The sequence below is a fragment of the Nonomuraea sp. NPDC049646 genome (assembly GCF_044465525.1).
Taxonomy (GTDB): domain Bacteria; phylum Actinomycetota; class Actinomycetes; order Streptosporangiales; family Streptosporangiaceae; genus Nonomuraea.
On the sequence record NZ_JBITLU010000002.1, the window covers coordinates 612,118 to 726,181 of the forward strand.

The following is a 114,064-nucleotide window of genomic DNA, read 5'->3' on the forward strand; positions in this document are numbered from 1 at the left end:
CGATTCGGGCTATACACCGCTTACCCGCATTGCTGCGGGTTGGCAGGTCACGACATGCGCCAGCATTCCAGGCGCGACCCTCACCCGAAGCCTATTCACATTACCGACAATCCGGACAGCATCCCCCAAAGGCTACTCCTGCCCTGGAATTTAGTTCGGATCACAGTGAAGTAACAAACCCTCCTAAATGTCGTCTAATTCGGTCAGTATGGCCGCTAAAAATGAGAGGGATACGCGTCTCGAACGGGGCGAGACCCATTCATGCCCTCATCTGGCAACGCCTTTTCACCGAAGGACTCGGATATGACATCAGCCTTGCGCTGCCGGGCGACGCGCGCTCTCGTCGTCATGGCGGGGGCGCTGGCGCTCGCGCTGCCGGTACCGCCGCACGCCCTACCCGCCCGCGCGGCGGCGGCCGCCGCCCCGGAGACGCTGCCCCTGGACATGGTGGTCGCGGTCGACGAGTCGGGCAGCCTGTCGGCCGGGGCCGTGTCCCGGGAGATCGAGGCCACCTCCACGATCGCCCAGAGCGTGCTGAACCCGCAGAGCAGGGTCACCGTGATCGGCTTCGGCAGCAACAACGGCCGGCCCGGTCAGAACGCCGTCGACCAGGTGTGCCGGCCCACCGTCGTGGGCGACGGCGTCAGCCTGCAGTACCTGGCGGAGTGCGTGAAGGGCCTGCACCGGCGGACCGACGAGGAGGGGAACGACACCGACCACGTGGCGGCGCTCACCCAGGCGCTGGCGACGCTGCGCGACGGGTCGCCCGCCAACGCGCTCAAGGTGGTCTTCCTGCTGACCGACGGCCACCTGGACGTGCCGCGCAGTCCCGCCTACGGCAGCGGCTCCGAGAGCGACCCGGTGGTGCGGCAGCGCCGCAACGAGGGCGCCGCGCAGCAGCTCGGCGACGTGATCGGGCAGACCCAGCGGGAGGGCGTGCAGATCTGGCCGCTGGGCTTCGGCGCGGGGGTCACGCAGGAGAACCTGGACAGGTTCGCCGCCGGCGGCTCGCGCGCCGGGTGCGACGCCCGCGCCGAGTCCCGGCCGCGGGCCCGCATCGTCCGCGACGACAGGGACGTCACCCGCTCGCTGTTCGAGGCGTACGCCGCGGCCAGCTGCTCGGGGCTGACCCCGACGGACTCCACCACCGTCGAGGACGGCCAGGTCCGCGAGCTGAAGGTCGAGATCCCGCTGATCGCGACCGACGGCACCATCACGGTCAGCAAGAGCGACCCCCGGGTGCTGGCCGAGTTCGTCGACCCCCGCGGCCGTACGGTGACGACCGGCACGGACGGCGACTCCACCTTCGCCCACAGCGGCGCGAACACCGCGACGGAGGCGCTGCGCATCGTCAACCCGCTCAACGGCACGTGGACGGTCCGGCTCAAGGCGCCCCAGCGGCTCAGCCGGCGGCTGGTGAGCGCGACCGCGCTGTGGCAGGGCGCGGTGCAGGCCACGATCGTGCCGGAACCGCCCTCGGCCCGCGCCGGGCAGGAGGTCAGGATCCGGCTCTCCCTGGTCACCCGCAAGGGCGCGATCACCGACGAGGAGGCGCTGCGCGGCCTGACGTTCTCGGTGACCGCCACCGGGGGCGGCCTCGCGCAGCCGCAGACCGTCCAGGTCAGGGACGACGGCAGCGCCCCGGACGACAGGGAGCACGACGGCCGGTACGCGGGCGTCTTCGCCGCGCCGCGGGGGCCGGGCGACGTCACCCTGACGGGGGTCGTCGCGGGCATCGGCATCAGGGCCGAACGGGTGCCGACCACCGTCACGGTGGGCTCCGCGGAGACCGTCGTCCAGGGCCAGATCGAGTTCGACGGCGACGGCACCGTGCGTCAGGGGGAGGTCGTGCGCGGCCGGGTGACCGTGCACAACGGCGCCTCCTCGCCCAGACGGGCCCGCCTGACGCTCCGGAGCGTCGCCGGGGTGCGCGCGACTCCCGCCCCCGACGGGCCGGTCACGCTGCCGCCCGGCGACTCCACCACCCCCTTCGCCATCGGCTTCGGCAAGGACGCGGCGCTCGGCGGCGCGTCCTTGGAGGTGCGGCTCGCCGACGACGGCGACCCGGCCGTGGCGTACGCCTCTGGGCTGCTCACCGTCACGGTCGAACGCCCGCCCACCTGGTGGGAGACCTACCGCAGGTACATCGCGGCGGCCGCGCTCGTCCTGCTGCTGGCGGCCGTGACGCTGCTGATGGTCCGCGCCGCCCGCCGGCGCAGGGTGAACGTGCGCGGCCTGTCCGTCGCGCTGACGCTCGACGGCGAGCGCACCGGCGCGGAGCTGAAGGCGCCCAGCAGCTGGTCCCCCCGCTTCCGGTTCGCGCTGCGCGGCGACACCTACGCCGCGCGTCTCGTGCCGCCCAGGCCCGGCGACGACGACCAGGCGTTCACGGTCTGCCGGGCCGGCGCGGGCGTCACCGTCGAGACGCCCGAAGGCGACCGCTACCCGCTGGGGATGGGGGTGGAGAGCGAGCCCCTGCCGAGCGGGCACCGGCTGGTCTTCCGGGACGCGGCGAAGCGGCGCGGCACGACCCGGCGCACCGGGCTCCGCCGCCCTCCGGACCCGGCCACGGCGACCCCCGAACCCGGCCCAGACCCCGGCCCAGACCCCGGCCCAGAACCCGGCGGCGAGCCGCGGGACCGGGAGGACTCCTGGCAGCGGACCGCCCCCGACTACGACAGCCCCTGGCTCTGAGGCCGCGAGGAGACACCCCATGAAGCTCTACCAGCCCCTGCTCTTCGTCGGCCTCGGCGGCACCGGCTGCGCGATCGGCGCCGGCCTGGAGCGCCGGCTGCGCGAGGAGATCTGCGGCCCCGACGGCAGCCTCTTCCAGCGCAAGCGCGAGGACGCCCAGCGCTACCAGCTCCCGGCCTGCCTGCAGTTCGTCTACGCCGATGTCAACCAGGCCGAGCTGGACCGGCTGCCGCTGAGCGTCGTGCCCGGCCCGCAGCACGTGCACACGGCGCAGCTCACCGCCCACTACGTGCGCGGCCTGGTGCCGCAGGTGGACTCCTACCCCCAGGTGGCGGTGAACCTGCGGCTGGCGGCCGGGGAGGCCGTGCGCGGCTGGCTGCCGCCCAGCCACGGGGAACCGCGGGTGCTGCCCCTGCAGAAGGGCGCCGGGCAGATGCCGACCGTCGGGCGGGCGGCCCTGTTCGAGACCTTCCGCGACGGGATCGGCCCGGCCATCCGCGACATCAACGCGGCCATCGGCAACCTGTCCGGCAACCAGGCGGCCACCGACCTGTTCCGGCTGGCCGACGGCGCGACGATCAACCCGAGGGCGGTGGACGTCTTCGTGGCGTTCTCCGTCGCCGGGGGCACCGGCGCGGGCATCTTCTACGACTACCTCCACCTGATCAGCAGGCAGTTCCAGGAGACGGACCTGAAGCCCAAGATCTACCCGCTGGTGCTGATGCCCTCGGCCTTCGAGTCGGGCGCGGGCGGCGGACGACCGGCCGAGCTCAACGCCGGCCGGGCCCTGCTCGACATGTTCCAGCTGGTGGACCACCAGAACACCGCCGACGCCGTACGCCACCTGCCCGGTCTGGAGGGTGACCAGGCCGACCCGGAGGAGATCGCGGTGCGCTACCCGCTGGAGGGACGCGTGGCGATGCGGCCGGGCGTCGCCCAGACCGCGTTCCTGTTCTCCCGCCCGACCGGCGCCAAGCCCGGCGACCTGCGGCGCTCGGTGGTGTCGCTGGTGATGTCGCTGATCGGCACCGAGCTGAGCCCGAAGGTCCGCAACGACGGGGAGCAGCACCAGTCCTTCGCCGACAGCTTCATCAACTCCGTCGCCCAGCGGCAGACCATGGCCGAGAACGGCGTGGGCAACCGCGGGGTGTCCACGGCGCTGGTGACGTCGCTGACCACGCCGGTGGAGGAGCTGGCCGACGTCGTGGCCGGACGGCTGCTGCGGGCCGCCGTCGAGGAGCTGCGCGAGCCGCCGCCGGGCGCGGAGAGCAACCGGGCGCTGATCGAGGAGTTCTTCACGCTCTCCCACATCCACCAGGTCTTCGCCCGGCGGCAGGTCGAGTACGCCGAGCCCGGACCGGCCACGGGCGCCCGCGAGGTGCTGGCGGCGCTGGCCGACCGCCTGGCCGCGATGCGGATCGGGCTGAACGAGCTGCGGGCCCAGCTCGACCAGGCCGTCCCCGCCATGGTGAGCCAGTTCGACCCGGGCAGCGCGGTGCTCGGGCTGCTCGGCGCGAACGACCCGTTCCGGGTGCGGCGCGTACTGTTCGGGCACGCCTCGCTCGCCGACCCGGTGGACCGGTTCGGGGCCAAGGGCCTGATGCAGCGCCGCAGCGTGCCCCCGCCGCCGCCGCCGGGCATCCGCGAGGTGCCGCCCGCCCTGCCCCAGCTGCGCGACCGCTCGCTCGGCATGGTCAAGGTCAAGTGGACCGACGACGCCCCGGCCGAGGCCCGGCAGCAGCAGGAGAGCTGGTACAGCTGGCGCAGCCGGGTGTTGTGGACCGAGCCGTGGGCGTCCCAGCACCAGCGGTGGGAGCGCGCGCTCGGCGTGGCCGAGGACCACCTGCGCGCGCTCAACCAGACGCTGCACGACCTGGCCCGGCAGGACCCCGACCGGTTCAGGGAACGTTCCGAACATCTGTACCGGCCCCGGGTCGGCGTGGTCTTCCACCTGCCCACCGGCAGCCTGGAGCAGTTCTACCGCAACGCCGTGGGCCGCATCCGGGAGCGGCTGATGATCGAGCCGACCGCGGACGACGCCGAGGTGCTGCGCCGCCTGATGGGCCAGGACGGCTGGCAGCGGATCTACCGCCAGTCGATCGAGACGACCCCCGAACGGGCGGTCCACGAGCTGCGCGAGCGGATCAAGACCGACGTCAAGACGTACCTGCAGGAGGAGACGCAGGGGCGCGCGACGCTGCTGCCCAAGCTGCGCGACCTGCTGGATCAGGCGGCGGGGCTGGGCTCGGACCGGCCCCGGTTCGGGGAGGCGGAGCTGGAGGAGTTCCGCAGCCGGCTCACCGGCCTGGTGCCGGCCAACTTCACGCCGCAGGGCACGGGGCCGCTGAAGGTGCTGGTGTCCTATCCGGGCGCCGAGAACCCGGCCGTCGCCGCCTACCTGCGCACGTCGTTGCAGCTTCCCGCGGGACCCGGCATCACCTTCGAGTTCAGCGGCACCACCGCCGAGTCCGTCTCGGTCGTGCTGTTCCGGTCCTCGATGGGCATCACCGACGTCAAGGAGGTCCGGCACGTCCTGCGCACCTGGGCGGACGCGGTGCACCGGCCGCGCCGGGACGACTTCCTGCCCTGGCGGCAGCGCACCGGCTACGACTTCGGCTACCTCGCCACCCGGGAGGAGCACCGGGTGCTCATCCTGCACCGGCTGCTGTGCGCGATGTGGAACGGCGACGTTCGGGTGCTGGGCGACCCGGCCTCGCCGTCGCAGGCCGAGGTCCGGCTCAACGAGGTGGCCATGTCGCTCGGCCTCAAGGCGCTGGAGGACGCCTCCTCCTGGGGCAGCCTGCTCCAGGCGTACGAGCTGTGGACGCTGGCCGACAACGACGACGCCGCCCGGGTGTTCTGCGCCCAGCTCATGCAGGCGGCGCCGTACAAGCTGGACGAGGGCACGCAGCCGCCGTCGAAGCTGTTCGAGCTGGTGGTGGGGCTGGCCGGGGAGCAGGTCGACTGCCTGGACCGGATGCTCGTCGAGATCGCCCCGGCGAACCGGGCCAGGGCCCGGATGCTGCGCCGGTTCTGGCACGAGACGCTGCCCGCGGCGATGGCCGTCAAGTTCGAGCTGCCCGGCGCGACGCGGGAGAACCTGCACGCCCTGTACGAGGCGTACAAGCGCCGGACGGGCGGCGCCGCGTGAGCGGGCGGGTGGTCCGGCTGAACCTGCGGGGTCTCGGCGAGGAGGGCGCGGCCGGCGAGGTGGCGGCGCTGCTGTCCGACGACGGCCAGGAGGACCTGACGTCGCTGCTGGTGGTGGACGACGTGGCGGCCCTGGCCGGGCACCGCCGCGCCTACGAGATGCTGCTGGCCTCCCGCTACACCGACGAGGTGCTGTGCGTGGCGGTGGGCCGGCCGCGGGACGAACCACACCGGATCGTGCTGCCGGGCAGCCTGACCCAGGCGGCCGGGGTGTTGTGGGTGCCCGATCCGTACGGGATCGACTGGCGGCCGGCCGCGGCGGCGCCCGCGGTCCGGCGGGACCGGGCGGAGGGCGCAGAGGCGGGCCTGCTGCGCCTGCTCGACGTGCTGTCGCTGAGCGAGGTGTTCCACGACGCGCTGCGCCGGGTCGAGCGTCTGCCCGGCCGCATCGCCAATCCGGGGATCCGGCTGGCCTGGACGGGCGCGGGCGGCGGCGACCTGCGCCAGGCGCTCGCCGCGGCGGGCGGGCGGCTGCTGGCCGCCGGCGGCGGCGAGCTGCCCGAGCCCGCCGGAGCGCCGGTGGGCCCGCCTGCGCAGCCCCTGCGGCCGGCCCTCGGCGGCGTCCTGGCGAGCCTGGTTGCCCAGGCCCGCACCGCCCTGGACGAGGCGGCCGCCCTGGGCGACGAGCTGGGCGACGACCTGTCCCTCATGCTCGGCCCGGTCCCCGCGGAGCCGGCGGCGACCGCCGCCGGGCAGGCACTCGGCCGGCTGCGGGAGCGGCTGGAGGAGCTGTTCGTCGCGGCACACAGCGGCGCCAGGCCCGACGCCGGCTCCCGGGCGGCCGTCACCGCGGCCGGGATCGTGCCCGCCGAGCCGGAGGAGTTCGACGCCGCCCGCGTCCGCGCCTCGATCCGCCGGTACCTGGACCATGGCCTGCGGGCCGGCACGCCGCTGCCCCGCCTGGTCGAGGGCCTGGACCGGTGGCAGACGCGGCTGATGCCGCGCGGCAGCCGGGCGCTCGTGCCGCGGCTGCGGGAGGTCTGCCCGGACGCGCTGGTGGCGGGGCTGCGCGATCCCGAGCCGATGGCGGGTCCGCAGCCGTGGCTGCCCGTCGTCGGCCTGGTGAGCGCGGCGCTGGCCGGGCTCACCCCGTTCGGGGTGGCCAGCGGGCTGGTGATGGCGCTGCTCTGGGCGCTGTCGGTCGCGCTGACCGTGCTGCGCGGGCCCGGCGGGCGGCCGGGCGGGCACCTCGGCGCGCTCGCCGCGAACGCCGCCGCCGCCGTGGTGGGCGGCGTCGCGGGCGGGCTGGCCGGCGCGGCGCTGGAGGCGGCGGGGATCCTGCCGCAACCGGCGTGGGCCCTGGTGCTGATCGTGGCGCTGGCCGTCGCGGTGCTGGCGATCCGCGGCTCCTGGCGGCGGCGTACGGCGGCCTGGGCGGCGGCGCGGCGCTTCGACGCGGCCGCGAAGGCGGTCGACGACCTGCTGTCCGTCGCCGGCGCCGCCGACCGTGAGTGGGCGCGGGCGGGGGCGGGGGTGGACGCCGCCGACGCGACGGCCCGGGTGAGCGCCGCGCTCGCCCACGTCGCCGCCGTCGTCGCCGAGCGCACCCGGCCGCCGGGCGGCGCGGCGAACGACGTCCCCGGGCGGCGGGACCGGCGGGTCGAGCGCTTCCTGGCGGACCTGGTGCTCGAGGCGGCGGCGCCGGCACTGCGCGGGCTGGCCGCAGGCTCGACCGCCGAGCACGGCGAACGGGCCGGCGGCAGGGCCGCCGAGCTGTTCTCGATCTGGGAGAAGCACGTCGCCGAGCACGGCCTGGACGATCCGCCGCCGTTCGCGACGGAATGGGCGGTCGAGGCCGACGGCGCCGCGCCGGAGGAGGACCTGCCGGAGCTGGCCTCGGCCGCGGGGCACGACGTGTCCGCCGTCATGTGGCAGCTCTGCCTGGCCCGCGACCTGTCGCTGCTGGACGTCGGCGCCGGGCCGCCCGCCGCCGTGCGCTTCGCCCCGCGCCCCTGCCGGGCCGCGCTGGAGGAGTCGCTGCCCGCCGGGACGGTCTGGGTGCCCTCGGCCCGCCACGCCGGGACGCTGCGCCTGGTCCCGGTACGGCCGGGCGTCGCCCGCCAGACCTGGGCGGACGAGCCGGAGCCCGTCCAGGAGGGCGAGCGCCGATGACCGCACCGACGACGGCGCCGACGCCCGAACCGGGGACGGTGCTGCGCTTCCGCGACCGCCACGGCGCCCCCGCCGAGGTCACGGTGACCGCCCGCCGCGAGGATCCCCATCCGCCCGCGCCGCCGCTGCGGTCCTGCCTGCTCGCGCTCTCCTGGCCCGGCGGGAGCCAGCGCGAGGTCCGCCACGTCGGCCCGTCGGCCGCGGGTCCCGGGTCCGGGTACGACGCCCTGGACAACGAGATCCTGGCGGGCCTGCGGCTGAGCAGGCTCTGCGGCTCGGCGCCGTACCCGCCGGAGGTGTCCCGGCTGATCGGCTACGAGGCGGACGGCGAGCTGCCGTTCGTGCTGCTGGAGCCCTGCCGCGGCAAGCCCGTCGGCGGCACGCTGGGCCGGATCCTGCCGAGTGAGAACCTGCCGTTCCAGCGGAGCCTGCTGACCGGGCTGCGGTGGACGAGCGCCGCCGGGATCGCGCACCGGGCGCTGTCGCCCGAGACCGTCCACTGGGACACCGTGTGCGCGCAGATCACCGGCTTCACCGAGGCCGCCCTGGCCGGGACGCCCCGGTCGGTGGCCGGCGCGCCGCCCTGGTGGGCGCCCGAGCAGCGGCCCGGCCAGACCGCCGGCGTGGTGACCGGCGAGGACGACGTCTGGGCGGCGGGACGGCTCATCTTCTGGGTGGCGACCGGCCGCGCCCCGGAGCGGGCCGACCTGGCCGACGCGCCGCCCGACCTGGCGCGCCTGCTGCGGGGCGTCTTCGGCCCGCCCGAGGGGCGTCCGTCGGTCCGCGAGCTGCTGCGGCGGCTCGACGTCCCCGACCCGGTGCCGCGCGGGATGTCGCCGGACGTGGCGCTGGAGCGCGGCAGGGCGGACTTCTTCGCGCTGCGGGCGCTCAAGCACCCGCAGACCGCGCCGGTCGCCGCGGCCGAGCCGGTCCCGGCCGCCCCGGCCGCCCCCGAAGAGCCGTCCCGGCGCGGGCGTCCCTGGAGGCGGCGCAGATGAGCGTCCTGCACCAGGTCACCTACGGATGGCAGCGCTCGGCGTCGGGCCCGGCCTTCGGGCCCACCGCCTCCACGCTCCGGCCGGACGAGCTCGCGCGGCTCCACCGCCGGGTCGAGCACTGGCTGCGCACCGATCCCGGCGGCTCGCCGGGGGTCAGCCACGTCTACGCGATCTTCGACCGGCAGGCCGTGCTGGTCCGGCGCGAGCAGCCGCACGGCGGGCGCAGCGCGCTGGCCCGGCTGCTCGTGGGCGCGCCCGAGCTGCTGACGCCCCGGCTCGCGCTGGAGCTGCGCGACTGGCGCTGGCTGCGCGGGCCGGGCGGCCGCCTGATGCCGCTCACCGGGCGCGGCGTCGAGCCGTACCGGGCCGGCCTGGACGCCGAGGCCCGCTCGCCGGAGTCGTTGGCGCAGCTCGTGCCGCTGCTGTCGCACGTGCTGGCCGGCGCGGAGGGCCCGATCGAACTGCCGCCGTCGCGGTGCGCGCACGCGCTGCTGTGGGGGCTGGACGCCGTCCTCGGCGCGGCCGCCGGCGAAGCGGGGCGCACCCTCCGGCCGCTGGCCTTCGAGACCTACGACGACCGGGCCAGGCCGCCCAGCCATCCGGGGCTGCTCGTCCGGTTCCGCCGGGGCGCGGTGACGCTGTCCCCGCATCCCGTCCATGACAGCGTCGCCGGCCGGCTGGTGGCCGGCTACGCGCGCAGAGCCAACGGAGCGCCCATGCCCCCTTCCGCACCGTCCGGCCCGGCCGCCCGCGAGGCGAGCGGCCCCCTCGTGCCGTGCCCGATCTGCGCCGCGACCCTGACCTGGGACGAGCGCGAGCTCTACCGCTACGACCGCGGCGAGGGCGCCTACGTCACGCTGACGATCCCGGACGGCGCGAGCCCGACGCAGCGGGCGGTGCTGCGGCGCACGGCCTTCGTCCGCTGCCCGGGGCCGGAGGAGGACGGGCCCGCGGCGGCCCACTACCTCCCGCTCGCCTACGGCGGGCACGGCACGCCGTCGGTCTACGGGTTCGTCGGCGCGACCAACTCCGGCAAGACGCACCTGCTGATCTCCATGATCGCGCAACTGGAGAAACACGGCCTCGGCCCCGGCCTGAGCCATCAGGCGATCAGCCTGGCGGCCCACCAGAGCCTGGTCGACGAGCAGGTCAGTCCGTTCCTCAACGACTCGCGGGTGGTCGAGCACACCCGGCCGGGGGCCGTCGGCCTGGTGGACGTCTTCATGGTGCGCGAGGCGGGCGGGGACGCCCGCCCGATCGCGCTGTTCGACGTGGCGGGCGGCGACCTGCTGGAGATCGAGTCGGCGCGCCGCTTCCTCGACGTGGCCGACGGGCTGATCTTCGTGGTGAACGCCGCCGAGCTGGGCCGGGACGCGCTCGGCGACCGCACCTTCGCCACCGTGCTGGAGCTCCTGCAGGGGTCGGGCCGCCTGGCCGAGCTGAGCACGGCGATCGTGCTGGGCAAGGCCGACCTGCTGCGCTTCGAGGACCCGATCGCGTGGTGGCTGCGGCAGCCGGACCGGGTGCTCGACCCGGAGTCGTCGCTGCGGGAGAGCGCCGACGTCTACGCCTACCTCCGGGCCAGGCAGGCCGACGCCTGGACGCGGCCCTACCGCGAATGCCGCAAGGCCACCTTCCACGTGGCCTCGGCGGCCGGCTCCGACACCGTGGCGGGCAAGACGTTCGTCCGCGGCGTGCGGCCCTGCCGGGTGCTCAATCCGCTGATCTCCCTGATGGCGATGACCGGCGTGCTCACCTCCCCAGAAGCCCGGAGGATCGGAATCTGATGAACGCGACGTCAGTCGACCAGGTCGAGTTCCGCTGGCGGCCGGACAAGGACTTCGGGCCCATCGCCTACTCCACCGACGATCCGCGCATCCACCACGCCTCCCGGCTGATCCTGCCCATGGCCACGCTGCCGCGGGGGGTGAGTCCCGGCCATCGCAGCCTGGTCTACCTCGTCCTGCCCGGCGACGAGCTGGCCACGATCATCGAGCGCTCGTACGACCCGGACGCGCTCGTCCTGCCCGTGCCGTCCGCGCAGGCCGGCGGCGGCCGGCATCCGCAGGTGGCGCGCGCGCTGATCGGGCCGTGCGCGGCGGTGAGCGTCGACCTGGCGCTGGCCTGCCTGTGGCAGGGGCTGGAGGCGCTGTGCCCGGCAGAGCCGCCCGGCCGGATCTTCCCGGGCCGGACGCTGGCCAAGCTGTCGGCCGACGCCCGCGAGGAGCTGACCGCCGCCTTCCTCACCCGGGCCGCCACCCGGCCGCAGCCCGTCCCTGGCCTGGCCGCCCTGGTGGCCGCCGTCCTGCGGCAGCCGGGACGGCCCCTCGCGGCGATGCTCCCGTCCGCCGACTTCCAGACGCCCGTCCAGGGCGCCTACCTGCGGGGGCTGCGGTTCACCGCCGCGGTGCTGCTCCAGGGGACGGCGCACGCCTGGCGCCCGTCGTTCTCCACCTTGGAGGCCGCGCAGGGCGACGACCGCGGCGGCCTGCAGCCGCACCTGGTCTTCCGCGTGGCCCAGGCGCACGGCGGCGCGCCGCCCACCCAGCCGCGGGAGGAGAACAGGGTCGCCCTGCGGGAGGAGCAGCGGGCGCCCGCCGACGAGTGCGACACGCTCGCCCGCTGCCTGGTCAGGGCCTACCAGGAGCTGGGCGGGACGGGCGTGGCCGGGCGGCTGGAGGCGGTCGTGTCGCAGTACCGCACGCTGGAGGCCCGGCTGGAGGCGGCGGCCGTCTGCCTGCGCCAGTACGCCGACCCGCCCGCGCCGGGCTACGTCTTCGCGGTGCAGCAGCCGGCCTCGCCCGCCGCCCCCGGGGCGCACCGCGCGCCCGGCGGCGCGGAACCGGTGAGCCCCCCGCCCGCCGCCCCCGGCGGCACGGACGAAACGGATGCCATGGACGGAAAGCTGCTGGCCGAGCTGTACCGGATGCTGCCCGCCCAGCACGGCGACGCCTTCTTCCAGCTCGTCGAGTGGATCTGCGCCGCCGCCGTCCGCCGGGTGACGGTGCCGGAGGCCGAGGCGGCGCAGATCGCCGAGCAGCTCAGTCACGTGGACTGGCACGCCGCCCGGCTGACCGAGCACTACCGCGACCTCGCCTCCTCGCGGCTGGCCGGCCTGCTGCAACCGCTGCTCGGCCCGCGGCTCGACAGGGGGCAGCCGATGCGCTGGCTGGCCGCGCGGCTGGCGCGGGAGGACGGCGCGGAGGTGTGGTCGCGGGCGGGCGCGCTCATCTACGCCCGGCTGGACGATCCGCGGCAGGCCGCCGTCCTGGCCGACCGGCTGCTGCCCGAGCTGCTGAACCGCATGGCCGAGCCCCGCCAGGAGACACCGCGCCTGCCGGCGGCGCGTCCGGCCCGGCCGCCGGGCCTGCTGCTGGACTTCTGGCTGCGGCCGGCGCGGGTGCCGCGCTGGCTGCCGGTCGGCCTGGTCCTGGCCGTGATCGTGCTGAGTCTCCTTCTGGTCCGGTGGTGAGCGCATGGGCCACGATTTCGAACGCAGGCTGGTGCTGGCGGTGCGGGCGCACGGCTACGACACGCGTACGGCCAGGATGCAGGGGCTGATCCGGGAGGGGCTGAGCGGCGCGCTGGACGTGGCGGCCCGGCGGGCCCGGCTCGACCGGCCGTCCTGGGGACGGGTCGGGGAGGTCGGGGGCGAGCTGGCCGTGCTGCCGCCGGGCGAGCCGGAGCCGGTGGTGTGCGACGCGTTCGTCCACCAGGTGCTGGGCGCGGTGCGCGAGCACAACCGGGTGACCGCGCCCGAGGGGCGGCTGCGCCTGCGGCTGGCGATCAACTTCGGCATGACGGCCGGGGAGGCGGCCGGCGGGTACACCGGGCCGGGCCCGGTGGTGGCCAGGGAGCTGGCCGGTTGCGCCGCCGCGCGGGCCGTGCTGGAGCGGGGCGCGGCCGAGCTGGTGGTGGTCATGTCGGCGGACGTCGTCGAGGACACCATCGCCGGGCAGCTCACCTCGCTGGAGACCAAGGACCTGCGCGAGGTCGACGCGGGCGGCCGGCGGGCGTGGCTGTGGCTGCCGGGCGGGCATCCCTGGCCCGAGGACCCGGCGGGCGCCGTCCCCGCTTCCGAAGCCGCCCCCGCCCCCGGCACCGCCACCGCTCCTGCCCCGCCCGCCCCCGGCACCGGCAACGGCGGCGGCGGGCCGTTCGCGGGGGCGCACATCATCGCCGGCACCGTCGCCGGCCGCGACGTCCACCAGCACTTCGGAGACAGGACATGAGCGACAAGGAACCGCCGAACCAGGAGGAGCCGAAGAGCCCCGACCCCCAGAGCCCGGAAGGCGAGCCCGAGCCCGGCGAGCGCAAGCCGCACGACCTGGGCCGGGAGATCTCCGCCAGAGCCGCCACCCCCGGCGTCGTGCAGGACCGGCTGGGCACCGAGGCGGACGCCTTCTCCAGCTTCGGCGGCGCGGACGTGCGCGCGGGCCAGGCGGCCGGCCGCGACCTGTACATCACCTACCACGCCGTGTCGGCGGCCACGGACGCCCCGCGCGTATGGCGGCTGGGACCGGCCGACCTCGAACACGCGGACAAGCGGTTCGTCGCCCCGGCCGACTTCGACGCCCTGGCCGAGGCGGCCGGGACGCGCCCGGTGCTGTTCCTGCGGGCCGACCCCGGCAGCGGCAGGTGCATGGCGGCCACCAGGCTCCTGCTCGGCTGCGCGGCGGTCTACCGGCTGCACGCCGACACCCGGTTGAGCGCGCTCACCCCCGACGTGCTGGCCAAGGGATGCGGCTACATCCTGGCCGACCTGCCGGGCTCGGCCTGCCGCGAGCTCACCGCCGACGACCTCGGCCAGCTCGCCGACGTGTTCGAACGCGCCCACGCGCGGCTCGTCGTGACGATGTCCGCCGGCGGCCGGATCACCGGCTCCGGAGCCGGCGCGCTGGTCGTGGAGCTGGGCGAGGTGACCGACCGCGTCGAGGTCTTCTACCGGCACCTGAGCCGCGACCTCGACGACGAGGCCACGGAACGGGTCTTCGGCGACCGGGAGATGATGGCGCTGCTCCGGAGCGAGCTGGACAAGAACTCCTCGCCCGCGCACGCCGCCCTGGTCGCGGCGTACGCCGCCGAGGCCTACAAGGCGGGCGAGCCGCTGGCCGAGACCGTCGGCGACCGGCTGGCGATGCTGGACGCGGCCGAGTTCGAGAGGTGGGCCGAGGGCCTGCCGGACCTGCCCACCCAGAGCATGGCGGTGGCGGTGTCGGTGCTGGGCGGCGAGCCGTACGAGACGGTCTCGGCCGCGGCCGAGCTGATGCGCGAGAGCCTGGAGCCCGAGCACCCGCTGGAGAGCGCGGAGCCGGCCAGGGACGCCCCGCTGGTCGCGCGCAAGCGGGCCCGGTTTCGCGCGCTGCGCGCCCACGTCGTCCGCTCGACGGTGCAGACCCGGCACGGCGGCGCGCCCACCGAGGTCGTGCGCTACCGCGACCCGAGCTTCCAGCAGAAGTACCTGCTCTACTTCTGGAACGAGTACGACCAGGCGCGTCCCACCCTGCTGGCCTGGTTGCGCGTGTGCGCGCGGCACGAGCTGGAGTCGGTCCGGGTGCGGGCGGCGGTCGCCACCGGCGTCCTCGGGGCCAGGTCCTTCGACCACGTCCGGGCGCTGGTGATCAGGCCCTGGGCGGAGGGCGACGACCCCGACCTGCGGGACGCCGCCGCGCGGGCCCTGCGGCACGCCGCGATGGCCGACCCGGACCTCGCGCCGCCCGTCCGGAACCTGGTGCACGCCTGGTCGGCGGACGAGTCGCCGGAGCTGCGGGCCACCGCGGCCCGGTGCTGGCGGATCGAGTACGACGCGGCCGGCCCCGCCGCGGCCATGAAGGCCCTGGAGGAGCTGGCCTCCTCCGCCGACCTGGACGTGATGACGGCGATCTGCAACAGCCTCACCGAGATGTGGGAGGTCGACGGCGAACGTCTGGAGGCGCCCGCGCTCCTGCTGCGCTGGCTCGGCAAGAGCTCGCGCAAGCCGATCGCCCGCCTGGCGTTCCTGCTGGCCGCGGCCGACCTGGTCCGCCAGGTGAGCGGCGCCACCTGGCCGGCCCTGCTCTACATCGCCACCCGGGACCCCGTACGGCACCGGGAGATCGCCGCCCTGTGGCGGGACGCCGTCACCGCACCCCACCTGAACCCGCACGCCAAGGAGATCCTCGCCGAGTGGGCGCACACCGTGGACGCCCATCCCCAGGCCCGCAGGTCGTTCGCGCGTCTCATGCAGGCGGTCGCCGAGACCCCGCGCAGCGCCACGATCCTGGCCCACGAGGCCGGCAAGTGGGCCAAGGGCTCGCGTCCCGCGCCCGCCGCCGCCGCGGAGGTCCTCCGCCTCGTCCGAGAAGAGAGTTGACCGCAGTGAACCAGCCCATGCCTCCCCAGCCCCTGCCTCCCCAGGCCCTGCCCGGGAACGGCGGCCCGCCGCGGCACCACGGCGGCGCCGGCCCGCAGCCGGCGCCGCCCGGCCCGGCCCTCCCGCAGAACTACCCGGCCGGGATGACCGGCCCGCTCCCCCAGGGCCCGCCGGTGCCGCCGCACTCGCGCAGCCCCCGCGAGCACCTGCCCCAGCACGCCGCCGAGGACATCTGGGGGCCGCCCGCCCCGCCGCCGGTCCCGCTCATCCTGGTCGAGCAGACGGTGCAGGAGGCGGGCCGCGCGCCCATCCAGCCGGGACGGGCGCTGCTCTACAGCGACGACTCCGGCCAGGTCTTCCATCTGGCCAAGCCGCCCGGCATCTTCGTCCGCCGCTACCGGTGGCGGTACGAGGTGGACATGTCCGACCACTACACCGCGCTGCACCTGGAGCTGGCCAGCAGTTCGCGGGCGGCCAGGTTCCGGCTGCGGATCGACGTGGGGTGGCGGGTCACCGACCCGGTCAAGATCGTGACGTCCCGGATCCAGGACGGCAACGCCCTGGTGCAGTCGCGGGTCCGCGAGGCGGTCTCGCCCGTCTGCCGCGGCTTCGACATCACCCGCGACGCCGACCTGGAACGGCAGCTCATGGCCGACTTCGGCAACGACCGGGTGCAGAGCTACCCCCAGGAGGGCATCTCGCTGTTCCGCTTCGCCGTGCAGGTCAGCCACGACCGCAAGGCGGCCGGCTGGATGGCCGCCCAGGCGGACGCCCGCATCGAGGGCCAGCTTGAGGCCGAGGGCATCACCGGCCTGCGGCACCAGATCACCTCCGAGGACGACCTGATGCTGCTGCTGCTCCACCGCGCACCCGAGCGGGTGGCCGACGTCATCGGCGACATCCGCAAGCGCAAGGAGCTGAGCATGCAGGCCCGCATCGACCTGTTCAACAAGCTCGTGGACAACGACATGATCCAGGAAGCGGAGATGGACACGATCCGCAAGCTGATCATCGAGCCCATCGAGGGGATCGCCAGCGCCGCGCCGATCGGGGCGTTCGGGATCGAGCAGATCGGCGCGCGGGAGCCGCGGCCCGCCCTGCAGCCCCCTCCCCCGCCGGCGGCCGGCCCCCGGGACGACGGCGAGGACGTGCTGCCGTCGCAGGTGGTGCCCGGATCGGTGGACCACGTCACCGGCTGGCAGCCGGCGCCCTGGCAGCGCGGCCGCCACCACAACGGCCACGCCGCCGGTCCCCGCACGGGCGAGACGTACGACGACGGCTTCGACAGCGGCTTCGACAGCGGCTTCGAGGACGGGTTCGGCGGGGGCCCGCACGTCGTCGGGGAGCCGTGATGCCCTGGCCCTTCCGCAAGGCGCCGCCTCCCGTCCCCGCCGAGCCCGCGGCGCCGGCGTCCTCGCCCGCGGCGCGGCTGCCCTGGCGGCTGCCGGACGAGCCGGCCCTGGCCGGGATCGCCGCGGACGCCGTCAGCGTCGGCGACCTGACGGTGCGGGCGGTGTCGCTCGTGGGCCCCGGCCACCGGTGCGCCGAGCCCGCCGTGCCCCGGCAGGACGCCTACCGCCTCGGCAGGGACACCGCCAAACGGCACCTGATCGTGGCGCTCGCGGACGGCATGTCCGACAGCAGGCAGTCGCACCTGGGCGCGAACGTCGCGGTCACCGCCCTGGTCGGCCGGGTCAGAGCGGACCTGGACCGCGGCGGCCCCCTGCGCGCCTGCGACGTCTTCCTCGACGCGGCCCGGCAGATGGCCGGCTCGGCGGTGCGGCACGGCGTCACCGAGCACGACGTGCGGGCGGCGGCGCTGGTCGCCGTCGTCCCGGTGAGCCCGGATCCCGGCGGGCGGCGCACGGCCAGGCTGATGGCGCTGGCCGACGTCGGCGGCTGGCTGCGGCTCCCGCGGGGCTGGCGGCGGCTGATCGGCGAGGAGAAGGCCGGGCTGGACGCGGGCCGGCTGACGGAGTTCCTGCCCTTCCATCCCGACCAGGTCACGAGCGTCACCGTCGAACTCGCGCCGGACGCGGTGCTGGCGCTGGCCACCGACGGCCTGGGGGACGCGCTGGCGCCCGGCGACCCCCTGGCGGGCTGGTTCGCCGGCCGGTGGAGCGCGCCGCCGCCCATCGCCGAGTTCCTGCGGGACGTCGGCTTCGAGTCCCCCGGCAGGCTCGACGACCGCACCGCCGTCGTCGTGTGGTGCGCCCCATGACCGGCAGGCGGGCGCAAGGGAGGTGCGGGTCGTGAGGGCATGGTCGGACAGCCCGTTCGAGGCCGTCACACCGATCGCGGAGGTCGCCGAGCGCGGCGCCGTGCTCGCGGCCGAGAACGGCGAGTCGGAGATCGTCTACGAGTGCGCCGCCCACCCCGGCTGGCTGGTGAAGCTCTACCGGCCTGGTCACACCCCCGGGGCGGCCGGCGTCCTGGAGCGGCTGATCGCCCTGCCGGCCGGGATGCCGGCGGCCGATCGGGCGCTGATCGACCGGAGCGTGTCCTGGCCGGTCACCCGGGTCGTGGACGGCGGCAGGACGGCCGGGGTCGTCATCGCCAGGGCGCCGGCGGAGTTCGGCGTCCCGATGCGGATGATCTCGGGATCGACGACGGTCCGGCTGCTGGAGGTCGACCATCTCGTCCAGGCCGATCCGGGGTTCTTCGCCCGGCGCGGCTGGGAGACGCCGGCCCCGGCCGAGCGGCTGGCCGTCGCGCGCAACCTCGCCGCCGTCGGGGCCCTGCTGGAGCGGCACGACGTCGTCTACGGCGACTGGTCCTACGCCAACGCCTTCTGGACGCGCCGCAGCGGCCGGGTGTTCGTCATCGACGTGGACTCCTGCGGGTTGACGGACCGGCCGTGGGTGGAGTCCAAGATGTGGGACGACCCCCGCGTGGCGCCCGGTGACCGGCTGACCGTCCGGACGGACCGGTACAAGCTGGCGGTGCTGGTCGTGCGCTGCCTGACCGGGGTGCGCGGACCGGACCCCGAGGCCGCCCACGCCGCGCTGCCGTCGGCCGTGCGCGACGGGCCGCTCGGCCAGGCGCTGCACCGGTCGCTGACCGCCGCCGACCCCGCGCGGCGTCCTGCCGTCGCCGAGCTGCTGGCCCTGCTGGAGACGGCGCGCCCGGAGCAGTTCGTCCGGATCCCCGTCCCGCGCCCGCCGCTCGGCCCGGTCGCGGACGTCCCGCCCGACCGCCCCGCCTCCCCCGCAGCCCGGCCCGCTGCCCCTCCGGACCGGGCCGCCTCCCCTGCGGGCCCGCCCGCTGCCTCTGTGGGACGGGCCGCCTCCCCTGCGGACCCGCCCCCTGCTTCTGTGGACCGGGCCGCCGGTGCGACCGGCGGGCGGGCAGGGCGGCCGGAGCGCCGGCCCGCGGACGCCGCCCCTTCCGAGGGCCGGCCGACGACGGCTCCTGGCGGGGTCCTCTCCCCGGGACGCCTGCTGCCCGTGGTGATCGTGGTCTGCCTCGCCGTCCTTGTGCTGCTCGCCGGCGCCGGGCTCGTGGCGTCCCTGTTCGCCTGAGCCGGCGTCCGGCCCCCAACGACGTCAGATCTGGAGCCCCCGTGAACGATCCAAGCCCCGGCCAGGCCGGGCAGCAGGTCCTGCCGACCTATCTGGTGCTCGACGTGTCCAAGTCCATGAAGCCGCACGAGAGCCTGCTCAACCGCACCCTTGAGGACATCGTCAACACGCTCTACTCCAGCCCGCGCATCTCGGAGTTCGTCCATCTGTCGATCCTGACCTTCAGCACCCGGCCGCACGTGGTGCTGGCGATGACGGAGATCGCCGCGCTGACCGGCCTGCCGACCGTGGAGTGCCGCGGGTCCACGTACTTCGCCCCGTTGTTCGAGGCGCTGCGCGACCGCATCGAGCTCGACCTGTCCGGGCTGACCGCGCGGGGGTCGCGTCCGCTGCGGCCCGTCGTGTTCCTGCTGACCGACGGCGCGCCCGCCGACACTCCGGCGCAGAGATGGGTGGAGGCGTTCGAGGCGCTGACCGACCCGCGGTGGCGTCCGCATCCGCACGTCCTCACCTACGGGTTCGGCGAGGCGGTCGAGGGGGTGTTGCAGCGGATGGCCACGGTCGCGGCCTTCATCGCCGAGCCCGGCGCGGCGACCGACACCGAGGCGATCACCTCGGCGCTGAACACCATGCTCAACTCCCTGGTGGCCACCGCCGCCGGCAACACGTTGCAGGTCCCGGAGCGGGTCGCCGGCTTCCGCGAAGTCCCCCTCGACCACGTCGAGTTCTGATGACGGGCCGCGCTGACGGGCCCTGTCCCCGGCCGGATCGGAGGCTTGCGTGGACGGTGTGTGCGTGACCGCCCGCATCGACGAGCGCGCCCCCGGGACGGCCGCCGCCCGGGCCCGGCTACAGACGGCGCTGACCACGGCGTTCGACTCCGCCTCACGGCCCAGCACCGACGCCGGGGGCGGGCGCGAGGCCGGGGGCCAGGCCGGGGGCCAGGGCGGCGGGGAGCAGCGCTGGTTGCCGGACCACGGTGTGCACCTGCTGCTGCCGGTCGGCGGTGACTCGCTGGACGTGCTCTCGCGCCTGCTGCGGGAGGTCGGCGCCGCGCTCGACGACGCCAACCGCGCCTGCGGCGCCCGGTCCGGGATCAGGCTGCGGCTGGCGCTGGCCCGCGGGCTGGTCCTGCCGCCGGGGATCGCGGGCCACGCCGTCGCCGAGTGCCTCCGGCTGCTGGACAGCGACGCGGTCCGGGCCACGACGGCGAACCTGACCGTGGTCGCCTCGGACTCCTTCTTCCAGAACGTGGTGGCCCGGGGGCTGCTGGACCACCGTCCCGAGGACTACCGTCCCGTCCGGGTCGGCCGTGGCGCGTCCCCGATCGCCTGGCTGCACGCCCCGGACGGGCCCGCCCCGGACAGGCCCGTCGCGGACGGGCCGTGCCGTTCGCGGGCCGGGGAGATGGCGGCGCGGGCCGGGCGGCTGCTGGGGCGGGGCGAGTACCGGCAGGCGATCCTCGACCTGGAGGAGACGCTGCGGCTGCTGCCCGGGGCGGACGGCCCGGACGCCGAGGAGTCGCTGCTGCGGCTCGGCGACTGCCACCGGCGGCTCGGCGACGTCGAGGCCGCGGCACAGACGTGGTCGTTCCTGCTGGCACGCAGGCCGCTGTGCGCGGCGGTGTGCCAGCGGCTGGGCCGCCTGGAGCTCGAACGCCACCGCACCCACCTCGCGCTGGTCTACCTCACCGAGGGCCTGCGCCTGATCCGAAGCCGCCCGCTCCCAGCGCTCCCAGCGGTCCCGGCGGGAACGGCGGGAACGGCGGGGGCGGCCGGGGCGGCACAGACGGCGGCACAGACGGCGGTGCCGACGGGAACGCCGGGAACGGCGGCGGACCGGCTGGCCTGCGCGCTGCTGCTCGACCTGTCATGCGTGCGCACCGCGCTGGGCGACCTCGCCGTCGCCGACGCCTTCCTCAACGAGGCGGCCGAGGCCGACCCCCGCAGCCCGCTACCGCTGGTGCCGCTCGCCTTCCGGGCGGCCCGGCGCCGGGACCTGCAGACGACCCGGCGGCTGCTCGGCACCGCCCTGATCCGGGTTTCCGGTGAGGACAGAAAGGACTTCCTCCGGGAAGTTTGCACAGGTGCCGCATCCCGGGAAGGCGGCGACGTCATAATCAGGGTTCTCCAGGAGCACGGCCTGTACCCGGCGGCGTCCCCCTGGACGACGAACGTCCCCCGCCCCCCACCCGCATGATCCGAGGTGACGCGCATGCCTCCCGACCTGTGGCCCAAGACCTCCTTCCTCGGCGCGCTGGACGAGCTGACCCGCAACGCGCTGCTGCGCCTGGGCCGTGTCAAGACGTACGGCTCGGGGGAGGCCGTGGTCCACCAGGGCGATCCGGGCGAGGCGGTCTTCCTGCTGCTCACCGGCCGGGTCAACGTGCACGCGACGGTGGAGAACGGCGCGGAGACGCTGCTGGCGATCCGCCATCCCGGCGACATCCTGGGCGAGATGGCGGTGTTCGGGGACATGCCGCGCACCGCCACGGTGACCGTCCGGGTGCCGGCCACCATGCTGGTGGTGGGCGGTGAGGCGTTCAAGCAGTTCGTCGGCTCGCAGCCGAGGGCCGCGGTGGCGCTGACCGCCATCACCGCCGACCGGCTGCGGCAGGCCAACATCTTCCGCGCCGACGCGGCCGGCTACGAGGTGGACCAGCGGCTCGCCCGCGCCGTGCTCTACCAGGTGCAGCGGTACGCCAACGTCGTGGACGGCCACTGGGCCGCCGACCTGCGCCAGGCGGAGCTGGCCATGCTGATCGGCGCGAAGGAGGGAACGGTGCAGAAGGCCATCGCCGCCATGAAGGAGCTGGTCGTCAGCCAGCGCGGCCGGGTGGTCATCCTGGACGTGGCCGGGCTGGCCGCGCTGGCCGACATGGACGTCCCGGACCACCTCCTCGGCGATCCCCCACGGTGAGCGCCGGCAGGGGCCGCCCGGGACCCCCTCCCGTCCCGCCGGCCCCTGCGCGGCGGGCCGGGCTCCCACCAGGATCGCCGCTGTCCGGGCCGGCTTCCCCGCACCAGTAGGGGTTGCCGGTCGCGGGCCCCCCGGACAATGACCTCGACCATCGACAGGAGAGGACGCGCATGTCATCGCCGCGAAGAGTGCTCTGCGGAGCCGTCGACATCAAGGGCTGGAGCGGACGGCCCGTGCCCGAGCAGATCCGCGCCCAGCAGAGCCTGGTCACGGTCGTGTACGCGGCCTGCCGGGCCGCCGGGCTGCCCGAGGAGATCGTGCAGAGCAGCGGCGACGGCGTGCTGATCATGCCCCCGAGCGACATCGACGAGACGGCGGTCGTCCCCGAGCTGGTGCACGGGCTGACCGTCGCGCTGCGGCAGGAGAACCGGCTGCTGAGCGAGGGCGCCCGGATCCGGCTGCGGCTGTCGCTGACCAACGGCGTGGTGTCGACCGGGCCCACCGGCTTCAGCGGCCCGGCGATCATCGAGTGCTTCCGGCTGCTCGACAGCCCGGCGGTCAAGTCGGTGCTGGTGGACCATCCGGCCGCCGAGCTGGCGGTGGTCGTCTCCGACCATCTCTACCAGGACGTGATCCGGCACGGCTTCCGCTCCTTGCGTCCCGACGAGTTCTGGAAGGTGGACGGGACGATCCCGGAGCGGGGCTTCTCGGCGACCGCGTGGGTGTGGGTGTCGGAACGGGCGCAGGGCGGCGTGCCCGGCGCCGCCCGTACGGCCGGCGCCGCCGACGGGGTCGCCTCGCTGGAGGAGCTGCTGCGGGCCGAGCCTGCCCCCTCGCCCTCCACGTTGCTGCGGCTGGGCCGCGCCCAGCTCGACGCGGGTGAGGCGGAGGCGGCGCGGCTGACCTACACGTACCTGATCGAGCGCGCGCCGCGGGAGGCCACGGCGTATCTGGAGCTCGGCCGGCTGGAGCGGCTGGCGGGCCGGCCCGCCGCCGCCCGGCACTACTTCGCGACGGGGGCCGGCCTCCTGGACGACGGCGGTTTGCTGGCGCGGCTGGTGCGGGAGCTGCTGGAACTGTCGGCGTGACCGGCGGCGGTCAGAGGTTCTGCACCACCGCGATGACGGCCGTGACGGTGAGCATCGCCAGGCCGGCCAGCAGCGCGCCGAGCGCCAGGCCGGCCCAGCGGTACTTCTTCCTGGCCACCCTGGCGTTGGCCCAGACCTGGTGGGCGAGGGCGGGCACGAGCTCCTCGGGCCGGGCGACCAGGCCGCTCAGCTCGCCCATGTACGTCTCGGGCCGGGCGCCGAAGCGCGTGGCGACGTGGTGGTAGTGCAGCGCGTTGGTGGGCTCGCTGCGCACCCTGGGGATCAGCGCCAGCGCGGCGGCGAAGGCCGCGGCCAGGACGCACACCGCGCAGGCCGCGGCCGCCAGCCCGAAGGCCGCCCCGGTGCGGGGGACGCTCCTGATGAGCGTGTAGACCAGGCCGCCGACGGCCCCCGCCGCGGCCAGGGTGAGGCCCGCCTTGGTCTCGGCGTGCTTGACCAGGTCCACGACGAGCGTGAGCGCCTTCCAGGCGTGCTCGGCCCCCGGCTCGGCCGGCGGCCCGGCGGGCGGCACGGCGGGCGGCACGGCGGGCGCGACGGCGGGAGGGGACTTCTTGACGGGAGCCCGCTTCATGAGGGCGTTCCCGGGTGCGGATGCGCGCGCCGGCCGGGCCGCCGGGGCTGTCCTGGACGGGTCACGGAGCTAGGTCGCTTTCCAGCCGGTGCGGGCCGCCCAGTCCTCGGCAGTCGCCACGACCAGGTCGACGACCGGGTTCTTCATCTCGGTGTAGGCCGCGCCGTCGGTCACCGTCTCGGCCAAGGACCGCTTGAAGGCCGCGTAGGCGGGCACCGCGGCCGGATGGGCCCGGAACCAGTCGCGGAACAGCAGGGCGAAGCGCTCCCCCGCGCCGCCCGCCGCGCGCAGGTGCAGGTTGACGTCGGGCCCGGTGTGGCCGCGGCGCATCCAGAGCCGCTTGCGCCACAGGTCGGGCGGGCCGGCCGAGCCCGCGGGGACGTGGTCGTGGAAGTAGGCGGTGCGGGCGAAGCCCAGCGCGCGCAGCGCCTCGGCCAGAGCCTCCTCGGCGTCGTCGAGGTCGGGCACGCTCACCTGGAGATCGAGGATCGGTTTGGCGTCCATGCCGGGGATGGAGGTGCTGCCGATGTGCTCCACCCGGAGCGCGGGGGGCGTCAGCGCGTCGAGCAGCTCGGCGGCGAGCGCCTTTCCGGCCGATTCCCAACCCGGATCGTTTCTCGCGATGTCCACGCTAGGCACAGACAAATGGTAACCCCGCCCGCGCGGCACACCTAGAGCTTTTCTCTTTTCACGTTCGACGCCATTTTCCTGCCGCTACGACCAGGGGTTTCACCAGAAGAAAACGCCCCCGGAAAAGAGGCCCGACAGCCCGCGGGAACGATTTCCCGGCGGGCTCCCGGCATTTCCCGATTTTGTTTACGGCGTCACGAGACCGAGCGATGGAGGGCCGCGGTCAGGTCGGTGACGCGTTTGACCGAGCCGCTCCACGCGCTGCCCGCCGGATGGGCCGTGAGCACCGCCATGACCAGACGGTCGCCCGCCCCGGCCAGCCCCGTCGTGTGCAGCACGGGCCGCCCGTAGTCGGGCACGCCGGAGCCGGTCGCGCGCTGCGCGATCCAGGAGACGGGCGCCGCCAGGGCCTTGGGGTCGCACCTGCCGGGCGGCGTCGTGCCGAACCCCGACCAGCCCTGCTTGACCGCCCACGGCCTCGGCACCGCGCGCGGGATGCCGAAGGTCTGGTCGAAGCCGTCGGTGCCGCACGGCGTGGAGGCGCGCAGGTGGCCGAGGACGAGGTCGCGCACCCGGGCGTCGGCGGTGTCGAGCAGGTAGCGGTAGGTCCGGACGACGTCGTACGCGCTGAGCGAGGTGTAGCCCCAGAAGCCGGGCTTGGACGCGGGCGGCGGGGTGGTGTCGGACAGGCCGAGCCGGCGGGCCATCCGGACGATGATCTGCCCCTTGCCGTCGCGGTCCCAGAACGCCGAGGCGGCGTCGTCGTCGCTGGAGCGCAGCATGATCTTCAGCAGCCGGGCGTCGGCCGGGGGCACGCTCTTGCGCCGTTCCAGGTAGTCGATCGCGATGAGGATCTTGACGACGGACGCCGAGCGGAACTTGCGGTGGGCGTTCCGGACGGCGACGATCTTGCCCGCCTTCCTGTCGAACACCACCCAGGCCGCCGTGGTGCCCGGCGGCACCTGGATCGGGCGGGCGACGGCGGCGTGGGCGGGCGTGGCCAGGGCGACGACGGGGACGACCGCCGCCGCGGCGGCCAGGGGCTTCATTCGCACCCGCCTATAACTACCAGATTGTGTCGTCCAGCCCTTGACCCTCCAACGAAAGCGGGTATAAACACAGGAGAAACCAAACAGAAACGGCGGTGAACCAACATCATGTACGCCGAGGAGCGGCAGCAGGAGATCCTCCGCAGAGCGCGGGACGCGGGCCGCGTCGACGTGGTGCGCCTGGCCGCCGAGCTCGACGTGACCACCGAGACGATCCGCCGCGACCTGACCGCGCTAGAGCGGGCGGGCGTGCTGCGCCGGGTGCACGGCGGCGCGATCCCCGTGGAGCGCCTGGGCTTCGAGCCCGCGCTGGCCGCCCGCGACGAGGTGATGACCGCCGAGAAGGAGCGCATCGCCAAGGCGGCCCTGGCCGAGCTGCCCGAGGACGGCTCGGTCATCATCGACGCCGGCACCACCACCGGCCGCCTGGTGCAGGCGCTGCCCGCCGACCGCGAGCTCACCGTGATCGTCAACTCGCCGCCGCTGGCCACCGTCCTGGCCTCGCGGGCCAACCTCCAGGTGATCGTGCTGGGCGGGCGGCTGCGCGGCAAGACGCTGGCCACGGTCGACGACTGGGCGCTGCGCCCGCTGGCACACCTCAACGTCGACGTCGCGTTCATGGGCGCCAACGGCTGCTCGCCCGCCCGGGGCCTGACCACGCCCGACCCGGCCGAGGCGGCGATCAAGCGGGCCATGGTCCGGGCCGCGCAGCGCAGCGTGCTGCTGGCCGACCACACCAAGTTCGGCAACACCTACCTGGCCACGTTCGCCGAGCTGGGCGAGATCGACGTGGTGATCACCGACGCCGGGATCGACCCGGCGCTGGCCGCCGACGTGGCCGCCGCCGGGCCGGAGGTGATCCGCGCGTGATCCTCACGTTGACGCTCAACCCGAGCCTCGACCGCACGATCGAGATCGCCGCCCTGGCCAGGGGCGCGGTGATCCGGGCCGCGCGGGCCCGGCTCGACCCGGGCGGCAAGGGCGTCAACGTCTCGCGGGCGCTGCTGGCCAACGGCGTCGCCGCCCGCGCCGTGCTGCCCTTCGCCGGGGACGAGGGCGCGCAGCTCGTCCGCCTGCTGGCCGCCGAGGGCCTGGACATGGTCACCGTCCCCGTGGCGGGCACGACCCGGTCCAACGTGGCGCTCGCCGAGCCCGACGGCACCGTCACCAAGATCAACGAGCCGGGGCCCGCGTTGTCGGCGGCCGAGCTGGACACGATCGCCGAGACCGTGCTGGCCGCGGCGCGGGAGGCGGACTGGGTGGTGGCCTCGGGCAGCCTGCCGCCCGGGGCGCCCGCCGACGTCTACGCCCGGCTGTGCCGCCGCTTCGCCGCCGCGGGCCTGCGCGTCGCCGTGGACACCAGCGGCCCGGCTCTCGCCCGTGCGCTGGAGGCCGGTCCGGCGCTGGTCAAGCCCAACCTCGACGAGCTGGCCGCGGTGACCGGCCGGCCGTTGTGCCGGGTCGGCGACGTGGTCGAGGCGGCGGCCGGGCTGCGCGCCGCGGGCGCCCGCACGGTGCTGGCCAGCCTCGGGGCCGACGGCGCCGTCCTCGTCCAGGACGACGGCGTCTGGTACGGCGAGGCCGCGGTCACCGGCCCGCGCAGCTCCGTCGGCGCCGGCGACGCCATGCTGGCCGGGTTCCTGGCCGCGGGCGGGCACGGCGTCGCCGCCCTGGCCGAGGCGCTGGCCTGGGGCGCGGCGGCGGTCCGGCTGCCCGGCAGCAGGATGCCCGGCCCCGCCGACATCGACCGCGCCGGGGTGCGCACGGGAGCCCCCGACCCGGCCCGCCCGCTCACCGTCCCGCACGCGCCGGCCGTCCCGGAGCCGGTCGCCCCCTCACCGCACGGCTGATCCACTGCTCATCCCCCCGAAGGAGCACGTCCATGGCCGACAGTTACACCCCTCCGGTCTACGGCACCGGAGTCAAGGCCACCATCCAGCGCCTAGGCGGCCATCTGGCCGGGATGATCATGCCGAACATCGGCGCGTTCATCGCCTGGGGCCTGATCACCGCGCTGTTCATCCCCACCGGCTGGCTGCCGGACAAGGAGCTGGCCGCGCTGGTCGACCCGGTCATCAAGGCCCTGCTGCCGATCCTCATCGCCTACACCGGCGGCCGCATGGTCCACGGGCAGCGTGGCGCGGTCGTCGGCGCGGTGGCGGCGATGGGCGTGGTCGTGGGCTCGGACATCCCGATGTTCCTGGGCGCGATGATCGTCGGCCCGCTCGCCGCCGTGATCCTTAAATATGTGGACAAGTTCACTGAGCAGCGGACCCGGGCCGGGTTCGAGATGCTGGTGGACAACTTCACCGCCGGCATCGTGGGCGCCGCGATGGCCGTGGCCGGGGTGCTGGGCATCGGGCCGGTCGTCCGGGTGGTCACCGACGCGGCGGGCCAGGCGGTCGAGTGGCTGATCACCAACAACCTGCTGCCGGTGGCCTCGGTGCTGATCGAGCCGGCCAAGGTGCTGTTCCTGAACAACGCGGTCAACCACGGCGTGCTGGGGCCGCTGGGGGTGGCCGAGGCGGTGCGGCAGGGCAGGTCGATCCTGTTCATGCTGGAGTCGAACCCCGGTCCGGGGCTCGGGCTGCTGGCGGCGTACCTGCTGTTCGGGCCGCGTCCGCTGCGGCCGAGCACGCCCGCCGCGATGATCATCCACTTCTTCGGCGGCATCCACGAGATCTACTTCCCGTACGTGCTGATGAAGCCCCGGCTCATCCTGGCCGTCATCGCGGGCGGCGCGGCCGGCGTGTTCACCTTCATGATCACCGGCGCGGGCCTGGTCGCCACGCCCTCCCCCGGCAGCATCTTCGCCTACCTCGCGGTGACGCCGCGCGGCGGCTGGCTCGGCTCGATCGCCGGGATCGCGGTGGCCACCGCCGTGTCGTTCGCCGTCGCCGCCGTGCTGCTGGGCTTCGGCCGGGGCGAGAAGGAGCCGGCGCCGGACGTCCCCGGCCCGCAGGACGCCGCCGCGGACCCGCCGGCGCCCGCACCCCAGAGCCCCGAACCCGCCGGCACCGAACCCGCGAGCACCGAGCCCGCCGGCACCGAGCCCGCGAGCACCCGACCCGTCCGGACCGAACCCGTCAGCAAGGAGGCGTGAGCCGTGGCCGGCATCGACAGCAAGGACATCCACAAGATCGTCGTGGCCTGCGACGCGGGCATGGGCAGCAGCGTCATGCTCGCCTCCCAGCTCCGCAAGCAGCTCAAGGAGAGCGGCGTCACCGTCGAGCACACCCCGGTGAACTCCATCCCCGCCGACGCCGACGTCGTCGTGTGCCACGCCGGGCTGGCCGCCCGCGCCAGGGCCGCCGCGCCGGGCAAGGCGCTGGTGTCCTTCCAGGTCTTCCTCGGCGACCCGGCGGTGACCGCGCTGGTGCACACCATCAGGAACGGCGGCACCGTCGATGCGTGAGGACCTGCTCGACGCGCGGGCGATCCTGCTGCACGAGAGCGCGGCCTCGCGGGAGGAGGCCGTCCGCCGGTGCGGGCGGGTGCTGGTGGAGGTGGGGGCGGTCGCGGAGCCGTACGTCGAGGCGATGCTCGAACGCGAGCGCACGATCTCCACCTACGTCGGCGAGGGGGTGGCCGTCCCGCACGGCACCGCCGCCTCCAAGCGGGACGTCACGCGCGACGCGATCTGCGTCGTGCGCTTCCCCGGCGGGATCGACTGGGACGGCGAGCGCGTCACGCTGTGCGTGGGCATCGCCGCCGCCGGCGACGGGCACGTGCCGCTGCTGGCGGCGCTGGCCGAGATCCTGCTCGACCCCGACCGGGCCAGGGCGTTGCGCGAGGCGACCGAGCCGGCCCAGGTGCTGAAGGAGCTGACGTGAAGGTAGCCAGGTTCCACGCCCCGGGCGACATCAGGATCGAGGACGCGCCGGAGCCGCAGGCCGGGCCGGGCGAGCTGAAGATCCGGGTGCGCAACTGCTCGACCTGCGGCACCGACGCCAAGATCTTCCGGTACGGCCACCACCACATCAGGCCGCCGCGCGTGATGGGCCACGAGATCGCCGGCGAGGTCGTCGGCACCGGGGCGCGGGTGCAGGTGATCGCCGCCATCCCGTGCGGGACGTGCGCGGAGTGCCGCCGGGGCCGCCTGACCGTCTGCCCGCGCCAGGAGTCGATGGGCTACCACTACGACGGCGGCTTCGCCGAGTACGTGGTCGTCCCGGCCAAGGTGCTGGCGGTGAACGGCGTCAACCACGTCCCGGACGGCGTCGGGTTCGCCGAGGCGTCGGTGGCCGAGCCGCTGGCCTGCGTGCTCAACGGCCAGTCGCTGGCCGGGGTGGGGCCGGGCGACGACGTCGTGGTGATGGGCGCGGGCCCGATCGGCTGCCTGCACGTACGGCTGGCGCGGGCGCGCGGCGCGTCCCGGGTCTTCCTGGTGGACGTCAACGCCGACCGGCTGGCGATGGCGGCCGAGCTGGTGCGTCCCGACGCGATGATCGACTCCGACGCCGTCGGGCAGGTGCTCAAGCTGACCGGCGGCCGCGGCGCCGACGTCGTGATCACCGCGGCGGCCTCGGGCGCGGCCCAGGAGCAGGCCGTCCGGATGGCCGCCCGGCAGGGGCGCGTGAGCTTCTTCGGCGGCCTGCCGAAGGACGACCCGGTCATCGCCCTCGACGCCAACCTGGTCCACTACCGGGAGCTGACCATCGTGGGCGCGAACGGCTCCAGCCCCGCGCACAACGCCGAGGCCCTGCGCCTGGTGGCCGAGGGCGCCGTCGTGGTGTCCGACCTGATCACCCACCGGCTGCCGCTGCCCCGGGTGCTCGACGGGATCGACCTCGTCAGCACGGGCAGAGCGATCAAGGTGACGATAGAACCCTGAAGGAGGTTGGCGATGGCGAGTCGAACGGTGGCCGTGGCCTCGGCCGGCGGCCTGCACGCGCGTCCGGCGAAGGTGTTCGTGCGGGAGGCGGCCCGGCTCGGGGTGCCGGTGCGGGTGCGGCTCGGCGAGAAGTCGGTGCCGGCCGGCAGCATGCTGGGGGTGTTGTCGCTGGGCGCGGTGCAGGGCACGGTGGTGACGCTGGAGGCCGAGGGCGCGGGGGCCGAGGAGGCGCTCGACGCGCTGGCCGCCCTGCTGTCCCGCGACCTCGACGCCGTCCCCGCGCCGGGCGCGGGCGCGGCGGCTGAAGCCGCGACCGGGGCCGGTGAGGCGCTCGATGCCTGAGGCGACGCTGAAGGGCGTGGGGGTCAGCCAGGGCCGCACCGCCGGGCCCGTGGTGCGGATGGCGGCCCCGCCGGTGCTGCCCGCCCCCCGCCGGGTCACCGACCCCGGCGCCGAGGCGGCCGCCGCCGCGAAGGCCCTCGACGCCCTCGCCGCCGACCTGGAGCGCCGCGCCGCCCACGCCGGCGCCGAAGGGGCCGAGATCCTGGAGGCGCTGGGCATGATGGCCGCCGACCCGGAGCTGCGCGAGCAGGCCGAGGCGCACGTGCGCGACGACGGCCTGGACGCCCCCCACGCCCTGGACGCCGCCTTCTCCGCGCACCAGGAGGCCCTGGCCGCGCTCGGCGGCTACCTCGCCGAGCGGGCCGCCGACCTCGACGACCTCAGGGCCCGCGCGGTGGCCGCCGCCCTGGGCCTGCCCATGCCGGGCGTGCCCGACCCCGGCCATCCGTTCGTGCTGGTGGCCGCGGACCTGTCGCCCGCCGACACCGTCGGCCTGGGCCCGCGGGTGCTGGCGCTGGTCACCGAGCGCGGCGGGCCCACCGGTCACACCGCGATCCTGGCCCGCGGCCGCGGCCTGCCCGCCGTGGTGGCCTGCGCCGGGGTCATGGACGTCCCCGACGGGACGGTGGTCGGCGTCGATGGCGTCACCGGCGAGGTCACGGTCGGCCTCACCGGCGCGGAGGCCGACCGCGTACGGGAGTCCGACCGGCGCGACCGCGAGCGGCTGGCCGCCAGCGCCGGTCCGGGCAGGACCGCCGACGGCCACCCGGTGAAGCTGCTGCACAACATCGGCTCGGCCGCGGACCTGCGGCCGGGCGCGGAGGGCGTGGGCCTGTTCCGCACCGAGTTCCTGTTCCTCGACCGCAGGCTGCCGCCCTCCCACGAGGAGCAGGTCGCCGCGTACGCGGAGGTGTTCGCGGAGGCGTTCGCCGCGGGCGTGCCGGTGACCGTGCGCACGCTCGACGCCGGCACCGACAAACCGCTGCCCTTCCTGGGCCTGCCGGACGAGCCGAACCCGGCGCTGGGCGTGCGCGGCCTGCGCGTCGACCGCGTGCTGCCCGGCGTCCTGGACGCCCAGCTCGACGCCATCGCCGAGGCCGCCCGCGCCACGGGCGCCGACGTGCGGGTGATGGCCCCGATGGTGACCACCGCCCGCGAGGCCGCCGACTTCGCCCGCCGCGTCCGCGCCCGCGGCATCCCCAGCGCGGGCGTGATGGTCGAGGTGCCCGCCGCCGCCCTCCAGGCCGACGAGCTGCTGGCCGAGGTGGACTTCCTCAGCGTCGGCACCAACGACCTGGCCCAGTACACCTTCGCCGCCGACCGGCAGCATCCCGGCCTGTCCGACCTGCTCGACCCGGCCCAGCCCGCCCTGCTGCGGCTGGTCGGCATGTGCGCCGAGGCGGGGCTGCGGGCGGGCAAGCCGGTCGGCGTGTGCGGCGAGGCCGCCGGCGACCCGGCGGTCGCGCCGCTGCTGGTGGGGCTCGGGGTGTCCAGCCTGTCGATGGCCCCGGTGTGCGTGCCCGTCGTCCGCGAGGCGCTGGCGGCCCTCACCCTGCAGGAGTGCCGCGAGCGCGCCCGCCTGCCGCGGCGCTGACCGGTCAGCCGACCGGCTCGGGGTTGTGGGCCCTGAGCCGGAGCCGGTCGTCCTCGACGTCCACGGTGACCTTGCCGCCCTCGGCCACCTCGCCGGTCAGCAGCATCGTGGACAGGCGGTTGTCCAGTTCCCGCTGCACGGTCCGGCGCAGCGGGCGGGCGCCGAACTCGGGCTGGTAGCCGCGCCGGGCCAGCCAGTCCTTGGCCTCGTCGCCGACCTCCAGGGTGACGTCCTGGCCGCGCAGCCGCTGGCGGGTGCGCTCCAGCAGCAGGTCCACGATCTGGCGCAGCTGCTCGCGTTCCAGCCGCTTGAAGATGATCACCTCGTCGATGCGGTTGAGCAGCTCGGGGCGCAGGGAGTGGCGCAGCAGGTCCATGAGCTCGTCCTGCAGGCGCGGGGTGTCGCCCTCGGCGTCCAGGATGAGCTGGGCGCCGATGTTGCTGGTCATGATGACGATGGTGTTGGTGAAGTCGACCGTGCGGCCCTGTCCGTCGGTCAGGCGGCCGTCGTCGAGCATCTGGAGCAGGATGTTCATGACGTCGGGGTGGGCCTTCTCGATCTCGTCGAGCAGGACGACGCCGTGCGGGCGGCGGCGGACGGCCTCGGTGAGCTGGCCGGCCTCCTCGTAGCCGACGTACCCGGGGGGCGCGCCGATCAGGCGGGAGACGGTGTGCCGCTCCTGGAACTCACTCATGTCGATGCGCACCATGTGGTCCTCGCCGCCGAACAGCGCGGCGGCCAGCGCCCTGGCCAGCTCGGTCTTGCCGACGCCGGTCGGGCCGAGGAACAGGAAGCTGCCGATGGGCCGGTTGGGGTCCGACAGGCCCGCCCGGGCGCGGCGGACGGCCTCGGCGATGGCGGTGACGGCCTCGTCCTGGCCGATGACCCGCTCGTGCAGGTGCTCCTCCAGCCGCATCAGCCGCTCGCGCTCCTGCTCGGTGAGCTGGGTGACGGGAATGCCGGTACGCCGGGAGACGACCTCGGCGATGTCCTCCACCATGACCTGCGGGACGCTGTCGTGCCCCTGCCGGGCGCGGTCCAGCTCGGGACGGAGCTTGTCGATCTGGACGGTGAGCTCCTTGGCCCGGTCGAAGTCGTCGGAGGTGACCGCCTGGTCCTTGTCGCGGCGCAGCGCGTCTAGGCGTTCCTCCAGCTCGCGCACGTCGCTGGCGGGGGTGCGCGAGCGCAGCCGGACCCGGGCCGAGGACTGGTCCATCAGGTCGATGGCCTTGTCGGGCAGGAACCGGTCGGGGATGTAGCGGGCCGAGAGGTTGGCGGCGGCGTCCAGGGCCTCGTCGGTGATGCGGACCTGGTGGTGGGCCTCGTACGCGTCGCGCAGCCCGGCCAGGATCTCGACCGTCTGCTCGACGGTGGGCTCGCTGACCAGGATGGGCTGGAAACGGCGTTCGAGCGCGGCGTCCTTCTCGATGTTCTTGCGGTACTCGTCGATGGTGGTGGCGGCGATGACGTGCAGCTCGCCGCGGGCCAGGGCGGGCTTGAGGATGTTGGCCGCGTCCATGCCGCCCTCGGCCGAACCGGCGCCGACCAGGGTGTGCACCTCGTCGATGAAGACGATGGTCTCGTCGGCGTGCGCGCGCACCTCGTCGATGACCTTCTTGATGCGCTCCTCGAACTCGCCCCGGTACTTCGACCCGGCGACCATGCCGGTCAGGTCGAGCGCGACGACGCGGCGGTCCTTGAGCGTGTCGGGCACGCTGCCGTTGACGATGCGCTGGGCGATGCCCTCGACGATGGCGGTCTTGCCGACGCCGGGCTCGCCGATCAGGCACGGGTTGTTCTTGGTGCGCCGCGAGAGCACCTCGATGGCCTGCTCGATCTCGTCCTCGCGGCCGACGACCGGGTCGATCCTGCCCTGCCTGGCCTCCTCGGTCAGGTCGCGGCCGTACTCGTCGAGCGCGGGCGTGTCGGTGGGCCGCCGTCCGTCGCCGTGCTGCTGGCGGGACGCGCCGGACACGATGGCCTGCTGCAGCTCGTTGGCCGAGACGCCCTGCTCCTGGAGCAGGCGGGCGGCCCCGGAGTCGGGGTTGGCGGCCAGGGCGAGCAGCAGGTGCTCGGGGCCGATGTAGGAGGACTGGAGGGCGCGGGAGATGCGCTGGGCGTCCAGGACGGCGCGCTTGGCCGCAGGGGTGAGCGTGGTGGGCGGCTCGGTTCCGGTGCCGGGTCCGGTCAGGGCGTCGATGCGGTCGCGCAGCCTGCCGAGGTCGACGCCCGCCGCCTGCATCAGCGGGCGGGTGGCGTCGGACTCGGTCAGCGCGTCGAGGACGTCCAGGACGTCCATGTCCTGCGCGCCGCGCTGCCCGGCGACCTCCAGGGCCCGGCTGAGCACCTCCCTGGCCGAGGCGCTGAGGAGCTTGCCCACGTCGACCCGCTGCACGCTGGGACGGGACGGCGGCCAGCCCTCCATCCCGCCGAACACCCGCCCGGTGAGCTCCTCGAACCCCCTGAACGGATCTCCCCCGAAGAACGACCTGAACGGCATGTCCGACATTTGATCTCCCCCTAGTGCATCAGGGGGACATCTAGCCGAAGAAGCCGCAAGTCATAGCCAGCAATCGGCAAAGGGGACGCATTACTCGGTGGCTATGAGGTCGATCACGGGGGTTTCGCCTGAGACGAGCTCCAGCGTGCGATGCGCGGTGCCCGGGTTCTCCAGCAGCGCCATGACGACGGCGGCCACGTCGTCGCGCGGCACCGAGCCGGGCGGCACCTCGGGGGCCAGCCGGACCAGGCCCGTGCCGGGCTCGTCGGTCAGGCGGCCGGGGCGCAGGATCGTCCAGGCCAGGCCGTCGCGGGCGCGCAGGTCGTCCTCGGCGGCGGTCTTGGCCTCGATGTAGGCGGCCCAGACCGCGTCGCTGCCCGGGGCGGGCGGGCGGCCCGCGCCCATGGAGGAGATCTGGATGAACCGCCGCACGCCCGCCCGCTCGGCGGCGTCGGCCATCAGGACGGACGCGGCCCGGTCGACGGTGTCCTTGCGGGCCGCGCCGCTGCCCGGGCCCGCGCCGGCCGCGAAGATCACGGCGTCGGCGTCGCGCAGGATCTCCGTCACCTCGTCGGGGGTGGCCCGCTCCAGGTCGCACAGCACGGCCTCGGCCCCGGTGGCCTCGACGTCGGCCACGTGCGCGGGGTTGCGCACCAGGCCGACCGCGCCGGACCTGAGCCGCTCGGCCAGCCGCAGCGCGATCTTGCCGTGCCCACCCGCGATGATGATCCGCATGCCCCCCATGGTGTCATGGACGTCATGAGCGACTTCCCGCAGGCCCCCACGCCCGCATTCCTGTTCGACCTGGACGGCACCCTCATCGACAGCGTCTACCAGCACGTCGTCGCCTGGCGGCAGGCGCTGTCCGGGATGGGGATCGACCTGTCGGTGTGGCGCATCCACCGGCGCATCGGCATGAGCGGCGGCCTGTTCGTCAGCGCGCTGCTGCGCGAGACCGGCCTGAAGCTGACCCAGGAGCAGATCGACCAGCTCCAGGTGCACCACGCCGAGGCGTACGAGCAGCAGGTGGACTCGGTCAAGCCGCTGCCCGGCGCGGCCGAGCTGCTCGGCGAGCTGACCGCGCGCGGCGTGCCGTGGGCCATCGCGACCAGCGGCTACGCCCGTACGGCCCGGCTCGCGCTGGGCATGCTGGGCCTGCCGGAGGACACCCCGATGGTCACCCGCGACCAGGTGCGGCGGGCCAAGCCGGACCCGGATCTGTTCCTGGCCGGTGCGGCGCTGGTCCAGGTGGACCCGCTGCATGCGATGGTGGTGGGCGACAGCGTCTGGGATCTGCTGGCCGCCCGCCGGGCGGGCGCGCTCGGCATCGGGCTGCTGTCCGGTGGATATGGCAGGGACGAGCTCGAACGCGCCGGCGCCTTCCGCGTGTACGCCGATCCGGCGGACATGCTCGACAGGCTGGACGAGCTCGGCGTGCGCTCCCCGTCCTGAGCGAGGGGGGGAATATCTCGCCGAACCTCCCAGCTTGATCGTGCGTATCCCCCATAGAGGAGCATTGAGATGGATTTGGCAGACATCGGCGTCACCGGCCTGGCCACCATGGGGCGCAACCTGGCCAGGAACCTGGCCAGGCACGGGTACGCCGTCGCCGTGCACAACCGCACGACGGCCCGCACCCAGCAGCTGGTCAGGGAGTTCGGCGGGGAGGGCACGTTCGTGCCGGCCGAGGAGCTGGCCGCCTTCGTGGCGTCGCTGAAGCGCCCGCGCCGGGCGATCATCATGGTGAAGGCCGGTCCCGGCACCGACGCGGTGATCGACCAGCTCGCCGAGCTGATGGAGCCGGGCGACATGATCGTCGACGGTGGCAACGCGCATTTCCTGGACACCCGGCGGCGTGAGGCGGCGCTGCGCGAGCGCGGCATCCATTTCGTCGGCACCGGCATCTCCGGCGGCGAGGAGGGCGCGCTGCTCGGCCCCAGCATCATGCCGGGCGGCTCGAAGGAGTCGTGGGAGGCGCTGGGCCCGATCCTGCAGGACATCTCCGCCAAGGTGGACGGGGTGCCCTGCGCGGTGCACGTCGGCCCCGACGGCGCCGGGCACTTCGTGAAGATGGTGCACAACGGCATCGAGTACTCGGACATGCAGCTCATCGCCGAGTCCTACGACCTGCTGCGCCAGGCCCTGGGGGCCACGCCGGCCGAGCTGGCCGAGGTGTTCAGGGAGTGGAACCGGGGCGACCTGGACTCGTACCTGATCGAGATCACCGCCGAGGTGCTGGAGCAGGTCGACGCGGCCACGGGCAAGCCGTTCGTGGACGTCGTGGTGGACCAGGCCGAGCAGAAGGGCACCGGCCGCTGGACCGTGCAGAGCGCGCTCGACCTGGGCGTGCCGGTGACCGGCATCGCCGAGGCGGTCTTCGCCCGCGCGCTGTCGGGCCACCCGGAGCAGCGCGCCGCCGCCGCGTCGCTGGAAGGCCCGCAGCTGTCCGGCGTCGGCGGCCGCGAGCTGATCGAGGACGTGCGCCAGGCCCTGTACGCGTCCAAGATCGTCGCCTACGCGCAGGGCTTCGACCAGATCGCCGCCGCCTCCAAGGAGTACGGCTGGGACGTCGACCCGGGCGCCATGGCCACCATCTGGCGCGGCGGCTGCATCATCAGGGCCAAGTTCCTCGACCGCATCCGCGCCGCCTACGACGCCGACCCGCAGCTTCCGACGCTGCTGGCCGACCCGACGTTCGCCGCCGCGCTGAACGCCGCGCAGGAGGCGTGGCGGCGCGTGGTGACCACGGCCGTGCGGATCGGCGTGCCGACGCCGGGGTTCTCCTCCGCGCTGGCCTACTACGACGGGCTGCGCCGCGACCGCCTGCCGGCCGCCCTGGTGCAGGGCCTGCGCGACTACTTCGGCGCGCACACCTACCACCGGGTGGACCGGGAGGGCGCCTTCCACACCGACTGGTCGGGCGACCGCGCCGAGCACCCCGCCTGACCGACCCCGGGTCTCGGCGGACGGTCAGCGGCTGGTCAGGGCGACCGGGTTGGCCACCGCCGTGACCACGCAGAACCCGATCGGGCCGGCCGTGTCGTGCAGGGTGACCTGGCCGGTCGCGACGCCGCCGGCGCTGAGGTGTCCGGTGGCCTCGACGCCGATCAGCTCGCCCTCGGGCAGCCGGGCGAGCGTCAGCGTGTAGTCGGCGTTGATGAAGCTGACGCCCGCCGAGCCGACGTTGGCCAGCGGGCTGGCGAAGTCGGCGGCCAGGGCGGCGCGGGTGAGCGGCGTCAGCGGCTCGTCGTCCACCAGCGGGTGGGTCTCCCGCAGCCACACGCGGTCGCGGCCGCCCTGCCCCCACTCGGTCAGCCGCCACAGGTCGAACGGCGGTTTCCAGCCCTGCCCCTCGGCCGGGTCGCCGGCGGGCGGCGGCTCGTCCCAGGCGGGCGTGTGCGGCAGCCGGCCGCCGGGCTGCTCGCCCTGCCGGAGCAGCACGGCCGAGGCCCGGCCGATCACGCCCTGTCCGGTGGAGAGCACGGCGTCGGCGACCCGGATCCGCCGTCCGTCCCTGACCAGGGTGGTCTCCACCGTGACCGGCAGCATGGGGCTGTTGCGGAACAGGTCGACGGTGAGCCTGGCGAAGTGCAGGCCGGGCTCGCCGTGCCGCTCCTCCAGGGCGCTCGCCGCCAGGCCGCCGAGCAGGCGGCCGTGGAGCATGTCGGGGGACCAGGGGCTGCGCGCGTGCGGGGCGGGCACGAGCTCGCCCTCCTTGCGCGTGAAGAACGCTGACGTCGCCATCACCGAATCATATTCTGGAAGCGAGCAGCCGCCGTCCCAGGGCGTGCAGATGGTCCGTCAGCTCGGCCGGTTCGAGCACCTCGAAGTCGAGGTCGAGGAAGGCCACGGCCACGGCCATCAGGTGCAGGTCGTCGCCGCGCATGGTGAGCACGCAGGTGGCCTCGTCCACCGGCTCGACCTCGCCGCCGATGCGGCCGGCCAGCCGTCCGGCCGGGGCGTGGATCAGGAAGCGGGCCTGGACCGGCCACATCTGGTGGCCGAGCCGGTGCCGCACCCAGGCGGCGACGTCGGCCTCCGGCGGCTCGCGCGGGGCGAAGCGCGGGCCGTTGGGCGTGCGCACCTCGATCCGGTCGGCCCGGTACGTGCGCCAGTCCTGGCGGTCGACGTCCCAGCCGACCAGGTACCAGCGGCTGCCCTTGGTGACCAGGCTGTGCGGCTCGGCCCGCCGCAGCGTGACGGCGCCCTCGTGGTCGGTGTAGTCGAAGCGGAGCTGCTCGCGGTCGCGGCAGGCGGCGGTGATGCGGGTCAGCAGCTCGGGGTCGACCGTCGGGCCCTGCCCGCCGACGCGCACGGTGTGCGTCTGCAGGGCGTTGACGCGCTGCCGCAGACGGGCGGGCAGCACCTGTTCGAGCTTGGCCAGGGCGCGCAGCGAGGTCTCCTCGATGCCGGTCACCGTGCCGCCGGCGGCCGTGCGCAGGCCGACCGCGACCGCCACGGCCTCCTCGTCGTCGAGCAGCAGCGGCGGCAGCTCCGCGCCGGGGCCGAGCCGGTAGCCGCCGGCCACCCCCGGCGTGGAGCCCACCGGGTAGCCGAGGCTGCGCAGCCGGTCGATGTCGCGGCGCAGGGTGCGCGGGGCCACGCCGAGCCGTTGCGACAGCTCCGCGCCGGGCCACTCGCGCCGGGTCTGCAGGAGCGAGAGCAGGCGCAGGAGCCGCGCCGAGGTGTCGAGCACGGGTCCATTGTGGCCCAGGGCGGTCCATTGGGGCCTGATCCTGGCCGCAATGCTGCCTAGCGTGGGCGGCATGAACCGATTCGTCATCGACATCCCGCAGTCCGCGCTCGACGACCTGCGGGCGCGGCTGGACCGTACGCGCTGGCCCGACGCCCTGGAGGGGGTCGGCTGGTCGTACGGCGTGCCGCCCGGGGCCGTGCGCGAGCTGGCCGCGTACTGGCTGGACGGCTACGACTGGCGGGCGCACGAGGCGCGGCTCAACGAGCTGCCGCAGCACACGACCGAGATCGACGGCCAGCGCGTGCACTTCGCCCACGTGCGCTCGCCGCGTCCCGGCGCGCTGCCGCTGCTGATGACGCACGGCTGGCCGAGCACGTTCGCCGACTTCTCCCGCGTGGCCGGGACGCTCAGCCGCGACTTCCACCTCGTCATCCCGTCCGTGCCCGGGTTCGCCTTCTCCGGCCCCACCACCGAGACCGGCTGGGGCGTGCGCCGGGTCGCCGCCGCCTGGATCGAGCTCATGGACCGCCTCGGCTACGACCGGTACGGCCTCCAGGGCGGCGACTTCGGCTCGCTCGTCTCGCCCGCCCTGGCCCGGATGGCGCCCGAGCGGGTGGTGGGCGTGCACCTGAACGCACTCACGGCGTTCGTCTCCGACGACCTGTCCGGCCTGACCGAGGCCGAGACCGAGCGCGCCCGGCGGATCGAGCGCTGGCACCGCGAGTTCTCCGGGTACGCCGCCGTCCAGGGCACCAGGCCGCAGACCCTCGCCTACGCCCTGGCCGACTCGCCGGCCGGCCAGCTCGCCTGGCACCTGGACGCGTTCGCGAGCTGGGGCCAGGACGCCGGCGGGGTCGCCCCCGACGACATCCTGACCAACGCCACCATCACCTGGCTGACCGGCACCGCCGGCTCCTCCGCGCGCCTGTACCGCGAGAGCGGCGGCGACTGGGCGCCGCCCGCCGAGCCCGGCAGGACGCCGACGGCCGTGGCCGTCTTCCCCGGCGACAGCACGGTCCGCCGCTACGCCGAGCGCTCCCACAACGTGGTGCGCTGGTCGGAGCCGGCGCGCGGCGGCCACTACGCCGCCCTCCAGGCCCCCGACCTGCTGGCCGACGACGTCAGGTCGTTCTTCGCCGAGCTCTAGCTGTGCTGCCGGGCACTACGTTCTTCGCCGAGCTCTAGCCGGGCATCACGCAGAACGGGTGGCCCTCGGGGTCGAGCAGCACCGTCCAGTCGTCGCCGCCCGGCTGGTGGGCGGGCAAGGTGGCGCCCAGGGCGACCAGCGCCCGCCTGGCCTCCTCCACGTCGGGGACGGTGAGGTCGAGGTGCGCGTGCTTGCCGTCGTTGGGCCAGCCCGGGCCCCGGTAGCCGTCGATCCGCTGGAAGGCGAGCGGCACGGGGCCGCCGGTGACGGTGGCGTAGCCGGGGTCGGAGTCGCCGACCTGCCAGCCGGTCGCCTTGGCGTAGAAGGCCGCCAGGACGACGGGGTCGGCGCAGTCGAAGACCATGGAGGCGATCGTTGTCGTCATGCCCCCACCTTCCCGGCGACGCCGTCCCCGGGTCTTGAACATCCTTGCACCGCGCCCGATCGGGCCGAATCTCAGCTCAGCGGGCGGGCCTCCGTCACGCGGTGCAGGTGGGCCACGATGTCGTAGGCCCTGCCGAGGGCGAGCGGCTGGTTCAACTGCTCGGGCACGTAGGTGGCCGGGACGGTGAAGGTGGGACGGGCGGCGTCCAGCCACGCGCGTACGGACGGTGTACGGCGGGCCTGCCGCAGGTCGGCGTAGTAGTCGCGGTGGCGCACCCGGTCCAGAACGGCCTCGTTGCTGTCCGAAACGGGTGCGCCGGTGTCGAAGACGCCGACTCGGCCGGTCTTGGGATCGACGGCCCGGAAGCGGCCGCTGTGGATCGTGGTGCCGATCGCCACGTAGGACGCGCCGACCTGGGAGCGCAGGTAGGCGCCCTGGGTGATCGGGTAGTGCTGGGGGAAGGCCGAGACGTAGCCGACGTGCCCGTTGTGCGCCGCCACCACGGTCTTCCCGCCGGTGTGCCGCTGCCACCACACGGTGTTGTCGGCCATGGCCTTGTCACGGTGAAGGTGCAGCTTGGGCGGTTCGAGCGTGTACATGGTGACCATCTGGGAGATGACTTTCGCCTCCTGCGCCACGTACGGGTCGGCGCCCTCAAGCAGGCGGTGGGCCGCCTCGGCGTCTGCCGCCAGCGCCTTGAGCCGCTGCGCGGGCATGGCGGCCAGGGCGGCCATGCGCCCGGCCGTGCTGCCGGGAAGGGCCATCAGGCCCTTGTAGCGGCGGCTCAGTTCGGGGACCAGCGCGGGCCGGTGCTGCGCGGCCCAGGCGAGCACGCGCCGGTACTGGTCGGGGTGGACGTCGCCGATGTCGAAGCCCATCACGCGCAGCTTGTGCCGGGCGGTGCGGTTGTGGTCGCGCATCCACTCGTACAGCTCGGCCCATTCCCGGGTGCGCCATGCGCCGTAGTCGTTCTGGAACTCCTCGGCCAGGATCTTGCGCAGGTCGCCCTTGCCGGTGCGCACGTACTCGTCCAGGCGCGCGCCGGCCGACCAGGTCGCCTCCAGCGCCAGCGTGGTGAAGCCCCGGGTCTCCACCAGGTGCCGGAACAGGCGGTGGCGCAGGGTGAACAACTCCTTCGAACCGTGCGTCGCCTCGCCGACGCCCACGATGGTGGCGCCCTTGACCATCGCCGACAACGCCCGCAGGTCGTCCGCCTGGCCGCCGGGCCGGGTGCTCCGGAGAGCCTTGGCGTGGCGCTCCAGACTCGCCACCACCCCGTCATCGACCCGACCGCCGACGGCCGTCACCGTGACAGCCTTCGCCGTGACGGGACCGGCTTGTGCGGGGGCCGCCGTGGCAGGGGTGGCCAGTGCTGGGGTGGTCGCGGTCGCCAGGCAGGCCGCCAGCGCCAGGGTGATCGGCGCGATACGACGCACAGTGTTGTTCGCCAAGACAGATCCTTCAGATTGGTGTCGATGCAGTGGTCACCAACGTATGGATCGGCGCAGGCGACATCGATCCTGCCAGCCGCCCGATCGCCGGTGCAGCCTGCTGTAACACCCCCCACCCGCCGCCCCGACCCCACCGCCCACCGTCCCGGCACGCGGGCCGACATCCCAGGCACGCGGACCGGCTTCCCCGGCCGAGCCAGCAGAGGCGGCCGAACGCGCCCTTCGCCCCCGCCGCTGTCCCGACACCACCCTCCAGCGGACCGTCCGCGCTCATGGGGCCCTGAGCGCCGCCTCACCGAACCCCGCTCTCCTCTTCCCCACCCCCTGATGCCTCAGCCAGCACTAAACCCTCCGGAAACCGTGCACCACGCAAGCCGAGCACAGGTCGCCGGACATCGGACACATTGCCGAGCGTCAGGCCCGGCGGCCGGGCAGGGCAGTGACGCACGGCCGTCGGGATTGTCGGTGGTGGGGCGTAACGTTCGGCGGGTGCGATCCTCCAAGCCGCTGGCCCGTGGGAAGGGCTTCACCCTCGACCTGGTGACCTGCGTCGACGACCACCGCGGCTGGTCGCGGCCCGAGGTGGGCCGGGCCCACCGCATGGTGCTGGTCCACCGTGGCGCGTTCCGTCGCATGGCCGACGGCCGCCAGGCCGCCGTCGACCCGACGATGGCCTACCTCGGCGCGCCCGGCGAGGAGGAACGCTTCGCCCACCCGGCGGGCGGCGACGTCTGCACCTCCCTCTCCCTGTCCCCCGGCCTCTGGCGCACGCTCGCGGGCGACGCCCCCCGGCTCGCCCGCTCGACGGTCTACGTCGACGCCCGCTTCGAGCTCGCGCACCGCCGCCTGCTGGCCGCCGCCCGCGCGGGCGACCCCGACTTCGCCCTGGTCGAATCCCTGCTGTCGCTGACCGGCGCCACCCTCACCCAGCTGGCCGGGCCCGCCACCCCGGCCACCGCGGACGGGGTGGCCGCGGCGCGCCTGCCCACCCCGTCCCCTGCCCGCTCCACCGCGGCCATCGCCGACGCCGCCCGCGAGGCGATCGCGGCCGACCATCCGGCGGCTGCCGGGCTGCTGCCGCTGGCGGAGCTCCTGGCGGTCTCCCCCTACCGGCTCAGCCGGGCCTTCACCCGCGAGCTGGGCGTCTCGCTGACCCACTACCGCAACCGGGTCCGCGTCAGCCGGGCGCTCGACCGGCTGGAGAGCGGCGAGACCGGCCTGGCCGCGCTCGCCGCCGACCTCGGGTTCGCCGACCAGGCCCACCTGACCCGTACGATCCGCCGCCACGTCGGCCACACCCCGACGGTCCTACGCCGCCTGCTGGCCTCCCCCGCTCCCCTCGGGCGGGTGGATTTCGGGTCGCCTGCCGCCGTAAGCTCCCCCAATGCATGATGCAGGTGAGGACCCCCGGCCCGCCCGGGGCGTCGTACGCGAGGTCCACTCGCTCAACGGTCCCGTCACTCTGGCCTACTCCCCCGACCTCGACGGCCTGGCCGATCCGGGGGAGATCGTGTGGGCGTGGGTGCCGTACGAGGAGGATCCGTCACGGGGCAAGGACCGGCCGCTGCTGGTCGTGGGCCGTACCGGGCGCAGGCTTCTCGGCATGATGTTGTCCAGCAAGGGCGACGACGGCTCCGACTGGCTGGAGGTCGGCGCGTGGGGCCGCGACGGGCGGGTGTCGTACCTGCGGCTCGACCGCGTCTTCGTGCTGGACGAGGGCGACATCCGCCGCGAGGGCGCGGTTCTCGACGGCGACCGGTTCGCCCGGGTGGCCTCCGTCCTCATGCAGACGCACGGGTGGAGCGTGGACTGACCAACGCGCACCCCCGCCCCCGCCCGCACCAAATCCTCTCCCCCCCGCGCGCTCCCACCCCGGTCTCCCACCTCCCCACCCCGGGCCAGCCTCCCCACCCCACCTCCCCGCCCCGGCCTCCTCCGCCCCCGGCCTTCCCCCCGCCGGCCCGCTCCCACAGCGGCGAGCGGTCCCACAGCGGGGGGGCCCCACAGCGGGGGGTGGCCCCACAGCGGGGGGTGGCCCCACAGCGGGGGCCCCATGCCGAAAGAGGGTTATCCCTAAGCAGGGGTGGGTCCAAAGCGAAGCGGGCGGTCGTGTAGCGATGGGCGGGCCGTCCCGTAAGGATTGGCGGTCGTGCAGCGGTGGCTGATCCCGTCATGGCGGGTGGTCCCGTTCCGGTGCGTGGTCCCGTAGCCCCCCGGGATGGGCGTGAGGGAGTATCCGGATGGTAAGCGCACGATCCGGTCATCGTCCGAAATCACCCCCGCCTGCGATCATGGGTGCATGCGTGTTGTGGTGATCGGCAGCGGGATCGTCGGGGCGAGCGCGGCCTACTACCTGAGTGGCCGCGGCGTGGCCGTGACCGTGGTGGACCGCGGTTCCCAGGGCCAGGCGACCCAGGCGGGCGCGGGAATCGTGTGCCCCTGGGTGGACCATCCGGAGGACGACTCCTGGTACCGGCTGACCAGCGAGGGCGCCCGCCACTACCCGAGGCTGGTCGAGGCGCTGGGCGAGGACATCGGCTACGCCAAGGTCGGCGCCCTGCTCGTGGCGGAGGACCCCGTGGATCTCGAACCGGTGCGGGCCCTGCTGCGCCGCCGCTACGCCGACGCGCCCGAGATGGGCGAGGTCACCGACGTGCTGACGCCGTCCGACCTGTTCCCGCCGCTGTCCGACGACCTCAGCGCGCTTCTCGTGCCGGGCGCCGCCCGGGTGGACGGCAGCGCCGTACGCGACGCGCTGCTGCGCGCCGCCGTCGCCCGGGGCGCCGAGGTGCTGCCCGGCAGCGCCGTCCTCACCCCGGACGGGCAGGTGCGCCTGCATGCCGCCGACGAGGACATCCCGGCGGAGAACGGGCCGCAGTGGGGCCAGCCGGGGCCGGCAACCGGCGCGGTGAGCGGCGGGACCACCTCCTGGCGCCAAGCCGCTCCTCTCCCTCCGGACTTCACGCCGTCCGCCACCGGCGACCTGACCGAGAGCCCTCTTGAGGCGTCCGCCGAGGGACCGGTCGGCGCCGCGGGCGACGCGCCCTTCGGCGGCCCTCCGGACGGCTCCCCAGGGGGCCCCGCCCAGGCCCCCGCGCCCGTCCCGCCCGTGGAGCCGGACGTCCCCATGCCACTGGCCGAACCCGTCGCCCCTTCCGCGGCCGAACGCGTGCCCGTCGGCGAGGGCGTCCCCCTGGAGGCGGACGTCGTGATCGTGGCGGCCGGGGCGTGGACGGGCGAGGTGTGCCGTCCGCTCGGGGTGGAGCTGCCGGTGTTCCCCCGGCGCGGGCAGATCCTGCACGCCACCCTCGACGGCGTGGACACCGCGTTCTGGCCCATCGTGCTGCCCAGGAGCGGGCCGTACCTGCTGGGGTTCCCCGGCTCGCGGGTGGTGATCGGCGCGACCGTGGAGGACGTCGGGTTCGCGCCCCGGGTCACGATGGGCGGGCTCGAAGAGGTGATCGCAGCGGGGTTGCGGGTGGCGCCCGGCCTGTTCGGGGCGACGGTGTCGGAGACCAGGGTCGGCCTGCGTCCGGTCAACGCCCCCGGCCCCGCGCTCATCGGCCGGCTCACGCCGCGGGTGGTCGTGGCGACGGGACTGAGCGCGTACGGGCTGACGGCGGGCCCGTTCACCGGCGAACTCGTCGCCAAGCTGGCCCTCGACGAACAACCCCCCATCGACCTCACCCCGTACGCACCCCGCACCGCCTGAACCACCGGCCGGCCCGGCACGTCCCCCGCGCTGACCGGGCCCGTGGATGCCCGGCGGGGCGAACGTCCCGCGCAGGGCAATCCATCGGCCGCCGCCCCAGAGCGTTCCAGCGGGAGAACACCGGCGGTCCAGCCCAGAAAAGACAACGGCCGGCGAAGCCATGCCGCGGGCCTACCCAGCACAAGAACGGCCCAGCGGAGCCACTCCGCATCCAAGCGGCGGCCCGACCCAGGACGAGAGCGGCCCAGCAGGCCACTCCCTGTCCAAGCGGCAGGCCGACCCAGCATGAGTGCGGCCCAGCGGAGCCCAGTCCAAGCGGCAGGCCGACCCAGTACGTGAGCGGGCCGTGCCGCCCTCCAGCCGGTGGGCCTGACAAGGACGAGAGCGGCGAGCCGCGTTCGCATGGCGGGCGTTGGCGGTAAGTCGGCGTTAGTCAGACCCCGGCATGATCCAGGCAACACTGCGCGGATATGGTGGATTTCTCCCCACCGTGATCTCGTGGGGAGGCCGCGTTGCCGCTGTTCGCGCTGCTGATCATTCTGCTGCTGGCCGCCGGATGCGCCTCCGCCCCCCAACGAACGGAAGGGCCCGAGCGCCCCGCCGAACGGCCCGCCCCCGCTGTCACACCTCCGCCGCGTCCCTCGATCCCCGCGCCGATCCCGCTCCCCGCCGAGCACGTCAAGATCCCGTACGCCGCCTCGGGCTCGTACGCCGTGGTGCCCGGCGGCGCGCCCGCCCGAGCCGGAGACGGCGAGGTGGTGCGGTACCTGGTGGAGGTCGAGCGCGGCCTGCCGATCGACGGGACCGTGTTCGCGGCCGCCGTGCACCGCACCCTCAACGACCCGCGCGGATGGGCCCGCTTCCAGCGCGTCGACCACGGCCCGGTACGGGTGCGGGTGGCGCTGTCCAGCCCCGGGCTGACCGTCAGCCAGTGCCTGCCGTTGCGCACCGGCGGCACGTTGTCGTGCTGGAACGGGACGCGCTCGGTCATCAACGCGCTCCGCTGGGCCGACGGCGTCCCCCAGTACGAGGGCGACCTGGCCGCCTACCGCGACTACCTCATCAGCCACGAGGTCGGCCACAGCCTGGGACACGGCCACCGCGCCTGCCCCGGCCCCGGCCTGCCGGCTCCGGTGATGGTCCAGCAGTCGAAGTCGCTGGGCCGCTGCCGGCCGAACCCGTGGCCGCACCCCGAACGCCACCCGGACGAGCGCCGCGACGCCCTGGCCCGCAACCCCTGACGGAAGGCCGGACCACGAGCCCGAAGCCGCGAACCTGGCTATCCCGAAGGGCTCGGGGCGTTGGGAGGCGGAGCCGCGGGGGCGGGCGCGGCAGAAGGAGGGCTCGGGGCGGGCGGCGGAGTGGGGGCAAGTCCGGAGCCTTGGCCCACGCCGCGCAGCAAGGTGTCCACCAGCCGCCCCGCCAGCGCCTCCGGCTCGCCGTCGCGGCTCTGCGCCGCCTCGTGGATCAGCGCGTAGTACACCCGGCGGGCCCACTCCGGCTCCACGTCCTCCCGCAGCACCCCGGCCGCCCGCGCCTGCTGGAACAGCCGGTCGCACCTGGCCTCGACCTCGGAGTACACCTGGGCCACCTCGGCCCCCGCCGACGGCCCGCGGCTCATCGCGAACCCCCAGTCGATCTTCACCCGCAGCACGTTCGCCGTCACCTGGTAGAGCGCGACCAGCGGCGGCGCCTGCTCGGGGCGGGCGTCGTCCACGGCGGCGGCGAACTGCCGGGTGGCCCACTCGGCCATCGCCTCCACCAGCGACTCCCTGGAGGCGAAGCGCCGGTGGACGGTCGTGCGCGCCACCCCGGCCGCCTCGGCGATCTGCTCCATGCTGGCCGCCGGGTTCCTGCTGAGCACCCGTTCGGCTGCCTCCAGGATCGTCCGGACGGTCCGCTCAGCGTCGGACCGCAGGGCCCGCGTCGTCCCACTCACACTCCAGAGGATACAGGACGGTACCCCTTCGATTCGAAGTTGCGTCATCAGTGTTGCAAGTTCTAGAGTGATCGCATCACCGCTGATGCAAGAAGGGCGATTCACATGGACATGCGACTCACCGGCAAGACCGCCGTCGTCACCGGGGCGAGCAGGGGGCTGGGGCTGGCGATCGTCGAGGCGCTGACGGCTGAGGGCATGCGGGTCGTGGCGGCGGCGCGCACGATCTCCCCCGAGCTGGAGCGCACCGGGGCGATCACCGTGACGGCCGACCTGTCCACCGCGGCGGGCCCGGCCGAGCTGGTCGAACGCGCGCTGGCCGAGCTCGACGAGATCGACCTCCTGGTCAACAACGTGGGCGGCGGCGACGGCGGCCGGGAGCAGGTCAACGGCTTCCTCGGCTTCGACGACGACGCCTGGCGCCAGTCGTACGATCTGAACTTCCTCAGCGCCGTGCGGGCCACCAGGGCCGCGATGCCCAGCCTGTTGCGGCGGGGCGGCACTGTGATCAACATCTCGTCCAACGGCGCCCGCGTGCCGCACATGGGGCCGGTCGTGTACACCACCGCCAAGGCCGCGCTGACGGCGTTCGGCAAGGCCCTGGCCGAGGAGTTCGGGCCGCGTGGCGTGCGGGTCGCCACCGTCTCCCCCGGCGCCTCGCGCACCTCGATGTGGGAGGCTTCCGACGGTTACGGCGCCGCCCTGGCGGCCTCGCTCGGCATGGAGCACGAACAGTTGCTCGCGGGGCTGCCGTCGGTCACCGGAATGACGACCGGTAGGTTCGTCGAACCGGAAGAAGTCGCCTCCTTGGTGACGTACCTGGCCTCGCCGCACGCCGGGAGCGTGAACGGCGCCGACTACGTCATCGACGGCGGAGCGATCAAGACGGTATGAACTATCGCGATATATCGTAGAACGGGAACACCGGGGAATCCCGCCCGGTTGGGCGGGATGGACATCATCTCCAGGGGAGTGTGGGCAATGGCAGGAATGCGGACCGCACGGCGGATCCTCGCGGGCGGCGCGCTCGCCGCCGCGGCCGGGTGGGCGTTGCGCGGGATACCGGCGGAGCTGGGCGTGCGGCCTTTGACGTCGGGGCCGGACCGGGTGAGCAGGATGCGGCGCTCGCCGCAGTTCAGGGGCGACACGTTCGTCAACCCCATGTCCGAGCCGACCGCCCTGATGACCACGCCCCCGGTGGGCCTGCTGGCCGAGCTGGCCAGGAACAAGGAGCAGCGGCATCCCGCCGGGCCCATCCCGCTGCGCCTGCCGCCGTCCGGCCCGCCGCCGGCCGACGGCCTGCGCGCGGTCTGGTACGGCCACGCCTCCACCCTGGTGGAGATCGAGGGCAGGCGGGTACTGTTCGACCCGGTGTGGAGCAACCGGGTCTCGCCGTCCCAGCTCGTCGGCCCCAAGCGGCACCACCCGCTGCCGGTGGACATCGGCGACCTGCCGCAGGTCGACGCGATCGCGATCTCGCACGACCACTACGACCACCTCGACATGGCCACCGTGCGCTCGCTCACGCGCACCCAGAAGGCGCCGTTCCTCGTCCCGCTGGGCATCGGGGCACACCTGGAGCGGTGGGGCGTGCCGCTGTACCGGATCATCGAGCTCGACTGGGACGAGGAGGCCGAGGTGGCGGGCCTGCGCTTCGTCGCCACCGCCGCCCGGCACTTCTCGGGGCGGGCCTTCACCAGGAACGACACCCTGTGGGGCTCGTGGGTGGTGGCCGGGCCGAGCAAGCGGGTGTTCTACGCCGGCGACTCCGGATACTTCCAGGGCTACCGGGGCATCGGGGCCGCGCACGGGCCGTTCGACCTGACCCTGATGCCGATCGGCGCCTACAGCCCGGCCTGGCCCGACATCCACATGAACCCGGAGGAGGCCGTCAACGCCCACCTCGACCTCGGCGGCAAGCTGCTGCTGCCGGTCCACTGGGCGACGTTCACGCTGGCGCTTCACCCGTGGGCCGAGCCGGTGGACCGGCTGTGGCGGGAGGCGAAGGCACGCGACGTCGAGATCGTGGTGCCCCGGCCGGGCGAGGGCGTCGACGTCACCGCCGCCCCGTCCGTGGACGGCTGGTGGGAAACCCTGGGATAGCCGTCCCGTCCGTAGACGGCTGACGGGAGTCCCTGCGATAGCCGCCCCGTCCCTGGACGGCTGGTGGGAGACCTTGGGGCAGCCGTCACGGCCGGGGGACGCCGGGTGTGGGGGGCCGTACGGCCCCTACAGTCGTGGGGTGAGCAACATGGAACGTGACCCCCGCGAACTCCGCTGCGCAGCCGACGGCGGCGACCACAGCGAGGTGCTGACCGGACGCGAGGTGCCGCTGGGCGGCCCGCGCGCGATGCGGGTGAGCAGGACGCTGCCCGGCGTGCACCGGCGGATGATCGGCGCCTGGTGCTTCGTCGACGCCTACGGCCCCGAGCCGGCGCTGATGCGCGTGCCGCCCCACCCGCACACCGGCCTGCAGACGGTGACCTGGCTGGTCGCGGGCGAGGTGCTCCACCGCGACAGCGTCGGCAGCCTGAGCCGGGTGCGTCCCGGCCGGCTCAACCTGATGACGGCCGGACGCGGCATCTCCCACTCGGAGGAGTCGCCCGGCACGACGCTGCACGGCGTGCAGCTCTGGGTGGCCCTGCCGGAGGCCCACCGGCACACGGCCCCCGCCTTCGAGCACCACGCCACCCTGCCCGTGTTGTCCGGCCCCGGCTTCGACGCCACCGTGATCATGGGCACGCTCGGCGGCGTGACCTCGCCCGCCACCACCTACACCCCGCTGGTGGGCGCCGAGGTGACGGTCGACGGCACGGGCGAGGTGCCGCTCGACCCCGCCTTCGAGCACGGGTTGCTGCTGCTCGACGGCGAGGTCGAGCAGGCCGTGCCGGGGGCGCTGCGCTACCTGCCGCCGGGCCCCGGCACGTTGCGGCTGGCGGGGCGCGGGCGGGTGCTGCTGATCGGCGGCGAGCCGTTCGGCGAGGAGATCGTCATGTGGTGGAACTTCGTGGGGCGCTCCCACGAGGAGATCGCCGCCTTCCGGAAGGAGTGGGCGGAAGGCGAGGGCTTCGGCACGGTCGAGGGCTTCGACGGCGAGCCGCTGCCCGCCCCGGCGCTGCCCTCCATCCGCCTGAAGCCGCGCGGACGGGTACGCCCCGAGACGCGCTAGTAGACCGAGATGTGCGGATGGTCGAAGTGGTTGGCCGTCGTGCCGCCGCGGTTGGACATCGTCCGCCAGGTGCCCGTCCTGGCGTGCCAGATGCGCTGGCGGTAGATGATGTACATGATCCCGAGGCGCCGGGAGTTCTTGATGGCCCAGTCGGCGATCTCGTAGCCGCGCTTGACCTCGGCCGCCGACGGCATCGCGCCGCCGTGGCTGAGCATGAAGTCGCAGGCGCGGCCGAGCGGGTGCTCGCCGCCGTCCTGGATCGTCCGGTAGCAGCCGATCCCGAACGGCACCACGAACCGTTCCTTGATGAGGGTCTTGACCAGGCGCATGCGGGGCGTGATGTTCTCGGAGCCGTCCGGGAGCTGCGGCACCCACGTGCCGTCCGGACGCCGCACGCCCGGGGCCGTGTAGAGCTTGTCGATCCGGTCCTTGATCTTCTCGATCAGCTTCTCGGCCTTCTTCTTGCGCCCCTCCAGGTCGGCCACCGCGGTGCCGAGTTCCTCGGCGCGGGCGGCGGCCTCCTGCTCGGCCTTGCGACGTTCGTCCCTGACCTTGGCGTAGCCGCGCAGCCGGGCGTCCTGGACGTCGATCAGGTGGCGGCTCAGCGCCAGGCGGCTCAGCAGCGCGTCCGGGTTCTGGCTGCCGGTGAACAGGGCGATCTGGTTGGGTTCGCCGCCGATGTACTGGGCCACGGCCAGCGTCCTGAGCTGGAGGGACTCCCGGTCGTAGACCTCCTGGGCGGCGGCCAGCCGCTCGCGCGCGCTCTTCTCCGTCTTCTCGGCCTGCTGCTGGGCACGGCGGCTGTTGTAGTACTCCTCGATGAGCCGGTCCGACTCCTTGCTCAGCGCGGCCAGCTCCTTCTTGAGCTGCTTCACCGAGGGCTTGGGGGCCGCGCGCCCGGCTGAGGCGTTGCCCGCCGTCATCGGCAGCCCGGCGGTCACTGCGACGAGTGCGGCGACCAGCACGGCGACCACGGCCCGCACCACGTTGCCCACGGCGGAGGAGGCGACCGCCACTGTCCTCCTTAGCCTGAGCCGCAGGGCGGGTTCCGGTCAGGAGCTAATCAGAGTCCGGGACGCCCTCTTTCCGACGCTGATAGTAGGGGATCAAGCATCATTCCCTGCAACTCATGACTTTTCCTGACTACGTGATTTTCGTGCGCGTCTTACCGCGATGCGGCCTCCGACCAGGGCCGATCCCGGCACCACGAGCATGCCGAGCAGGCTGGAGCCCAGGCCGACGTCGAGGTCGGCGTCCAGCAGCCCGCCCCCGCCGCCGCCGAGCAGCGACCCGCCGAGCGACAACCCGACCGAGACGGACAGGAGCGGTTCGTGGCTCTTGGCGGGCGGCTTGGCGGGGGGCTCCGGGGCGGGTGCGCTCGTGGCGGGCGGCTTGGGAGCCGGGCCCCCGGTCGCGGACTGCCGGGTGGACGCCGGCGACGACCGCGTGGGCGGCGGCCCCGAAGCCGGCTCCGACTCCGACGGGCCCGAAGGCGGCCCCGACTCCGACGGCCCGCTGGTCGGCCTCGGCGGCCGGCTGTTCGGTGCCCTCGTGGCGGGCGGCGCGGACGACGCGGGCCCCGCGGTCGGCACACCGGGCACCGTCGGCATGGCAACCACGGTGGGCATGGTGGGCCCGCCGGTGGCCGTCGCGGGCGGCGAACCCGTCCCGGACCCGCTCGGCACGGGCAGCTCCGGATCCGGCGTGCCGGACGGCGTCCTGAACGAGCTCTCCACGGACTCCGGCGGCATCGCGACGCCGCTGTCGGGCGTGGGCGAGCCGCTCCAGATCACGAACGTCGACGCCACCGCCGCCGCCGTCGCCAGCACCAGCCCACCGGTCACCGCCAGCTTGGCCGGCGGCCCGAACGAGCTGCGCACCACGCTGGTGCCCGTCGCGGCGCCGTTCTCCGCACCGCTCGTCCCGATGATCCCTCCACCCGTCCCCCCGCCCATCCCTCCGCCGGTCCCGGCCGACGGCAGCAGCGCGGCGAACGGCATCGCCAGCACGGCGAGTCCCGAGCGCCCGCGCAGTTCCCATCCCGCGCCGTACGTCCCGCGCGCCACCTCCTCCAGCTCGGCCAGGAACGCCTCGGCCGAGGCGGGCCGGTGGGCGGGGTCCTTGGCCAGGCCGTGCTCGACGAGGCCGCGCAGGCGTCCGTCCACGTGCTCCAGCGGGGGCGGCATGTGCTGGTGCTGGAAGGCCAGGGCGGCCAGGTTCGCGGCGGTGAACGGGCGGCGGCCGGTGAGGCATTCGTAGAACACCAGGGCGGCGGCGTACACGTCGCAGGCCGGGCCGGCCGGGGCGTCCTCCCACTGCTCGGGGGACATGTAGGCGGGGGTGCCGGCCAGGGCGCCGGTCTCGCCGAACCGGGCCGCGACGCCGAAGTCGACGAGCTTGCTGTCGCCGTCCGGGGTGACGATGACGTTCTCGGGCTTGAAGTCGCGGTGCGCCACCCCGCGCCGGTGCGCCTCGGCGAGGCCGAGCAGGGCCCCCTTCAGCAGGGTGAGCGCGGCCTCCACGCCGGTGCCCCCCTCGGCGGCGATCAGGCGGCGCAGCGTGACGCCGTCGACCAGCTCCATCACGATCGCAGACGTGCCCCCGGCCTCGACGTAGTCCAGCAGGCGGGCGGTGTGGGGGCTGTCGATCTCGCCGATGACCCCGGCCTCGACGCGGAAGCGGGCGGCGAACTCGCCGTCCGCGCGCAGGGCCTCGGACAGGTGCTTGATCGCGACCGGTAAGCCGTCGGAGTCGCGGACGGCGAGCACGACGCGGCCGGTTCCTCCGTGACCGAGTTCCCGGATCTCCGTGTAACCGGGAACAGCCATGTCGGGGCCTCCTGACCGGATAAAGATCCTTATGTCAGGAAGCTAGCCGAAGGTAACACGCCGTGTCGAGCCCCTTCGCGCGAGTAACCGACCCCCTATCGCAATCGGTATTTTTCCTACTTCCTATAGTAGGTCCGTGGCTCTCACCGATCATCTGCGCGAATGGCTCGGGGCCTGGCCGCCCACGGGAAACCTCGACGTCACGGGCTCGCCGCTGCGCACGCTGCCCGCCTGGGACGGCCGCGTGCACCCGGCCGTCGGCGTCGGCACCCCGGAGGGAGCGATGTTGTCGGTGCCGCCCGAGCACGTCGCCCGGGTGCGCGCCGCGCGGACGCTCCGGGAGGTCCCCGGACTGATCGGATATGGGGATCGCGGCTGGTTCGACGCCGTCTTCCGGTGGACCACCGAGCCCGCGCCCCTGCCCGACGCCGGCGAGTGGCTCCAGGCGACGGACGACGCCGTCCCCGGATGGCTGCGCGTGTTCGGCGGCGAGGTGCTGGTGGCCGTGGACCCCGAGACCGGCGAGCACCTGGCCGGGGTGGGCATCAAGCGGCACGACCGCTTCGGCCGGGAGCTGTCGGTGGTGACCGCGCCCGAGGCCCGCGGTCGCGGCCTGGCCAGACGGCTGGTGGCGCAGGCGGCGCGGCGGGTGCTGGACGAGGGGGCGGTGCCGACGTACATGCACGCGGCCAGCAACACCGCCTCAGCCGCCGTCGCCAAGGCGGCAGGCTTCCCCGACCTCGGCTGGACCGCCTTCGGCGTCGCCGAGAACTAACCCCTGCGCCAAACCGCACGGAGTCAGGCCACAAGGCCGAACGCCCCGAAGCATCGGACACACGGTCAATCCCCGGGAAGGGCCTGGCGGCGGGGACCGCCGGACGCAGGATCAGGCGGCCCGAAACACCGAACACGAAACCAGCCCTTGAGAGGGCCGGACATGGGTCCGGCCGCAGGAAGGGTCAGGCGCCCCGAGCACCGGACACGGTACCAGCCCTTGAAAGGGCCGGACATTGTGCCTGGCCGCAGGAAGGGCCAGGCGGTCCGGCCCCCGGACGCAATGCCAGGCGGCCATCCACGCCAACGCCCACCGCTTCCCACCGGACACCTGGTCAGGCGGTCCAAAGCCCCGGACATGCGGTCAGGTCGCTGGAAGGGCCTGGCGTGGGTCAGGCGGCGGGGGCGGCCGGGCGTGGGGTCAGGAGGGCGCGGATGTTGCGGGCAGCGGTGCGGCCCGCGCGGTTGGCGCCGACCGTGCTGGCCGAAGGCCCGTAGCCGACGAGTTGCAGCCGCGGCTCCCGGACGACCCGCGTCCCGTCCACCTTGATGCCGCCGCCCGGCTCCCGCAGGCGCAGCGGCGCGAGGTGGTCGAGCGCCGACCGGAACCCGGTGGCCCACACGACGATGTCCGCCGCGGTCTGCCGCCCGTCCGCCCACTCCACGCCGTACGGGGTGAGGCGGCGGAACATCGGCAGCCGCTCCAGCGCCCCCTTGGCCATCGCCTCCCGCACGACGACGCTGTAACCGAGCCCGGTGACGCTGACCACGCTCTGCGGCGGCAATCCGGCCCGCACCCGCGCCTCCACCAGGGCGACTGCCTCGCGCCGGGCGTCCTCGCCGAAGTCGTCGCCCCTGAAGACGGGCGGACGCCGGGTGACCCAGACGGTGCCGGCGGCGACCCCGGCCACCTCCGACAACACGTGCATCGCCGAGGCCCCGCCCCCGACCACGACCACCCGCCGACCGGCGAACGCCGCCGGCCCGCGATAACCGGCGTAGTGAAGCTGCTCGCCCAGGAAGTCGCCGGCCCCCGGGTAGTACGGCCAGTACGGCCGCGTCCAGGTGCCCGTCGCGTTGACCACGGCCTTGGCCGCCCACTCCCCCGCGTCCGCCGCCACGACCAGCCGCCCGTCCTCCCCCTCCCGGACGGCCGTCACCTTGACCGGCCGCAGGACCTCCAGCCCCACCCGCCGCTCATAGTCGCCGTAGTACGCGGGGACGGCCTCCGCCGCGGGCCGGTCACCTGCCGCCGCCACCCCGTCCGGCAGGCCGGGCAGGTCGAAGATCCCGTGCACCTTGTCCATGGTCAGCGACGGCGACCGATGCCGCCACGCGCCCCCTGGCCCGGCGGACGCGTCGAGCACGATCGTCCCGATGCCGAACCGTCGCAGGAAGTACGCACTGGACAGCCCCGCCTGCCCGGCCCCGATCACCACAACCTCGGTCGTCTCCACGCTCGACTGCAACCCCGCGCCCCCGCCCGCTCTTCCCCCCCAGGCCGTTCCTGCTTGACCCCCCAGCCGGTCCTGCGACGGGCACCCGGCCGGTGCAACAGCGACGCCGAGCCGATCCCGCGGCACCACCCGCCGATCCAACAGCGACGCCGGCCCGATCCGACGACGCCCCGCTGGTCCAACAGCAACGCCGAGCCGATCTCGCGGCAGCACCCCGCCGACCCAACAGCAACGCCAGGCCGATCCGGCGATGTCCCGGCCAGCCCAACAACGACGCCCTACCGGCTCAGGCAGCGGCGCCCGTCTGGATCAGGCGGGTGGCGGATCCGTCAGCGCTGTGGCGAACAGGGCGCGGTGGCGCAGGATGTGCTCGCGGTCGGTGTCGTACAACGCGGCGTCGCCGCGGGCGATGTGCGCGGCGAACGCACGGTCCCCTGCCGCCGCGCGGTCGTGCATGTGCCGTACGAGGTGTGCCAGCCGGTCGGCCGCGGCAACGGGCAGTGCAAGACGGTCACCTTCGGCAAGGCCGTAGGCGTCTGCGAACAACCGCAGCCTGCGCGCCTGCTCCCCCACCGGATCGGCCCCGTCGTGACGGGAATCGCTCAGCGGGACGAACCGGTACGCGGCGTAGGCGACGTCCCACGCGCGCGGCCCCGGATGGGCGGTGTCGAAGTCGATCAGGGCCACCGGCCGCCCGTCGCGGAACACGCAGTTGTACGGCGCGACGTCCCCGTGGCAGATGACCTCGGTGGGCTCGCGCGGCGGGAAGTACCAGACGGCCCCGGCGGCGGGCAGGAAACCCTCGGTGGCGTCGTGGTAGCGGCGCAGCAGCCGGGCGACGTCGCCGAGGGCCTGGTCGGAACGTGCATAGTCGGGCAACGGATCTCCGGGCACCTCGCCGGGGACGAAGTCGAGCACCTCCCGGCCCTGGACGTCGATCCCGTGCGCGGACGGCGCGCCCGTGAAGCCGCGGGCGGCCAGATGGGCGAGCAGCGCGTGCACGGCCGGCGTCCACGGGCCGGTCGGACGGCGCACGGTGGCACCGACCCGCACCACCTGGTTGACGCCGCCCCCGGTCAGCGGTTCCTCGTCATGCTCGGACACGCCCGTCATCCTCGCATCCCGGCGCGCACCGGCCAGCGCCGTCGAGCCCGGAACGCGCCGGGAGGCGTCAGCGGGCTCTGAACGCGACCGCGGTCGTGGAGGCGATCGCCGTCACCAGGACCACCATGACCAGGACCGTGCCGAGCGGGTTCTTGCGCCGGGGCGACGCCTGGACCTGCCTGACCCGCCGGTGCACCGCGACCTTAGGGGTGGGCTTGGGCGTCGGCGTGACCTCCTGGACGGGCACCCGTACCGGCGGCGCCACGTGCACCGGCCGGGGCGTGGGGTGGTGCACCGGCCTCGGCGTGCGCGGCGGGGTGGACGGCGGCGTGGGACGCGGGGTCGGCCGCGGCGACGAGCGAGGCGGCGGAGGCGGAGGCGGAGGCGGAGGCGGAGGCGGCGGGGACGGGCGGACGTGGCAGTCGCCCACCTCGACGCTGCCGCTCGGCCCGTACACGCACACCGAGCCGGGACCGATCGACACGCGCGGCACGGGGGCGCCGGTCCGCGGCACCCGCCCGCCGGGCCGCTCCGACACCGACCCCCGCGGCTCCGGAGCATCACGGATCTGCGCGCCCGGCACCGACACCACCGGCCCCGGGTCGTCCCAGATCTGGGCGCCCGGCACCGACACCACCGGACCGGTACGGCCGTCGCGCCCGCGCCCGCCGTGGATCGTGATCCCCGGGCTCGGAAGCTGCGTCGGACGTACGCGCACGGTGCCGGGCGCCGGGGGTTGCAGGTCGGCCGCCGCCGGGCCGGCCGCGCTCGCGGCGAGCAGAGCGGCGGCCAGCAGCAGCGGCGCGCGCCTGACGCCCACGGTCACATTCCCCCGGCGATGCGGGAGAACTCCTGCAGCGCGCCCTGGAACGCCTGCGGCCCGACCGCCAGCGGCCCGGCGAAGGCGTGGGAGATGTCCCAGGTCAGATAGGTGCCGAAGCCGAGCATCGCGGCCATCGCGAGCAGCGGCAGGACCGCCAGGCCGCGTGGCCGCGCGCCGGCCAGGTAGGGGAAGACGACGACGAGCAGGCCGGTGAGCACGGTCAGCAACAGCAGCCCCTGGGGCGGGGTGGCGGCGGCGTCCATCGAGCGCTGGGAACGGGCGGCGGCGATCGCGGCGACGCGTTCGAGCACGGCGTCGCGGGCGTCCTTGTCGTCGTCGGTCTTGGCGTCGACGGCGCTCACCCGGCTGCGCATGGCGTCGAGCCGGGCGGCTCCGACCGGGTCCATGCGGCCCTCGGCCATCAGCGGCCACTCGTCTCTGACCACGAAGGTGACGTAGTCGCGCAGCGCGGTGCGGACCGTCTGCTGAGCGGTGCCGGGCAGGTCGGCCGCGGCCCAGTAGGCGTCGATCGCGGCCTGGCTCTCGGCCTGGGCGTTCTGGCGGGCGGCGTCGGCGGTGGTCCACGGCACGATGATCGCGATCGCGAACACCAGCAGGAACAGGGCCGACAACATCGACCCGGCGTGACCGGCCGAGACCCCGTCGGGCTCGGCGTCCTCGCTGCCCTTCTTCGTGAGCCGGAACACCAGCGCGGTGAGCGCCACCACGCCCACGGCCGCCACGATCGAGAGCGTGTACGCCAGCATGAAGATCTCCCAAATCTTCTCGAATACACAGTGTTACATGACTATCACACTATGCAACGCTGGTGTCAGCTACCGGCAAGTAAAGTCGCGGCAAGCGTGTCGGCCGCCGAGGGAGCGGCACCGGGCGGGGCGGGGGAGGTCGAGAACCTGCTCGCGCAGGGGTCCGGGGCGGCGCCGCCGCTGGACGGATCGCTGATCATGACCGGGTGTTCTGACCAAACGTCCAGCCGGTCGGTGATGATCCAGAAAAATGGTGACTATGGACGGCGTGAATCTCAACGGCCGTAAATTCGTGATGGTGAGCTCGACGGCGAGCGCGGTGGACCCCGACAGCCCGACGGAGTTCCTGTACTGGGAGGCCGACGGCGTGGTGTGGGGCAGCTACACGGGCGACACCGTGACCCACGGCCGCTTCGTCGGGACGCGCGACGGCGCCGACGTCTCCATCTCCTACGCCCACGCGCTCAAGGCGGGCGGCAAGGCGGGCGGCCAGAGCAGCAGCCGCGTCGAGCAGGGCGAGGACGGGCTGCTGCGCCTGGTGGAGGAGTTCCGGTTCGACGGCGACGACACGCTGCACGTCAGCGTGTGCGCCGAGGTCCCGACCTCCTGACCGGCCCTCCAAGCGGAAGGCCAGGAGGCGGCGGGGCCGGGAGACCGGGGCCGGTCGGCATGGGGCTGGGGGCCGGGGCCGGCAGACCGGGGCCTGAGGGCCGGGAGACCAGGGCCGGAGACCAGGGCCGGAGACTGGAAGACCAGAAGATGGGAAGACCAGGGGCCGGTCGGCCGGGAGCGGGCGACGCACCACGCCACCAGGGCCCCGCCCCCGGCCACACGACCGCTTTCGACGCAGGGAGCGGCGCCCGACCGTCCTTGCCGAGAGCGGTGGCTAGCCGTCCTTGCGCAGTGCGGCCCGTCCCTCGGCCGCGCCGACGAAGCGCATCTTGCCGAGCGGCACGTCCCCTTGCGTCTCCTGGGGTGTGCGCCGCGCGGGACGGGAGGCGTCCCGGTCGGACGGCAGCACGTACGGCCGTCTGAGCACTTCGTCCAGGATGAACACGGTCTCGGTGGCCTTGACCGCCGGGATGTTGGCCAGGCGGTCGGTCACCATGGTGTGCACGGCGGCCACGTCGGAGACCCGCACCTGGATCATGGCGTCGTGCTGGCCGGTGGTGATCGCGCAGTACTCGACCTCGGGCATCCGGGCCAGTTCGGCCCTGAACTGCTTCCACATCTGCTGGCGCACGGTCACGAAGATCAGCGCGGTGATGCCGAGCCCGGCGCGCACGTGGTCGATCTCCGCGGTGAAGCGCTTGATCGCGCCGTCGGCGCGCAGCGCCTCGAAGCGCGTGTAGGCGTTCGCGCGGGAGATGCCCACCCGTTCGGCCAGCGCGGCGACCGAGATCCTGCCGTTCTCGCGCAGGACCTCAAGGATCTTCATGTGGACGTCGTCCAGTTCGAGACCGATGCCGATCCGTCCAGGCTGACCGCCGCCGCTGGCACCATTTCTGGAAATATCACTCATCATTACACCTCGACCATTTATATCCGTCTCGCGGACCGCACATGACCTGGACGTTCTGCCGGACAATCCTCGACATCCTTCTCCCGAACGTCCAATTTGGAGGACCCCATGGCGACCCGCTCGCAGACGGCGGCAGTGCTGCTCGCCGGTGCGCTCGCCCTCGCCGCCTGCGGAAGCGGCGGCACCTCGCAGACCCCGGCGGCCTCCGGTGGCGGTGGGAAGACGCTCGTCATCGACACGTCGTTCGACCTCAAGACGGCCGACCCCGGCCGCACCTACGAGCCGACCGGGCTCATCGTCGGCAAGGCCGTCTACGAGACGCTGCTGACCTTCGACGGTTCCGACGTGACCAAGCCGGTCCCGGCGCTGGCCGAGTCCTACGAGCTGAGCGAGGACGGCAAGACGCTGACGCTCAAGCTCAAGAAGGGCCCCACCTTCGCCGACGGCTCGCCGATCACCGCCGACGACGTGGTGTTCTCGCTCAACCGCGTGCGTGACATGAAGGGCACCCCGTCGTTCCTGCTGGACGGCGTCGAGGTGGCCAAGACCGACGACTCGACGATCACGCTGACGTCGAAGGCGCCGAACCCGGCGCTGCCCTACATCCTGCCGAACCCGGCGCTGGGCATCCTCAACAGCAAGGTCGCCAAGGAGCACGGCGCGACTGCCGACGCCCAGGACAAGGCCGAGCAGTACCTGAACGCCTCCTCGGCCGGGTCCGGCCCGTACACGATCGAGTCGTTCAACGTGAGCAGCCAGGTCACGCTCAAGGCGAACCCGAAGTACTACGGCACCAAGCCGGCCTACGACAAGGTCGTCATCCGCAACGTCGAGGCCGCCACGCAGAAGCTCAACGTGCAGCGCGGCGACAGCCAGGTGGCGCTGAACCTGTCCGGTGACCAGGTCACCAACATGCCCTCCACCCTGCAGGTGAAGAAGACCGCCTCGGCGAACGTCATCTTCCTGCTGGCCAACCAGGACTCGGGCGTCAGCAAGACCACGCCGAACGCCAAGTTCGTCGAGGCCGTGCGCAAGGGCGTGGACTACGCGGGCCTGCTGGAGCTGGCCGGCGAGGGCTCGACGCAGGCTCCCGGCATCATCCCGTCGCAGCTGCTCGGCGCGCTGCCGCCGGAGCAGGCGCCCAAGCGGGACGTCGAGGGCGCCAAGGCGGCCCTGGCGGCCAGCGGCGTGTCGAACCCGACCGTCAAGCTGGAGTTCCCGAGCGAGCTGACCGTCAACGGCCTGTCCTTCCAGCCGCTGGCCGAGCGCATCCAGGCCAACCTCAAGGAGGTCGGCATCACGGTGGACCTCCAGCCCGCGCCGGTGACGACCGCGCTGGACAACTACCGCAACGGCAAGGAGGAGATGGGCCTGTGGTACTGGGGCCCGGACTACCCGGACCCGAGCGACTACCTGGCCTTCGCGCCCGGCAAGACCGTGGGCCTGCGGGCCGGCTGGAAGGAAGGCGCGGCCAAGGAGATCGAGTCGGCCGCTGACAAGGCCGCGACCGCGATCGGCGACGAGGCGCGCAAGACGGCCTACGCCGACCTGCAGACCAAGCTCAACACCTCCGGCCCGTTCGTGCCGCTGATCCAGCCGAGCCAGAACATCGTGTCGGCCGCGTCCGTGACGGGCCTGGAGTACCACCCGGTCTGGACCGTGGACGTCGCCGACCTCGGCGCGAAGTAAGGAGACCGGCAGGTGTCCGACAACCCGGGCGCGGCGGGCTCGCCGCCGCGCCCCGGCGCCGGCTCCCCGGTCGAGACGGCCGAGACGGCCGAGACGGCCGAGACGGCCGCCGCAGGGACGCGGCGGCGGCGGGGCGTGCACCCGCTGGCCCGCTTCCTCATCCGGCGCATCCTCATCGCCGTGCTGCTGGCCTGGGGCATCACGCTCGTCACGTTCCTGCTGACGAACCTGGTGCCCGGCGACCCCGTGGCCGCCAACCTGGGCCAGCGGGCGCTGGGCGACCCGGCCATCGTGGCGCAGTGGCGGTCCGAGCACGGCCTGGACAAGCCGCTGTGGCAGCAGTACGCGATCTATCTGCAGGGCCTGGTCCAGGGCGACCTGGGCACCAGCCAGCAGAGCCACCGCCCGGTCAGCCAGGACCTGGCCGAGTTCGTCCCGGCGACGCTGGAGCTGGCGGGCGCGGCGATCCTGATCTCGCTGGTGCTGGGCGTGGCCTTCGGCGTGGTCGCCGCGCTGCGCAGGGACCGGCTGTCCGACCACGTGCTGCGGCTGGTCAGCCTGATCGGCATCTCGGTGCCGACGTTCTGGCTGGCGCTGGTGGCGTTCTACGTGTTCTTCTTCCGGTTGCAGATCACGCCGGGCAGCGGACGCGTGGACGCGGCGCTCGGCTCGGCGCCGGCGGTGACCGGGCTGCAGACGGTCGACGCGCTGCTGGCGGGCCGGTGGGACATCTTCACCTCCGCCGTCGGCCACCTGATCACGCCCGCGCTGGTGCTGGCGCTGTACACGATCGGCCTGCTGACCCGCTTCACCCGTTCGGCGGTGCTGGAGGTGCTGGGCCAGGACTACGTCCGGGCGGCCCGCGCCAAGGGGCTGCCGGGCCGGGTGATCCTGTTCAGGTACGTGCTGCGTTCGGCGCTGGTCCCGATCATCACCGTGGCCGGTCTGGCCTTCGGCAGCCTGCTGTCCGGCACCGTCCTGGTCGAGGCGATCTTCGCCTGGCCCGGCGTCGGCCAGTACGCCTACAAGAGCGCCACCAGCCTCGACCTGCCCGCCGTCATGGGCGTCGGCCTGGTCGTGGGTGTGGTCTACCTGGTCATCAACCTGATCGTGGACGTGCTGTACGGCGTCATCGATCCCCGAGTGAGGCTGCAATGAGAGGCAAGGGGCTGCTGGGCAGGCTGCCCGAGGCGTGGCGGCAGCCGCTGGCCGTCGCGGGCGCCGTGCTGGCCGTGGCCTGGCTGGTGATCGCGCTGGCCGCGCCGTGGCTGGCGCCGCACGACCCGCTGGCCCAGGACCTGCCGCGGCTGGCTCCCCCGGGGCCCGGCCACTGGTTCGGCACCGACCAGCTCGGACGCGACATCCTGAGCCGCGTCATGTACGGCGCGCGGGTGTCGATCCCGCTGACGTTGCTGCTGGTCGTGCTGTCGGTGCTGGTCGGCGGCCTGCTGGGGGCGTGCGCCGGGTACTTCGGCAAGTGGGTCGGCGAGACGATCATGCGGATCGCGGACCTGGTGTTCGCGTTCCCGACCGTGATCCTGGCCATGGTGGTGGCCGCGGCGCTGGGCGCGAGCCTGGGCAACGCCGTGCTGGCCGTGCTGGTGGTGGCCTGGCCCGCCTACGCCCGCGTCACCCGCGGGCTGGTGCTGGGCGTGCGCGAGCGGGAGTTCGTGCTGAGCGGGCGGCTGCTGGGCTTCTCGGTGTGGCGCTCGCTGCGGGTGGACGTGCTGCCGAACGTGACCGGCCCGATCCTGGTGCTGGCCACGCTCGACATCGGCACGGCGCTGCTGCTGCTGTCCGGCCTGTCGTTCCTGGGCCTGGGCGCCAAGCCGCCGTCCCCCGAGTGGGGCGCGATGGTGGCCTCCGGCGTGGAGGTCTTCGACAGCTGGTGGGTGGCGACGTTCCCCGGCCTGGCGATCCTGACCGTGGTGCTGGCGTTCAACTTCCTCGGCGACACGCTGCGGGACGCGCTCGACCCGCGGACGGCCCGCGCGATCAAGGAGCGTGCGTTGTGACGCTGGACATCACCGGCCTGAAGGTGTCGATCCACGGCAAGGAGATCCTGCGCGGCGTCGACCTGAAGCTGGCCGCCGGGCGCGTGCACGGCCTGGCCGGCGAGAGCGGGTCGGGCAAGACGATGACGGGCCTGGCCGTGCTCGGGCTGCTGCCGCACGGCGCGCGCGTCTCGGGCCGGATCGGGCTCGGCGAGCGGGACCTGCTCACGCTGCCGCCCAAGGAGCTCAACCAGGTGCGCGGCGGCGAGGTCGCCATGGTCTTCCAGGACCCGGCGACCAGCCTGCACCCGATGCTCACGATCGGCCGGCAGCTCACCGAGCACATGCGCCACCACCTGGGCCTGGGCAAGGCCGAGGCGAAGGCGCGGGCGGTCGAGCTGCTGGGCAAGGTGCGCATCCCGGGCGCCGAGGAGGCGTACGGGCGCTTCCCGCACCAGTTCTCCGGCGGCATGCGGCAGCGCATCGCCATCGCCGTCGCGCTGGCCTGCTCGCCCAAGGTGCTGATCGCCGACGAGCCGACCACCGCGCTGGACGTGACCGTGCAGGCGGGCGTGCTGCGGCTGCTGCGCGGGCTCTGCGACGAGCTGGGCCTGGCCGTGCTGCTGGTCACGCACGACCTGGGCGTCATGTCGGCGGTCGCGGACGAGGTGAGCGTGATGAAGGACGGCCTGGTCGTGGAGACCGGGCCGCGCGGGCGGGTGCTGCGCGACCCCGAGCACCCCTACACCCGCGCCCTGCTGGACTCGCTGCCTGATTCTGTGCCTGATTCTGCTCCGGACGTGGAGGGCTGATGCTGGACATCGAGGACCTGGTCGTCGAACACCGCTCCCCCGGGCGTCCGGTGGTGCGGGCGGTGGCGGGGGCCAGCCTGACCGTACGGGCGGGCGAGGTCGTGGGCCTGGTCGGCGAGTCGGGGTGCGGCAAGTCCACCCTGGCGCGGGCGGTCTGCGGGCTGAACCCGGTCACCCACGGGTCGATCGCGTTCGAGGGGCAGCAGGTCACGCCGCTCGGCCTGCGGCGCAGGAAGCTCACGGGCATCCAGATGGTCTTCCAGGACCCGTACGCGTCGCTGAACCCGCGGCGCCGGGTGGGCGACCAGATCGCCGACGGCCTGCGCACCGCGGACGACACCCGTACCGACCCGGCCGACCTGCTGGAGCGGGTGGGCCTGCCGCGCGAGTTCGCCGGCCGGCACCCCCACGAGTTCTCCGGCGGCCAGCGGCAGCGCATCGCGATCGCCAGGGCGCTGGCGGCCCGGCCGCGGCTGCTCATCGGCGACGAGCCGATCTCCGCGCTGGACGCCTCCGCCCAGGCCCAGGTGGCCCGGCTGATGCGCGACCTGGCGGTGGACTCCGGCGCCGGGCTGCTGTTCATCAGCCACGACCTGTCGGTGGTGCGGCTGATCGCCGACCGGATCGCCGTCATGTACCTCGGCAAGATCGTCGAGGTGGGCGGGACGGCCGAGGTGTGGGACGACCCGAAACATCCGTACACCAGGGCGTTGCTGGGGGCCATCCCCAAGCCGGACGGCATGGGCGTGCTGCCCGCCGAGCTGGCCGGGGACGTGCCCGACCCGGCGAACCCGCCGGGCGGGTGCCGGTTCAACCCGCGTTGCCCGCTGGTGATGGAGGTGTGCCGCGAGAAGGAGCCGGACTTCGGGCCGGTCGCCTGCTGGCTGCACGAGCCGGCGTGAGCCGGCGGCACGCCGCGCGGGTGGCGGCCGTGCGGCGGGCGATGGCCCAGGAGGGCATCGACGTGCTGGTGTTGCGGCCCTCGCCCGACTTCCGGTTCCTGAGCGCCTCCCCAGAAGGCGCTCTCCCTGAGGGCGGCGCGCCGGACGGCGGCGCCGGGCCGGGCGTGTTCCTCGTGGTGACGGCCGACGCGATCGTCGAGACCCGCGACCCGGCGGGCCTGGTGCCCGCCTCCGCGCGCCGGGTCGGGGTGGACCCGGAGATGCGGGCGAGCGAGCTGTTCCGGCTGGCGATCGCCGCCGAGCTGGTGCCCGCCTCCGCGGTGCTGGCGCCGCTGCGGCTGCGCAAGGACCCCGCCGAGCTGACGGCGCTCGGCCGGGCGGTCGCGGCGGCGGAGGCGGTGCTGGCGCAGGCGGCCGAGCTGGCCTGGTTCGGCGCGACCGAGCGGGCCATGGCGCGCCGGCTGCGGCTGCTGGCCCTGGAGTCGGGCTGCGAGGAGGTGATCTCGCTGCGCGTGTCGGCGGGCGAGCACACCGCGCGGCCCGAGCACGTGCCCGGCGGGCGCGTGATCAACCCGGGCGACGCGCTGCTGGTGTCGGTGTGCGGCCGCTGGGACGGCTACTGCGCCGAGGCGGGCCGGGTGTTCGCCGTCGCCGAGCCGCCGGAGGACTACGAGGCGATGTACTCGGTGGTGCTGGCCGCCCACCGCGCGGCGCTGGCGGCGCTGCGGCCGTCGGTCCCGTTCGCGGAGCTGGCCAGGACGGTGCACGAGGTCATCGACGCCAGCGGCTACGGCCGCTTCGCCGCGCCGCACGTGGGCCGGGGCGTGGGCCTGGGCCACGACGAGGGGCCGCGAGCCGGTGAGGACGCGGTGTTCGCCCCCGGGATGACGGTCTGCCTGGAACCGGCCATCTACGTGCCCGACCTGTTCGGCGCGCGGGTGGCCGACGTGGTGGCCTGCACGGCCGCCGAGCCGGTGCCGCTGGGCACGCGGCCGCACACCCTGCACGTCCTCGACCGCTGAGGCGGCCTGCGCTTACGCTGGGTGACGACGATCACCGGGGGGCGTCGTGGACCAGTTCGTGCTGCTCATGCTGGTGCTACTGGGCGCGCTGGTCACGGTTCCGCTGGGCGAGCGGCTGGGGCTGCCCGCGCCGGTGCTGATGACGCTGCTGGGCATCCTGCTGGCAGTGCTGCCGTTCGTGCCGAACGTGGACATCCCGCCGGGCATCGTGCTGCCGCTGCTGCTGCCGCCGTTGCTGTACGCGGCAGTACGGCGTACGTCGTGGCGGCAGTTCGCGGCGAACTGGCAGCCGATCTTCCTGCTCGCCGTGGCGCTGGTGTTCGTGACGACGGCGGCCGTGGCGGCCACGGCGCACGCGCTCGTCCCCGGCCTGCCGCTGGCGGCGGCGGTGGCGCTGGGCGCGCTGGTCGCGCCGCCCGACCCGGTGGCGGCCACGGCGGTGGCCGGGCGGCTGGGCCTGCCGCGGCGCATGGTGTCGCTGCTGGAGGGCGAGGGCCTGTTCAACGACGTGACCGCGATCGTGCTCTACCACGTGGCGGTAGCGGCGGTCGTCACGGGCGTGTTCTCCTGGCCGGGGGCGCTGGGCGAGTTCGCGCTGTCGGCGGGGGTGGCCGTGGCGGCGGGGTTCGCGCTGGGCTGGGCGGCCGGGAAGCTGATGGCGCTGCTGGGCGACGCGACGCTGCAGGTGGGCCTGTCGCTGGTGGTGCCGTTCGTCAGCTACGCGGTGGCCGACGAGCTGCGCGGCTCGGGCGTGCTGGCCGTGCTGACCACCGCCTTCTACCTCAGCGACCGCATGTGGGACGCCGACGACGTGTTCGGCCGGTTCGCCTCGTCCACGTTCTGGCAGGTGGTGGACACGCTGGTGACGGGGGTCGCGTTCGGGCTGATCGGGCTGGAGCTGCACACGGTGTTCGGCACGGTCCACGGGCGGTTCGGCGAGGTGCTGTGGTGGAGCGCCGCCGTGGTGGGCGTCGTCGTGGTCGTCCGGCTGCTGTGGCTGCTGCCGGCCGCCTGGCTGGCCAAGAAGGGGCGGCGCGAGGACACCGAGGTGCCGATGAGCTGGCGCGAGACCGTCGTCATGTGGTGGGCGGGCATGCGCGGCGTGGCGTCCGTGGCGCTGGCGCTGGCCATCCCGCTGCGCATCCATGACGGGCGGCCGTTCCCGCAGCGGCCGGTGATCGTGTTCATCGCGTTCGCGGTCATCCTGGTGACGCTGGTGGTGCAGGGGCTGACGCTGCCGTGGCTGGTGGCGCGGCTCGGCGTCAAGGCCGACACGGCGGCCGAGCGCGATCTGGAGAAGCGCCTGGCGATCCGGGCCGCCCACGCGGCCAAGCGGCGGCTGCGGGAGATCGACGAGGCCGAGGACCTGCCCGAGGAGGTGGTCGAGCTGCTGGGCCGGCGCATGATGGACCTCGGGCTGCGGATCAGCCCCGAGGCCGCCGACGACGAGCGGCGCGAGGCGTTCGAGCAGCGGGCGCGGCGGGCCCGGCTGGTGCGGCGGGTGCAGGAGGAGATGATGTCGGCCGCCCGGCAGGCCGTGCTGGACGCCCGCCGCGACCCGCGGGCCGACCCCCAGGTGGTCTCCCGCGTGCTGCGCGCCCTCGACGCCCGGAGCATGCGCTGACCAGCCCCGATCCGCCGCCCGGAGGGTTGACGGTGTGTGACCGGGGGCCGCAGAGGGTAGTCATTTCCTTATGCTGCGGATCGGCACGCTGGGCGCCGCCCCGTCGGTCGGCGTCGTGGCCTGTGGCTGGCACGACAGCGGTCCGGGCCCCTTCACCACCGGCATCAAGCTGATCTACACGCTCGGCGGCCCGCTGCCCGAGCTGCCCGGCCTGCGGATCGGGTCCGGAGCGCTCATAGGCGCCGAACAGATCGCCGCCGCGCTGCTCCAGGGTCTCGACGTGGTGATCACCGAACCCGCCTGCCCGGCCGCGCCCGTGGTGGCGGCCGGCATGTGGCACTACGGCTGGACCAGGCGCGACGTGTCGGCCCTGGCCGGGGCGACGGTGGCCGGTCTGGCGCTGGCCACGCAGCCGGGCGCGTGCGTGGCGGAGATCGGGCGCGACGGCGCCGGCTCCATCGACGGGCAGATGCCGGCCGAGTCGGTACGGGCCCGCGTGGCGGCGGCGTTCTCCGGCGGCCGGTACCGCACGCCGGAGGTGACGGTGCCGCTGGAGGCGGTGCGGCTCAGCCAGGACACGCCGTGCCGGATCCGGATCGCCCGCACCCCCGGCCTCGTCGTCTGAGGCCGTCGTGGCCATGGGCCTCGGCGACGAAGAACCGCCGGCCTTTGGTCGCCTGGCACGAACCCCTGATGTCACCCCATGTCGTACGGTCGCCAGGGAGCACCTGCGCGCCGACCGAGTTGGAGAGAGTGTGAAGATCACAGGAGTAGAGCTGCGCCGGATCGCGATGCCGTTGGTGGCGCCGTTCCGCACGTCGTTCGGCACCGAGACGGCCCGGGACGTCCTGCTGGTCAGGGTGGTGACCCCCGACGCCGAGGGGTGGGGCGAGTGCGTGGCCATGTCCGAGCCGCTCTACTCCTCCGAGTACGTCGACGGCGCCGCCGAGGTGATGCGCCGCTTCCTGCTGCCCGCCCTGCCCACCACCCTGGACGCGTACGGCGTCGGCCGCGCGCTCGAACCGATCAAGGGCCACCGCATGGCCAAGGCCGCCCTGGAGACCGCCGTGCTCGACGCGCAGCTGCGGGCCTCCGGCGAGTCGTTCGGCCATTTCCTGGGCGCGGCCCGCGACCGGGTGCCGTGCGGGGTGTCGGTGGGCATCATGGACTCGATCCCGCAGCTCCTCGACGCCGTGGCGGGCTACGTCGAGGAGGGGTACGTCCGCATCAAGCTGAAGATCGAGCCCGGCTGGGACGTCGAGCCGGTGCGCGCGGTGCGCGAGCGCTTCGGCGACGACCTGCTGCTCCAGGTCGACGCGAACGCGGCGTACTCGCTGGCCGACGCCCGCCGGCTGGCCCGGCTCGACGCGTTCGACCTGCTGCTGATCGAGCAGCCGCTGGCCAACGACGACCTCGTCCAGCACGCCAGGCTGGCCCGCCGGCTGCGCACCCCGATCTGCCTGGACGAGTCCATCGAGTCGGCCGAGCACGCGGCGGCCGCCATCGAGCTCGGCTCGTGCTCGATCATCAACATCAAGCCGGGCCGCATCGGCGGCTACCTGGAGGCGCGGCGCATCCACGACCTGTGCCGGGCCAACGGCGTGGCGGTGTGGTGCGGCGGCATGCTGGAGACCGGTCTCGGGCGGGCGGCCAACGTGGCGCTGGCGGCGCTGCCGGGCTTCACGCTGCCCGGCGACACCTCGGGGTCGCGCCGCTACTACGCGACCGACGTGACCGAGCCGTTCGAGCTGGTGGACGGCCATCTGCAGGTGCCGACGGGGCCGGGGCTCGGCGTCGAGCCGATCCCGTCGGTGCTGGAAGAGGTCACGACGGCCACGGAGTGGATCCCGCTGTAGGGCGCCCGTCCTGGAGGGCGGGGCCGGCCGGGGTCACCCGACCCCGGCCGGCGCCCTGCGGGGTCAGCAGCGGGTGAAGCGCAGGCGCAGGGTGGCCGGGGCGGCGTGCAGGTCGTACCGGGGCAGCGCGCCGGGGCCGCAGGTGGCGGTGCCGATGCCCTGCTGGGCGAGGTCCAGGTGGAGGTGCACCCGGTCGCCGGGCACCAGGTCCGGGCGGTGGCGGGCGGCCTCCAGCTCGGCGGTGCTCCACCGGCGCGCGGTCAGCCCGAACGCCGGCTCGCCCGCGACCCGGAACCCGGGCGTCCCAGCCGGCCCGCCGAACTCGGCCCATCGCACGTCGGCGCGGCGGCCGTTCTCCTGCGGGTGGACGTAGGGCGTCTGGAGGTCGTCGATCGTGGCGCTCCAGCGGCCCACGCGGGCGGCCATGCCGGTGTCGGGGTATGCCTCCCCCGGCCCCCGGCCGTACCAGGTGACGTGGGTGAGCCGGCCGGGCAGCGCGAGATGGACGCCCAGGCGCGGGATCGGGTCGCGCCATTCGCCCTCGGGCTCGACGTCCACGGTCAGGTCCAGGGCGTCGCCGCGGGGCGCGGTCCACGTCCAGGTGACGCGCATGCCGAGGTCGGTGGCGGCGGGGGCGGCCCTGGTCTCGACGGTGAGGCCGTCGCCGGTCCGCACGCCGTCCACGCGGTGGGTGAGGCGATGCAGCCCGAGCTGCCGCCACTTCCGGCCCAGGCCGCCGTAGCGGTCGTTGTCGGTGGGGGCGCGGTAGAGGTCGAGGCGCGGGCCGTCGACGTCGAGGCCGAACAGGCGCAGCAGGCGGCCGGTGCGCGGGTCGAACTCGCCGCCGCCCAGCCTCAGCCGCCCGCCGGACGTCTCCGGCCGGACGCCCGCACCGGTGACGGCGGCGGGAAGGGCGGGGCTCGGCAGGCGGGTCTGGGACCAGGCGAGCTCGTGGCCCGCGGTGGCCCAGGGCTGGTCGCCGGCCAGGGTCGCGCGGACGGTGAGCCGGCGCTCCCCCACGTTGTCCGCCGGCGGGGGCGGGTCGGGCAGCCTCACCTCGCCGCCGGACGGCGGCACCGCCAGCGGGAACCGCGCGACGGGGAGCCCGTCGTCCTCGACGACGGCCTCGAAGGCGAGGTGGGCCAGGTCGCGGAAGTCGTGCCGGTTGACCACCCGCACGACGCCGTCGCCGAACGCGAACCGCACCGGCTCGAACACCTTCTTCAGGTCCAGCAGGCCCGGGGAGGGCGTGCGGTCGGGGAACACCAGCCCGTCGATGACGAAGTTGCCGTCGTGCACGGGCTCGCCGTGGTCGCCGCCGTAGGCGTACTCGTGGCGGGGGTCGGTCAGGCCGTGGTCGATCCACTCCCACACGAACCCGCCGGCCAGCCTGGGGAAACGTTCGAACAGCTCCTGGTACTCGGCCAGGCCGCCGGGCCCGTTGCCCATGGCGTGGGCGTACTCGCACTGCAGGAACGGCATCGCGCGCCGCCGCGCGTCCAGGACGGGGTCGTCGAGCGGGTCCTCCTCGCCGCGGCCGATGGCCTCGACCTCGGCGTGGGTGGCGTACATGCGCGAGTAGACGTCGGTGTGGGCGCACGACCAGTCGCCCTCGTAGTGCAGCGGCCTGGACGGGTCGCGCCGGCGCGTCCAGGCGGCCATGACGGCGAGGTTGCGGCCGACGCCCGCCTCGTTGCCGAGCGACCACATGATGACGCTGGGGTGGTTCTTGTCCCGTTCGACCATGCGGCGCATGCGGTCGAGCAGGGCGTCGGCCCAGCGCGGGTCGTCGGTGGGGTTGCGCCGCCAGCCGACCTGGCCGAAGCCGTGCGTCTCCAGGTCGCATTCGTCGACGACCCACAGGCCCAGCTCGTCGCACAGGTCCAGGAAGCCGGGGTGCGGCGGGTAGTGGCTGGTCCGGACGGCGTTGACGTTGTGCCGCTTCATGAGCAGCACGTCCTCGCGCATGGTCTCGTACGGGACCGCGCGGCCGTGGTCGGGATGGAACTCGTGCCGGTTGACGCCCTTGAGCAGCAGCGGGCGGCCGTTGGCCAGGAGCACGCCGTCCTCGACGGAGACGGTGCGGAAGCCGACGCGCAGCCGTACGGTCTCGTGCGGGGTGGTCAGGACGGCCTCGTACAGGCGGGGCGTCTCGGCGGTCCACGGCTCGGCCCCGACGGTGATCTCGACGCCGGGTTCCAGGTCGCGCACGCCGAGTTCGGGGATGCTCAGCAGGCCCTCGGCGGCCTCGAAGGACAGCCGGCCGTCGTGGGCGGCGTGCACGAACACGTCGGCGGCCGACCGGGTGAGGGTGACGCTGCGGAAGATGCCGGGCAGCCACCACATGTCCTGGTCCTCCAGGTAGCTGGCGGCCGACCACTGGTGCACGCGCACGGCCAGCACGTTGCGTCCCGGACGCAGCCACGGCCCGGCGTCGAACTCGGCGGGCAGCCTGCTGCCGGTGGAGAAGCCCAGCTCGTGGCCGTTCAGCCAGACCCTGGCGAAGGAGTCGACGCCCTCGAAGCGCAGCCGGCCGCCGCGCCAGCCGTCCGGCAGGTCGAAGGCGCGCCGGTAGTCGCCGGTCGGGTTCTCGTCCGGGACGTGCGGCGGGTCCACGGGGAAGGGGTAGGAGACGTTGGTGTAGGCGGGGGCGCCGTGGCCGTGCAGGGGCCAGTGGGCCGGGACCGGCAGCTCGTCCCAGGCGGAGTCGTCGAAGCCGGGCCGGGCGAAGTCGTCGGGCACGTCGGCCACGGGTGACAGCCGGAAGCGCCACAGGCCGTCGAGGTCGAGGGAGGGGGCGTCGGAGCGGAGTGCCGCGCGGGGTTCGAGACGGCCCGAACCGGGGGCGAAGGTTTCGAGATCCATCCCTTCCGACACTAGGGGTTGATGGTGGTTCCGTCAGCGATGCCCCGTCCGGTGGTGCTTGGACTTCCCTGCCGGGGTTGTTGGAGGAACGGCACCGGCAGGGACCGGTCTCAGGCGTTCCTGGAGAACAGGATCCCGTTCGCGCCGGCCGGGCCGGCGGGGCCGGGCAGCGCGGAGGCGGCCGCGAGGTAGCCGGCCAGCAGGCTCTCGGCCACCGCGCCCACGGCCGCGTCGCCGGGCAGGAACTCGGGGGTGTGCAGGCCGGCGGCGGTGTCCACGCCGACGAACATCATGAGCGACGGCGCGACCGAGGCGTAGTGGGAGAAGTCGTCGGCCCCGCACGAGCGCAGGCCGCCGTCCACGGTCCAGCCCTGGCCGCGCAGCAGCCCGCCGGCGCGCACGGCCAGCCCGGTGTCGTTGACCAGCACCGGCTCTCCCGGCAGGATCGTCACCTCGGCCGCGCAGCCGCACGCCCTGGCGACGTCCTCGACCACCTGGGTGAAGCGTTCGTGCAGCTCCTGGCGCCAGTTCTCGGACATCGCGCGGAGGGTCCCCCTGGCCACGGCCTCGCCCGGCACGGCGTTGGGCGCGGTGCCGGCGTTGACCGTGCCGAAGGTGACCACGGTGGGCGTCATCGGGTCGGCGACCCGGCTGACGACCTGCTGGGCGGTGACGATGACCTGCGCCATGGCCACCACCGGGTCCCTGGTGAGGTGGGGGTAGGCGGCGTGGCCCTCCGCGCCCCTGACGACCACCCTGAACTCGTCGGAGGAGGCGTTGACCGCCCCCGGCACGGAGGCGACCGTGCCCTCGGCCAGCAGGGGCTGCACGTGCGCGCCGATCATGGCGCCGACCTGGTGGCGGTGCAGCGCGCCCGACCCCACGACGTCGGAGGCGCCGGAGGGGAAGCCCTCCTCGCGCGGTTGCAGCACGACCAGCAGGGGCGGGTCGGCGCCGAGCCGGTCGAGGGTCCTGGCCAGGGCGACCACGGCCGCCATGTGCACGTCGTGCCCGCAGGCGTGCATCGCGCCCTCGGGGGCGGCCCACTCGGCTCCGGTGCGCTCGGTCAGGGGCAGCGCGTCGAGCTCGCCGCGTACGCCGACCGCCGGGCCAGGACCGCCGACGCGCAGGACCGCGCCGGTGCCGGCGACGTGCTCGACCTGCCCGGCGGGCAGCGCGTCGAGCAGCCGGGCCAGCGTCGGGCCCTCCTGTCCCGACAGGCAGGGCGCCGCGTGCAGCTCGCGGCGCAGCGCCTGCGCCGCGGGCAGCTCCCGCAGCAGGCCCTCCCGCAGCGCCGCGTAGGCGGCGCCGTCCACGCCGCCGGTCCCGATGACGGCTCCGTCGACGGGCCTGTTGATCGTACGGCCCCCGAAGTCGTTCACCCCGTGCTCTCCTCCCGTGTTCCCAGTCCGTAGACGCGTCGCGCGTTGTCCGACCCGACCATCGCCGCCACCCGCATCGCCTGCCCGGCCGACCACTCGCCGTCCAGCACGAGCCGGCCGAGCACCCGCGCCATCGCCCGCCGCCACAACACCGCGCCGAGGTGGTGCAGCTCGGCCGCCCCCCACCCGTCGGACGAGAAGAGGATCTTGGCGAACGGCGCCAGCTCCAGGCTCTCGGCCACCAGCGCCACGCTGCGGGCCCCGGTGTAGGTCACGCCGAGCCCCACGTCGAAGTAGACGTTGGGATAGGCCTGCGCGAGGAACCCCGCGTGCCGCTGGAAGGGGTAGCAGTGCAGCAGCACCAGCGGCACCCCGGTCGGCTCGGCGCGCTCGACGAGGCCGCGCAGCAGCAGCGGATCGGCCCGGCGCAGGTCGAGGTCGGGATCGCCGAGGCCGGTGTGGAACTGGATCGGCAACCCTCGCTCGATCCCGGCCCAGATCACGTGCCGCAGCAGCACCGGCTCCGTCAGCTTACCGCCGCCGGACCCGAGCCAGCGCCCGGCCGCCTCGGCGACCTCGGCCCGGCTCGGCGGCTCGGGGTCGAGGTCGAGGCCGTGGCGGTAGGCGGCGACGCTCTTGAGCCCGCGCGCGCCGCCGGTGCGCTCCCACAGCTCCCGCGCGAAGGCGTCGGCGAAGGAGGACGCGTCGCAGCCGCCGGCCGCGACCTGCTCGGCCACCGTCTCCAGCCGCACCACCTCGTCGGCGGGCGCGCCGGTGAGCTCGGCCATGCCGGACGGGCCCACCAGCTCCTCGCCACGGTAGCCGGTCTCGACCAGGTAGTGGGCCACGTTCGTGGCGCCGAGCAGCAGCCGGTTCACCTCGGCGGCGCCCAGCCTGGCCCTCCTGGCCAGGTACTCCTCCGGCGTGCAGTGCGGTTCGAGGCCGAGGACGGGCGCGCAGTGGCGCAGGATGGCGTACCCCGTCGGGGAGTCGAACTGCGTCATCCACTCCGGCACCGGCCGGTCGGACTCGGTGATCAGCTCCTCGAACGCGGTGCGCGACAGGTCGCGCGGCACCACGCCGTGCACGTGGTGGTCGACCAGCGGCAGCTCCTCGATGGCCCGGACGAACCCGGCCGGGGCGAGGTCGAGGTCTGCGGCGGTGGCGTACACGTCGGTCACGGAGAGATCTACTCCCCCGTGGGCGCGCGGACGAACCCCCCGGCCCCGATCCGGCGCCTCGCTAGGGGGCCGCGGCGGGCACGGCGAGCTGCTGGACCAGCCACGGCAGCGCCTGCGGCAGCTCCCGGTTCCAGGTGTTGAAGTTGTGACCGCCGCTGGGCAGGATCAGCGACGAGGCCCGCATGGGCGGCTTGACGGCGTTCAGGAAGCGCTCGGTCGGCAGGTAGTCGGCCTCGCCCTTCCTGCTGCTGGTGACGAGCACGGCCACGGGCGGCGCGGGCAGCCGGGCCAGGCGCCACATCAGGTCGTTGCGGTCGGCCAGCGCCTGGTCGCCGTGGAACAGGTCGCCGGTGGTGCCGTCCACGATCGTCTTGTAGTAGCCCGACAGGGAGACGGCGGCGGAGAACGCGTCGGGGCGGCTCATGGCCAGCTTCAGCGCGCAGTAGCCGCCGGTCGAGCCGCCGAGCACGCCCCAGGAGTCGCGGCCGGGGGCCGCCCGGTAGTGCGCGGTCACGGCCTGCCGGACGTCGGTGGCGAAGTACGTCAGCGCCTGGGGGCCGCCCGGCACGTCCACGCACTCGGTGTCGCGCGGCAGCACCACGCTCGGCCGCATCATCACCAGGACGGCCGGCTCGACCTGGTGCAGGGCGATGGCGTGGGCCAGCCGTCCGGGCAGGTCGAGCCGGGTCATGAGGTTGCGCGGGTCGCCGGGGTAGCCGGTCAGGGCGAGGATCGCGGGGAACCTGCGCCGGGGGTCCTTGAAGTAGGCCGAGGGCAGGAACACGTACGCCTCCTCGCTCAGGCGCGTGGTCGCGCCCGGCAGGACGACCTCCTCGATCCGCCCGCCCGGCACCGCCCGGCTGTCCAGCACCCGCAGCCCGGCCGCGGCCCCGGCGACGGTGATCTGGGCGGCGCCGGTGTCGGCGCCGAGCAGGTCCGCCCAGGAGGAGTAGAAGCCGAAGTAGTAGTTGACCAGCAGCGCGAGCGCCGCCACGGTGAGCGCCTGGCAGCCCGCCAGCAGGCCGGCCCGGCCCAGCAGCGGCGGCAGGCCCCGCCCGGCCAGCCGCGGCCACACCCAGACGGTGGCCGCGAGCCCGGCCGCCGCGAGCACCGCGGCGGTCACCAGCAGCGCGATCGAGGTCAGTCCCATGAACAGCAGGAATATCCCGCCCGGCGTAAGCGCGTGGTTAACGGCGAGATTAACCGGCAGGGGCTTGAATCGGTGTTTGTGAAGCGTCCTTGGATCCCCGCGCTGGCGGGTTACGCGTCGCTGGTCATCGGCCTGCTGGACATCGCCAAGGCCGTCGCGCCGCGGCTGGAGCACACGCGGATGGGCCAGTGGTCGGATCTGCTGCCCGGGACGGTGACGACCGTGGCGCGGGCGACGTCGCTGGTGGTCGGCATCATGCTGGTGATGATCGCGCACGCCCTGCGCCGGGGGAAGGTGCGGGCCTGGCGGGCGGTGGTGGTGCTGCTGCCGGTGAGCGCCGTCATGGGCGTGCTGCACCTGCGGCCGGTGACCGCCGCGATCAGCGTCGTGCTGCTGGCCGTGCTGGTGGCCGGCAGGCGGGAGTTCACGGCGCTGCCCGACCCGCGCTCGCGCTGGCGGGCGTTGTGGAACCTGCTCGTGCTCGGCGCGATCGACATGGGGCTCGGCTACCTGATCGTGAGCGTCCGGCCGGGCGCGCTGGTGGGCCGTCCGGGCGTGGCCGAGCGGCTGGAGCACGTGGCGCTGGGGCTGGCGGGCATCGAGGGGCCGGTCACGTTCACCGTGGAACGCGTCTCCGACCTGGTCTACTTCTCCCTCGTCGCGCTGGGCGCGCTGACCGCCGTGACGACGCTCTACCTGGCGCTGCGCCCGGAACGGCCGGCCGCCGAGCTGACCGCCGACGACGAACGCCGCCTGCGCGACCTGCTGGACGTCCACGGCGAGCGCGACTCGCTCGGCTACTTCGCGCTGCGCCGGGACAAGAGCGTGATCTTCTCGCCGTCGGGCAAGGCGGCCGTGGCCTACCGGGTGGTCTCCGGCGTGATGCTGGCCAGCGGCGACCCGATCGGCGACCGCGAGGCGTGGCCGGCCGCGATCGTCGCGTTCATGGCCGAGGCGCGGCGGCACGCCTGGGTGCCGGCCGTCATCGGCTGCGGCGAGACGGGCGGCGAGGTCTGGACGAAGGTCGCGGGGCTGTCCGCGCTGGAGATCGGCGACGAGGCGATCGTCGAGGTCGACGGCTTCACGCTGGAGGGCCGCGCGATGCGCAACGTGCGGCAGATGGTCAACCGCACCCGCCGCGCCGGGTACGTCTGCCGGGTGCGCCGCGCCCGGGACGTGCCCGAGGAGGAGAAGGAGCGCATCCGCCGGGCCGCCGGGCTGTGGCGCGGCACCCAGACCGAGCGCGGCTACTCGATGGCGCTGGGCCGCTTCGGCGACCCCGCCGACGCCGAGTGCCTGGTGGCCACCGCCTGCAAGGACGGCGACCTCAAGGCCGTGCTGCACTTCGTGCCGTGGGGCAGGCGGGGCGTCTCGCTGGACCTGATGCGCCGCGACCGCGACGCCGACCCGGGCCTGAACGAGCTGCTGATCGCCGAGACGTTGCAGGCCGCGCCGTCGCTGGGGATCACGCAGGTGTCGCTCAACTTCGCGATGTTCCGCTCGACGCTGGCCCGCGGCGACCGGCTCGGCGCGGGGCCCGTGCTGCGGGCCTGGCGGTCGGTGCTGGTCTTCCTGTCGCACTGGTTCCAGATCGAGTCGCTGTACCGGTTCAACGCCAAGTTCCGGCCGATCTGGGAGCCGCGCTTCGTCGTCTACCCGACCGCCCGCGACCTGCCCAGGATCGGCGTCGCGGCGCTCCAGGCCGAGGCGTTCATCCCGTCGGGCCTGCCGCTGCGCGCCCGGCTGCGCCTCCCCCGGCCCTTCACGCACGACCGCGCCGCGGCCGCTCCCCAGACGCCGTGAACCGGGCCCGTGACCCGGGCGCGGTTCAGGGCGAGGCGGCGGTGCCGGTGGCGGGCCACATGGTGTTGAGGCGGCCGGCGGTGGCCTGGTAGGCGCGCTCGGCCTCCGGCGTCAGGACGACGTCGGCGCCCGGCCCGGCGGCGGCCAGCCGTTCGCGCAGGACGATGGAGTCGGCGGTGTCGGCCAGGTCGAGCAGCCCGGTGAAGCGGGCGGCCGACGACACCAGCTCGGTGGCGGGCAGGCCGGTGCACACGGCGTCGAGGGCCTGGCGGACCACGCCCTTGCCGACCGCGCCGAGGCCGAGCGCCACCGCGGCCGCCGACAGGGTGGCCACGTCGAGCGGGTCGACGTCGACCAGGCGCAGCGGCACGTGCTCGACCTGGCCGCCGGGGGCGTACAGGCGGCCGGCCAGGCGGGCGGCGGCGGCGCGCCTGCCCTGTGTGGGGCCGATCGCGCGCCAGAGCCGGCGCAGCGCGGTCAGCGCGATCCCGCCGGCGAGCGGGCCGGGCAGCGGCGAGCCCACGGACTCGGCGGCGCGCAGCACCAGCAGCAGCCTCTCCAGCTCGCCCACCGCGCGGGCCAGGTCTTCGCCCAGGTCGGGGACGAGGACCGCGCGCGGGCCGAGGCCGGTCATGTGCGGCTCCTCACGGAGCCCTCGTCGTCGAGCGGTCGTCAGGCGGCGGAGCAGTCAACCGGAGGGTCACAACCGGAGCGTACGCCGCCCCGGCCACGCCGCACACCCCACCGGTGAGCACGCGCCCCCGGCTCCCGGTCCGCGCACCCGTGCGGAGCGGGCGGGCCGGGCGTGTGGGAGGATCTGGCCTCGATGGGTCCATGGTCGTTGGTGCGGTGGCTGCGTGCGGCGAGCTTCGCCGGCACGTGTGCCGCGCTGGCCGCGCTCGCCCACCTGGCGGGCGGCGGCTGCTTCGACCCCGGGGCGCTGCTGGCGGGGTTCCTGCTGGTCCTCGCGCCGGCCCTGGCGCTGACCGGGCGTGAGCGCACCCTGCCCGCCATCGTGCCCGCGACGGGCGCCTCGCAGGTCGTCCTGCACCTGCTGCTCTCCCTGAGCTGCGACCATCCCGCGCCCGTCGCCGCCCCCGCGAGCGTGGTCCACGCGCACGACACGGGCGCCCCGGGGTTCGGGATGCTGCTCGTGCACGCGGCGAGCGTGCTGCTGACGTCGGTCTGGCTGCGCTGGGTGGAGTCGGGGCTGTGCGCCCTGGTCCGCGAGCTGGCCGGGTGGGTGCTGCGCCCGCTGCTGGTGCTGTTCCTCGTCGTGGCCGGGTGGGCCGCGCCGGCGCGCACACCGGTGGGCGGGCGCGACGACGTCACGGCGCGCGTGCGGCTGTTCCTGCGGCACGTGCTGGTGCTGCGCGGGCCGCCCGCGGGTGGACCGGAGCCGCTGAGGCCGGTCCGTCCGACGGTCGTGGGCCTGCCCGCCTAGGCGCGCCCGCGGTCCTTCGCGCGCCCGTCCGCCGCGGTTCCTCCGACGACAATCCCGGCTCGCCGCCGTGCCCGTCCCCGCCGTGGGGCCGGTCGGCGTGCGCGCCCTACGGACTCGACTCAGAGGACATCACCCCATGAGACCTTCCCGTACCCGCCGGGCCTCGGCGGTCGCGCTCATGCTGCTGGCCGCCGCCTGCGGCACGCCGCCCGCGCAAACCGGCGGCGAGGCGGCCACCGCCGCGCCGGCGTCCGCCGGCCGGACCGTCTACCCCCTCACCTTCGACAACTGCGGCACCCGGGTCACCTTCCGCCGCCCGCCGCAGCGCGTCCTGATCCTGAACGGCACCAGCGTCGGCGAGGTGGAGAGCTTCCTGCTGCTCGGGCTGGAGCGCAGCATCCTGGCCAACGCCCAGAGCTACGGCGTCTCCGACGACCCGTCCATGACGGCCCGCATCAAGGCGCTGCCGACCGGCGGGCTGACCATGAACAAGAACTTCGACGTGCCCGCCGAGCAGGTGCTCAAGCTCAAGCCGGACCTGGTGGTCTCCACCTGGTCCGGCGGGTTCGACCCCGCCCGCGGCTTCGCCACCCGCGAGCAGCTCGCCGCGGCCGGCATCACCTCGCTGGTCAACCCGGTCAACTGCGCGATGGGCAAGCCGCAGGCCACCGAGCAGGACAAGCGCGCCTACCGCAACCAGTCGATCAACTCCTCGCTGGAGTTCCTCAGCCTGCTCGGACGGGTGTTCGACGTGCAGCGCAAGGCGTTCGACCTGATCGGGCGGCTGCGGGCGCGGGTGGAGTCGGTACGGGCCCGCGTCGCCGCGCTGCCGCCCAGGAAGGTGCTGATCGCCTATCCCGGCATGGCCATGATGAACGCCAACGGCCTGCCCGCCGTGATGACCGGCGGCATCTACGACGACGTCATCAGGGCGGCCGGCGGGGTCAACGCCTTCGCCGGCCAGACCGCCGACATGACGCGCACCCTCAACCGCGAGCAGCTCGCCACCGCCCAGGTGGACGTGCTGGTCGTCGGGCTGTTCACGCCCGAGGAGAACGGCGCGGAGGCGGCGGCGAAGCTGTTCGCCGCCTACCCCCACTGGGCCGCGGCCAGGAGCAGGACCTACACGGTCGTCTCCGACGGCGTCTATCTCGGGCCGCTGAACGCCTGGGCCGTGGAGAAGATCTCCAAGGTGGTGCATCCCGGTGGCTGACACGCTGGCGGCGCCGCCGCGCCGCACCGTCCCCGTCCCGCCGCGGCGGCCGCACGCGGTGTCCGGGCGGGCGACCGGGTTCCTGCTGGCCGGGCTCGGGGCCGCGCTGGTCGTGGCCCTGGTGATCGGGATCTCCGCCGGGTCGGTGAACCTGCCGCCGGACCAGGTGTGGGGGGTGGTGTGGGCGTACCTGACCGGGCGGGGCGAGCAGGCCGATCCGCTGCTGGCGCAGGTCGTGTGGGAGATCCGCACGCCCCGGGCGCTGCTGGCCGCGCTGGCCGGGGCCGCGCTGTCGGTGGCGGGGGTCGCGTTGCAGGCGCTGGTCCGCAACCCGCTCGCCGACCCGTACGTGCTGGGCGTGTCGTCGGCGGCGTCGCTGGGGGCCGTGCTGGTGCCCGCGCTCGGGGGCGGCGCGCTGGCCGGGCTGACCGGCGCGCTCGGCGTCACGGGGGCCGCCTTCGCCGCCGCGCTGCTGTCGGCGCTGGTGGTGTACGTCCTGTCCCAGCGTTCCGGCAGGCTGCTGGACTCGTGGCTGGTGCTGACCGGCGTGGCCGTCGGCTACCTGTGCTCGGCGGCCACCACGTTCGTGCAGCTCCAGCTCAACCCGACCGAGCTGCAGGGCATGATGTTCTGGCTGATGGGCAGCGTCGCCGGGGCGTCGTGGGCGGATCTGGGCGTGCCGGCGCTGCTCGTGGTGTGCTGCGTGGCCTGGCTGTCCTCGCAGGCGCGGGCGCTCAACGCGCTGCTGGCCGGCGAGGAGTCCGCGGTCGCGATCGGCGTGCCGGTCGCCGCGCTGCGGATCGGGCTGCTGGCGGCCGGGTCGCTGCTGACGGCGACGGTGGTCAGCGTGGTCGGCGGCATCGGGTTCATCGGGCTGATGGTCCCGCACATGGTCCGGTTCGTGGTCGGCGCCGACCACCGCCGGGTGCTGCCGGTCTCGCTGCTGGCCGGCGCGGTGTTCCTGGTGCTGGTGGACCTGGCGGCGCGGATCGCCGACCGGCCGAACGAGCTGCCGGTGGGCATCTTCACCACGGGGCTCGGCGTGCCGTTCTTCCTGTGGCTGCTGCGCAGGCGGCGGGCGGGAGGCGGCGGCGATGCGGCTTGACCTCGCGGGCGTCAGCGCGAGCATCGACGCGCGGCCCATCGTCACCGACGTCACGCTGAGCGCCGGGCCCGGCGAGTTCGTGGCGCTGGTCGGGCCGAACGGCAGCGGCAAGTCCACGCTGCTGCGCACGGTCTACCGGTCGCTGCGCCCGTCGGGCGGCGTCGTCCGGCTGGACGGCGACGACCTGTGGCGGATGCGGCCCCGGCACGCCGCGCGGCGGCGGGCGGTCCTGCCGCAGCACAACCCGGCCGGAGAGGGGTTCTGCGTGGCCGAGGTCGTCGCGGCCGGGCGGCACAGCCACAAGCGGGCGCTGGACCGGGAGAGCGCGGGCGACCGGGCGGTGGTCGCCACGGCCCTGGAGCGGGTCGGCATGGACTGGGCGGCCGACCGGCTGATGACCACGCTGTCCGGCGGCGAGCGGCAGCGCGTGCTGCTGGCCCGCGCGCTGGCCCAGGAGGCCCCGCTGCTGATCCTGGACGAGCCGGGCAACCACCTGGACGTCGGCTCCCAGCTCCTGCTGCTGGACCTGATCCGCTCGCTCGGCCTGACGCTGCTGGCCGCCCTGCACGACCTGGACCAGGCCGCCGCCTACGCCGACCGGATCGTCGTGCTGCGCGAGGGCCGGGTCGCCGGGCAGGGGCCGCCTCTGGAGGTGCTGACCCCGGCCTTCATCGAGGAGGTCTTCGGCGTCCTGGCCCATGTGGGGCCGCATCCCATCACCGGGCGGCCGCACGTCGCGGTGGCGTCCAGGGCGGGAGGTAAGCGCCTGCCCTAGGGCCGGTCAGCACTCGTCCCCCGGTGCGGAGCCGTGCCCGGCGCCGCCCGTCCGGCCGGTTATAACGGAGCGGAGTAGATCTTCGTGGTGAAGGGGCCGGGGGACCGTGTCGATCAGCAAAGCAGGACGGATGGCCGCCGGGGTCGGCCTGCTCGCGGCGGTGTGCGTGCCGGAGCGGGCGGTCGCCGTCCCGGCCCCTCCCCCGGTGGCGCCCCCGGTCGCGGCGCCGGCGCCCGCGCGGGCGCCGGTGCTGGACCTGGTGCTGGACGGCGGCCGGTTCGCGTTGCGGGACGCCTTCGCGATCCTGGCCGGCCGTCCGGTGCTCGCGCGGGTGTCGGACGCCGCGCGGGCCCGCATGGCGCAGTCGCGGGCGGGGGCGCTGGCGGCCCTGAGCGGCCAGCGGGTGTACGGCTGGAACCAGGCGCTCGGCCCGCTGAAGGACCGCCCGCTCTCGCCGGAGGAGGCCGAGCAGTTCCAGCGCAACGTGCTGCGCTCGCACGCGGCGGGCGTCGGCCCGGCCTTCCCCGACGACGTGGTCAGGCTGGCCCTGGTCCTCAAGGCCAACCAGATGGCCAGAGGGAAGATGGGCGTACGGCCCGAGGTGCCGCAGCGGCTGCTGTCCCTGGTGAACGCGGGGGTCGTGCCGGTGATGCCGCAGATCGGCTCGCTCGGCACCGGCGACCTGCAGCCGCAGGCGGCGGCCGGGCTGGCCGCGCTGGGCGAGGACGCCCCGGTGCACTTCCGGGGCGAGACCGGGCCCGCCTCGCGGATGCTGCCGCGGGCCGGACTGCCCGCGAGCTTCACCTTCGAGGCCGGGGAGGCGCTGCCGATCGTCAGCGGCAGCACGGTGCTGGCCGCCACGCTGATGCACGCCGTGCACCGGGCCACGGTGCTGGCCGACCAGGCCGAGGGGGCCTTCGCCCTGTTCATGGAGGCCACCAGGGCCGAGCGCGGCTCGCTGGACGCGCGGACGCACCGCGAGCGGCACATCCCGGAGGAGGACGCGGTCGCGGCGCGGCTGCGGGCCATGGTCGCGGGTTCCGGCTGGATGACCGAGGAGGGCCGCAGGCGGCTCGACCCGGCGAACTACGAGCCGCGGGTGCAGGACGCGGTCTCGGTGCGCGCGGCCCCGCACATCATGGCCGGGCTGCGCCAGGTGCTCGCCTCCCTCCGCCGGACGCTGGCGCGCGAGGCCAACTCCTCGGCCTCCAACCCGCTGGTCTTCCGGCGGGAGCGCGGCCCCGGCTACGAGTTCGTGATGGGCGGCAACTGGGACGGCTCGATCATGGGCCATCTCGCCGACAGCCTGAACGCCGAGATCACCGACCTCGGCGTCCTGTCGCAGGAGCTGTCCGGACGCCTGCTGTCGCCCCGCTGGAGCTACGGCCTGCCGGCGAACCTGGCCGGCGGGAGCGTCGGCCTGAACTCGGGGATGGTCCAGGCGCAGTCGGTGGCCGCGGCGGTGGTCCCCGAGATGCAGGTCAGGGCCCATCCGGCGGGCACGTTGTCGCGTCCGGTCAAGGACGGCCAGGAGGACCACAACACGATGGCCATGGCCTCGGCCCGCGACCTGCACGCCAACCTCGACCGTCTGGAGATCGTGCTGGCGGTGCAGTACCTGCTGGCGGCGCAGGGCATCGACCTGATCGCGGCGAAGATGGCCGGCCTGCCGCTCGGGACGGCGACCCGCGCCCTGCACGACGAGCTCAGGCGCTACGTCGCGCCGCTGGGCGACGACCGTTACCTGACCCCCGACCTGGAACGGACGATCGCGCTGGTGCACGCGGGCGGCCTGACGCCGGACCCCGCCCGGTGACGTCCGGGGACGGGTGAGAGGCAGTCCCCGCAGCGGGAGAGAATGCGCTGCTTCGCGCCGTACAGGACCGGGCAGGGTCGGCCCGGCGGCGGGGGCTCACATGGCGGGCGGGGGCAGCAGGCGGACCGCGTCCAGGGCCAGCGCCAGGTCCACGATGTCCCGCGGGCGGGTGAGCGAGCGGCCGGTGAGCTGCTCGATCCGGCGGACCCGGTTGATGATCGTGTTGCGGTGGCAGAACAGCCGGCCGGCGGCCCTGGCGGCCGAGCCGTCGCAGGCCAGCCAGGTCTCCAAGGTGGTCAGCAGCGTGTCGCGGTCGGCCGGGTCGAGGGCGAGCAGCCGCCCGAGCGCGCCTTCGACGAGGTGGGCGGTGACGCCGGGCCGGCTGATCATCAGCACCGCCGGCACGCGCTCGTCCAGGCGGGCGATCTCGGGGCCGCCGTCGGCGCAGGTGCGCATGGCGAGGGAGGCCAGCTCGTGCGCGGTGCCCAGCTCGTCCAGGCCGGTGACGACGGGGCTGACGCCGGCCACGCCGCTGACGATGAGGCTCAGCTCCTGGCACAGGTCGTCCAGGCCGGCCCGGCCGAGCGCGACGACGGCGACCTCATGGCCGGTGCGCATGCGCCACAGCAGCCGCAGCGCGCCCAGACTCGCGGGCAGCCGGACGTCGTCGTGGTGGCGTCCGCCGGGGAAGCGCACGGTGACGACGGCGTAGCGGGCGCGTTCGGGCAGGCCGAGGGAGTCGGCGGCGGCGCGCACCACCCCCGCGTCGGCGGTGCCGTCGAGCAGGGCGTCCAGCAGCGCGTTGACGCGTTCCTTGCTGCGGCCGAGGATCTCCTGCTCGCGCCGGCCGTAGACGTCGCAGGCCACCAGCGACTGCCGGTCGATCGCGTGCCAGACGTGGCTGGCGGCGCGGACCAGGACGTCGAGGCGCTCGGGACGCTCGCGTTCCATGTGGTCCACGATCGCCGACCAGGTGACCTGGCCGGCCAGGCGGTACATGCGCAGCAGCGACTCCAGCGGCAGGCCCTGCTCGGCCCTGCGCTGGGCCATCGACCGGGTGAAGACCAGGTCGCGCCGCTCGGACGGCTCCTGCAGGATCGCGGTCAGGCCCAGGCGCACGCCTTCGAGGGTGCTCTTCCAGTGCTCGTCGTAGGGGACGCAGGCGCTGTAGACGTCGTCGCCGCCGCGCGTCCTGGCGACCAGCTCGCCGGTCAGTTCGGGCAGGCGTTCGAGCAGTGCCCTGGCTGCGGTGCGTAACGTCTGGCGGACGTCCTCGTCCACGACCGTAGGGGGACGCATTCCCCGAGGCTGCCACCGGCCGCCGTTCCAGAACAAGGCTCTGTAGCGTTTTGTGACCTCGCGTTGTGCGGCTGCACAACGGGCCCCCGGCCGCGGTGGGCAGCGAGCCCGACTTCGCCCCCGCATCTGGACGGCGGCCCCGCCCGCCGGTTTGGGTGGGCCGCCATGGGGTCCTGTGAGGAAGACGAATGGCCGAGCTGAGCGTGGACGGTCTGGTGGTGGACTACGGTCCCGTCCGGGCGCTGGACGGCGTGTCACTGAGCGTGCCGTCAGGGGCGGTGGTGGCCGTGCTGGGCGCGAACGGCGCCGGGAAGACGACGTTGCTGCGGGCCGTCTCGGGAACGCTCCGGTTCCACCGGGGCCGGATCGCCGCGGGCGGCGTCACCGTGGCCGGGGCGCGGGTGGACGGGCAGCCGGCCGCGGCCGTGGTGCGGCGCGGCGTCACGCACGTGCCCGAGGGCCGCCGCGTGTTCGCCCGCATGACGGTGGAGGAGAACCTGCGGGCCGGCGGCCTGAGCACGCCGCGCGTGGCCGCCGTGCGGGCCAGGCGGCGGGTACGCGAGCTGTTCCCCGTCCTGGCCGAGCGCGCGCACCAGCGCGCCGGGCTGCTGTCGGGCGGCGAGCAGCAGATGCTGGCCATCGGCCGGGCGCTGATGGCCGAGCCGTCGGTGCTGCTGCTGGACGAGCCGACGCTCGGCCTGGCCCCCCGGGCGGCCGCCACGATCGCCGCCACGATCAGGGCGATCAACGCCGCCGGCACCTCGATCCTGCTCGTCGAGCAGAACGTCGCCACGGCCCTGTCGCTGGCCTCCCACGCGTACGTGCTGGAGGTCGGCGCGGTCGCGCTGGCCGGGCCCGCGGCCGAGCTGGCCGCCGGCGACGAGGTGCGCCGCCGCTACCTGGGCGTGGCCGACGGCGCCCCGGCCCCGCAGGCCAGGGCCGGACTGTCGAGGTGGTCCGCGTGACCCCGACATACCAACCGGATGGTATGCCCGCCCTGGAGGTGCGCGACGTGACCGTCCGCTTCGCCGGCCTGACGGCGCTGGACGGCGTCGGCTTCACGGTCGCGCCCGGCACCGTGCACGCGCTCATCGGCCCCAACGGCGCCGGCAAGTCCACCTGCTTCAACGTGCTGTCCGGCGTCTGCCGGGCGGCCTCGGGCAGCGTCAGGTTCGGCGCGAGCGAGCTGACCGCGCTGCGCCCGCACCGGATCGCCGCGCTCGGCGTCGCCCGCACGTTCCAGAACATCGCGCTCTCCCCGCATCAGCCGGTGCGCGACAACCTGCTGCTCGGCCGCCACCGGCTCACCCGGTCCGGGTTCGTCTCCGCCGGGCTCGGCCTGCCGCGGGCGCGCCGTGAGCAGCGCGCCCACGCCGCCAGGGTCGCCGAGATCGCGGCCTTCGCCGGGCTCGCCAAGGTGCTGGACACGCCGGTCGGGCTGCTCCCGTACGGCGTGCAGAAGCGGGTCGAGCTGGCCAGAGCCCTGGCCATGGAGCCACGCCTGCTCCTGCTGGACGAGCCGGTCGCCGGGATGAACGGCGGCGAGCGGCTGGAGATGGCCGGGCTGATCAGGTCGGTGCGGGAGAGCCTGGGCGTCTCCGTCCTGCTGGTCGAGCACGACATGGGCATGGTCATGCGGCTGGCCGACCGGGTGACCGTCCTGGACTTCGGCCGCCGCATCGCCGACGGGCCGCCCGCCGAGGTGCAGAACGACCCGGCGGTCATCGGCGCGTACCTGGGCGTGGAGGAGACGGAGTGATCACTTTTGTGGAGCTGCTCGTCAACGGGGTCTCGCTGGGGGCCGTCTACGCGCTGATCGCGCTGGGCTTCGTCGTCATCTTCAAGGCGACCGAGGTGGTGAACTTCGCGCACGCCTCGCTGCTGCTGGCCGGCGGGTACGTGGTGGCGCGGCTGCACCCCCACCTCGGCTTCTGGCCCGCGCTGCTGGCCGGGGTCGCGGCGGCGGCGGTCATCGGGGCGCTGGTGGAGTTCCTGGTCATCCGCCGCTCGAAGGCCGGTTCGCACAGCGTGCTGGCCATCGTCACCATCGGCGTGGACATCGTGCTGACCACCGAGCTCACCCGGCGGATCGGCACCGAGGTGCTGGCCATGGGCGACCCGTGGGGCTCGCGGGTGCTGCGCCTCGGGGCGGTCACGGTCGCCGAGACCCGGGTCGTCGCGCTGGTCGTGGCCGGGGTGCTGATCGCGGCGTTCCTGCTGGCGTTCAAGTACACCGGGTGGGGGGTGGCGATGCGGGCCACCGCCGAGGACCCCGAGACGGCCGCGCTCATGGGCGTGCGGCTCGGCCGGGTCTCGGTCAGCGCGTGGGCCGTGGCCGGGGCGCTGGCCGCGGTGGCCGCGCTGTTCCTGTGCGTCTTCCCCACGCCCGGCCTGGACCGCGGCTCCTCGCTGGCCGCGCTGAAGGCCTTCCCCGCCGCGATACTCGGCGGCCTGGACTCCACCACGGGCGCGCTGGCCGGGGGCCTGATCGTCGGCGTCACCGAGGCCCTGACCACCGGCTACCAGAACGACCTGGCCTTCCTCGGCCGCGGGATCGGCGACGTGGCGCCGTTCCTCGTCATGGTCGTCGTGCTGCTGCTGCGGCCCGCCGGGCTGTTCGGGACGCGGGAGCGGGCCCGTGTCTAGGACTGTCGGGTCACTGGCGGCCCTGGCCCTCTTCGTCGCCGTGCCGTTCTACCTGGAGGGGTTCTGGCTGCAGGCGGGCCTGTTCGCGATGGCGGCCGCGATCGGCGCGATCGGCGTCAACCTGCTGACCGGGGCGACCGGGCAGCTGTCCATGGGCCACGCGTTCTTCCTGGCCGTCGGCGCCTACGCCTACGTCTACCTGGCCGCCGAGCCCACCGCGTCGCTGGGCGGCCTGGGCCTGCCGGCGCCGCTGGCCGCGGTGCTGGCGGTGGCGCTGGCCGGGGTCGCGGGCGGGCTGTTCAGCCCGATCGCGGGCCGGCTCAAGGGCGCCTACCTGGGCATCGCCACGCTGGCGCTGATCTTCGGCGGGCAGCATCTGCTGTTCAACGCCGGGCCGGTCACCGGCGGGTTCAACGGGCGGGCCGTCCCGGCGATGGAGGTCCTCGGGTTCGCCTTCGCCGACGGGCCGGAGCTGGTCGTCATGGACGTGCCGTTCGGCGCGCTGGAGCGGCTGTGGTTCCTGGGCGGCCTGGCGCTGCTGGGCGCCGCGCTGTTCGCCCGCGGCGTGCTGCGCGGGCGGCCCGGCCGGGCGCTGAACACGATCCGCGACCACGAGATCGCGGCCGGGGTGATGGGCGTGCCCGTCACCCGCTACCGGGCCGGCGTCTTCGTGCTGTCGTCCATGTACGGCGGCCTGGCCGGCGTGCTGCTGGCCCTGGTCTTCCAGCGGACCGTGCCCGACTACTTCGGCATGCTGCTCTCCCTCGACTACCTCGCGATGATCGTCATCGGCGGCCTGGGCTCGGTGGGCGGCGCGGTGCTCGGCGCCGTCTTCGTCTCCCTGCTGCCGCAGCTGCTCACCCGTTACGGCGACGCCATCCCCCTGGTGTCGCCGTCCGGCTCCGGCGGCGGCCTGTCCCCCGCCGAGGCCGCCCGCATCCTGTACGGCGCCGCCGTCGTCGCCGTCGTCCTCTTCCTCCCGGGCGGTCTGCTCGGCCTGCCGCGCGTCCTGCGCCGCCGGTCACCGGGGCGCCGCCCGTCCGCTTCACCGTCACCGGATCCGTCCCCGAAGACCAGGAGCTCACATGTCCCGTAACCGCACGGCCGTCCTGGCAGCGCTGCTGGCGCTGGGGCTGGCGGCCACCGCCTGCGCCAGCGGCAAGGCCACCGGCGGCGGCCAGGCGACCGCCACCGCCGCCGGCGGCGACGGCGTCAGGACCGGCCCCGGCGTCACCGCCGGCACGATCACGCTCAGCCTGCTCACCGACCTGACCGGCCCGTACGCCTCGCTCGGCAAGAGCCTCACCCAGGCGCAGCAGCTCTACTTCGAGCAGGTCAACCAGGGCGGCGGCGTCTGCGGCAGGAAGATCGAGACGATCGTCCGCGACCACGGTTACGACGCGCAGAAGGCGATGGCCGCCTACGCCGAGGTCGCGCCGAAGACGGCCGCGATCCCGCAGTTCATCGGCTCGCCGATGGTCACCGCGCTCAAGGACCGGATCACCGCCGACAAGATCCTCACCCTGCCCATGGCCTGGGCCACCGGCCTGCTCGGCAGCGAGGCCATCCAGGTCACCGGCACCACCTACGACGTGGACATGATCAACGCCGTCGACTTCCTGGTGAAGGAGAAGGGCGTCAAGGCCGGGGACCGGATCGGCCACCTGTACTTCGAGGGCGACTACGGCGAGAGCGCGCTCGCCGGGTCCAAGTACGCCGCCGGCGAGCTGGGGCTCACGCTGGTCGAGCAGAAGATCAAGGCGACCGACCAGGACATGACCGCCCAGGTGGCGGCGTTCAAGAAGGCGGGCGTGCGGGCCGTGCTGGTCTCGGTGGGCCCGCGCCAGGCGGCCTCGCTGGTCGGCGTGGCCCTGGCCGCCGGGATGGACGTGCCGTTCGTCGGCAGCAACTCGGCCTACAGCCCGCAGCTCCTGGCCACCCCGGCCGCGCCGGCGCTGCTGAAGGACTTCTTCTACGTGACCGCGGGCGCCCCGATCAGCGCGCCGCTGCCCGCCTACGCCAAGCTCATCGCCGACTACCAGGCCAAGTACGCCGGCCAGCCCCTGGACAGCGGCGTGGCGGCGGGCTGGACCGCGGCGATCATCGTCGGCGACGCGCTGCGCAAGGCGTGCCAGGCCAAGGACCTCAGCCGGGCGGGCATCGTCGCGGCCCACCGGTCGCAGAAGTCGTGGGAGGCCGGGCTGGGCGGCACGCCGATGGACTTCAGCGTCTTCGACCGGCCCGCCTCGCGCGCCTCCTACGTGGTCAAGCCCGACAAGCAGGCGGTGGGCGGCGCCGTCGTCCTCAAGGAGGCGGCGGTGTCGGAGCTGGCCGCGAAGTACACCGTGCCGGCGGCGGGCTGACCGTGGCCGCGCTGCTGGAGGTCGGCGGGCTCACCGTGCGCTTCGGCGGGGTCACCGCCCTGTCGGGCATCGACCTGGCCGTCGGCGAGGGCGAGCTCGTCGGCCTCATCGGGCCCAACGGCGCGGGCAAGAGCACCCTGTTCGACTGCCTGACCCGGCGGTGCGAGCCGGCCGAGGGCCGGATGCTGCTCGGCGGCGAGGACCTGGCCCGCCTGCCGCCGCACCTGGTGGCCGCGCGCGGCGTGGCCCGCACCTTCCAGGGTCCGGCCCTGTTCCCCGGCCTGTCGGTACGCGAGAACGTCATGACCGGCGCCCACCGGCACGGCCGGGCCGGGTTCTGGGCCGCGGCGCTCGGGCGGGCCGCGGCCGAGGAGCGGCGGCTGCGCGCGACGGCCGACGAGCTGCTGGCCAGGTTCGGGCTGACCGGCCACGCCGACCATCCGGCCGCCGGCCTGCCGTACGGGCCGGCCAAGCTGGTCGAGGTGGCCAGGGCGCTGGCGGCCGGACCGCGGCTGCTGCTGCTCGACGAGCCGGTCAGCGGCCTGGCCCCCGGCGAGGTGCCGGCGTTCGCGCAGCTGATCAGGCAGCTGCACCGCGAGCGCGGGATCACGGTCGTCGTCGTGGAGCATCACATGGACTTCGTCCTGGACCTGTGCCGGCGGATCGTCTGCTTCGAGCTGGGACGCAAGATCGCCGACGGTCCGGCCGAGGCCGTACGGCGGGATCCGGCGGTCGTGGCCGCCTGCCTGGGCGTGGTCCGATGACCGGCCTGCGGGTACGGGGCCTGCGCGCCGGGTACGGCCCGGCCCGCGTGCTGCACGGCGTCGACCTCGACGTGGGCGACGCCGAGATCGCCGTGCTGCTCGGCCCGAACGGCGCGGGCAAGACGACCCTCCTGCGCGCGCTGTCCGGGCTGGCCGCGGCGCGCGGCAGCGCCACCCTCGACGGGGTCGCGCTGCCGGGCCGGGCCCCCGACGAGCTCGCCAGGCTCGGCGTCGCCCACGTCACGCAGGAGGGCGGCACGTTCGGCCCGCTCACCGTCGAGGAGAACCTGCGGGTCGGCGCCCTGGCCCGCCCGTGGCCGCGGCGCGGCGTCGCGCAGGACGTCGCCCGCGTGTTCAGCTACTTCCCCGTGCTCCAGGCGCACCTGAACCAGCCCGCCGCCACGCTGAGCGGCGGCGGGCAGCGCATGCTGGCCATCGGCCGGGCGCTGATGGCCAGGCCCCGCCTGCTGCTCCTGGACGAGCCCACGCTCGGCCTGTCAGCGCAGGCCGAGATCCGCCTCTTCCGCACCATCCACGCCATCAACCAGCGCGAACGGACCATGATGATCATTGTCGAGCACAACGTGACGGCGGCTCTGGAGGTGGCGCACCGGGCCTATCTCGCCGAGTCGGGCCGCGTCGCCGACCTGCGGGCGCCCCGGCGGGGGTGAGGCGGTGTTCCTGGAGCAGCTCCTTGAGGGGCTCGGCGCGGGCGCCGGATACGCGGCGCTCGCGCTGGCCCTGGTGCTCACCTACCGCTTCACCGGGATCGTCAACTTCGCCCAGGGCGAGCTGGCCATGCTGGCCGCGTACGTGGCCTGGCAGCTCGTCGAGGCGGGGATGCCGTACTGGGGGGCGTTGCCGCTCACCGTGGCCCTCGCCTTCGCGGCCGGCGTGGTGACCGAGCGGGCGGTGATCCGGCGGCCGGGCTCGCAGGCGGACGGGCTCACCCTCGTGATGACCACGATCGGCCTGTACGTCCTGGTGAACGCGCTGGCCGCGCTGGTGTGGACGTCGGCTCTGCGGGCCTTCCCCAGCCCGTTCCCCGACCGGCCCGCCGGGGTGGCGGCGCTGGAGGCGGCGTGCCTGGCCGGGCTGGTGCTCGGCGCGGTCGCCCTGGTGGTCCGGCACACCGGGCTCGGCCTGGTGATGCGGGCGGTGGCCGCGGACCCGCGCTCGGCCGCGCTGTCGGGCGTGCGGGTGGGGCGGGTGCTGGCCCTGGGCTGGGGCGCCGCCTCCGCCGTCGGCGCGCTGTCCGGCGTGCTGGTGGCCCCGATGCTGTTCCTGGAGCCGTCCATGATGACCGGCGTCCTGGTGTACTCCTTCGCCGCCGCCACGCTCGGCGGCTTCGGCAGCCCGCTCGGCGCGGTGGCCGGCGGGCTGGTGGTCGGCGTCGCCGAGACGCTGGCCGGCACGTACCTCGGGTTCGTGGGGGCGGACCTGAAGATCGCGGTGCCGCTCGTGCTGATCGTGGCCGTGCTGCTGACGCGCCCGCGCGGGCTGTTCGGCGCGGCCCGCGGGGAGCGGTCGTGAACGCGGTGACGGCCGGTCACCGCAGGACGGCCGTCGGCCAGGCGGCGGGCGACCGGCGGCAGGTGTGGCCGTGGCGGCGGACCGGCCTGGCCGTGCTGACGGTCGCCGCCGCGTCGCTGCCGTTCACGGCGCCGCCCTACCTGCTGTTCCAGGCCACGATCGTGCTGATCAACGCGATCGCGCTGCTCGGGCTGGACCTGGTGGCCGGGCACGGCGGACAGGTCTCGCTGGGGCACGGCGCGTTCTTCGGCGCGGGGGCCTACACGGCGGCCGTGCTCATGGGCCGGGTGGGGCTGCCGTACCCGCTGACGCTGCCCGCCGCGGCGCTGGTGTGCTACGGGCTCGGCCGGGCGGCGGGGCTGCCCGCGTTCCGGCTGCGCGGCCCGCACCTGGCGGTGGTCACCTTCGCGGCCGCGGTGGTGCTGCCGCCGCTGGTCAAGCGCTTCCCGTCGGTGACCGGCGGGGCGATGGGGCTGCCGGTGCCCGAGCCGTGGGCGCCGGTGCTGGAGGCCGACCAGTGGCTGTACCTGCTGGTGCTGGCGGCGGCGGGAGGGGCGTACGCGATGGCCCGCAACCTGACCCGGTCGCGCGGCGGGCGGGCGCTGACCGCGATCAGGGAGCATCCGGCGGCGGCCGAGACGCTCGGCATGCGACCGGCCGCCCACATGACGCACGCCTTCGCCTGGAGCGCCATGTACGCGGGCGCGGCCGGCGCCCTCTACGCCTGGACGACCGGTTTCGTCTCCCCCGACTCCTTCCCGGTGTCCCTGTCGATCACGCTGCTGGCCGGGCTGGTCGTCGGCGGGCCGGGCACGGCGGCCGGGCCGCTGCTCGGCGCGCTGGTGGTGACGTCCGTGCCGGCGGCGACCGAGGGGCTCGGCCCCGCCGTGCCGGGGATCGTCTCCGGCCTGCTGATCCTGCTGGTCGTGCGCGCGGCGCCCACGGGGCTGGCCGGGCTGCTGCGCCGGGCCGCCTGGGGCGTGGCCAGGAGGTTCGGATGAGGCCGGCGCGGGTGCTCGTGGCGCTGGTCGTGCTGCTGCTGGCCGGCTGCCGCCCGCCGGCCGGCGAGGTCACGCTCACGGGGGCCTGCGCCGACCAGGACGGCACCGGGATCACCGCCGGGTCGGTCAAGGTCGGCGGCCTCTACCCGCTGTCGGGGCCCGCCTCGGCGTACGCGGCGGTCGCCCAGGGCGCGCGGGCCTACTTCGAGCACGTCAACGAGGGCGGCGGCGTGGCCGGGCGGCGCGTGGAGTTCGTCGTCCGCGACGACGCCTACCAGCCGGGCCGGGCCGTGGCGGAGGCCCGCCGGCTGGTGCTGAGCGACCGGGTGTTCGCGCTGTTCCAGACGGTCGGCACGCCCTCGACCGCCGCCGTGCGCGAGTACGCCGCCCGCCGGCGCGTGCCGCAGCCGTTCGTGGCCACCGGCGCCACCGAGTGGGGCACCGACACCAGCCACCCCTGGACGATCGGCTTCCAGCCCAGCTACGCCGCCGAGGCCCGCGTCTACGCCCGCTACCTGGCCGAGTCCGTGCCCCGGGCACGCGTCGCCGTGCTGTACCAGAACGACGACTTCGGCCACGACCTGCTCGACGGCTTCCGCCAGGCGATCGAGGGCACGGGGGTGCGGATCGCGGCCGTCCGGAGCTACGAGGTGACCGACCCGGGCGTGCAGGGCCAGCTCGCCAACCTGGCCGGCTCAGGGGCGGACGTGCTGCTCGACGTCAGCACGCCGAAGTTCGCCGCCCAGGCGCTGGCCGCCGACGCGGCGATGACCGGCTGGAACCCGCTGCACATCCTCAACGGCGTGGCCGCCTCGCCGGCCGTGCTCGCGGCGGTCGGCCACGACAAGGTGCAGGGCGTCGTCACGGCCGGGTTCCAGAAGGATCCGGCCGCGCCGGAGTGGGCCGCCGACCCGGCCGTGCGCGCGTACGTGGCCGCGGTGCGGCGGCACGTCCCCGAGGCCGATCCCGCCGCCCAGCAGGTCGTCTACGGCTGGACGGCGGCGCAGGCGTTCGCCCGGACGCTCGAACGCATGCGCTGCCCGTCCCGTGAGGGGCTGCGCACGGCCATGCGCAGCCTGTCCGGCGTCAAGCTGGACCTGCTCCTGCCCGGGATCACGCTGTCCACCGGGCCCGGCGACGGGTTCCCGATCGAGTCGATGCAGCTGGCCCGGTTCGAGCGGGACCGCTGGGTGCGGTTCGGGCGGGTCATCGACACCCGGGCCGCGTTCGGTCCGGTGCGGGCTCGTCGGTGAGCCCCGCCGGGCGGGGGGCGGCCAGCATGCGGCGGTAGACCGCCTCGTAGGCCGCGGCCATCGCCCCCACGCCGAAGTGCCGTTCGACGTGGGCGCGGCAGGCCCGCGGGTCGAGCCGCCCGGCCGCCTCGATCGCCGCGGGCAGCTCGGCCGGCTCCCGCAGGACGAACCCCGTCACGCCGTCCACCACGATCTCCGGCACCGCGCCCCGGCCGATGGCGACGACGGGCGTGCCGCAGGCCATGGCCTCGATCACCACCATGCCGAACGGCTCCTCCCACTGGATGGGGAAGACCATGCAGCGGGCGGCGGCCAGCAGCTCGCGCTTGCGCCCGGCGTCGGCCTCGCCCAGGTAGGTGACGCCGGGGCCGAGCCGCGGCCGTACGTGCTCGTCGAAGTAGACGTGCTCGCACGGCTCGGTGAGCTTGCCGGCCAGCACGATGCGGCGGCCCGCGGCGCGGGCGGCGTCGATGGCCAGGTGGGTGCCCTTGCTGTGGCTGAAGCGGCCCAGCCACAGCACCCAGTCCTCCTTGTGCTCGCGGAAGGGGAAGGTGGCGGTGTCGAGCGCGTTGTGCACGGTGGCGATCCAGTTGAGGTCGGGGGCGTCGGCGCGCTGGGCGTCGGAGACGGCGATCAGGTTGACGTGCTCGCCGAGCGCCCGGTACACCTCGCCCAGCTCGCCGCCGGCATCGCCGTGGCAGGTGACCACGGTCGGGGTCGCCCGGCCGAGTGCGGTGAGCGGCCCGGCCAGCGAATGGTCGTGCACGATGTCGGCGGGCAGCCCTTCCAGCGCCCGCCAGGCCTGGGCGGCGTGCAGCACCTCGGGCAGCCCCTCGCCGATCCGCTCCGAGGGCGCCTCGGGGTAGGTGACCAGGAACTTGGCCGGCAGCCCCGTGCTGCCCGCGCCGATCAGCGTCACCTCGTGGCCGCGCGCGGACAGGCCCGTGATCAGGTCGGCGAGCATCTGCTCGATCCCGCCGTAGGCCCGCGGCGGCACCTCCTCCCAGGGCGGAGCGACCATCACGATGCGCAGCGCGCCTTCCCAGTCGTCCTCAAGATCCGTCGTCATCCCAGCACCTCCCCGTGTCGGTCCGGTCGTCACAGCGCCGGCAGGCCGTGCGCCCTGCGGGCGGGGCCGGAGCGGCAGGCGCCGCTGATCGGGCAGCGCGGTTCGGTGACCAGCTCGACGCCGTCGGGCAGGCCGGACACCAGCGGCGTGCCGTCCTCGCCCCTGACGCGGATGCCGACCCTGGAGTCGCCCACCGGCATGCCCTTGATGGTCACCTCCCCGAACCCCTCGGGCAGCGCCGGGACCAGCCACAACTTCCCGTACGGCACCCACGGGTCCAGCCGCAGCAGCGTGCGCAGGAGCTGGATGGGCGCGGCGGCGGCCCACGCCTGCGGCGAGCACGACGTCGGGTACGGCACCGGCCGCCCGTACTCCTCCTTGCCGAACCCGCAGAACAGCTCCGGCAGCCGCCCCCCGAAGGCGTGCGCGGCCTCCAGCAGCCCGACGGCGATGCGCTGGGCCGCCTCGACGTGGCCGTAGCGCATCAGCCCGGCGGCGATGAGCGCGCTGTCGTGCGGCCACACCGAGCCGTTGTGGTAGCTCATCGGGTTGTAGGCCCCCATGGACGAGGCCAGCGTGCGCACCCCGAACCCGGTGAACATCTCGGGCGAGAGCAGGTGGCCGGCCACTTGCCGGGCCTTGTCCTCGTCGGCGATGCCGGCCCACAGGCAGTGGCCCATGTTGGAGCCGAGGCCGTCGATGGGCCGGCCGCGCCCGTCCAGGCCCATGGCGTAGTAGCCGGGGCCGGGCAGCCAGAACCGCTCGTTGAACGCCTCCCTGATCGCCCGCGCCCGCTGCACGTAGCGCCGCTCGGCGGCCTCGTCGCCCTGCTGGCAGGCGAAGTGGGCGCGGGCGAGGTAGGCGGCGTAGACGTAGCCCTGCACCTCGGCCAGGGCGATCGGCGGGCGGGCGATGGTGCCGTCGGCGAAGTTCACGCCGTCGAAGGAGTCCTTCCAGCCCTGGTTGACCAGGCCGCGGTCGGTCTTGCGCTGGTACCAGACGAAGCCGTCGCGGCTGGCGTACTCCTCGATCCAGGCCAGGGCGGCGTCGGCGTACGGCAGCAGCTCCTCGACCGCCTCGCGGTGGACGCCCCAGCGGCGCACCTCGCCCAGCAGCATGACGAACAGCGGGGTGGCGTCCACCGAGCCGTAGTAGGCCCGGCCGCCGTAGGGCGAGGAGCCGTCCTGGACGCCGAAGCGCAGCTCGTGCATGATCTTGCCGGGCTCCTCCTCCGACAGCGCGTCGACCTTGGTGCCCTGGAGCCGGGCCAGCCTGCGCAAGGTGCCGAGGGCGAGCGTCTGGTCCAGCGGCAGCGCCATCCAGGAGGTCAGCAGCGAGTCGCGGCCGAACAGCGTCATGAACCAGGGCGCGCCGGCGGCGATCGCGGGCGGCTCGTCGGGATGGTCGCGGTCGAACAGCCGCAGGCTGCCCAGGTCCTCGCGGGCGCGGGCCAGGGCCTCGACCAGGCCGGCGTTCGTGCTCTCCAGGACGGGCGTGCTGGCGGTCCACTCGGCCAGGCGGCGGGCCGGCTCGGCGTGGTGGGTGGGATGGGCGACCGGGAACCGGGCCGAGGACTCCTCGCCCTCGTGGACCGGCGTCACCAGCACGGTGGCGTGCCATTCGCCGCGGGCGGGCACCACGACGTCGAAGGTGAGCAGGCCCGGCGCGGTGACGACCGGCGTGCCGGGCGGTTCGACGGCGATCCTGGCGCCGCGGGCGCGGCTGGGCGAGTAGACCTCGATGCCGCGCTCGCCGGGGTTCATCTCGACGTCCTCGGCGGGCCAGCTCCGTTCGGACTTCACCTCGAACAGGTCGGCCAGGTCGGCGCCGGCCTGCACGCACACGACGCAGCCGGCGGCCTCCTCGGACATGTTGCGCAGCGTGAGGTCCTCGCGCAGCCCGCCGCCGACGTAGCGGTCGCGCACCACGAGCAGCGTGCTCTCCGCCCATCCGGGACGCGGCCGGGCCTTGCCGAGGAAGGTGGCGTGGTACGGCTCGCCCATGATGACCTGCAGCGGCTCGACGGGATGGTCGTCCACGCGCAGCATCCAGCGGGACAGCAGGCGGGTGTCGGCGTGGTAGACGCCCTGCGCGCCGCCGGGGACGATGTCGCCGCCGTGCTGGCACACGCAGAACGAGCCGCCCTCCACGAGCGTGACCGTGTCGCCCAGCGCGCCGGGTTGCCCCTCGAAGGTCCATGCGTTCACCGACGAACCCCCAGTCCTTCCCCGGTCCCGCGCCTTGCGGGGGCACGTCCCCGCACGTCAGGAGTGCTATCCGGAGGAAGGAGGGGGAATCCCATGACTGCCTAGATTCTTAACCCTTCATCCCGACATTTCGGTATCTGGGAGGGTTTCGGCCGGAGAGGGGGTTCCCTCTCCGGCCGGGGGCCTCAGGCGGCGGCCTTGGCGGCGAGCGCCACGGTCGCCTGGCGGGTGACCCCGCTGACGGTGACCGCGACCGTCACCTGTCCCGCCCGCAGGGCGGTGATCGTGCCGGTGCCCGGGTCGAGCACCGCCACGTGCCACGGCTTGGCCGTCTGGCGGGTGCCGACGTGCAGGTTGGGCGAGCCGGACCAGGTGACCGAGACCGGGTAGGCGGCCGGGACGGCCCGGTCGTCCTGCCGGATCGCCGCCGTGACCGGCGCGGGCGCGCCGACGGCGACGGTCGCGGGCGCGGTCAGCGTCAGCTCGTCCACGTGCGGCCGCACCTGCGTGCCGATCCAGTCGGGCGCGTCGGTGAACCAGTTGCGCCGGACGTGCTCGGCCTCGGCGGGCGTCACGGGGTCCACGCCCCACAGCGACCAGCCGGTGAAGCCGCCGTCCTCGGGGGCGGTGGCCGGGTTCTTGCCGGAGTTGCCGTTGATGAAGTACGGCACGGCGTCCACGCGCGAGGCGTTGAACGTGCCCACGTGCCCGCCGATGAAGGCCGCGCCCTTGCCGGTGTCGCGCTGGAAGCCGGCCAGCCAGCCCTCGATCAGCGCGGCCTCCTTCCGGTCGCCGAGCTGGCTGCCCTTGCCCGGCGTGGGGTCGCGCGGCGGCACGTGGAACAGCACGGCGACCGATCCGACAGAGGCGTCCTTCGCCGCCTTGTCGAGCTCGGAGCGGAGCATCGCGACCTGGTCGTAGCCGCCGCCGCGCAGGTTCAGGCGGGAGGTGTCCAGGGTGACGAAGCGGGTGCCCTTGTGGTCGAAGGTGCCGTACGTGTCGCCGAAGACGGCCTTGAAGTTGTCGATCTTGCCGCCCATGACCTCATGGTTGCCGGGGATGTAGTGATATTTCAGCTCTCCTCCCAGCTCCTCGTCGAGGATCTTCTTCGCCAGCGCGAAGTCCTCCGGCGACGCCTCGTCCACCAGGTCGCCGTTGATCAGCAGGAAGTCGGGCTTGGCGGCCTTGATCTCCTTGAGCGTGCGGCGGGCGTTCCTGACGATGTCGCTGTCGGGGTTCCTGGCCACGAACTGGGCGTCCGACATGACCGCGAACCGCCAGGGCGCCTTGGCCACGTCCGCCTTGACCACGGGGTCGGCGACCTTGGGCACGGCGGGCGCGGTGATCGACGGCGGCACCTTGGCCACCAGGCCGTCGATCATGATGTCGTTGGTGTACTTGGCGTCGGCCCTGGTCTCGGCCACGTAGAAGCGCCGGAGCTTGAGCGGGTAGTTGACCCCGGCGGGGACCGGGAACTCGACGTACTGCCAGCCGGTCCACGTCATGTACGGCCCGCGCAGGATCTGCGACTGGCCGAGCGCGTCGTAGAACTCCAGGCTGGGCCACTCCCCCTTGCCGGTGGAGTTGATCCACAGCCCGAACGCCTGCGGCTGCCCGTCCACCACGATCTGCTGCGGCGGGCTGGCGTACGCGGCCCGGGTGGCGGTCGAGGTGGTGAAGTCGTAGGACAGCTTGAGCCCGCCGCCGCTCTGGCCCGGCGCGGCCGACAGCGAGCCGGTGGCGCGGGCGGCGGCGAAGGTCCACTTGGCCGCGTCCTCGAAGTCGGCGACCGGCTTGGAGTCGAAGCCGACCGTCACCGGGACGGCCGTGGTGATCTTGCCGACCTTGGCGGTGATCAGGCCGGAGCCGGTGGCCTGCCGGGCCTTGACGGTGAAGTAGCCGTGCTCGGCCGGGGTGACCTCGAACAGGTTCCGGTCGTAGTCGAGCGTGAGGTCGTCCGGCTCGATGGGCGCGGAGTTGCCGTTGCGGTCGTAGCCGACGACGCCGAAGGCGGCGCTGCCGTCGGCGCCCGCGATGCCGAGCCGGTCGGCCGTGGCGCCGAGCCGCTGCAACGGCTGGAGCACGGTCAGGCCGATCGTGCCCTTGGCGCCGCCGCGCGCGGCGGTGACCGTGGTCTGGCCGGGCACCAGGGCGTGGAACCTGCCGTTCCTGATCACGCCGTGCACGGCCGGGTTGGCCCGCCAGGACGGCGTGCCGGCCGCGGGGCCGTACGTCTCGTCGTAGCCGGCCGCGGTCAGCCGCCTGGTCAGGCCGGGGAAGACGCGGTCGGGACGGCCGCCCGCGACCGGGCCGACGCCGGGCGCCTTGGCCGGGTCGCTCGCCGTCTCCAGCCAGAAGCCCTTGAGCTTGCCGCTGCCCTCGGGGGCGTACAGCGCCAGGCCGTTGGGCACGTGGCGCTCGCCGCCGTCGGAGGGGCTGTTCTCCACCTGCACCTCGGCCGAGCCGGGCTCGCGGGCCAGCAGGGTGGAGGAGCCGCCGCCGTCGAGGTTGAGCGCGTTGGCCGCGCCCAGGTCCACCATCATGGCGGCCAGCTCGTTGAGCGTGACGCCGCGGCTGTCGGCCTGGCGGCCGTCCACGGTCAGCAGGTACATCTTCCTGCCGTCGGCGGAGAAGCCCACGGCGGTGCGCGGGTGCGCGGCCGGGTCGGTGCTGTTCTGCACGACGCCGTCCTTGACCAGGACGTAGTTGCCGCCGACGGCCGCCTTGACGGCGGAGCCGTCCGACGCCTTCGGCTGGTACTTCACCTCCACGCGGTCGCCGGCCTTCAGTGCCGACAGGGCGGCGGCGCCGGCGTCCCGGCCGAGCAGGATCGTGGTGCCGGCCGGGATGGGCCCGGCGCCGGCGGCGTTGCGCACCTCGGTGACCACGCCGTCCACCAGCACGACCTCGGCGACCGTGGCGGCGCCCTCGACGGCGCGGGCCCGGTTGTAGGAGCCCCACAGCGGCGTGAACAGGCCGACGCCGCCGTTCTGCACCATCTGGTTGAACTGGGTGAGCGCGATCGGCGCGCCGCCGGAGGGCGTGGCGGTGCCCTCGAAGTACATCTTGAGCACCCGCCCGACGCCGTCGCCGGTGACGGCCACCGCGTTGTCGTGCCCGGCGGCCGGCGACTGGACCAGCGTGCCGTCCTGCACGCCGATGCCCTGGGCGGCGCCGGAGTTGTTGATGTCGAAGAAGTCGCCGTTGACCGCGGCGACCGCGCGGGAGCGCCCGGCGGGGCCGGACAGCGGCTCGGTCTTGGTCACCTCGCCGGAGAAGACGTAGTCGGCCCTGGGCCCGCCCTTGCCGCCGCCGAGGTCGGCGGTCAGCGCGTCGGCGCGCAGCCAGCCCAGCGCGTCGTAGGTGTCGAACGAGGTCAGCGAGAGGCCCGGCGCGACCGGCCGGGTCCTCTTGGCCGTCTCCAGCCGGGGCTGCCCGGCGGTGGCCTGGCTGATCAGCGTGGAGGGCGGCGGGTAGGAGGACGCCTTCAGCGCGTCCTCGGCGGGCGGGGCGGGGTCGGCCTGCGCGGGCGCGCTCAGGGCCACCGGCCCTAACACGAGCGCGGCGGCGGCCAGGAAACGGAGGGTCTGCACGACCGAACTCAATCGTTCGTGGATATAAGTTTCAAGACTTCGGAGTGAACTAAAAGAAAATTTCAGATCTTGTGGCGTCCCGGGCCACGCCCGACGATGGGACGCGTGGATCGACAGGCGCTCTACCGCGACCCGTACCCGCTCTACGCCCGCGCCCGCGCCGCCCCCGGCCTCACCTTCGTCGAGGAGCTGGACGCCTGGCTGGTGGCCCGGCACGACGACGTGCGCGAAGTGCTGTCCAGGCCGGACGACTTCTCCTCCCAGGGCGCCCTGCGGCCCGACGTGATCCCGAGCCCGCGGGCCTTCGCCGAGCTGGCCGGGGTGCCGGGCGGCGCGCCCGTGGTGCTGAGCAGCGACGGCGAGGCGCACCGGCGTTACCGCAGGCCGCTCACCCGCGGCCTGTCGCCCGCCCGGGTGGCGGCCGCCGTGCCGTTCGTCACCGCCACGGCCGCCGGCCTGGTCGCCGCGTTCGCCGAGGCGGGCGGGGGCGAGTGGATGTCCGGCTACGCCAGGCCGCTGCCCGCCGCCGTGATCGGCCACCTGCTGGGCCTGGACCCGGCCGACGTGCCCACCGCGATCAGGGGCGGCTTCCGGGCCGAGGACCTGCTGTTCACCCCGATGCCCGAGGACGAGCAGATCGCCGCCGCCCGCGACGTGGCCGAGCTGCGGCGCCTGCTGGCCGCCCACGCCGCCCGTTCAGGCGAATCCGGCGACCTGACCGGCGAGGTGGTGCGCGGTCTGGCGCCCGGCCCCGGCGAGCCGACGGCCGCCCAGCGCGACGAGATCGCCTCCAACGTCGAGAACGTCATGCTCGCCGGGCACCTCACCACGACCGCGCTGCTCGGCTCGGTCGTGCACCGCCTGCTGCGCGACCGCCGCCAGTGGGAGCTGCTGTGCGCGAGCCCGGCCGAGCTGATCCCGGCCGCGATCGAGGAGGCCGCCCGGTACGAGGCGCCCGTCCAGGGCTTCCGCCGCCGCGTCACCAGGCCGCTCACCCTGGCCGGCACGCCGTTGGAGGAGGGTTCGACGGTCTTCGTCTCCTTCGCCTCGGCCGGCCGCGACGAGGCGGTGCACGAGCGGCCCGACGTCTTCGACATCACCCGGCCGCGCGCCCGCCATCTGGCGTTCGGGCACGGCGTGCACGGCTGCCCCGGCGCGTTCCTGGCCCGCGAGCAGCTCCGGGTGACGCTGGAGCTGCTGGTGGCCGAGCTGCCCGGCCTCCGGCTGGCCCGCCCGGACGTCGTGATGGCCGCCACGCTCATCCACCGCGCGCCCGAGGAACTCCATCTGACCTGGTGAGCCGGGCCAGGGTCTCCTCGTAGGCCGGGTCGAGCCAGTAGTCGGAGTGCCAGCGCGCCTCGGGCAGCGGCTCGCCCGGCCCCGGCTGGAGCGGGTCCCAGCAGAACCGGTCGACGGTCTGCTCCCCCTCGCCCGCCGGACGCGGCCCGAACGGGTCGACCCGGCGGAAGACCGGCCCCCCGATGGGGTCGCTCAGCCGGTAGAGGTTCGTCCAGCGGACGGCGTCGCGCATCGCCGACAGGCCGGGGGTGCCGAAGTAGGCGGGGAAGAAGGCGGCGTACAGGCGGCGCAGCGGCGAGCCGTGGGTGAGCAGCCGGAGGCGGGGCCGCAGCTCGGGCCGTACCTGGAGGACGAGCGCGGCGGTGAGCACGCTGCCCTGGCTGTGCCCGGACAGCACCACCTCGTCGCCGGCGGTCCTGGTCAGGGTCTTGACCCGGGCCAGCAGCTCGGGGATCACCCGCTCGGTGTAGCAGGGCGGCGCCAGCGGGTGGATGGCCCTGGGCCAGAAGGTCGAGACGTCCCACAGGATGCCGACCGTGCGGCGCAGCCGCGTGTCGCTGTACGTCCGGCGGCCCAGCAGGACCAGGCCCACGACGATCGCCGTCATGGCCCAGCTCCCGATCGAGGCCAGCAGGCCGGCCAGCCCGCCCACCGGGGCGAACAGGTGGAACCGGTAGATCACGGTCACCGCGCCGGAACCGGCCACGCCGACGCCGGTGAGCACGGCCAGCACGAGCCCGGCGCGGTCGGTGAGCGCGGCCAGCGCCCACTTGCCGGCCACGTCCCGGTCGTAGGAACCGTAGTAGGGGGTCAGCTTCGGGGTGAGCGCGGCGGCGGCCGACCCGCGCGACAGCCACAGCTCGGCCGCCACGGCGACGAACCCGATCACCAGCAGCGGCACGAGCGCGGCCGTCCACCAGACCGGGTCGTCGAGGTAGAGGCGGCGGTCGACCGGCCCCGGCTCGGCGACCGAGGCGGGCACGCCGAAGAACGTGGCGGTCCAGAACAGCAGGCCGAGGGCGAGCACGTTGGCGCTGCCGGCCGCCACCATCAGCGTGAACCAGGCCGCCATGCCGCACATCGCCCGCCGCTCGATCGGGTCGCCGGTCTCGGCCGGCCGGTCCATGCGCGCCAGGACGAACGTCGCCACCAGGATGAACAGCCCGAGCCCGACAGTCAGCGCGAACTGGAACGCTCCAACGCCGATGCCGGGCAGTTGCCGCCCGGGCAGCGCGGGCGACATCCCGGCCAGGGCGGCGGCGATCGTGGACACGAACGTCAGCGGCCCGGCCACCCGCAGCACCCGGCACGCGCCGGTGAGCCAGGGCGGGACCGCCTCGCCGGGGGCCAGCCGCCTGGCGATGCCGGGCAGCGCCGCCAGCACGGCGGCGGCGACCTGGACGGCGGCGTTGGCGGCCGTGAGAGCCAGCCCCCGCGGGTCGCCCACGAACGGCGCCGACACCGCCAGGCCGATCGACCCCAGCGCGAAGGCGACGTGCACGGCCCGCAACCGCCATACGGGCGCGCCGCCGTGCCACAACCGCGGCCGGGCCAGCAACGGCCCGGGACGCGAGCCGCCGTCGTGCGGGACCCCGGTCTGCTCGTCGCGCTCCCAGGTGCGCCGCGCCAGCCACCACAGCAGCACGACCACCGCGAACGGCGCCAGCGCGGCGACCGCCAGCCGCCGCGACGGCTCGGCGCCCCACAGCTCGCTCATCCAGTGGACCCAGGCTGGCGCGCTCTCGCGGGCGCAGGCCCGGCCGGCCGCGGTGCACTGCCAGCCGACGAGGTCGACGCTGGCCCGGGTGACCGCGCCCACGAGGGTGCCGGTGAGCAGCAGCGCGAACAGCCGCTGCGCGGCCTCGGCCACGTGCCGCAGGCGGGCGCCGGCCGGTGGCCTGGGGAGCATGAAGTAGGACAGGTTGGCCAGGGAGAAGGGCAGCAGGAGCAGCCAGAGGGCGATGGTCCTGCCGCCGGAGGTGAGGCCGCCCCAGGCGTAGGCCTCGCGATGGCGGACGCCGGGCACGTCGTCCTGCTCGCCGTCGGGGCGTCCGCCGGGCCACCAGCGGCGGTAGAAGCCGGTGGTGGCGTCGCCGGCGATCTGGCGGGGGTGGGGATGGTTGAGGATGCTCGCCGGCGGGGTGCCGGAGACGCCGTGCACACGTAGTTCGGTCATGCCTCCGCAGGTGGGGTCCAGGAATCCGTCCATGAGCCCAGGATCACGCAAAGTCACCGATTACGCAAAGTAATGGCATGGTCACTGAATCAGCGTCCGGGCGTGCGCCTGGCCGGGCCCGTGTTCCGCCGCCCGGCGCGGCGTCCTCGCATGGGCCGCCGCCGGGCGGGCACCATGATCTACGTGACCGCGATCGGCGACGGCGAGGCGCGGGCCCACTGGATCGACAGGGAGACGGTCGTCTGGACGGTGGATCCGTCGCTGACGCACGCGCTGGCCTTCGCCCCGGCCGGCGGCATCGCCTGCCACGACGGCCGCCTGACCGGCCATGCCGTGACCGTCCCGCTCGCGCCGGGCGAGCTGGACGACGCGCGGCGGCGGGCGTGGCCGCACCTGGCCGGCGGCACCGCGCTCAAGCTGCGCCGCGAGGACGCCGGGCGGGTGAAGGAGGCGCTGCGCGGCCAGGTGGTGGCCGTGGCCCGCGACGGCTCGGGCGCGGTGGCCGCGGCGACCGGCGTGCAGATCCCGGGCGTGCTCGACGACGTCTACGCCGGGGCCGTGCGCGCCGGGCTCGGGCCGTCGGGACGGCTGCTGCCCCGGCTGGCCCTGTGGGCCCCCACCGCACGGCGGGTGGAGCTGGCGCTCGGCGGCCGCCGGCACGCGATGCGGCTGGACGAGGAGACCGGCGTGTGGTCGATCCGCGGCCTGCCCACCTGGTACGGCAAGGACTACACCTACCGCGTCACCGTCTACTCCCCCGCCGCGGGCCGCGTCGTCACCAGCGAGGTCACCGACCCCTACAGCCTGGCCACCGCGCCCGACGGGGTGCGCAGCAGGCTGGTGAGCCTGGACGACCCCGCGCTCAAGCCGCCCGGCTGGGACCGCCTGGCCAAGCCCGTCCCGGTGCCGCTGGACCGGGCGGTGATCTACGAGCTGCACGTGCGCGACTTCTCCGCCTCCGACGCCACCGTGCCCGAGGAGCTGCGCGGCACGTACGCGGCCTTCGGCCACGACGGCGACGGCATGCGCGAGCTGCGCGCGCTGGCCGCGGACGGCCTCACCCACGTGCACCTGCTGCCGGTGTTCGACCTGGCCACGATCCCCGAGCGCCGGTCGGACCGGACCGAGCCCGGCTGCGACCTCGCCGCCCTGCCGCCCGACTCCGAGCGGCAGCAGGAGATCGTGGCGCTCACCGCCGACCGCGACTCCTTCAACTGGGGCTACGACCCGCAGCACTACACCGTGCCCGAGGGCTCGTACGCGACCGACCCGGACGAGCGGATCAGGGAGTTCCGCGCGATGGTCGCCGCGCTGAACGAGGCCGGGCTGCGCGTGGTCATGGACGTGGTCTACAACCACGCCCATTCGGCGGACGTGCTGGACCCGATCGTGCCCGGCTACTACCACCGCCTGCTGGAGGACGGCTCCCTGGCCACCTCCACCTGCTGCGCCAACACCGCGCCCGAGCACGCCATGATGGGCCGGCTGGTGGTCGACTCGGTGCGCACCTGGGCCAGGCAGTACAAGGTGGACGGCTTCCGCTTCGACCTCATGGGCCACCACCCGAAGGCCAACATCCTGGCCGTACGAGCCGCGCTCGACGCGCTCACCCCCGAGCGCGACGGCGTGGACGGCCGCTCGATCATCCTGTACGGCGAGGGCTGGAGCTTCGGCGAGGTGGCCGGGGACGCCAGGTTCGAGCAGGCCACGCAGGCCAACATGGCCGGCACCGGCATCGGCACGTTCGACGACCGGCTGCGGGACGCGGTGCGCGGCGGCGGCCCTTTCGACGCCGACCCGCGCGTGCAGGGGTACGGCTCCGGCCTGGCCGGCGCGCCCAACGGCGCGCCCGCCAACGGCTCGGAGGAGCAGCAGCGCGAGCGCCTGCGCCACTGCACCGAGCTGGTCATGCTGGGCCTGACCGGCGGCCTGCGCGACTACGTGCTGCCCTCGGGCCGCGCGGGCTCGCAGGTCGGCCACAACGGCGCCGCCGCCGGTTACGCCGCCCGGCCGGACGACGTCGTGTCTTACGTGGACGCGCACGACAACGAGACGCTGTTCGACGCGCTGGTCTACAAGCTGCCCGCGGGCACGCCGATGGCCGACCGGGTGCGCATGCAGGTGCTGTCGCTGGCCACGGTGCTGCTGGGGCAGGGGGCGGCGTTCGTGCACGCGGGCAGCGAGCGGCTGCGCTCGAAGTCGCTCGACCGCAACTCCTACGACTCCGGCGACTGGTTCAACCGGCTGCTGTGGGACTGCTCGGCGGGCAACGGGTTCGGCGCGGGCCTGCCGCCGCGGGCGGACAACGAGGCGGCCTGGCCCTACGCCCGGCCGCTGCTGGCCGACCCGGCCCTGCGTCCGGGCTGCGCGGAGATCGGGGCGGCGCGGGCGGCGTTCGGGGAGCTGCTGCGGATCAGGGCCTCGACCCCGGCGTTCGCGCTGGGCACGGCGGAGGAGGTGCGGCGGCGGCTGTCGTTCCCGGCCGGCGGCGAGGGCGTGATCGTGATGCGGGTGGACACCGCGGGGCTGGACCCGCGCTGGGACGCGGTGGTCGTGGTGCTCAACCCCACCCCGTCGCCCTGCACGCGGGCGCCGGGGGTGCCGCCGGGCCGCCGGGTGGCGCTGCACCCGGTGCAGGCGGCGTCGGCGGACGAGGTGGTCAGGCGGTCGTCCTACGACCCGGCGGCCGGCACGCTGACGGTTCCGGCCCGTACGGCCGCAGTTTTCGTCATAAATGCCGAAAATTCCTCATAAATTAAATTCTTTGGTGCCATAACCATGAATAGCGGTTGAGGAATGATCGCATCGCCTGAGGGAACCATTCCTGTGGAAGATGCCCGATCACTGGCTTTGACGCGCCCGACAGCGCAAACTGGCTGGACGGCGATCGCGTGGAGCATGGAGCACCCCGTGGACAATCACCTTGATCACATGCCGGTCCTGTCCCGCGGCAGGCATCGCAACCCGAAGCGCGGCGCCTGTTTCATGGAACTGGCGTCCTACCTGGCCGGCGAGCGGTGGAGCGACCACCCGGCCTGCACCCATCCGCTGCTGGCCGCACTCGCCCGCCTGGTCAACGACAACACCGGCGACGAGAGCCGCGCCCAGCTGGTCGGGCTCGTGCCGTCCATCATCGGGCTGGCCGGCGACGACCTGCGGATCGACGCGCACATCGCGCTGCGCTGCGCGACCACGGCCCTGCCCGTCGCCGCCGCCGAGCGCCAGCTCGCGCTCGCGGTGTCGGTGCTGGCGGCCGAGGAGATGCTGGCCAGGCTCGACGGCGCGCCGTCCGGCCGGTTGAGCGAGCTGAGCCGCCACGCGATGGAGCAGGTGCCGCACGCGGCCGAGCAGGCCAGGCGCTTCAGCCGGGCCGCCAAGATCACCGAGAAGGGCTTCCGCCGGTACGCGGCGCCCAACGCGGTGCAGCTCGCCGTGGTCGGCATCGTCCAGGCGTGCATCAAGGACCCCGACGCGCTGCTGCGCAGGCTGCTGGAGGACGCGATCGCCGACTGCGACGCGATCGTCAACGGCCCGAAGGCCGCCCGGTCCAGCGCCGCTCAGCCCGGTTCGGCTCAGCCCGATCCCGCTGAGCCGGCTCCCGCCAGCCCGGCGCACGCCTGACCTCGTCCGCGTCCCTCCGGCTCCCGCGCGCCGCGGGAGCCGGGGGGACGTTCGCGTTTCCGTCCCCGGGCACGTGATCGTGCGTGCACGATCGGTGACGCAGCGGGAAAATCGCAGATCAGGCTAGCCTCTCCTTCGTTGCGGATCATCCCGGAAGGGCCTAGATTCCCGGACGAACTGCCAATACGGGGAGGATTGTCATGACCATCGAGCTTGCCCGGCCCTACTCTCCCGAGAAGCACCACAGCCACCGTGACGTCACCGGCGGCTGGTTGCGTCCGGCGGTGTTCGGGGCGATGGACGGGCTGGTCTCCAACGTGGCGCTCATCGCCGGCGTCGTGGGCGCCGCGGGCGCCGGGCGCGGCGCGGTGCTCGCCGGGTTCGCCGGGCTCGTCGCCGGGGCGTGCTCGATGGCGGCGGGCGAGTACACGTCGGTGCGCTCCCAGACCGAGCTGATGCGGGCCGAGATCGCCGTGGAGCGGCGCGAGCTGGCCCGCAACCCCGACGGCGAGCGGGCCGAGCTGGCCGCCCTCTACCGGTCGCGCGGCCTGGACGCCGACCTCGCCCGCCGGGTCGCCGAAGGGCTGTCGGCCGACCCGGAGCAGGCGTTGCGCGTGCACGTGCGCGAGGAGCTGGGCGTCGACCCCGACGACCTGCCCTCGCCCTACCTGGCGGCCGGCTCGTCGTTCCTCGCCTTCGCCGCGGGGGCGCTGGTGCCGCTGGCGCCGTTCCTGTTCGGGGCGTCGGGGCTGTTCCCGGCGCTGGCGCTGAGCATGGTGGCGCTGTTCGGGTTCGGCGCGGCGGTGGCCGTGATGACCGCGCGGCCGTGGTGGCTGGGCGGGCTGCGCCAGCTCGGGCTGGGCGCGGGCGCCGCCGCCGTCACCTTCGGCCTCGGGCACCTGCTCGGCGTCGCCGTCTCCTGACGCGGCCGCTCACGGCCTGGCCGTCGAGAGGCCGCTCAGGGGCGGCCGGCGACGGCCAGGTTGACGCCGAGGCCGATGAGCGCGGCGCCGGTCAGGCCGTCCACGGCCTTGCGCACGCCGGGCCGGGCGAACACCCGGCGCAGCGTGCTCACCACGTTCGCCACCGTGAGGAACCAGACCATCGTGCCGGCCAGCGCGACCGCCGACAGCAGCAACGTGTCGCCGAACGCGGCCTCCTCGCTGAGGAAATGCGGCACCAGGGCCACGAAGAACAGCGCGGCCTTGGGGTTGAGCACGTTGGTCAGCAGCCCTTCGGTGAAGGCCGCCCACGGGCCGCGGCTCGCGGGCGCGGGCAGGCCGAGGTCGAGCGGGCCGCCCTTGCGCAGGGCCGCGCGCAGCGCCTTGACCCCCAGGTAGAGCAGGTAGGCGGCGCCGACGACCTTGACCACGGTGAAGGCCATGGCCGAGGCCGCCAGCAGCGCGGCCACGCCGGTGCCGGCGGCCACCACCCACACGGCCACGCCCAGGGCGATCCCGGCCGCCGCGGCCATGCCGTGCCCGCGGCCGGACAGCGCCGAGCGGCGGACCACGACCGCGAAGTCGGGGCCGGGCGACATGGCCCCGAGCATCACCAGGGCGCCGAATCCCACGAACTGCGTCAAGGAGGTCATCATGGCGTCCACCTTACGAGGACCCGGCCCTCGGGGATCAAGGTGGACAGCTCCCACGTCCAGCTCGGCACGGTGATCATCTCGGCCGGGTGGTCGAGCGGGACGGGCGTGTCCAGCAGGACGGAGTGCGGCGTGAGCGGCAGCCCGCCGCCGGGGACGACGACGCTCACCAGCGGGGTGCGCAGGCTGGGCCCGTCGGGCTCGTCCAGGTCGCTGGACACCCAGGCGGGCTCGCCGGCGAAGAACGTGCACACCAGCGCCCCCGCCGGCGCCGCGCCGGAGTGGCGAAGGGCGCCGGCGGGCAGCCAGGCGTGCTCCCCCGGCAGGTACGCCACCCCCGACACCCGAAGCTCGCCCTCCAGCAGCACGAACTCCTCCCCCGCCAGGTAGTGGCCGCGGCCGGGACGGCTCCACCGGGGCGGGAAGCGGACCAGCGACGTGCCGCCGCCCAGCGGGACGACCCGTACCGGCAGGTTGGAGCCGGGCAGCAGCGCCTCGTGGCCGGGCAGCCCCGCGTCGAGCAGATCGATGAGCACGTCAGATGATGTGCCCCCGTTACCTCCTGTGACGCCACTTCTTGAAGATGGTCCGGATCGTCAGCACCAGGGCGAGGCCGACGAGCTGGCCGCCGAGCACGATCCGGTTGACGTCGACGGCCGGACGCCACTGCACGTCGCCGTCCTTGACCACGAAGACCCCGGCGGGGGTGGCGCTGTAGCCGAAGCCGCCACCGCCGCCGCTGCCGAGTTCCTCCCCCTTCTCGTCCCGGCCCTGCCCCTGACCGGCCCCGCCGCCCTGGGCGACCCGGGCGACGGGGATGACCAGGACGTCGCCGTGGTGGATCGGCTCACCGAAGACGCGCCTGACGGTGACGGCGTCCTTCGACTGCTCCAGCAGCTCCTTGATGTCCATGGGCCCATCGTTCACCCGGATCGGCCGCTAGTCGAACGTGGTGGAGATCTCGTGCCAGCCGCCCGGCGGGATCTTCTCCGCCGGTTCCGGCCCCCAGGTGCCCTTCTCGTACGGCAGCGGCTGGTCGGGCAGGTCGAGCAGCCGGCCGACGATCCGCCACGACTCCTCCACCAGGTCGAACCGGGCGAACCGCCGCGGGTCGCCGCTGACGGCGTCGGTCAGGATGCGCTCGTAGGCGGCCTCCATCGGCCCGAGCACCTTGGTGAAGTCGACGCTCACCGGCACCGGGATCGTCCGCTGCCGGCCCGGCTCCTTGGCCAGGACGTCGAAGGTCACCCCGGCGTCGGGCTGCAGCCGGAACCTGATGAGGTTGGGCCCCGGCGGCACGTCGCCGCCGCGGAACATCGTCACCGGCGGCTTGCGCAGCTCGGCCACGATCTCCAGGTCGGTGGTGGGCAGCGCCTTGCCCGAACGGATGCACCAGGGCACGCCCGCCCAGCGCCAGCTGTCGATGTAGAGCCGCATGGCGACGAACGTCTCGGTGGTGGAGCCGGGCCGCACGCCGGGGGTGTCGAGGTAGCCGTCGTACTGGCCGCGCACGACGTGGGCCGGGTCGACGGCCTGGACGGCGCGCAGCACCCGCCACTTCTCGTCGAGCTGGGCGCGGGCGTCCATCGACGGCGGCGGGTCCATCGCCAGGATGGCCAGCAGTTGCAGCAGGTGGTTCTGGACCACGTCGCGGACCGTGCCGTTGGCGTCGTAGAAGCCGCCGCGGTCGGCGACGTCGAAGTCCTCGGCCATGGTGATCTGCACGCTGCGCACGAAGTTCCGGTTCCACAGCGGTTCGAGCAGCATGTTGGCGAACCGGAACACCATGAGGTCCTCGACCGGCTCCTTGCCCAGGAAGTGGTCGACCCGCCGCAGGTGGTCCTCGTCGAAGTACTTCAGCAGCTCGTCGTTGAGCCTGCGCGCGGAGTCGAGGTCGTGCCCGAACGGCTTCTCCACCACGAGCCTGGCCTCGTGGTTGAGCCCGGCGCCGGCCAGCCCCTCGGCGACGACGGAGAACAGCGCGGGCGGCACCGCCAGGTAGTGGACGAGGAACCCCTTGCCCTCGACCTCCTCCCGCAACCTGGCGAACGTGTCGGGGTCGCGGTAGTCGCCGGCCACCAGCCGCAGGTTGCCGGCCAGCTTCTCGAACGCCGCGTCCTGGACGCCGCCGCACGCCTCGCGGGCGTGCTCGCGCAGCGCGTCGAGGTCCATGTCGGTCTTGGCGACGCCGATGATCGGCAGGTCGAGCCTGCCGTCGGCGGTCAGGTGGTAGAGCGCGGGGAGCAGCATCTTGCGCGCGAGGTCCCCCGTGACGCCGAACAGGACCAGCGCGCCCGCCCGCCCCATCTCTAGGCCCGCCTTCCGCGCAGCTCGCGGTACCTGCGCACGAGTTGCTCGGTCGAGGAGTCGGGGAAGGTCTGCGGCGGCTCGTCGGAGGTGAGCGCGGGCGCCACGTCGAGCGCCATCTTCTTGCCCAGCTCGACGCCCCACTGGTCGAAGGAGTCGACGCCCCAGATCGTGCCCTCGACGAACACGATGTGCTCGTAGAGCGCGACGAGCTGGCCCAGCGTGGACGGCGTGAGCTTGGTCGCCAGGATCGTCGAGGTGGGCCGGTTGCCCGGCATCACCTTGTGCGGCACGATCTCCGGCGGCGTGCCCTCGCCCGCGATCTCCTCGGCGGTCTTGCCGAAGGCCAGCGCGCTGGTCTGGGCGAGCAGGTTGGCGGTGAGCTGGTCGTGCATGCCCTCGCGGTCCTCGAACGGCTCGGCGAAGCCGATGAAGTCGGCCGGGACGAGCCGGGTGCCCTGGTGCAGGAGCTGGTAGAAGGCGTGCTGGCCGTTGGT

General features: G+C 74.5%; 97 protein-coding genes (1 of these 97 cut by a window edge). 65 read left to right on the top strand and 32 right to left on the bottom strand.

Annotated elements, in window-relative coordinates:
• The first annotated feature begins 303 nt into the window (after window positions 1-303).
• The 15 genes from ACIBQ8_RS07725 (at window position 304) to ACIBQ8_RS07795 (ending at window position 22,894) form a co-directional block, all read left to right on the top strand.
• Window positions 304-2,694: a vWA domain-containing protein gene (locus ACIBQ8_RS07725; protein ID WP_397191479.1), complete on the top strand. Its 2,391-nt coding sequence runs from the start codon at window positions 304-306 to the stop codon at window positions 2,692-2,694.
• A gap of 19 nt (window positions 2,695-2,713) precedes the next feature.
• Entirely contained in the window at window positions 2,714-5,845 is a 3,132-nt protein-coding gene (locus ACIBQ8_RS07730) for a tubulin-like doman-containing protein (protein ID WP_397173939.1), read from the top strand.
• Complete coding sequence (locus tag ACIBQ8_RS07735; protein ID WP_397191480.1) at window positions 5,842-8,016, top strand: hypothetical protein; 2,175 nt, start codon at window positions 5,842-5,844, stop codon at window positions 8,014-8,016. Before ACIBQ8_RS07730 ends, ACIBQ8_RS07735 begins: the two co-directional genes overlap by 4 nt.
• Window positions 8,013-9,014, top strand: coding sequence for a hypothetical protein (locus tag ACIBQ8_RS07740; RefSeq protein ID WP_397191481.1), 1,002 nt, complete (start codon window positions 8,013-8,015; stop codon window positions 9,012-9,014). Before ACIBQ8_RS07735 ends, ACIBQ8_RS07740 begins: the two co-directional genes overlap by 4 nt.
• A complete protein-coding gene (locus ACIBQ8_RS07745; RefSeq protein ID WP_397173934.1) occupies window positions 9,011-10,801 on the top strand; it encodes a hypothetical protein in 1,791 nt (596 codons plus the stop codon). Before ACIBQ8_RS07740 ends, ACIBQ8_RS07745 begins: the two co-directional genes overlap by 4 nt.
• Window positions 10,801-12,486: a hypothetical protein gene (locus ACIBQ8_RS07750; RefSeq protein ID WP_397191482.1), complete on the top strand. Its 1,686-nt coding sequence runs from the start codon at window positions 10,801-10,803 to the stop codon at window positions 12,484-12,486. Before ACIBQ8_RS07745 ends, ACIBQ8_RS07750 begins: the two co-directional genes overlap by 1 nt.
• Window positions 12,487-12,490: 4 nt before the next feature.
• Complete coding sequence (locus tag ACIBQ8_RS07755; RefSeq protein ID WP_397191483.1) at window positions 12,491-13,246, top strand: hypothetical protein; 756 nt, start codon at window positions 12,491-12,493, stop codon at window positions 13,244-13,246.
• Window positions 13,243-15,366 carry a hypothetical protein gene (locus tag ACIBQ8_RS07760; RefSeq protein WP_397191484.1) on the top strand — a complete coding sequence of 708 codons (2,124 nt, stop codon included), beginning with the start codon at window positions 13,243-13,245 and terminating at the stop codon, window positions 15,364-15,366. The genes ACIBQ8_RS07755 and ACIBQ8_RS07760 overlap by 4 nt, the downstream gene beginning before the upstream one ends.
• A gap of 17 nt (window positions 15,367-15,383) precedes the next feature.
• On the top strand, window positions 15,384-16,718 hold the full coding sequence (locus tag ACIBQ8_RS07765; RefSeq protein ID WP_397191485.1) for a hypothetical protein: 1,335 nt from the start codon (window positions 15,384-15,386) through the stop codon (window positions 16,716-16,718).
• Window positions 16,718-17,587: a protein phosphatase 2C domain-containing protein gene (locus ACIBQ8_RS07770; protein ID WP_397173925.1), complete on the top strand. Its 870-nt coding sequence runs from the start codon at window positions 16,718-16,720 to the stop codon at window positions 17,585-17,587. The genes ACIBQ8_RS07765 and ACIBQ8_RS07770 overlap by 1 nt, the downstream gene beginning before the upstream one ends.
• A gap of 31 nt (window positions 17,588-17,618) precedes the next feature.
• On the top strand, window positions 17,619-18,887 hold the full coding sequence (locus ACIBQ8_RS07775) for a hypothetical protein (RefSeq protein WP_397191486.1): 1,269 nt from the start codon (window positions 17,619-17,621) through the stop codon (window positions 18,885-18,887).
• Window positions 18,888-18,928: 41 nt separating this feature from the next.
• Window positions 18,929-19,618, top strand: coding sequence for a hypothetical protein (locus ACIBQ8_RS07780; RefSeq protein ID WP_397191487.1), 690 nt, complete (start codon window positions 18,929-18,931; stop codon window positions 19,616-19,618).
• Window positions 19,619-19,682: 64 nt separating this feature from the next.
• Window positions 19,683-21,086, top strand: coding sequence for a tol-pal system YbgF family protein (locus ACIBQ8_RS07785; RefSeq protein WP_397191488.1), 1,404 nt, complete (start codon window positions 19,683-19,685; stop codon window positions 21,084-21,086).
• 15 nt (window positions 21,087-21,101) lie between these two features.
• Window positions 21,102-21,806 carry a Crp/Fnr family transcriptional regulator gene (locus tag ACIBQ8_RS07790; protein ID WP_397173917.1) on the top strand — a complete coding sequence of 235 codons (705 nt, stop codon included), beginning with the start codon at window positions 21,102-21,104 and terminating at the stop codon, window positions 21,804-21,806.
• A gap of 170 nt (window positions 21,807-21,976) precedes the next feature.
• The gene (locus tag ACIBQ8_RS07795) at window positions 21,977-22,894 is read left to right on the top strand and encodes a tetratricopeptide repeat protein (RefSeq protein WP_397173916.1); all 918 of its coding nucleotides are present in this window, start codon (window positions 21,977-21,979) and stop codon (window positions 22,892-22,894) included.
• 10 nt (window positions 22,895-22,904) lie between these two features.
• On the opposite strand, the gene ACIBQ8_RS07800 is transcribed toward ACIBQ8_RS07795, so the two are convergent.
• The 3 genes from ACIBQ8_RS07800 to ACIBQ8_RS07810 form a co-directional block, all read right to left on the bottom strand.
• Complete coding sequence (locus ACIBQ8_RS07800; protein WP_397191489.1) at window positions 22,905-23,486, bottom strand: Pycsar system effector family protein; 582 nt, start codon at window positions 23,484-23,486, stop codon at window positions 22,905-22,907.
• Window positions 23,487-23,555: 69 nt separating this feature from the next.
• Window positions 23,556-24,125, bottom strand: a complete 570-nt coding sequence (locus ACIBQ8_RS07805; protein ID WP_397173912.1) for a GrpB family protein — start codon at window positions 24,123-24,125, stop codon at window positions 23,556-23,558.
• A 185-nt stretch (window positions 24,126-24,310) separates the two neighbouring features.
• The gene (locus tag ACIBQ8_RS07810; protein WP_397173910.1) at window positions 24,311-25,165 is read right to left on the bottom strand and encodes a hypothetical protein; all 855 of its coding nucleotides are present in this window, start codon (window positions 25,163-25,165) and stop codon (window positions 24,311-24,313) included.
• Between the two features lie 108 nt (window positions 25,166-25,273).
• Here ACIBQ8_RS07810 and ACIBQ8_RS07815 point away from each other — a divergent pair, with 108 nt between their 5' ends.
• Genes ACIBQ8_RS07815 through ptsP form a run of 8 tightly spaced genes read left to right on the top strand, consistent with a single transcriptional unit; the run spans window position 25,274 to window position 31,935 of the window.
• Entirely contained in the window at window positions 25,274-26,035 is a 762-nt protein-coding gene (locus ACIBQ8_RS07815; RefSeq protein ID WP_352350975.1) for a DeoR/GlpR family DNA-binding transcription regulator, read from the top strand.
• Window positions 26,032-27,015, top strand: coding sequence for a 1-phosphofructokinase (gene pfkB, locus ACIBQ8_RS07820; RefSeq protein WP_397173909.1), 984 nt, complete (start codon window positions 26,032-26,034; stop codon window positions 27,013-27,015). The genes ACIBQ8_RS07815 and pfkB overlap by 4 nt, the downstream gene beginning before the upstream one ends.
• A 32-nt stretch (window positions 27,016-27,047) precedes the next feature.
• Window positions 27,048-28,268, top strand: coding sequence for a mannitol-specific PTS transporter subunit IIC (gene mtlA, locus ACIBQ8_RS07825; RefSeq protein ID WP_397191490.1), 1,221 nt, complete (start codon window positions 27,048-27,050; stop codon window positions 28,266-28,268).
• Window positions 28,269-28,271: 3 nt separating this feature from the next.
• A complete protein-coding gene (locus ACIBQ8_RS07830; RefSeq protein WP_397191491.1) occupies window positions 28,272-28,580 on the top strand; it encodes a PTS lactose transporter subunit IIB in 309 nt (102 codons plus the stop codon).
• Window positions 28,573-28,998 carry a PTS sugar transporter subunit IIA gene (locus tag ACIBQ8_RS07835; RefSeq protein ID WP_397173903.1) on the top strand — a complete coding sequence of 142 codons (426 nt, stop codon included), beginning with the start codon at window positions 28,573-28,575 and terminating at the stop codon, window positions 28,996-28,998. The genes ACIBQ8_RS07830 and ACIBQ8_RS07835 overlap by 8 nt, the downstream gene beginning before the upstream one ends.
• Window positions 28,995-29,999: a zinc-dependent dehydrogenase gene (locus tag ACIBQ8_RS07840; RefSeq protein WP_397191492.1), complete on the top strand. Its 1,005-nt coding sequence runs from the start codon at window positions 28,995-28,997 to the stop codon at window positions 29,997-29,999. The genes ACIBQ8_RS07835 and ACIBQ8_RS07840 overlap by 4 nt, the downstream gene beginning before the upstream one ends.
• A gap of 12 nt (window positions 30,000-30,011) precedes the next feature.
• The gene (locus tag ACIBQ8_RS07845; protein WP_397173899.1) at window positions 30,012-30,341 is read left to right on the top strand and encodes an HPr family phosphocarrier protein; all 330 of its coding nucleotides are present in this window, start codon (window positions 30,012-30,014) and stop codon (window positions 30,339-30,341) included.
• On the top strand, window positions 30,334-31,935 hold the full coding sequence (gene ptsP / locus ACIBQ8_RS07850) for a phosphoenolpyruvate--protein phosphotransferase (RefSeq protein ID WP_397191493.1): 1,602 nt from the start codon (window positions 30,334-30,336) through the stop codon (window positions 31,933-31,935). Before ACIBQ8_RS07845 ends, ptsP begins: the two co-directional genes overlap by 8 nt.
• Before the next feature lie 4 nt (window positions 31,936-31,939).
• Here ptsP and ACIBQ8_RS07855 read toward each other — a convergent pair whose 3' ends face one another.
• Complete coding sequence (locus tag ACIBQ8_RS07855; RefSeq protein ID WP_397191494.1) at window positions 31,940-34,444, bottom strand: ATP-dependent Clp protease ATP-binding subunit; 2,505 nt, start codon at window positions 34,442-34,444, stop codon at window positions 31,940-31,942.
• Between the two features lie 81 nt (window positions 34,445-34,525).
• Window positions 34,526-35,170, bottom strand: coding sequence for an SDR family oxidoreductase (locus ACIBQ8_RS07860; protein WP_397191495.1), 645 nt, complete (start codon window positions 35,168-35,170; stop codon window positions 34,526-34,528).
• Window positions 35,171-35,194: 24 nt separating this feature from the next.
• Here ACIBQ8_RS07860 and ACIBQ8_RS07865 point away from each other — a divergent pair, with 24 nt between their 5' ends.
• Complete coding sequence (locus ACIBQ8_RS07865; RefSeq protein ID WP_397174256.1) at window positions 35,195-35,887, top strand: HAD family hydrolase; 693 nt, start codon at window positions 35,195-35,197, stop codon at window positions 35,885-35,887.
• 69 nt (window positions 35,888-35,956) lie between these two features.
• Window positions 35,957-37,381: an NADP-dependent phosphogluconate dehydrogenase gene (gndA, locus tag ACIBQ8_RS07870; RefSeq protein WP_397191496.1), complete on the top strand. Its 1,425-nt coding sequence runs from the start codon at window positions 35,957-35,959 to the stop codon at window positions 37,379-37,381.
• A 24-nt stretch (window positions 37,382-37,405) separates the two neighbouring features.
• Here gndA and ACIBQ8_RS07875 read toward each other — a convergent pair whose 3' ends face one another.
• Window positions 37,406-38,179 (bottom strand): thioesterase family protein, encoded by a 774-nt coding sequence (locus ACIBQ8_RS07875; RefSeq protein ID WP_397191497.1) that lies wholly within the window; start codon window positions 38,177-38,179, stop codon window positions 37,406-37,408.
• Between the two features lie 7 nt (window positions 38,180-38,186).
• A complete protein-coding gene (locus ACIBQ8_RS07880; RefSeq protein WP_397173888.1) occupies window positions 38,187-39,131 on the bottom strand; it encodes a helix-turn-helix transcriptional regulator in 945 nt (314 codons plus the stop codon).
• Between the two features lie 70 nt (window positions 39,132-39,201).
• Between ACIBQ8_RS07880 and ACIBQ8_RS07885 the strand changes: the two genes are divergently transcribed.
• Window positions 39,202-40,278: an epoxide hydrolase family protein gene (locus tag ACIBQ8_RS07885; protein WP_397191498.1), complete on the top strand. Its 1,077-nt coding sequence runs from the start codon at window positions 39,202-39,204 to the stop codon at window positions 40,276-40,278.
• 34 nt (window positions 40,279-40,312) lie between these two features.
• Here ACIBQ8_RS07885 and ACIBQ8_RS07890 read toward each other — a convergent pair whose 3' ends face one another.
• Together ACIBQ8_RS07890 and ACIBQ8_RS07895 are read right to left on the bottom strand one after the other, a co-directional pair.
• Entirely contained in the window at window positions 40,313-40,663 is a 351-nt protein-coding gene (locus ACIBQ8_RS07890; RefSeq protein WP_397191499.1) for a VOC family protein, read from the bottom strand.
• Window positions 40,664-40,734: 71 nt separating this feature from the next.
• Complete coding sequence (locus ACIBQ8_RS07895; protein WP_397191500.1) at window positions 40,735-42,114, bottom strand: erythromycin esterase family protein; 1,380 nt, start codon at window positions 42,112-42,114, stop codon at window positions 40,735-40,737.
• 489 nt (window positions 42,115-42,603) lie between these two features.
• Here ACIBQ8_RS07895 and ACIBQ8_RS07900 point away from each other — a divergent pair, with 489 nt between their 5' ends.
• The 4 genes from ACIBQ8_RS07900 (at window position 42,604) to ACIBQ8_RS07915 (ending at window position 47,067) form a co-directional block, all read left to right on the top strand.
• The gene (locus ACIBQ8_RS07900; protein WP_397191501.1) at window positions 42,604-43,506 is read left to right on the top strand and encodes a helix-turn-helix domain-containing protein; all 903 of its coding nucleotides are present in this window, start codon (window positions 42,604-42,606) and stop codon (window positions 43,504-43,506) included.
• Window positions 43,499-43,927 (top strand): type II toxin-antitoxin system PemK/MazF family toxin, encoded by a 429-nt coding sequence (locus ACIBQ8_RS07905; RefSeq protein ID WP_397191502.1) that lies wholly within the window; start codon window positions 43,499-43,501, stop codon window positions 43,925-43,927. Before ACIBQ8_RS07900 ends, ACIBQ8_RS07905 begins: the two co-directional genes overlap by 8 nt.
• Window positions 43,928-44,413: 486 nt before the next feature.
• Window positions 44,414-45,826 carry an NAD(P)/FAD-dependent oxidoreductase gene (locus ACIBQ8_RS07910; protein WP_397191503.1) on the top strand — a complete coding sequence of 471 codons (1,413 nt, stop codon included), beginning with the start codon at window positions 44,414-44,416 and terminating at the stop codon, window positions 45,824-45,826.
• 512 nt (window positions 45,827-46,338) lie between these two features.
• Window positions 46,339-47,067, top strand: a complete 729-nt coding sequence (locus tag ACIBQ8_RS07915) for a DUF3152 domain-containing protein (protein WP_397191504.1) — start codon at window positions 46,339-46,341, stop codon at window positions 47,065-47,067.
• Window positions 47,068-47,105: 38 nt separating this feature from the next.
• Here the strand turns inward: ACIBQ8_RS07915 and ACIBQ8_RS07920 are convergent, their stop codons facing one another.
• Window positions 47,106-47,765: a TetR/AcrR family transcriptional regulator gene (locus tag ACIBQ8_RS07920; protein ID WP_397191505.1), complete on the bottom strand. Its 660-nt coding sequence runs from the start codon at window positions 47,763-47,765 to the stop codon at window positions 47,106-47,108.
• A 105-nt stretch (window positions 47,766-47,870) separates the two neighbouring features.
• Here ACIBQ8_RS07920 and ACIBQ8_RS07925 point away from each other — a divergent pair, with 105 nt between their 5' ends.
• The 3 genes from ACIBQ8_RS07925 (at window position 47,871) to ACIBQ8_RS07935 (ending at window position 50,934) form a co-directional block, all read left to right on the top strand.
• Entirely contained in the window at window positions 47,871-48,659 is a 789-nt protein-coding gene (locus ACIBQ8_RS07925; RefSeq protein ID WP_397173872.1) for an SDR family NAD(P)-dependent oxidoreductase, read from the top strand.
• Window positions 48,660-48,746: 87 nt separating this feature from the next.
• The gene (locus ACIBQ8_RS07930) at window positions 48,747-49,868 is read left to right on the top strand and encodes an MBL fold metallo-hydrolase (RefSeq protein ID WP_364337478.1); all 1,122 of its coding nucleotides are present in this window, start codon (window positions 48,747-48,749) and stop codon (window positions 49,866-49,868) included.
• 139 nt (window positions 49,869-50,007) lie between these two features.
• Window positions 50,008-50,934, top strand: a complete 927-nt coding sequence (locus ACIBQ8_RS07935; RefSeq protein WP_397191506.1) for a pirin family protein — start codon at window positions 50,008-50,010, stop codon at window positions 50,932-50,934.
• Here ACIBQ8_RS07935 and ACIBQ8_RS07940 read toward each other — a convergent pair.
• Together ACIBQ8_RS07940 and ACIBQ8_RS07945 are read right to left on the bottom strand one after the other, a co-directional pair.
• A complete protein-coding gene (locus tag ACIBQ8_RS07940) occupies window positions 50,931-51,950 on the bottom strand; it encodes a coiled-coil domain-containing protein (RefSeq protein ID WP_397191507.1) in 1,020 nt (339 codons plus the stop codon). The two genes, ACIBQ8_RS07935 and ACIBQ8_RS07940, sit on opposite strands and share 4 nt — an antisense overlap.
• Window positions 51,951-52,061: 111 nt before the next feature.
• Window positions 52,062-53,762, bottom strand: a complete 1,701-nt coding sequence (locus ACIBQ8_RS07945; RefSeq protein ID WP_397191508.1) for a protein kinase — start codon at window positions 53,760-53,762, stop codon at window positions 52,062-52,064.
• Between the two features lie 136 nt (window positions 53,763-53,898).
• Between ACIBQ8_RS07945 and ACIBQ8_RS07950 the strand changes: the two genes are divergently transcribed.
• Entirely contained in the window at window positions 53,899-54,537 is a 639-nt protein-coding gene (locus tag ACIBQ8_RS07950) for a GNAT family N-acetyltransferase (protein WP_397191509.1), read from the top strand.
• 391 nt (window positions 54,538-54,928) lie between these two features.
• Here ACIBQ8_RS07950 and ACIBQ8_RS07955 read toward each other — a convergent pair whose 3' ends face one another.
• From ACIBQ8_RS07955 to ACIBQ8_RS07970, 4 genes are all read right to left on the bottom strand, one after another.
• Window positions 54,929-55,993 carry an NAD(P)-binding domain-containing protein gene (locus ACIBQ8_RS07955; protein WP_397191510.1) on the bottom strand — a complete coding sequence of 355 codons (1,065 nt, stop codon included), beginning with the start codon at window positions 55,991-55,993 and terminating at the stop codon, window positions 54,929-54,931.
• A gap of 309 nt (window positions 55,994-56,302) precedes the next feature.
• Window positions 56,303-57,097, bottom strand: a complete 795-nt coding sequence (locus ACIBQ8_RS07960) for a phosphotransferase enzyme family protein (protein WP_397191511.1) — start codon at window positions 57,095-57,097, stop codon at window positions 56,303-56,305.
• 67 nt (window positions 57,098-57,164) lie between these two features.
• Window positions 57,165-57,917 (bottom strand): hypothetical protein, encoded by a 753-nt coding sequence (locus ACIBQ8_RS07965; RefSeq protein WP_397191512.1) that lies wholly within the window; start codon window positions 57,915-57,917, stop codon window positions 57,165-57,167.
• 2 nt (window positions 57,918-57,919) lie between these two features.
• Entirely contained in the window at window positions 57,920-58,687 is a 768-nt protein-coding gene (locus tag ACIBQ8_RS07970) for a hypothetical protein (RefSeq protein ID WP_397173858.1), read from the bottom strand.
• A 259-nt stretch (window positions 58,688-58,946) separates the two neighbouring features.
• Here ACIBQ8_RS07970 and ACIBQ8_RS07975 point away from each other — a divergent pair, with 259 nt between their 5' ends.
• On the top strand, window positions 58,947-59,297 hold the full coding sequence (locus tag ACIBQ8_RS07975) for a hypothetical protein (RefSeq protein ID WP_397173856.1): 351 nt from the start codon (window positions 58,947-58,949) through the stop codon (window positions 59,295-59,297).
• A gap of 276 nt (window positions 59,298-59,573) precedes the next feature.
• Here ACIBQ8_RS07975 and ACIBQ8_RS07980 read toward each other — a convergent pair whose 3' ends face one another.
• Complete coding sequence (locus tag ACIBQ8_RS07980; RefSeq protein ID WP_357987270.1) at window positions 59,574-60,125, bottom strand: Lrp/AsnC family transcriptional regulator; 552 nt, start codon at window positions 60,123-60,125, stop codon at window positions 59,574-59,576.
• Here ACIBQ8_RS07980 and ACIBQ8_RS07985 point away from each other — a divergent pair, their 5' ends adjacent.
• The 10 genes from ACIBQ8_RS07985 (at window position 60,126) to menC (ending at window position 70,108) form a co-directional block, all read left to right on the top strand.
• The gene (locus ACIBQ8_RS07985; protein WP_352351038.1) at window positions 60,126-60,254 is read left to right on the top strand and encodes a hypothetical protein; all 129 of its coding nucleotides are present in this window, start codon (window positions 60,126-60,128) and stop codon (window positions 60,252-60,254) included.
• 63 nt (window positions 60,255-60,317) lie between these two features.
• Window positions 60,318-61,898, top strand: a complete 1,581-nt coding sequence (locus ACIBQ8_RS07990; protein WP_397173854.1) for an ABC transporter substrate-binding protein — start codon at window positions 60,318-60,320, stop codon at window positions 61,896-61,898.
• Window positions 61,899-61,910: 12 nt separating this feature from the next.
• Window positions 61,911-63,056: an ABC transporter permease gene (locus ACIBQ8_RS07995; RefSeq protein WP_397191513.1), complete on the top strand. Its 1,146-nt coding sequence runs from the start codon at window positions 61,911-61,913 to the stop codon at window positions 63,054-63,056.
• A complete protein-coding gene (locus tag ACIBQ8_RS08000; RefSeq protein WP_352328927.1) occupies window positions 63,053-63,913 on the top strand; it encodes an ABC transporter permease in 861 nt (286 codons plus the stop codon). The genes ACIBQ8_RS07995 and ACIBQ8_RS08000 overlap by 4 nt, the downstream gene beginning before the upstream one ends.
• Window positions 63,910-64,704: an ABC transporter ATP-binding protein gene (locus ACIBQ8_RS08005; protein ID WP_397173850.1), complete on the top strand. Its 795-nt coding sequence runs from the start codon at window positions 63,910-63,912 to the stop codon at window positions 64,702-64,704. The genes ACIBQ8_RS08000 and ACIBQ8_RS08005 overlap by 4 nt, the downstream gene beginning before the upstream one ends.
• A complete protein-coding gene (locus ACIBQ8_RS08010; protein ID WP_397173848.1) occupies window positions 64,704-65,606 on the top strand; it encodes an ABC transporter ATP-binding protein in 903 nt (300 codons plus the stop codon). The genes ACIBQ8_RS08005 and ACIBQ8_RS08010 overlap by 1 nt, the downstream gene beginning before the upstream one ends.
• A complete protein-coding gene (locus tag ACIBQ8_RS08015; protein ID WP_397191514.1) occupies window positions 65,603-66,628 on the top strand; it encodes a M24 family metallopeptidase in 1,026 nt (341 codons plus the stop codon). The genes ACIBQ8_RS08010 and ACIBQ8_RS08015 overlap by 4 nt, the downstream gene beginning before the upstream one ends.
• Window positions 66,629-66,674: 46 nt before the next feature.
• Entirely contained in the window at window positions 66,675-68,252 is a 1,578-nt protein-coding gene (locus ACIBQ8_RS08020; RefSeq protein WP_397173845.1) for a Na+/H+ antiporter, read from the top strand.
• 70 nt (window positions 68,253-68,322) lie between these two features.
• Window positions 68,323-68,877, top strand: a complete 555-nt coding sequence (locus tag ACIBQ8_RS08025) for an acyclic terpene utilization AtuA family protein (RefSeq protein ID WP_397173843.1) — start codon at window positions 68,323-68,325, stop codon at window positions 68,875-68,877.
• Window positions 68,878-69,007: 130 nt separating this feature from the next.
• Window positions 69,008-70,108, top strand: a complete 1,101-nt coding sequence (menC, locus tag ACIBQ8_RS08030) for an o-succinylbenzoate synthase (protein ID WP_397191515.1) — start codon at window positions 69,008-69,010, stop codon at window positions 70,106-70,108.
• A 63-nt stretch (window positions 70,109-70,171) separates the two neighbouring features.
• On the opposite strand, the gene ACIBQ8_RS08035 is transcribed toward menC, so the two are convergent.
• From ACIBQ8_RS08035 to ACIBQ8_RS08050, 4 genes are all read right to left on the bottom strand, one after another.
• The gene (locus ACIBQ8_RS08035; protein WP_397191516.1) at window positions 70,172-72,973 is read right to left on the bottom strand and encodes a glycoside hydrolase family 2 TIM barrel-domain containing protein; all 2,802 of its coding nucleotides are present in this window, start codon (window positions 72,971-72,973) and stop codon (window positions 70,172-70,174) included.
• A gap of 110 nt (window positions 72,974-73,083) precedes the next feature.
• Window positions 73,084-74,355, bottom strand: a complete 1,272-nt coding sequence (locus tag ACIBQ8_RS08040) for a M20 family metallopeptidase (RefSeq protein WP_397191517.1) — start codon at window positions 74,353-74,355, stop codon at window positions 73,084-73,086.
• Window positions 74,352-75,536 (bottom strand): amidohydrolase family protein, encoded by a 1,185-nt coding sequence (locus ACIBQ8_RS08045; protein WP_397191518.1) that lies wholly within the window; start codon window positions 75,534-75,536, stop codon window positions 74,352-74,354. The genes ACIBQ8_RS08040 and ACIBQ8_RS08045 overlap by 4 nt, the downstream gene beginning before the upstream one ends.
• Window positions 75,537-75,597: 61 nt before the next feature.
• Window positions 75,598-76,686, bottom strand: coding sequence for an alpha/beta hydrolase (locus ACIBQ8_RS08050; protein ID WP_397191519.1), 1,089 nt, complete (start codon window positions 76,684-76,686; stop codon window positions 75,598-75,600).
• A 78-nt stretch (window positions 76,687-76,764) separates the two neighbouring features.
• On the opposite strand from ACIBQ8_RS08050, the gene ACIBQ8_RS08055 reads away from it, so the two are divergent.
• Window positions 76,765-78,489 (top strand): phosphatidylglycerol lysyltransferase domain-containing protein, encoded by a 1,725-nt coding sequence (locus tag ACIBQ8_RS08055; protein ID WP_397191520.1) that lies wholly within the window; start codon window positions 76,765-76,767, stop codon window positions 78,487-78,489.
• A 25-nt stretch (window positions 78,490-78,514) separates the two neighbouring features.
• On the opposite strand, the gene ACIBQ8_RS08060 is transcribed toward ACIBQ8_RS08055, so the two are convergent.
• Window positions 78,515-79,123 (bottom strand): hypothetical protein, encoded by a 609-nt coding sequence (locus ACIBQ8_RS08060; RefSeq protein WP_364337523.1) that lies wholly within the window; start codon window positions 79,121-79,123, stop codon window positions 78,515-78,517.
• 192 nt (window positions 79,124-79,315) lie between these two features.
• Between ACIBQ8_RS08060 and ACIBQ8_RS08065 the strand changes: the two genes are divergently transcribed.
• The 5 genes from ACIBQ8_RS08065 (at window position 79,316) to hutH (ending at window position 84,842) form a co-directional block, all read left to right on the top strand.
• Entirely contained in the window at window positions 79,316-79,933 is a 618-nt protein-coding gene (locus tag ACIBQ8_RS08065; protein WP_397191521.1) for a hypothetical protein, read from the top strand.
• Window positions 79,934-80,069: 136 nt separating this feature from the next.
• Window positions 80,070-81,146 carry an ABC transporter substrate-binding protein gene (locus tag ACIBQ8_RS08070; RefSeq protein ID WP_397191522.1) on the top strand — a complete coding sequence of 359 codons (1,077 nt, stop codon included), beginning with the start codon at window positions 80,070-80,072 and terminating at the stop codon, window positions 81,144-81,146.
• Window positions 81,139-82,251: a FecCD family ABC transporter permease gene (locus tag ACIBQ8_RS08075; protein ID WP_397173825.1), complete on the top strand. Its 1,113-nt coding sequence runs from the start codon at window positions 81,139-81,141 to the stop codon at window positions 82,249-82,251. The genes ACIBQ8_RS08070 and ACIBQ8_RS08075 overlap by 8 nt, the downstream gene beginning before the upstream one ends.
• Window positions 82,241-83,026, top strand: coding sequence for an ABC transporter ATP-binding protein (locus tag ACIBQ8_RS08080; protein ID WP_397173823.1), 786 nt, complete (start codon window positions 82,241-82,243; stop codon window positions 83,024-83,026). Before ACIBQ8_RS08075 ends, ACIBQ8_RS08080 begins: the two co-directional genes overlap by 11 nt.
• 106 nt (window positions 83,027-83,132) lie before the next feature.
• On the top strand, window positions 83,133-84,842 hold the full coding sequence (gene hutH / locus ACIBQ8_RS08085) for a histidine ammonia-lyase (protein ID WP_397191523.1): 1,710 nt from the start codon (window positions 83,133-83,135) through the stop codon (window positions 84,840-84,842).
• A gap of 96 nt (window positions 84,843-84,938) precedes the next feature.
• Here the strand turns inward: hutH and ACIBQ8_RS08090 are convergent, their stop codons facing one another.
• Complete coding sequence (locus ACIBQ8_RS08090) at window positions 84,939-86,141, bottom strand: PucR family transcriptional regulator (RefSeq protein ID WP_397191524.1); 1,203 nt, start codon at window positions 86,139-86,141, stop codon at window positions 84,939-84,941.
• 188 nt (window positions 86,142-86,329) lie between these two features.
• On the opposite strand from ACIBQ8_RS08090, the gene ACIBQ8_RS08095 reads away from it, so the two are divergent.
• Genes ACIBQ8_RS08095 through ACIBQ8_RS08140 form a run of 10 tightly spaced genes read left to right on the top strand, consistent with a single transcriptional unit; the run spans window position 86,330 to window position 95,701 of the window.
• Complete coding sequence (locus ACIBQ8_RS08095) at window positions 86,330-87,106, top strand: ABC transporter ATP-binding protein (protein ID WP_397191525.1); 777 nt, start codon at window positions 86,330-86,332, stop codon at window positions 87,104-87,106.
• 23 nt (window positions 87,107-87,129) lie between these two features.
• Window positions 87,130-87,900, top strand: coding sequence for an ABC transporter ATP-binding protein (locus ACIBQ8_RS08100; protein ID WP_397191526.1), 771 nt, complete (start codon window positions 87,130-87,132; stop codon window positions 87,898-87,900).
• Window positions 87,897-88,787 carry a branched-chain amino acid ABC transporter permease gene (locus ACIBQ8_RS08105; RefSeq protein ID WP_397191527.1) on the top strand — a complete coding sequence of 297 codons (891 nt, stop codon included), beginning with the start codon at window positions 87,897-87,899 and terminating at the stop codon, window positions 88,785-88,787. The genes ACIBQ8_RS08100 and ACIBQ8_RS08105 overlap by 4 nt, the downstream gene beginning before the upstream one ends.
• Entirely contained in the window at window positions 88,780-89,883 is a 1,104-nt protein-coding gene (locus ACIBQ8_RS08110) for a branched-chain amino acid ABC transporter permease (RefSeq protein WP_397173813.1), read from the top strand. Before ACIBQ8_RS08105 ends, ACIBQ8_RS08110 begins: the two co-directional genes overlap by 8 nt.
• Window positions 89,873-91,150 carry an ABC transporter substrate-binding protein gene (locus ACIBQ8_RS08115; protein WP_397173811.1) on the top strand — a complete coding sequence of 426 codons (1,278 nt, stop codon included), beginning with the start codon at window positions 89,873-89,875 and terminating at the stop codon, window positions 91,148-91,150. The genes ACIBQ8_RS08110 and ACIBQ8_RS08115 overlap by 11 nt, the downstream gene beginning before the upstream one ends.
• Window positions 91,151-91,152: 2 nt before the next feature.
• Complete coding sequence (locus tag ACIBQ8_RS08120) at window positions 91,153-91,914, top strand: ABC transporter ATP-binding protein (RefSeq protein WP_397173809.1); 762 nt, start codon at window positions 91,153-91,155, stop codon at window positions 91,912-91,914.
• Entirely contained in the window at window positions 91,911-92,585 is a 675-nt protein-coding gene (locus ACIBQ8_RS08125; RefSeq protein ID WP_397173808.1) for an ABC transporter ATP-binding protein, read from the top strand. The genes ACIBQ8_RS08120 and ACIBQ8_RS08125 overlap by 4 nt, the downstream gene beginning before the upstream one ends.
• A 4-nt stretch (window positions 92,586-92,589) precedes the next feature.
• Entirely contained in the window at window positions 92,590-93,447 is an 858-nt protein-coding gene (locus ACIBQ8_RS08130) for a branched-chain amino acid ABC transporter permease (RefSeq protein WP_397173806.1), read from the top strand.
• The gene (locus ACIBQ8_RS08135) at window positions 93,444-94,448 is read left to right on the top strand and encodes a branched-chain amino acid ABC transporter permease (protein WP_397191528.1); all 1,005 of its coding nucleotides are present in this window, start codon (window positions 93,444-93,446) and stop codon (window positions 94,446-94,448) included. Before ACIBQ8_RS08130 ends, ACIBQ8_RS08135 begins: the two co-directional genes overlap by 4 nt.
• A complete protein-coding gene (locus ACIBQ8_RS08140) occupies window positions 94,445-95,701 on the top strand; it encodes an ABC transporter substrate-binding protein (RefSeq protein WP_397191529.1) in 1,257 nt (418 codons plus the stop codon). The genes ACIBQ8_RS08135 and ACIBQ8_RS08140 overlap by 4 nt, the downstream gene beginning before the upstream one ends.
• On the opposite strand, the gene ACIBQ8_RS08145 is transcribed toward ACIBQ8_RS08140, so the two are convergent.
• The 3 genes from ACIBQ8_RS08145 to ACIBQ8_RS08155 form a co-directional block, all read right to left on the bottom strand.
• Complete coding sequence (locus tag ACIBQ8_RS08145; protein WP_397173801.1) at window positions 95,655-96,770, bottom strand: glycosyltransferase family 4 protein; 1,116 nt, start codon at window positions 96,768-96,770, stop codon at window positions 95,655-95,657. The genes ACIBQ8_RS08140 and ACIBQ8_RS08145 overlap by 47 nt on opposite strands.
• Window positions 96,771-96,799: 29 nt before the next feature.
• The gene (locus ACIBQ8_RS08150) at window positions 96,800-98,977 is read right to left on the bottom strand and encodes a glycogen debranching N-terminal domain-containing protein (protein WP_397191530.1); all 2,178 of its coding nucleotides are present in this window, start codon (window positions 98,975-98,977) and stop codon (window positions 96,800-96,802) included.
• Between the two features lie 185 nt (window positions 98,978-99,162).
• Window positions 99,163-102,570, bottom strand: a complete 3,408-nt coding sequence (locus ACIBQ8_RS08155) for a phosphodiester glycosidase family protein (RefSeq protein ID WP_397191531.1) — start codon at window positions 102,568-102,570, stop codon at window positions 99,163-99,165.
• A gap of 105 nt (window positions 102,571-102,675) precedes the next feature.
• Between ACIBQ8_RS08155 and ACIBQ8_RS08160 the strand changes: the two genes are divergently transcribed.
• Entirely contained in the window at window positions 102,676-103,869 is a 1,194-nt protein-coding gene (locus ACIBQ8_RS08160) for a cytochrome P450 (RefSeq protein WP_397191532.1), read from the top strand.
• Here ACIBQ8_RS08160 and ACIBQ8_RS08165 read toward each other — a convergent pair.
• The gene (locus ACIBQ8_RS08165) at window positions 103,829-106,045 is read right to left on the bottom strand and encodes a hypothetical protein (RefSeq protein ID WP_397191533.1); all 2,217 of its coding nucleotides are present in this window, start codon (window positions 106,043-106,045) and stop codon (window positions 103,829-103,831) included. The two genes, ACIBQ8_RS08160 and ACIBQ8_RS08165, sit on opposite strands and share 41 nt — an antisense overlap.
• 102 nt (window positions 106,046-106,147) lie before the next feature.
• Here ACIBQ8_RS08165 and pulA point away from each other — a divergent pair, with 102 nt between their 5' ends.
• The 3 genes from pulA to ACIBQ8_RS08180 all read left to right on the top strand — a co-directional run bounded on the left by pulA (window position 106,148) and on the right by ACIBQ8_RS08180 (window position 110,589).
• Entirely contained in the window at window positions 106,148-108,799 is a 2,652-nt protein-coding gene (pulA, locus tag ACIBQ8_RS08170; RefSeq protein WP_397191534.1) for a pullulanase-type alpha-1,6-glucosidase, read from the top strand.
• 156 nt (window positions 108,800-108,955) lie between these two features.
• Entirely contained in the window at window positions 108,956-109,666 is a 711-nt protein-coding gene (locus ACIBQ8_RS08175) for a hypothetical protein (protein ID WP_397173789.1), read from the top strand.
• Between the two features lie 200 nt (window positions 109,667-109,866).
• Entirely contained in the window at window positions 109,867-110,589 is a 723-nt protein-coding gene (locus tag ACIBQ8_RS08180) for a VIT1/CCC1 transporter family protein (protein WP_397173787.1), read from the top strand.
• A gap of 35 nt (window positions 110,590-110,624) precedes the next feature.
• Here ACIBQ8_RS08180 and ACIBQ8_RS08185 read toward each other — a convergent pair whose 3' ends face one another.
• The 5 genes in view from ACIBQ8_RS08185 to pgi are tightly spaced (at most 27 nt apart) and all read right to left on the bottom strand, a layout consistent with a single transcriptional unit that may run on beyond the window.
• On the bottom strand, window positions 110,625-111,263 hold the full coding sequence (locus tag ACIBQ8_RS08185) for a LysE family translocator (protein ID WP_397191535.1): 639 nt from the start codon (window positions 111,261-111,263) through the stop codon (window positions 110,625-110,627).
• A complete protein-coding gene (locus ACIBQ8_RS08190; RefSeq protein WP_397173785.1) occupies window positions 111,260-111,796 on the bottom strand; it encodes a hypothetical protein in 537 nt (178 codons plus the stop codon). The genes ACIBQ8_RS08185 and ACIBQ8_RS08190 overlap by 4 nt, the downstream gene beginning before the upstream one ends.
• 19 nt (window positions 111,797-111,815) lie before the next feature.
• The gene (locus ACIBQ8_RS08195; protein WP_397191536.1) at window positions 111,816-112,172 is read right to left on the bottom strand and encodes a GerW family sporulation protein; all 357 of its coding nucleotides are present in this window, start codon (window positions 112,170-112,172) and stop codon (window positions 111,816-111,818) included.
• A 27-nt stretch (window positions 112,173-112,199) separates the two neighbouring features.
• On the bottom strand, window positions 112,200-113,567 hold the full coding sequence (zwf, locus tag ACIBQ8_RS08200; protein WP_397191537.1) for a glucose-6-phosphate dehydrogenase: 1,368 nt from the start codon (window positions 113,565-113,567) through the stop codon (window positions 112,200-112,202).
• 2 nt (window positions 113,568-113,569) lie between these two features.
• Window positions 113,570-114,064, bottom strand: partial view of a glucose-6-phosphate isomerase gene (gene pgi, locus ACIBQ8_RS08205; RefSeq protein ID WP_397173782.1) — the final stretch only. 1,137 nt of this gene lie beyond the right edge of the window; 495 of the gene's 1,632 nt are visible here — the last part of the coding sequence; the start codon falls outside the window, past its right edge — the gene reads right to left on this strand; the stop codon is at window positions 113,570-113,572.

What these genes read in the sequence shown, in the direction of transcription:
- ACIBQ8_RS07725 (WP_397191479.1), top strand. Translation starts at nt 304, where the DNA reads ATGACATCAGCCTTGCGCTGCCGGGCGACGCGCGCTCTCGTCGTCATG.
- ACIBQ8_RS07730 (WP_397173939.1), top strand. Translation starts at nt 2,714, where the DNA reads ATGAAGCTCTACCAGCCCCTGCTCTTCGTCGGCCTCGGCGGCACCGGC.
- ACIBQ8_RS07740 (WP_397191481.1), top strand. Translation starts at nt 8,013, where the DNA reads ATGACCGCACCGACGACGGCGCCGACGCCCGAACCGGGGACGGTGCTG.
- ACIBQ8_RS07745 (WP_397173934.1), top strand. Translation starts at nt 9,011, where the DNA reads ATGAGCGTCCTGCACCAGGTCACCTACGGATGGCAGCGCTCGGCGTCG.
- ACIBQ8_RS07750 (WP_397191482.1), top strand. Translation starts at nt 10,801, where the DNA reads ATGAACGCGACGTCAGTCGACCAGGTCGAGTTCCGCTGGCGGCCGGAC.
- ACIBQ8_RS07755 (WP_397191483.1), top strand. Translation starts at nt 12,491, where the DNA reads ATGGGCCACGATTTCGAACGCAGGCTGGTGCTGGCGGTGCGGGCGCAC.
- ACIBQ8_RS07760 (WP_397191484.1), top strand. Translation starts at nt 13,243, where the DNA reads ATGAGCGACAAGGAACCGCCGAACCAGGAGGAGCCGAAGAGCCCCGAC.
- ACIBQ8_RS07765 (WP_397191485.1), top strand. Translation starts at nt 15,384, where the DNA reads ATGCCTCCCCAGCCCCTGCCTCCCCAGGCCCTGCCCGGGAACGGCGGC.
- ACIBQ8_RS07770 (WP_397173925.1), top strand. Translation starts at nt 16,718, where the DNA reads ATGCCCTGGCCCTTCCGCAAGGCGCCGCCTCCCGTCCCCGCCGAGCCC.
- ACIBQ8_RS07790 (WP_397173917.1), top strand. Translation starts at nt 21,102, where the DNA reads ATGCCTCCCGACCTGTGGCCCAAGACCTCCTTCCTCGGCGCGCTGGAC.
- ACIBQ8_RS07795 (WP_397173916.1), top strand. Translation starts at nt 21,977, where the DNA reads ATGTCATCGCCGCGAAGAGTGCTCTGCGGAGCCGTCGACATCAAGGGC.
- ACIBQ8_RS07800 (WP_397191489.1), bottom strand. Translation starts at nt 23,486, where the DNA reads ATGAAGCGGGCTCCCGTCAAGAAGTCCCCTCCCGCCGTCGCGCCCGCC.
- ACIBQ8_RS07810 (WP_397173910.1), bottom strand. Translation starts at nt 25,165, where the DNA reads ATGAAGCCCCTGGCCGCCGCGGCGGCGGTCGTCCCCGTCGTCGCCCTG.
- ACIBQ8_RS07815 (WP_352350975.1), top strand. Translation starts at nt 25,274, where the DNA reads ATGTACGCCGAGGAGCGGCAGCAGGAGATCCTCCGCAGAGCGCGGGAC.
- mtlA (WP_397191490.1), top strand. Translation starts at nt 27,048, where the DNA reads ATGGCCGACAGTTACACCCCTCCGGTCTACGGCACCGGAGTCAAGGCC.
- ACIBQ8_RS07835 (WP_397173903.1), top strand. Translation starts at nt 28,573, where the DNA reads ATGCGTGAGGACCTGCTCGACGCGCGGGCGATCCTGCTGCACGAGAGC.
- ACIBQ8_RS07845 (WP_397173899.1), top strand. Translation starts at nt 30,012, where the DNA reads ATGGCGAGTCGAACGGTGGCCGTGGCCTCGGCCGGCGGCCTGCACGCG.
- ptsP (WP_397191493.1), top strand. Translation starts at nt 30,334, where the DNA reads ATGCCTGAGGCGACGCTGAAGGGCGTGGGGGTCAGCCAGGGCCGCACC.
- ACIBQ8_RS07855 (WP_397191494.1), bottom strand. Translation starts at nt 34,444, where the DNA reads ATGTCGGACATGCCGTTCAGGTCGTTCTTCGGGGGAGATCCGTTCAGG.
- ACIBQ8_RS07860 (WP_397191495.1), bottom strand. Translation starts at nt 35,170, where the DNA reads ATGCGGATCATCATCGCGGGTGGGCACGGCAAGATCGCGCTGCGGCTG.
- ACIBQ8_RS07865 (WP_397174256.1), top strand. Translation starts at nt 35,195, where the DNA reads ATGAGCGACTTCCCGCAGGCCCCCACGCCCGCATTCCTGTTCGACCTG.
- gndA (WP_397191496.1), top strand. Translation starts at nt 35,957, where the DNA reads ATGGATTTGGCAGACATCGGCGTCACCGGCCTGGCCACCATGGGGCGC.
- ACIBQ8_RS07875 (WP_397191497.1), bottom strand. Translation starts at nt 38,179, where the DNA reads ATGGCGACGTCAGCGTTCTTCACGCGCAAGGAGGGCGAGCTCGTGCCC.
- ACIBQ8_RS07885 (WP_397191498.1), top strand. Translation starts at nt 39,202, where the DNA reads ATGAACCGATTCGTCATCGACATCCCGCAGTCCGCGCTCGACGACCTG.
- ACIBQ8_RS07890 (WP_397191499.1), bottom strand. Translation starts at nt 40,663, where the DNA reads ATGACGACAACGATCGCCTCCATGGTCTTCGACTGCGCCGACCCCGTC.
- ACIBQ8_RS07905 (WP_397191502.1), top strand. Translation starts at nt 43,499, where the DNA reads ATGCATGATGCAGGTGAGGACCCCCGGCCCGCCCGGGGCGTCGTACGC.
- ACIBQ8_RS07910 (WP_397191503.1), top strand. Translation starts at nt 44,414, where the DNA reads ATGCGTGTTGTGGTGATCGGCAGCGGGATCGTCGGGGCGAGCGCGGCC.
- ACIBQ8_RS07925 (WP_397173872.1), top strand. Translation starts at nt 47,871, where the DNA reads ATGGACATGCGACTCACCGGCAAGACCGCCGTCGTCACCGGGGCGAGC.
- ACIBQ8_RS07930 (WP_364337478.1), top strand. Translation starts at nt 48,747, where the DNA reads ATGGCAGGAATGCGGACCGCACGGCGGATCCTCGCGGGCGGCGCGCTC.
- ACIBQ8_RS07945 (WP_397191508.1), bottom strand. Translation starts at nt 53,762, where the DNA reads ATGGCTGTTCCCGGTTACACGGAGATCCGGGAACTCGGTCACGGAGGA.
- ACIBQ8_RS07970 (WP_397173858.1), bottom strand. Translation starts at nt 58,687, where the DNA reads ATGCTGGCGTACACGCTCTCGATCGTGGCGGCCGTGGGCGTGGTGGCG.
- ACIBQ8_RS07975 (WP_397173856.1), top strand. Translation starts at nt 58,947, where the DNA reads ATGGACGGCGTGAATCTCAACGGCCGTAAATTCGTGATGGTGAGCTCG.
- ACIBQ8_RS07980 (WP_357987270.1), bottom strand. Translation starts at nt 60,125, where the DNA reads ATGAAGATCCTTGAGGTCCTGCGCGAGAACGGCAGGATCTCGGTCGCC.
- ACIBQ8_RS07990 (WP_397173854.1), top strand. Translation starts at nt 60,318, where the DNA reads ATGGCGACCCGCTCGCAGACGGCGGCAGTGCTGCTCGCCGGTGCGCTC.
- ACIBQ8_RS08000 (WP_352328927.1), top strand. Translation starts at nt 63,053, where the DNA reads ATGAGAGGCAAGGGGCTGCTGGGCAGGCTGCCCGAGGCGTGGCGGCAG.
- ACIBQ8_RS08010 (WP_397173848.1), top strand. Translation starts at nt 64,704, where the DNA reads ATGCTGGACATCGAGGACCTGGTCGTCGAACACCGCTCCCCCGGGCGT.
- ACIBQ8_RS08025 (WP_397173843.1), top strand. Translation starts at nt 68,323, where the DNA reads ATGCTGCGGATCGGCACGCTGGGCGCCGCCCCGTCGGTCGGCGTCGTG.
- ACIBQ8_RS08035 (WP_397191516.1), bottom strand. Translation starts at nt 72,973, where the DNA reads ATGGATCTCGAAACCTTCGCCCCCGGTTCGGGCCGTCTCGAACCCCGC.
- ACIBQ8_RS08050 (WP_397191519.1), bottom strand. Translation starts at nt 76,686, where the DNA reads ATGGGACTGACCTCGATCGCGCTGCTGGTGACCGCCGCGGTGCTCGCG.
- ACIBQ8_RS08060 (WP_364337523.1), bottom strand. Translation starts at nt 79,123, where the DNA reads ATGACCGGCCTCGGCCCGCGCGCGGTCCTCGTCCCCGACCTGGGCGAA.
- ACIBQ8_RS08065 (WP_397191521.1), top strand. Translation starts at nt 79,316, where the DNA reads ATGGGTCCATGGTCGTTGGTGCGGTGGCTGCGTGCGGCGAGCTTCGCC.
- ACIBQ8_RS08070 (WP_397191522.1), top strand. Translation starts at nt 80,070, where the DNA reads ATGAGACCTTCCCGTACCCGCCGGGCCTCGGCGGTCGCGCTCATGCTG.
- ACIBQ8_RS08080 (WP_397173823.1), top strand. Translation starts at nt 82,241, where the DNA reads ATGCGGCTTGACCTCGCGGGCGTCAGCGCGAGCATCGACGCGCGGCCC.
- ACIBQ8_RS08090 (WP_397191524.1), bottom strand. Translation starts at nt 86,141, where the DNA reads ATGCGTCCCCCTACGGTCGTGGACGAGGACGTCCGCCAGACGTTACGC.
- ACIBQ8_RS08095 (WP_397191525.1), top strand. Translation starts at nt 86,330, where the DNA reads ATGGCCGAGCTGAGCGTGGACGGTCTGGTGGTGGACTACGGTCCCGTC.
- ACIBQ8_RS08100 (WP_397191526.1), top strand. Translation starts at nt 87,130, where the DNA reads ATGCCCGCCCTGGAGGTGCGCGACGTGACCGTCCGCTTCGCCGGCCTG.
- ACIBQ8_RS08115 (WP_397173811.1), top strand. Translation starts at nt 89,873, where the DNA reads ATGTCCCGTAACCGCACGGCCGTCCTGGCAGCGCTGCTGGCGCTGGGG.
- ACIBQ8_RS08125 (WP_397173808.1), top strand. Translation starts at nt 91,911, where the DNA reads ATGACCGGCCTGCGGGTACGGGGCCTGCGCGCCGGGTACGGCCCGGCC.
- ACIBQ8_RS08140 (WP_397191529.1), top strand. Translation starts at nt 94,445, where the DNA reads ATGAGGCCGGCGCGGGTGCTCGTGGCGCTGGTCGTGCTGCTGCTGGCC.
- ACIBQ8_RS08145 (WP_397173801.1), bottom strand. Translation starts at nt 96,770, where the DNA reads ATGACGACGGATCTTGAGGACGACTGGGAAGGCGCGCTGCGCATCGTG.
- ACIBQ8_RS08165 (WP_397191533.1), bottom strand. Translation starts at nt 106,045, where the DNA reads ATGACCGAACTACGTGTGCACGGCGTCTCCGGCACCCCGCCGGCGAGC.
- ACIBQ8_RS08180 (WP_397173787.1), top strand. Translation starts at nt 109,867, where the DNA reads ATGACCATCGAGCTTGCCCGGCCCTACTCTCCCGAGAAGCACCACAGC.
- ACIBQ8_RS08185 (WP_397191535.1), bottom strand. Translation starts at nt 111,263, where the DNA reads ATGATGACCTCCTTGACGCAGTTCGTGGGATTCGGCGCCCTGGTGATG.
- ACIBQ8_RS08195 (WP_397191536.1), bottom strand. Translation starts at nt 112,172, where the DNA reads ATGGACATCAAGGAGCTGCTGGAGCAGTCGAAGGACGCCGTCACCGTC.
- zwf (WP_397191537.1), bottom strand. Translation starts at nt 113,567, where the DNA reads ATGGGGCGGGCGGGCGCGCTGGTCCTGTTCGGCGTCACGGGGGACCTC.